The organism is Pseudomonas sp. MAFF 730105, assembly GCF_055380705.1.
The window spans coordinates 5,757,222-5,869,594 of record NZ_AP018438.1; the positions used below are offsets into that span (position 1 = coordinate 5,757,222).

A 112,373-nucleotide genomic window follows, 5' to 3' on the forward strand; every position below is an offset into this window, starting at 1 on the left:
GACTTCGCTGAGCTTGCGAGTGAGCAACTGATAGAAACAGAAGAACAGCGCCGAGCAGAATGGCAACAGCACGGCCGGTGTGAACAGGTCTCCGCCAGGATGGACGATGATCAGCACCCCGATGAAGCCGAAGATCACCGCCACCCATTGACCGCGCGTCACCCGCTCGCCCAGCAGCGGCACCGACAGCGCCGTGACCAGCACCGGGGCCAGGAAGTTGACCGCCGTCGCCTCGGCCAACGGGATGTACAGCAGCGACGTGGTGAAAAACAGGCTGGTGCCCAGCAGACACAACGCCCGCGCCAACTGCCACAACGGACGTTTCGTGCGCAGCACCCGCAACCCCGAGCGCGGCAGGAAGATGCCCGCCATCAGCAGGGTATGCACCACATAACGGGCCCACACCACCATGATGATCGGATAGAAACCCGAGAGGTACTTCGACAAGGCGTCATGGCTGGAAAACAGGAACGTCGCGAAGACAATCAGCAGGATGCCCTTTAAGGCCTGATTGACACCGGAAAGCGGGGTGCTGACGGTCATGGGGTGATCCTGGTTGGTAGGGCCAATATCTGCGAGTGTCAGCTGAACAGCTCCGACGCCTGGCTCGCTTGCGACAATTCCTCGGCAAACACCAGCAAGGTCGGGGCCAACTCATGCAACCGCACCCGCGTCATCCGCGCGCTGGGCCCGGCAACGCTGAGTACGCCGACGATCCGACTGTCCAGCGGATGCCGCACCACGGCGGCGATGGCCGAAGTGCCGACCGCCGAGCTCTCCTCGACACAGGCATACCCCTGCTCGCGGGCCGCACGCAGGTACTCGAGCAGTTCATGGGTGCTGTGGGGCGCGTTTGGCCCTACGTCGGCGGGCACCTGCGCAGCCTGGCGCTCGACCAGCGCCAGCGCCTCGGCATCGCTCATGCACGCCAGCCAGGCATGGCCCGACGCCGTGTAGAACAGCGGCGTCTCGCGCCCCATGTCCGGGTCGTAGCGCAAACCGGACCGCGCCCCCTGGGACTTGGCGATCCAGGTCTGGCGTTCCCCTTCGATGACCCCCAGGCGCACCAGCTCACCCGTTTCCCGGGCCAGACGGTCCAGCACCGGCTGCACGATGTCGGCACCACTGCGCGAGAGATAGCGAAACCCCAAGGCGATCAGCCGGGTTGACACGTGATAACGCAGGTTCTCGGGGTTCTGGCGCACGTAGCCCAGGCGCGTCAGTTCAGCGAGCAAGCGGTGAGTGGCGCTCTTGGGAATCTGCAGTTGTTCGGCCAGCCCTTGAAGTGGCCAGCCGCGAGGTTCGCTGGCGAGACTTTCCAGCACATCGAAAACCCGCTCAATTTGACTTCCAGCCATGGGACCCCGATGCAAGGTTATCGATTCCAGAATATTGAAAGTCTAATGCAGATTCTGGAACCAAGTACACATTCATCGGCTGATATTGTCTTTTGTGGGAGCGAGCCTGCTCGCGATGGCGATGGTACATTCAGGCTTGATGCAAGCTGATTGATCGCAATCGCGAGCAGGCTCGCTCCTACCGGGTGCTTATGTCAGAAAACTGCTAGTAAACTGGCGGCATTCCGAAGCAACGGCAACACTGTCCACACGGTCAATCAGAGGACTCTCACATGCTATGGAAAAAAGGTCGCCGCAGTGACAACGTGGTGGACGCCCGTGGCGATGGTGATGGCGGCGGTGGTGGGATGCGCTTTGGCGGGGGCAAGGGACTGAGCCTGACGGCCATTCTCCTGATCGTCGGCATCGGCTGGATCACCGGCCAGGATCCGATGCAGATCCTCGGGCAACTGGCCGGGCAGATGGATCAGTCCGCACCGACCTCCTCTCAAACTCGCCAGGCGCCACCGGCCAACGATGAACAGGCCGAGTTCGTGCGTTCGATCCTCGGTGATACCGAAGACACCTGGGGCCAGGTCTTCCAGCAGGCCGGACGCCAATATCAGCAACCCAAACTGGTGCTGTTCAGCGGTCGGGTCAACTCGGCGTGCGGCCTCGCCTCGTCGGCCACCGGGCCGTTCTATTGCCCGGCGGATCGGCAGGTCTACCTGGACATGAGTTTCTTCAAGGAGATGTCCCAACGCTTCTCCGCCGCCGGGGACTTCGCCCAGGCCTATGTCATCGCCCATGAAGTCGGCCACCATGTGCAGACGTTGCTCGGTGTGTCGGCGAAAATCCAGGAAGCTCGCCAACAAGGCCGGCAGATGGAAGGCGACGGCGGGCTGCTGGTGCGTCAGGAATTGCAGGCCGATTGCCTGGCCGGCGTCTGGGCCAACCATGCGCAGAAGCGCCTGAACTGGCTGGAGCCCGGAGACGTTGAGGAAGCTTTGAACGCCGCCAACGCCATCGGTGACGATCGCTTGCAGCAACAGGGCCAGGGGCGCGTGGTGCCGGACTCCTTTACCCATGGCACTTCGGCGCAACGGGTGCGCTGGTTCAAGGCCGGGTTTGCCCAGGGCCAGGTCAGCCAATGCGACACTTTTGCGGCGAAAAACCTGTAGATGAAATGGGCCGCCTCGATCGTACTGGTGCTGTGCAGCCTCTTCGCCCAGGCTGACGAACACACTGTGAACACGGTGGCGCAGGGACGATTGCAGCTCAAGGGCGGCAGCATGGTGGTCGCGGTGAGCCCGCCCCCGGCGTCTATCCAACGTGTGCTGATCATCCTCCATGGGCGGCTGCGCAATGCCGACACCTACCTGCACAGCGCCGAGAAAGCCGCCAGCCAGGCCGGACAAACGGCCACCACGTTGATCATCGCCCCGCAGTTTCTCAACGAACAGGACGTCGCCCGTCATCAACTCCCCACCGACCTGTTGCGCTGGCAAGGCAACGACTGGATGGCCGGTGGCGTATCCACAGGGCCTAGTCCGGTCAGTTCCTATCAGGTTCTCGACGACATCGTTGCGCGGGTCAGCGACCGACAGCAGTTTCCCGACGTGAAGGAAATCGTCATCGCCGGTCATTCCGGCGGCGCCCAGGTGGTTCAGCGCTATGCCCTGCTCGCCCATGGGCAGTACCGGATCGTCCCGCGCTTCGTCATCGCCAACCCGTCCTCCTATGCCTATTTCGATGCACAGCGGCCCATGGCTTTCGACCCTGCTGGTTGCCCCGCTTTCAATCGCTGGAAATACGGTCTGCTCAACCTTCCCGCCTATGCCGCCGGGCAAACAGCCACCCAACTGGAGGAGAACTACATCAAGCGCGACATCACCTACCTGCTCGGGCAACAGGACGTCGACCCGGAACACCCGGCGCTGGATAAAAGCTGTGAGGCGCAGACCCAGGGGCCGTATCGGTTGCTGCGCGGGCATTTCTTCTTCGACTACTTGACCCGACGTCACCCCGAGGGGCTGAACCAACGGCTGATCGAGGTGCCCGGCGTGGGGCATGACGGGACTGGGATGTTCAATTCGGCGGAGGGGCTGAAGGCCTTGTTTGGGCAGTGAAGGCCTCATCGCGAGCAGGCTCGCTCCCACAGGGGACGGTGTCGATTACATCATCAGCGTCCACAGAAGCCCCATTGTGGGAGCGAGCCTGCTCGCGATAGCGGTTGACCTGCCGACCTGCCTCTCAAACCGAAATCATCCGCCGCAACTCGCCACAATCCCGGGCATGCCAATCCGTCAACTCCGGCCATGGATTGTCCGGCAGGTTCACCAGCACGGTCCGCGTACCCGCCGCACGGCCGCAGTCCAGGTCGAAGCGGTAATCGCCGACCATGACCATGTCCGCTGGCGCCACGTTCCAGGCCTCGGCCAGTTTCAACAGGCCACCCGGGTGCGGCTTGGGCGGTGCTTCGTCACGCCCCAGCACGTCCTCCACGGCGAAACAATCGGCCAAGCCAATGGCCTCGAGTGTCACATGGGCCAGTTCCCTGGCGTTGCGGGTCAGGATTCCCAGGCGGTAGCCACGCCCGGCCAAGTCACGTACCAGCTCGACAGCGCCCGGCGCCGGCCTGGAGCCCAGCGCCAGGTCCCGCTCGTGCTCCAGCAGCCAGGCATGCTTGGCGGCGGCTTCATCCGCCGGCAAGGCCGCCAGATGGGTCAGGATGTCGTCTTCGGCCGGAATCGCCAGGGCCACGCGGATCGCCGCGAAATCATGCACGGCGACGGTCAGCGTGCCATCCATGTCGAAGACCCAGTGCCGTACATCCACCAGGCTCATGCCCAGTCCTTGCGATGCCGGATCAGGCCTTCCTGGGTCACCGAGGCCACCAGTTGCCCGGCGCGGTTGAACACGCTGCCACGGGAAAATCCGCGGGAATTGCCGGCCCAAGGGCTGTCCATGGCATAGAGCAACCAGTCGTCGGCACGCAGGTCTGCGTGGAACCACAAGGCGTGGTCGAGGCTGGCGACCTGCATGTCCTTCTGCCAGACCGACTTGCCATGGGGCAGCATCGACGTGGTCAGCAGACCGAAGTCCGATGCGTAGGCCAACAGGTATTTATGCAACGCCGGCGAATCCGCCAGGGCGCCATCGGCGCGGAACCACACGTATTTGATCGGATCGGCCGGCTGCGGGTTGTACGGGTCTTTTTCCGTGACCGGGCGCACCTCGATCGGCTTGGGGCACAACAGTTTTTCCCGCATGTGCTCGGGCAACAGGTGCGCCCGCTGCTGGGTCAGTTCCAGTTCGGAAGGCAGGTTTTCCGGCCCGACCACCTGGGGCATGCTGCTCTGGTGCTCGAAACCCTGCTCGTCGTACTGGAACGACGCACTGCAAGTGAAGATCGGATGGCCTTTCTGGATCGCCGTCACCCGACGGGTGCTGAAGCTGCCGCCGTCACGTACCCGGTCCACCTGGTAGACCACCGGCAACGCCGCGTCGCCCGGACGCAGGAAATAGCCGTGCATCGAATGCACATGGCGCGCCTCTTCCACCGTCTGGCTGGCCGCCGACAACGACTGGCCCAGCACTTGACCGCCGAACAATTGGCGGAACCCCAGGTCCTGGCTGCGGCCGCGAAACAGATTTTCTTCGATCGGTTCCAGGGTCAGCAGGTCGACCAGATCTTCCAACACGTGGCTCATTCAGACTTCCTCACACAGCACACCGCGCAGTCTGCGCCGCGACGGTGGATCAATTGTTGCCCATTCTGGCGGGCAGTGTAGACGTCCGTGTCGGTTAACCGTGCAGGGTCTGCAACCACTGCTCGCGGTTGATGCGATAGAGCACATGGTGACGCAATGGATGGCCGACCGCGAGTCTTGGATGTTCGAAATCGTCAACCGGGTCATGGTGCATGCCGATCGCCTGCATGACCTTTTGCGACGGCAGGTTATCGGTCGAGGTGAATGCCACCACTTCGTCCAGGCCCAGGCGGTCAAACCCACAGCGCAACGCCGTCCAGGCGGCTTCGCTGGCATAACCCAGGCCCCAATGCTCCCGGGCCAGGCGCCAGCCGATCTCGACTGCCGGCGTGAAGTGCGCGTCGAACCCCACCACGCCCAGTCCGGTAAAACCGATAAAGGCACCGGTGTCCTTGCGCTCCAGCGCCCACAAGCCAAAACCATGTTCGGCAAAATGCCCGCGCACGCGCCCGATCAGCGCGGCACTTTCAAGGCGGCTCAGGGGGGCCGGGAAATAACGCATCACCTGCGGATCGGCAGACATGGCCGCAAACGCCGGCAAATCTTCGTCGTGCCACTGCCGCATGAGCAGTCGCGCACTTTCCAGTTCCAGTATCGGCTCCATCTTTACTCCCCTTCCTTGCCCATTGGCCCGTAAGGTTAATTTGAGTACACGAATTAGCCACACAGGCCACTAGAGTCTACATCGCTGGTAGGATCGGTCATTCAATCACTGCTGAAAACACCATGCCGCTGCCGCTTATCTATCACGAAGACTACAGTCCCGAATTCCCGGCGGAACACCGCTTCCCCATGGACAAGTTCCGCCTGCTGCGCGACCACCTGGTGGACAGCGGGCTGACCCGTGACGCGGACCTGTTGCGCCCGTCGCTGTGCCCGTCCGAGATCCTCGCCCTGGCCCACGACCGCAGCTATATCGAACGCTACATGAGCGGCGAGTTGTCCCGCGAAGACCAACGGCGGCTCGGCCTGCCCTGGAGCGAAGCCCTGGCCCGGCGAACGGTACGGGCCGTGGGCGGTTCGCTGCTGGCGGCCGAGCAGGCCCTCGAACACGGGCTGGCCTGTCATCTGGCCGGAGGCACCCACCATGCCCACTACGACCACCCTGCCGGGTTCTGCATTTTCAACGACCTGGCGGTGATCAGCCGCTATTTCCTCGCCAGTGGCCGTGTTTCGCGGGTGCTGATTTTCGACTGCGACGTGCATCAGGGCGACGGTACCGCGCGAATACTCCATGACACCCCGGACGCGGTGACAGTTTCCTTGCACTGCGAAAAGAATTTTCCCGCCCGCAAGGCCCAGAGCGACTGGGACATTCCGCTGCCGATGGGCATGGAAGACTCGGCGTACCTGCAGGTGGTGGACGATGCCCTCAACTACCTGTTGCCGCTCTACCAGCCGGACCTGGTGCTGTACGACGCCGGTGTCGATGTCCACAAGGACGACGCCCTCGGTTACCTGAAGCTGACAGACGAGGGGCTCGCCGCCCGGGACGAGAGCGTCATGCGCCATTGCCTCGGGCGTGACATCCCGGTGGTCGGGGTGATCGGCGGCGGCTACAGCAAGGACCGCAGGGCCCTGGCCCGACGCCACGGGATCCTGCATCACAGCGCACAAAAGGTCTGGACGTCATCAGGGTGTCATTGAAACCTGGGTGCGTTACCCACAATGCCTGTGGAGCGGCCTGTGGATAACCTGAGCGAAACGGCCTACACGCTATACCGGGTATAGCTTGCAGAGGACTGGTTGTTTTTTGAGCACATTTCAGCAACACCCTCATCCCCTGTGGCAGCGAGCCTGCTCGCGATAGCGGTCCCCCCTCCAACATTGATGTCGCTGATCCACCGCAATCGCGAGCAGGCTCGCTCCCACAGGATTTTCGTGCTGATAGAATGCCGCGCTTATTCCCATCTCTGCAGTCCACACCATGACCCAAGCTTCCAAGCCCTCCACTCCCCACGTCGCCATCATCGGCGGCGGCCCTGCCGGCTTGATGGCGGCCGAGGTGTTGAGCCAGGCTGGCATTCAGGTCGACCTGTACGACGGCATGCCCTCGGTGGGCAGGAAGTTTCTGCTGGCCGGCGTCGGCGGTATGAATATCACCCACTCGGAAGCCTTCCCGGCATTTCTGTCCCGCTACGCCGAGAACGCCGCGAATATCGCCCCGCTGCTACGGGCCTTCGGGGCGGATGAGCTGTGCAGCTGGATCCACGGGCTGGGCATCGACACCTTTGTCGGCAGTTCCGGGCGGGTGTTCCCCACCGACATGAAAGCCGCCCCGCTGCTGCGTGCCTGGCTCAAGCGCCTGCGCGATGCTGGAGTGGCAATCCACACCCGCCATCGCTGGCTCGGCTGGAACCCCGACAATAGTTTGCGAATAGCCGGCCCGGAAGGTGAAAAGACGCTCCAGCCCGACGCCACGCTGCTGGCACTGGGCGGCGGCAGTTGGTCGCGCCTGGGCTCCGACGGCGCCTGGATGCTGGCATTGGAACAGCGCGGTGTCGCCCTTGCACCGTTGCAACCCAGCAACTGCGGCTTCGACGTGCAGGCCTGGAGCGATCTGATGGTCAGCAGGTTTGCTGGCGCCCCGCTGAAAAACATCGCCATTGGCCTGAACGACGACGTTCCCCGTCTCGGCGAATGTGTGATCACCGCCACCGGTATCGAAGGTAGCCTGATCTATGCCCTGTCGGCACCGATTCGCGAGGCCATCAATCGCCATGGCAGCGCGACGATCCATCTGGACCTGCTGCCGGGTCGGCCTGTGGATAAAGTTCTCCAGGCCTTGAGCAAGCCGCGCGGTTCACGCTCGATGGCCAAGCACCTGCACAGCCAGTTGGGGATCGATGGGGTCAAGGCGGCGTTGTTACGCGAACTCACACCGGCCGATGGCTTCGCCGACCCTGCGCGCCTGGCCCAGGCCATCAAGGCACTGCCCATCACCCTGGTGAAAACCCGTCCCCTGGACGAAGCCATCAGCAGCGCCGGTGGCGTGACATTCGAAGCCGTGAATGAAAGCCTGATGCTCAAGCGGATACCCGGCGTGTTCTGCGCAGGGGAAATGCTCGACTGGGAAGCACCGACCGGCGGTTATCTGCTGACGGCGTGCTTCGCCAGTGGGCGAGCGGCGGGGTTGGGGATGCTGGAGTTCTTAAGGCAGTGATCATTCCCACGCTCCGCGTGGGAATGATCAAGGCTTGCGTTTACGCGGCCCGGTATTGAACACCGGTACTTTGCGCACCGGCTTGACCGAAGGCTCCACCGGTGCCGAGTCCCCACTGTCCACCCACTTGCCCAGGTTGCGCTTGCCGCCACCGCTCGACGTCTTTGGCTTCTTCGGCTTTTTCGGTTTCTTGATCACCTGGCCACTGGCGTCGGTATCCGGCACCCGGTGCTCAGGCTCGAAATCCTGTTCCATCTGGCGAGTCAAGGTCTGGCGGGTCAACATCTCGATGGCTGACAGCAGGTTCACTTCATCGGCGCACACCAGGGAAATCGCTTGCCCCGTGGCGCCCGCCCGGCCAGTACGGCCGATGCGATGGATATAGTCTTCGGCGACGATCGGCAAATCGAAATTCACCACCAGCGGCAGGTCCTCGATATCCAGCCCACGGGCGGCGACGTCGGTAGCCACCAGAATCTGGACTTCACCGAGCTTGAAACGGTCCAGCGCACGCTGGCGGGTGGCCTGGGGTTTGTCGCCGTGGATGCCATCGGCGTTAACGCCCAGGCCCTGGAGTTTTTCCACCAGCGCATCGACGCCGTTGCGGGTCTTGGCGAACACCAGTACCTGCTTCCACTTGTTCTTGCGCATCAGGTGCACGAACAATTCCGGCTTGCGCTTCTTGTCCACCGTCACCACCCATTGCTTGACAGTGTTGGCGGCGACGTTGCGCGGGCTCACTTCGATGCTCAGGGGATCGTTGAGCATCTGCCCGGCCAGCAAACGGATGGCGTCGGAAAAGGTCGCCGAGAACAGCAGCGTCTGGCGTTTCTTCGGCAGCGCCTTGTAGATATTCGCCAGTTCCTCGGAGAAGCCCAGGTCCAGCATGCGGTCGGCTTCGTCCAGCACCAGGGTCTGCAACTGGTTGAACTTCAGCGCGTTCTGCCGGAACAGATCGAGCAAGCGCCCCGGCGTGGCGACCAGCAGGTCCACGCCCTTGCGCAGCTTCATCATCTGCGGGTTGATGCTGACGCCACCGTACACGGCGTAGGTGCTCAACGGCAGGTTCTGCGCGTACTGGCGCACGCTTTCATGGACCTGCTCGGCCAGTTCACGGGTCGGCACCAGGATCAGCGCCCGTACCGAGTTCGCGGCCACTTTCGGCCCTTCGGTGGTCAGCAACTGCAGCAGCGGCACCGCGAAACCGGCGGTCTTGCCGGTGCCGGTCTGGGCCGCGGCCATCAGGTCGCGACCGGCCAGCACCGCCGGCATGGCCTGGGCCTGCACCGGGGTCGGGGTCTGGTAGCCGAGCGTCTCGAGGGCGCGCAGCAAGGGTTCGATCAGGCCAAGGGTGGCGAAAGTCATGGAAGTACCGTAGGAAAAATCAGCGCAGGGTGTGCAATGCGCGGCAGTTTACCTTAATTCAGGATTCAACCGGCGCAGGCTTGGGCTTGCGCCACTGGGGCAGCCCGATCAACACCACGGCGCTGATGATCACCAGCATCGCCAGGGATTCTTCGACGCCGATGCTTTCGCCGGCAAACACGATCCCCAGCAGCACCGCCACCGCCGGATTGACGTAGGCATAACTGGTGGCCGCCGCTGGCCGTACATGCTTGAGCAGATACATGTAGGCGTTGAAGGCGATGATCGAACCGAAGAAGGTCAGGTAGGCCAGCGCGAACCAGCCTTCGAACGGTGGGATGCGCTCCAGGTGTTCGCCACTGGCGAAGCTGCCGATCAACAGCACCACGCCACCCACCAGCATTTCCACGGCGCTGGCCATCGCCCCCGCCGGCAACGGCAGATGCTTGCTCAACACCGACCCGAAGGCCCACGACGCCGCCGCGAACACCAGCAAGGTGGCTCCCAGCGGACTGGATTGCAGGTTGGAACCCAGGTTGAGCATCGCGATGCCGATCAGCCCCAGCACAATGCCCGCCCATTCCAGGCGCGTATTACGTGCGCCCCAGAAATACCCGCAAAGCAGGGTAAACAAAGGCACCGTCGCCACGGCCAACGCCGCCACCCCGGAGGCCACACCGGTATGCTCGGCGACGCTGACCGCGCCATTGCCGAAACTGAGCAGTAGCACGCCGATGATGGCCCCGGCCTTCCACTGCGCCCAGGTCGGCGCCGGCGCCCCGCGCCAACGCAGGAAGCCATACATGAGCGAGCCGGCCAGCACGAAGCGAATCCCGGCCAGCAACAGCGGCGGCCAATGCTCCACACCGATGCGAATCACCAGGTAAGTCGAACCCCAGATGATGTAGAGCGCGAAGAAGGCAGCGATCAGCGGCAGTGGAAAACGGCGTGGGCCAGGCATGGTCAGCTCGAAGTCAGGACAATGAGAGGCGTTATTCTAGAAAGGCGACGAGCGGAAAATAAGCTACAAAACCTGTTTATCCCACCCATACACTTTTCAAACCACGGAGATCAGCGCTATAAACCGTGCTTTCGAAAGTCACGTCACTTGGAAGCCAGACCGTGGATAAATACGACCGCATGCTGCTCAGCGCCCTGTTGGAAAATGGTCGTGCGTCCTACGCCGAACTGGCCCGCAAAGTGAACCTCTCGGCCCCGGCCGTGGCCGAGCGGGTCAGCAAGCTGGAGGCCAGCGGGATCATTACCGGCTACCAGGCCAAGGTCGACATGGCCAAGATTGGCCTGCCGGTACAGTGCGTGATCGAATTGCGGATGAACCAGCACGGCAACCAGAAGGTCTACGACGACTTGTGCAAGATTCCCCAATTGACCGAATGCCACCGGGTGACCGGCGACCCCTGCGTGATCATGCAAGCGGCGGTCGGCTCGATGCCGGAGCTGGAAGAGCTGATCAACCGGATCGCCAAATTCGGCTTCAGCAAGACCTCGATCGTGCTGTCCAGTGCCATTGAAAAGCGCGTGCCGTTGGGGCAGTTGGAAAGCAACGGCAAGTAAATCGCCCAACACCGATCAAACCCTGTGGGAGCAACTGTTTTATCTTTGCCGCCGCCATCGCGAGCGGGCTCGCTCCCACAGTTATTCGGGTTGATCCGATCCCCGCGCCCACCATCAATCCCCTGTGGGAGCGAGCCTGCTCGCGATAGCGCCAGGTCAGTCAATATCTGCAGTGGCTGACACACCGCCATCGCGAGCGGGCTCGCTCCCACATTTGGATGGCGGTGATCTCAGAACCCGCGATGACGCTTGAGATGCTCATTGATCTTCGCCGCCGGGACCTTCTGCAAGCTGCACAACAGATCGTGGGACAGCTCCCGCAGCCCATGCTTGTGTCGCAGTTCCGACGCCAGGTGCGCGGTGAGGTTGGCGGCCATTTCGGCGTCGGCCATGGCCCGGTGGGCCTGGCCGGTATGGGGCAGGCCGGCGAAGGCGTTGAGGGTGCCGAGCTTGTGGTTCGGCGCGGCGGGCATCAGGCGTCGGGCAAGCAGCAGCGAACAGGCAAAATTCTGCAAGCGGGTGCGCTTGATCCGCCCCAGTTCAAAGTCCCAGAACTTCTGGTCGAACGCGGCGTTATGTGCCAGCAACGGCGTGATGCCGACGAACTCGTTGACCTCGTTCATCACCCGCTCGGCCGACGGCGCGCTGCGCAGCATGGCATTGCTGATGCCGGTCAGTTGCTCGATGAACGCCGGCACCCGCACGCCAGCATTCATCAGGCTCTGGTAGCGGTCGACGATCCGGCCTTGCTCGAGTATCACCACGGCGATTTCCGTGGCTCGGCAACTGCTGCTCGGGGTGATTCCGGTGGTTTCAAAGTCGATGACTGCGATGCGTTCCAAACCTGTCTGAACTCCGTAACGATCAATTCTTGAGCAACAGCGCGCCTTCGATGGGCACATAGCGGCTGGCGGCGCGGATCAGCGAGTTGGCCGTCAGCCCCGGCACGCCGTACGCCACCGCCTGCACACCGTGCTTGCTGATGATGCGTTCGAGCAGCATGTCGAAGTCGCCGTCACCCGAGGCCAGCACTATCTCGTCGACATGGTCGGCGGCGTCCATGATGTCCAGCGTGATGCCCACGTCCCAATCGCCCTTGGCCGAGCCATCGCTGCGCTGGATATAGGGCTTGAGCTTCACGGTGAAACCCAGGTTGCGCAGGATCTGCTGGAATTGCTGCTGCTTGCTGTCACCGCGATCGATCGCATAGGCGTAGGCCTCGACGATCTGCCCTTGTTTGCTGACGTCGGCCCACAGGGCGGCGTAGTTGAAGTGACAACCATAGGCCTGGCGCACGGTGTAATAGAGGTTCTGAACATCGGCGAACACTGCGATTTTCTTCACCGCGGTTCCTCTTGAATGCACAAGCGCGCAGGCTCTGGGTCAGGCATTGGTGGCCGATATGGCCACCAGGCCCGAAAAGGCGCCCAGTATGCCAGCCCGAAGGAGGATTCCGCGAATAATCGGTCCGAGGCGCGTGGGCACCCCGGACGAATGGCAGGTCAGACGAAAGAATCGTCGTCGCCAAAGAATGAAGAGTCGTCGCTGTAGTCCGCGTCGCTGAAACCGCCCTGGTCGTTGCCGTAGCGATCGTTGTCAGCCATGCGCTGGTCGTCGCCCCAACCGTTGTCGCCGCTGTTACCCACGTCGTTGACCGGTTGGGCCGGCTCTTCCTTGATGATCTCGACGATCTCCTGGGGCTGCTGGCCGCTGTGGAACAGACTGCTGATACCTTGCGCCAGCATCACGCCACCGGCCACGCCGGCTGCGGTTTTCAGGGCGCCACCCAGAAAGCTGCTCGCCGCCGGGGCTTGTTGTTGCGGGGCACCATAGCCCGCTGGCGGCGCACCGAAGCCCTGCTGAGCCGGGGCATTGTTGAAGGATGGCCGCGCCGGCTCGCGCCAGCCGCCACCGCCGGTTGCCGGAGCGCTTGGAGCAGGGGCTGGTCGCGAATCACGACTGCTGCCCCCGAAAATACTCGAGAGGAAACCACCGCCCCCACTGGGTGCCGAAGGCTGGCTGCGGGCGTTCTGCAGGTCCGCCTGCAGTTGCTGGACTTGCTCGGTCAGTTGCCTGTTCTGCTCGTCGAGGCGCTTGATTGCCGCCTCTTGCACCAGAATCGCCTGGGCCATGAAATAGCCGGCCGAGGGCTGGCTGGCCAGATGCTCCTTGATCCGCGCCTCGGCCTGGGCATCGCGCGGGCCTGAATCCTTTTCGGCCTGTTGCAGCCGTGAAAACAGTCCATCGATCAGGGTTTGTTCTTCGCTGTTCATGGCGACCTCATCAGATTGCCGGGTAGAAAACCAAGCCGGTTCCGCAGAACCGGTGCCCACCAGTAATGGGGCTTGCCGCGAAGGATTCAATGGTCTTTACCTGATGTTTACGTTTGCTAGTGCGGGTGCCTGATCGGTTAAAGTGTCGGACCGCTTCTGGACCTGCGATCCCGACTCATGAATCCGTTTGACGTGCTGCGTGACTCTTTGTATTTCTTCAAGCGCCATCTGGGCCGGATCGCCCAGCTGTGCCTGCCACTGGTGATACTCGAGGCCGTGCTGCAACAAGCCGTCGACCGCGCCGTCGGCCCGGATGGCTTTCCCGGCTATAGCGTGATCGTCGGGCTGCTGGTGTATCCGGTGTACACCGCTGCGCTGATCCTGTTTCTCGACGCCCGTAGCCGAGGCGAATCGCCGCACATTCGCGACCTCCTCGCCGCGGCCCTCACCCTCTGGCCGCGCTTCGCGCTGCTGACCGCTCTCAACACGCTGCTGATCCTGCTGGGCATATCGTTGTACATCCTGCCGGGCCTGTGGCTGATGGTGACCCTGGCGTTCAGCGAATACCTGCTGGTGCTCCGAGGCCTGGCGCCGTTGGCGGCGATGAAGGAAAGCCTGCGCATGAGTCGCGGCCAGTTCTGGCGGATCCTGTTGTGCATCATGGGCGTGATGGGCCCGCTGTGGCTGCTCAAGGGCGCCAGCGTCTCGGTGTACCCACCGCCCCAGAACCCCTGGCTAGGCCTGTTGATCGACAGCGTTCACAGCTTCCTGCAACTGTTCACCAGCGTGGTGCTGTTCCGGATATTCATGCTGGTCGGGGAAAAACCCGAGCCATGACCCGCCTACTGCGCTACACCCTGCTGGGCCTGTTGTCGGTGCTTTGCCTGGCCGCCCTGTCGATCTATAGCCTGACCTGGCGCCCACATGCCCGGGAAGCACTGCCGGTCAGTTGTACCGCCAGCGCCGCACCGCTGATGCCCGGTCAGGCGGTCAAGGTGATGACCTGGAACGTCCAGTTCCTGGCTGGCAAGCGCTACGTGTTCTGGCACGACCTGGCCCAAGGCGACGATGAAAGCCCGACCCTGGAAGACATGGCCTTCAGCCTCGACGAAGTGGCACGGGTCATCCGTGACGAACAACCCGGCATCGTCCTGCTGCAGGAACTGGACAACGGCGCCAAGGCCAGCGACTACCAGGACCAGCTCAAGTTATTGCAGGAGCGGCTCGCCGACCTTTACCCCTGCAGCACCAGCGCCTTCGACTGGAAGGCCGATTTCATACCCAGCCCCCATATCTTCGGCAGCGTCGGTCGACAACTGGCAACGCTGAGCCGCTACCGCATCGATCATGCCGAACGGGTGCAACTGCCGGTGGCCGAGGCCAACTTCATCAGCCGCCAGTTCCAACCGAAGAATGCCCTGCTGGTGAGCTACATGCCGCTGAGCGATGGCAGCCAACTGGCCGTGCTCAACACGCATCTGGAGCGGGCCACGCAGCCGGACGAAACCCTGCCCAAGCAGGTCACTGCCGTGGCCCAGGCCCTGGACAAGTTCGAATCCCGAGGCATGCCCTGGCTGATCGGCGGCGACTTCAACCTGCTGCCCCTGGGGCAGTACCTGCGCCTGCCGCCCGAACAGCGCACCCCCTACTCCGCCGACAGCCCGCTGCACCTGCTGTGGGACAAGTACCCGATGATTCCCACCAACAACGAGGCCAGCGGCATCGACCGTGCGCACTGGCTGACCCACTACCCGAACGACCCCGGCCTCAACGGCCCGGACCGCACCGTCGACTACCTGTTCTACAGCCCGCGTATCAAACGGGTCGAGGCCCAGGTGCGGCAGGACGATACCTTGCGCATCTCTGATCATTTGCCGGTGATTGCGCGGTTCCTGCTGCCCGTTACGCCATAGCCGCAGACCTGTGGCAACGAGTCTGCTCGCGAATGCACTGTGTCAGCCAACTTCTATGCGACTGATAGGCCGCTATCGCGAGCAGGCTCGCTCCCACAGGAATCCTGCGGTGAATAACGATCGTGCGGCCAGCCCGGAGCCCATGTGGGAGCGAGCCTGCTCGCGATAGCGGGTGCTCAGCCAGTTTTGATGTGACTGACAGATAGCCATCGCGAGCGGGCTCCCACAGGGTTCGGGTCCACTCGGATTAACGTCTGTTCACTTACGCGGCTTGACCCGCGCCGTCGCCTCCGCCACCAGCGGATCATCCGGCCAGTAATGCTTGGGATAACGTCCCTTGAGGTCCTTCTTCACTTCGGCGTAGGTGCTGCGCCAGAAGTTCGCCAGGTCCTGGGTCACCTGCACCGGCCGGCGTGCCGGTGACAACAGGTGCAGCTTGACCACCTGGCGTCCGCCGGCGATGCGCGGAGTCTCGGCCAGGCCGAACAGTTCCTGCAAGCGCACCGCCAGGATCGGCGGGTATTCGCTGTAGTCCACGCGGATCGACGAACCCGAGGGCACGCTCAAGTGATGGGGTGCTTGCTCGTCCAACCGCTGCGGCAACGGCCAGGGCAGCAGGTTGTGAACGATGCTCGACAGGTCCAGGTTGGCAAAATGGCTGAGGCGCGAGACTCGGCCCAGATACGGCATCAGCCAATGTTCAAGACTGCCGAGCAACGCTTTGTCGCTGACGTCGGGCCATTCGCTTTCGCCCTTGGCGTCCAGGTCCAGTCGACGCAGCAGTGCCACCCGCGCCTGCCATTGCCGCAGTTCCGGCGTCCAGGGCAGTAATTCCAGACCCTTGCGCCGCACCAGGTTCACCAGGGCCTGGCTACGGGCGGACTCATCCAGGCCGGTCAGCGGTTCGCGGCTGAGCACCAGTTCGCCGACCTTGCGCTGGCGCTCGGCCCGCAGCACGCCTTCGCGCTCGTCCCAGTCCAGTTGATCCACCGTGTGCACCTGCTCGGCCAGTACGGAATCGAACAGCGCCGGGTCGAAATCCGTTGCCAGGTAGATCCGCTCTTCACGCTGGCCCTGGCGGCTGCCGAGATCGGCGATCACCAGCCACGGCTGCTTCATCAGGCTGTCGGCCTCGGCAAACAGCGCCGCACGGCCGTTGGCCAAGCGGTACTCCGCGCCGCCGGATCGTCGCTGCTGCGCGACCCGATCCGGGTAGGCCAACGCCAGCAGCGCCCCGAGCCAACGCGGATGATCGGGATCGGCCACCGCTTCTTCGGCCTTGCCCCGCAAATAGCCGCGATACTGCCGGGCCAGTTGCCGCGCCCGCGTCACGCCACCTTGCGCACCTCGCGCCGCCCGCTCTTCGCCGGACAGCAAGGCCAGACGACTGTGCAAATCCGCGCCGGCGCCCCTGAGAATGTCCCGTTCGCCCAACAACGCCGCGACGTTGCAGGCCATGTCCGCCAGCCCCAGCGCCTGCCCGCGCAACAATAAATGAGCGATACGCGGGTGGGCCGGCAGTTCGGCCATGGCCTGGCCGTGACGAGTCAGTTGCTCGCCGTCCAGCGCGCCCAGGCGCTGCAGCAGGTCCTGCGCCTGGGCGTAGGCGGCGCCGGGCGGCACGTCGAGCCAGACCAATTGCTGCGGCGTCACGCCCCAGCGCCCCAGTTGCAAGGCCAGCCCGGCCAGGTCCGCCGAAAGGATCTCCGCGCTGCCATAGGCGGCCAGTTGTTCGTGCTGGTCTTCGGACCACAACCGATAGCACACCCCCGGCTCCAATCGCCCGGCCCGACCGGCCCGCTGAGTAGCGCTGGCCCGGGAAATGCGCTGGGTGTCGAGACGTGTCATGCCGCTGCCCGGGTCGAAACGTGGAACCCGGGCCAGCCCGGCATCGACCACCACCCGGACGCCGTTGATGGTCAGGCTGGTTTCGGCGATGTTGGTTGCCAGCACCACTTTGCGCTGGCCAGGAGGCGCTGGGTCGATGGCGGCACGCTGGGCCGCGAGATCCAGTTCACCGTGCAGGGGACACAGCAACACGTTACCGCCCTCGCCCAGGGCCTCGACCAGTTGCTGGTGAACCCGACGGATCTCCGCCTGTCCGGGCAAGAACACCAGCACGCTGCCGGTTTCATCGTGCAACGCTTCGAGTATGGTCTGTACCAGCCGTGGCTCGATGAACTCGCCGGGCTGGAATGGCCGGCCCCAACGCACCGTCACTGGGAACATCCGCCCTTCACTGCGCAGGATCGGCGCGTCGTCCAGCAAGCCGGCCAGGCGCTCACCTTCCAGGGTCGCCGACATCAGCAGAATCTTCAGCGGCAGGTCTTCGCGAAACAGCTCCCGGCCGTTGAGGCTCAAGGCCAGGGCCAGGTCGGCGTCGAGGCTACGCTCGTGGAACTCATCGAAAATCAGCAGCCCCACACCTTCCAATGCCGGATCGTCCTGCAGGCGGCGGGTGAGAATCCCTTCGGTAACCACTTCAATGCGGGTGCCTGGGCCAACCTTGCTGTCCAGGCGAATCCGGTAGCCGACGGTTTCACCGACCTTTTCACCCAACTCACTGGCCAATCGCTCCGCCGCCGCCCGTGCCGCCAGGCGTCGGGGTTCGAGCATCAGGATGGTCTGTCCGGCCAGCCACGGCTCGTTCAACAAGGCCAGGGGAACGCGGGTGGTTTTACCGGCACCGGGCGGCGCTTCGAGCACAGCTTCGTGGCGCGATGCCAAGGCTTGACGCAGGGTTGGTAAAACTTCATCAATCGGCAAAGAAATCATGCTGGCTCCAAAACAGAGGGCCGAGTATAACGGCGAACTGTTTGGCGTGGTCTGGACTCAAACCCACAACGCCCTTACCTGCTCAGGAGATTGTTATGCGTATTCCCTTTCGCGTGATCGGTGGTGTCCTGGTCGCCACCCTGCTGACCCAGGTCAGCGCCTGCGGCTCGATCTTCTACCCTGACCGTCGCGGCCAGATCGACGGCAAGATCGACCCGGCCATTGCCGCGCTCGACGCCGTCGGCCTGCTGTTCTACATCATTCCCGGCCTGATCGCGTTCGCGGTGGACTTCGCCACCGGCGCCATTTACTTCGAGCCGGGCAAGACCGCCCAGATCGCGCCGGAAAAGCTCAAGCAGGCCGTCAACCCTGACGGCAGCGTCGACAACCATAAATTGCAGGCCATTCTGGAAAGCGAACTGGGCCGCAGCTTCCCCCTGGACGATCCACGGCTGATCCAGCACAAGGGCAGCGCGCAGCAACTGGCCGCCCTCGGACTCAAACCGGCCGCATGACGGGCGCCACTGAAGGAACGACCGCGCCATGACCACCACTCCCGAACACGCTCGCCTGCTACGCCTGGCCACCCGCGCCTCGGTGGCCGTGGCGTCGATCCTGATTATCGCCAAGGCACTGGCCTGGTGGCTGAGCGGTTCGGTGAGCATGCTCGCCGGCCTGACCGACTCGGCCTTGGACGGCGTCACCTCGCTGCTCAACCTGCTGGCGGTGCATTACGCCTTGCGTCCCGCCGACGCCGATCATCGCTACGGTCATGGCAAGGCCGAATCCTTGGCCGGCATGGCCCAGGCGCTGTTCATTGGCGGCAGCGCCGTGTTGATTGCCCTGCAGGCGTTCGAGCGCCTGAAAAACCCGGTCCCGGTGGAGGCGCCCTGGCTCAGTGTCGGCGTGATCGTGTTTTCCCTGGCCCTGACCCTGGCGCTGCTGGCGTTGCAACACCGGGTCATCCGCGCCACGGGCTCCAACGCCGTTCGCGCCGACTCGCTGCATTACCGTTCCGACCTGTTGTTCAACGGCAGCATCCTGGTGGCACTGCTGCTGGCCGGGTTCGGCTGGTATCAACTCGACGCCTGGTTCGGCCTGGGCATCGCCGTCTACATTCTCTGGAGCGCCATCCAGATCGCCCGGGAAAGTTTCGCCGTGCTGATGGACGAAGAACTGCCGCCCAACGTCAGCCAGCACATGCTGGAACTGGCCTGTGCCGTGCCCGGCGTGCTGGGTGCCCATGACTTGCGCACGCGGATTTCCGGCAACCACTGGTTCGTGCAACTGCATCTGGAACTGCCTGGAGAGCTGACCCTGTCAGTGGCCCACGGCCTCAGCGACCAGGCCGCCGATGCGATCCACCGCGCCTATCCGAAGGCCGAAGTGCTGGTGCACGCCGATCCGTCGGAAGTGGTGAAAACCGCCAGCGCCTGATGCGCTTCACCTCTGTGGGAGTAAAGCTTGCTCGCGATAGCGGCCGATCAGCCAACATTGTTGTCGACTGACTGACCCAATCGCGAGCAAGCTTTGCTCCCACAGGTTTGTGGCTTTCAGCACCCAGTCTTTTTTACTGAACAAACAAACCTCAGTAACTCACCTGATATCCACGACTGCTCAAGCAACTCCCCTGGGCCTGCCGGTAGGTCTGCACCACTTCCGGCGCGGGCGGATAGGTGTAGCTGCGCGGATCGAAGCCGCTCTGCTGCACCGCCCAGCGATAACACTCGTAGCCATCCTGGTTGACCTGCTCGGGAGACTGACCGTTGGCTGGATAGGCCACCACATCGAAACTGTTGCCCTGGGGTTGTGGCTGCGGATTGGCAACCGGCGCGTCGACCACGACGTAGTCCTGGGTGTTGGCTTCGTAGATGTAATAAGCACCGGCGGCGAGGAAGAACAGCGAGCTGCCGATCCAGACTTCCCGGGCATAGTCGGGCAGGTAACGGGTGCGGATGCCCCGAGGCGGCTGCACCACGACATAGCGTGGTCCTTGCGGGCGATACCAATAGCCACCCGAGAAGAAGTAGTCCTGGCCACGATAGGGCACACGGTAATTGCGATCCGGGAAGCGGTCGATGACATAACCGGGACGATATTGCGGCCCCGGCCCCCAACCATTGCCATGCCCGTCCGGGCGACCGGCCCAGTGCTGATCTGGACGATTGTCATGCTCGGGGCGTGGCCGATTGCTCGGATAACCGTCGCTGCGGCGCGGGATATCGCGGTAGTAACCCGGTTGCGGCTCCCGAGTCTGGGTCACGCTGTCGGGCCGGCCCTGGATCGGCAGGTTGTTGCCCGGCTGCTGCTGTTGCGGCGGACGACCATGACCGTTGGGATCCTGGGGTGATCGGTCATAGGATGGGCCACCCTGGCGCTGGGCGCCGGGTTCGAATTGGCGGCTGTTGTCGCCACGGATGATTTCGTTGCTCTGGGGCCGCGGCTGGCCAGAGTACCCCTGACCGTTGCCGCCGCGTCCGTCGTGTCCTCGATCACCGTCGGGGCCACCACGATTCTGCTGATCATCGGCCATCCCTTGCGCACTGACACTTGCCCACAACAAACCAACACCTGCCAGACGCCAGATGCGCGACTTCATGTTATTCCTCACAACGGTTCAGGGCCTGATGATAAGACTGGGAAAAGCCCAGGCCGGTTCTGCACCAGATTATCAGCAGCGCCACTTATTTCGCAGGCATTAAAAAAGGGAGACCCGTCGGCCTCCCCTTGAGAACTTCGTCCGTGCTCGACGCTTGTGGCGTCGGCTCACCTCACGCCGTCTTCTGGACAGTGTGCAGCTCGGGGGTCATGAGTGGCCTGTCTGGCTACCAGGCACCGGTGGGTGCCGCGACCGCAGCCGGCCTGCTTGGGCGGGCTGCATTGGACTGTTTGTCCGAGCAGTGATCTTGGTGATAAGAATAGGCCTGGGCCGGCGACAGATGATTGCGAAGATTGCTCAATTAAACATCGCTTGCGCAATTTTTACCCCCGGATAGATAATCCCACGCAATTATCAAGATAAAGGCCCGACCGATGAGCAAACTCGACCGTTACGACCTGAGCATTCTGGCGGAATTGCAGCGCGACGCGCGCATCTCCAATCAGGAACTGGCCGAGCGCATCGGCCTGTCACCCTCGCCCTGTTCGCGGCGGGTCAAACAGTTGGAAGACGACGGCTACATTACCCGCCAGGTCGCGTTGCTCGACCGCAAAATGCTCGGACTGAGCCTGACCGCCTACGTGCTGATAGGCATGGACCGTCACACCCCCGAACGCTTCGAAAACTTCGAAGCCGCGATTCGCAACCTGCCGCAAGTGCTCGAGTGCAGCCTGGTGACCGGCATGGACGCGGACTACCAGCTCAAGGTGGTGGTGCCGGACATGGACCATTACCAGAAACTGCTGCTGGGCCACCTGACCCGGATCGACGGCGTCACCAGCGTGCGCTCGAGTTTCGTGCTGAACCAGGTGCTCAGCAGTACCGAATTGCCGTTGACTCATCTGCGCAGTTGAAACCGCCTCAACCACTGTAGGAGCCGAGCTTGCTCGCGATGGCGGCATTACAGTCGACAATGACTTGGCTGATCCACCGCCATCGCGAGCAAGCTCGGCTCCCACAGGGTCCGGGGCAGTCACACCATCGAGAAGGCGATGAATAGCTGCGACACACCGCCGCAGGTCAATCCCTCGCCCGGCCCCCATGCCGTATACTCGCCCCGCCTTTCCAACCCCGCCCACGCCGGAGTGTTTCGATGGATCCTGCTGTTTTCGAAGAGTGGATGATGACCGGCCTGGTCAGCATTCTGATCATTTTCATGGGCTTCATCGTCTGGGATCTGGCGAAGAAGTCCAAGGCCGGGCGTTTCGGTTCGTTCATCCTGTTTTTCGTGCTGGGGCTCGGCGTGGCGGCGTTCGTCATCAAGAGCGTGGTGATCGGCCTGATCGAGTCCGGGGCGCTATAGGCGCGCCGGGACCTCTTTCCACTGGCCCTGATCAAGCCCTTCGATCGTCCAATCGCCAATCCTGACCCGCACCAGCCGCAACGTCGGCAACCCCACGGCAGCGGTCATCCGTCGTACCTGGCGGTTGCGCCCCTCGCGTATGACCAGTTCCAGCCAACTCGTAGGCACGCTTTTGCGAAAGCGCACCGGCGGGTTGCGCGGCCATAGCAGCGGTTCGTCCAGCAAGCGCGCCTCGGCGGGCAGCGTCATGCCGTCGTTCAACTCCACGCCATCACGCAGGCGTTGCACCTGTTCAGCGCTTGGCTCGCCTTCCACTTGCACCCAGTAAGTCTTGGCCAGTTTGTGCTTGGGGTCGGCGATACGTGCCTGCAATTGCCCGTCGTTGGTCAGCAACAACAGCCCCTCGCTGTCGCGATCCAGCCGCCCGGCCGGGTAGATGCCCGGGATGTCGATAAAATCCTTGAGTGTCGCTCGCCCCTCGCCATCGCTGAATTGGGTCAGCACATCGAAAGGCTTGTTGAACAGGATCAGCCTGGGCTCGGCCGGAGGCGCCTTCGCGACCCGGCGCGCGGCGGATGCAGGGGGTTTCACGCCAGGGCGGCGGGAAACGGGACGTGGAGGACGGGACATGGCGGCACTATCTAACTAACGGTCAGGGCCGACCATGCTAGTGGCCCGACCGTTAAATGACTACCGTCCGAACGGTATCAGCGGAACGGCGGCTCGTCGAAGCTGCGCAGTTTGCGCGAATGCAATGAATTGAGCTGGTTGCGCAACAGATCCAATGCCTCGATACCGATTTTCAAGTGTTGGTTGACCGCCCGCTCATAGAACGCGTTGGCCGAGCCCGGCAGCTTGATTTCGCTGTGCAGCGGTTTGTCCGAGACGCAAAGCAACGTGCCATAGGGCACCCGCAGGCGATAACCCTGGGCGGCGATGGTGCCACTCTCCATGTCCACCGCCACCGCGCGGGACAGGTTGATCAACGGACGCTCCTGGGCCCAGCGCAGCTCCCAGTTGCGGTCGTCGTAGGTCAGCACCGTACCGGTACGCAGGCGTTTCTTCAGCTCATCGCCTTTTTCGCCGGTGATATTCGCCGCAGCCTGCTGAAGCGCCAGTTGTACTTCCGCCAAGGCAGGAATCGGGATATTCGGTGGCACCACCCGGTCGAGGATGCCATCACGGCGCATGTAGGCGTGGGCCAGCACGTAGTCGCCGATGGTCTGGGACTGCCGCAGCCCGCCGCAGTGGCCGATCATCAGCCAGCAATGAGGTCTCAGCACGGCCAGGTGGTCGGTGATGTTCTTGGCATTGGAAGGGCCGACACCGATGTTCACCAGGGTCACGCCATGGCCGTCGTTGGCCTGCAGGTGATAGGCCGGCATCTGGTAACGGTGCCAGACCACGCCGGCGGCGATGGCCGACGCTTCGCTGTGGTCCATGTTCTTGTCGATGATCACATTGCCCGGCAGGACCATGCGTACGAAGCGCGGGTCGCTGCGCAATTGCTCCAGGCCATGGACGATGAACTGGTCGACATAACGGTGATAGTTGGTCAGCAGGATCCACGGCTGCACATGACGCCAATCGCTGCCGGTGTAGTGCACGAGACGACGCAGGGAGAAATCCACGCGGGCGGCGTCGAACAGTGACAGAGGCAGCGGGTCGGTGTTCTCCCAGTCATAGAGGCCGTCGGCGATGCCATCGGTGGCGGCCGACAGGTCGGTGCTGGGGAACACCCGCGCCAGCACCGCCGCCGTCACACCGGAACCGGCCAGTTCATCGCCCTGTTCCACCACATACGGGTAAGGAATGTTCTGCTCGCTGACGCCCACTTCCACGGTGACGGTAAAGTCATGCATCAGCGGGACGAGTTGTTCGAGCAGGTATTTACGGAACGCGGCAGGATGGGTGACGGTGACGCTGTAGGTGCCCGGCAACTGGACCTTGGCATAGGCGCGGGTGGTTTGCGGGACCTCGCCGTGGCAGTGGTAGGTCAGCCGCAACGCCGGATAGCGGAACAGCGCACGTTGCTCGGCATCCGGCTCGATACGGTCCTTGAGGTAGCGCATGAGCGCCTGGTTCAGCGCGGTGGTCGCACGCTCGTGCAGGGCCGCCAGGCGATCCACGGCTTGTTCGGCGGTTTGAACGACAATAAACGCTTCGGTCACGATCAGCTTCCTGTGTTCTGACTTGCAGACCTTCATCTTGCCTGCATCGCCGTCTTACGGGAACAGTGGCGTGCTGGACACCCTCGATCATCCACCGGAGCTCCACTGCGGGAGAGAGCCTACTCGCGACAGCGCCGGGTCAACTTGCATCGATGTTGGATGGGCCGACGCCTTCGCGAGCAGGCTCGCTCCCACCCTGATCTCGGGTGGACACGCCCTCCATGCTCACCGCCAATCCCCTGTGGGAGCGAGCCTGCTCGCGATGGCGGTGGGTCAGCTTGCATTGATGCCGGATGTACCGACGCCATCGCGAGCAGGCTCGCCCCCACATTGGGCTGGTGCCTGTCGCGAGCTTCTCAAAACCCTTGCGGGGTAGAACGCGTCACGATGGCCTCCACATTCAACCCTCGCGGCAAGGCGCCGTAGACCCGGCCAGTCGAACCCAGGCGGCTGGCGATGAAGGCGTCGCTGACGTCGCTGTTGCCCGCCTCCAGCAACAGCTTGGCTTGCAGGCCCACGGCGATGTCTTCGGTCAATTGCCGGGCGCGAAACTGGATATCGTCGGTGTCCTTGAACGCCGCCTGTAATTGGTGGATGTGGTTGGCCAGGCGCTTGTCGCCGTGGCCGTCGCCCAACTCATTGAACAATACCTCCAACACACCAGGTTCCTTGGACAGGGCCCGCAACACATCGAGACATTGCACGTTGCCGGAGCCTTCCCACGTTGAATTGACCGGCGCCTCCCGGTACAGGCGCGGCAGGATGCTGTCTTCGACATAACCGGCGCCCCCCATGCACTCGGCAGCTTCATTGATCATCGCGGGGGCGCGCTTGCAGATCCAGTACTTGCCCACTGCCGTCACCAGCCGGGCGAACTTGGCTTCGTGCTCGTCACTCAAGTGATCCAGCGCCCGCCCCATGCGCAAACTCAAGGCCAACGCGGACTCGCTTTCCAGCGCCAGGTCGGCCAGCACGTTCTGCATCAAGGGCTGCTCACTCAACAGCCTGCCGCCGACTGTCCGATGGGCACAGTGATGGCTGGCCTGGGTCAACGCCTGGCGCATCAGGGCGCTGGAGCCGACCATGCAATCGAAGCGGGTCATGGCGACCATCTCGATAATGGTCGGCACGCCGCGCCCCTCCTCACCAATCATCCAGGCCAGGGCACCGCGAAACTCGACTTCGCTGGAAGCATTGGAGCAGTTGCCCAGCTTGTTTTTCAGGCGCTGGATGTAGAGCTGGTTGCGGGTGTCGTCCGGACGATGGCGCGGCAACAGGAAACAGGTCAGGCCCTTGTCGGTCTGGGCCAGGGTCAGGAAGGCATCGCACATCGGCGCCGAACAGAACCACTTGTGACCCACCAGTTCATAGGCCTGGCCTGGTCCCCGGGCGCCCACCGGGAAAGCCTTGGTGGTGTTGGCCCGCACATCGGTGCCGCCCTGTTTTTCGGTCATCGCCATGCCAAGGGTAACGCCGGCCTTGTGGGCCATGCCGACATTGCGCGGGTCGTACTCGGTGGCGAGCACTTTCGGCATCCAGCGCTCAGCCAGGTCCGGCTGCAAGCGCAGCGCCGGGACACTGGCAAAGGTCATGGTCAACGGGCAGCCCGTGCCGGCTTCGGCCTGGCTGTGCAGATACGTCATCGACGCCCGGGCCACATGGGCGCCGGGTTGCGGATGAGACCAGGGCAGGCTGGGCAGGCCATGCTCGATGGCGGTACGCATCAGCTGGTGATAAGCGGGATGGAACTCCACCAGATCAACGCGGTGACCATAGCGGTCATGGCTGGAGAATACCGGTTTGTTCTGGTTGGCCAGGAACCCTGCCTCCATCAGCGGCCCGCCGGCCAACCCACCGTACTCATCGATCCGTGCCTGGGCCCAGCCGGCACCGAAACGCTGCGACCATTGCTGCAGCGGCAAGTCGATGCGATACAGGTTGGCGCCGTCCAGGGAGGGCGGCTGATTGGTGACGTCGTGGGTTTCGGCGAACTGGTGCAGGTTCATGACAGCGCTCCTCGGTCGGCCAGCAGGAACCAGTTAAGCACTGCCTCCAGGCCGAACAAAGTGTCATACCCGCCTAAATGTCGGCGCTTTCGCCCTGCCCCGGACACAGCACGCGACGTTGCAAAATCGCCTGCAGAACCTCGAACTTCACCGGTTTGCCCAGGTAATCGACCAAGGCGCCCGCCGGACAACCATTCGGGTCCAGGTTCGGGCCGACCACCAGCACCGGCAACTCCTCACAGCCGGCCAGGGTACGGATCTGGCAGCAGACCGACACACCGTCCAAAGGTGGCGACTGGCAATCGAGCACCACGGCATCGAAACTGCCGTCCCGCAACATTTCCAGCGCCCCACGGCCACTGTCGGCGGTGCGCACCCGGTAGCCCAGCTTGAGCAGCATGCCGCGCATGACCAGTTGATCGATGCTGTCGTCATCGGCCAGCAGCACCGTACAGTCCTGAGGCTGACGCATGCCGTGTCTTTTGCTGAACGGAAACGGCGTGGGGCTCGCCATCGGCAAAGCCATTTCAAATTCGATGTCCAGCTGGAAGCGGCTGCCGCGCCCAGGCTCGGACGTATGGGTCAAGCGGCCGCCCATCAACCCCACCAACTGCCGACAAATTGCCAGGCCCACGCCCAGGCCGCCGTACTCACGGGTCATGGAACCGTCGAGCTGGAAGAAACGCTGGTACAAGGTCGCCTCGCCCAGATCGGTGAAGCCGATCCCTGTGTCGATCACGGCGAAGGACAGCCCCCAGCGTTCATGCTCCATCGGTTTGCCGCTGACTCGCAGGGCCAGGCCGCCCACCCGGGTGAATTTGATGGCGTTGTCCAGCAGGCATTCCAGGCACTGGGTCAACTTGCAGCTGTCACCGAGCAACCGATCCGCCAGACCCGGCGCCACATCGACCTTGAAATCCAGGCCCTTGGCCTGCGCACTGGCCGCGAACTGCACCTGCAAGACATCGAGCATCCCGCGCAGGCTGAACGGCGCCGGATTGACCTTGAGCTTGCCGGCCTGCAATTCCGTGAGGGTCAGCATGCCGTTGACCATGCGCATCATGTCCCGCGCCGAGCCGGCGGCGGTCTGTTGGTATTGGGTCAGCTCCTCGTCCATCTCGACGGTTTCCATCAACTCCAGCGAGCCGATGACGCCATTCATGGGCGTACGCAGTTCATGGGTCAGGGTCGCGAGAAATTCGTCCTTGAGCTTGTTACCGTGGGCCAGTTGCTGGTTGAGCACTTCCAGCTTCTGCCCGGCATCCAGCAGGGTCTGGGCCTGTTGCTCACGCATGGCATTGATGCGGTCGGCCAGGGCCAGGGACAACAACGCCACTTCGATGGCCGAGCCGATCTGGCTGGCGTACATGGTCAGGAACACGTTCGGCAGATAACCGAGCACCATCAGGGTATTGACGATGCCTCCCAGCAAAAACGCCGACCAGGCAATGATGAAGTAACGCGCCACCCTCAGCCCACGCCACCAGGCGAACAGGCCGGCAGCAAAAATCACCACCGTGAACACCAGCGCCAGCGCCGTCGCCAGACGCAGGGCCAGGGCGTAACTGGCCATCAGCGACAGGCCCACCACCACCGCGCTGAAGACGATCAGCGCCAACAACAGGCGATCGAGCCAGCGACTGTGTTGGGCGGTTTGCAGGAAGCTGCGGGCAAACTGACTGCCGAACAGAGCCGCGCAGCCGATGAAGAATGGTGTCGCGGCATTGGTCCACCAAGGGTTGTCCGGCCAGAAATACTCGGCGGCGGCACCGTTGACCGACAACTGGTACAGGCCGAACGAGGCGATATAGACGATGTAATAGAGATAACTGGTGTCCCGCACACTCAGGTAGATGAACAAGTTGTACACCAGCATGCCCAGCAGCACGCCATAGATAATCCCCAGCACATACAAGCGCACCGGCTGCTGTTCGAGATAAGCAGTGCTGGACCACAGGGTCAGCGGCGCCTGGATCGACCCCTGGCTCTGCAGGCGCAGATAAACGGTCTGGCGCTGATCGGGGACAAAATCCAGGCTGAACAGGTAGCTGTTCTGACGAATTTCCCGGGCGTTGAATGGCAGCGCATCGCCGGTCTGGCGAACCAGACGGTAGACTCCGCTGGTATCAGGCAGATACAGATCGAGATGATCCAAGGGCGGATAGGCCAGCTCCAGTAACCAGGTGCGCTGGGCATTCACATTGTGGGGACGGTAATGGAGGTCGATTTTCAGCCAGAACGCCGACCGCGAGTAACCGGCATTCAGCGTTTCCTTGTCATGGGGCTTGAAGCGACCGGCAGCGGCTTCGGCCAGCACATCGTCGAGGGTGGCGGTGCCGTTTGCGTCTTCGAACACTTGCAGCGCTTGGCCCAGGGGCAGGCTTTGGGTGAACTCGTCGAATTCGAGGGCGCTTGCCAAAGGGGACAAGCACAGCAGCAACATCAGCAAATAGCGCATTTAAGCCCCAGCGTGGCCTGTCCGGTTGAGTCAGGAAGCCCCCCATTCCCTGAGTAGACGTAAAACCGGCATTACCTGTTATTAAGTTGGATCCATCCTTAGCATAGCCGTTGATGGCCAACTTGCACCATTGAAATCTCTCTTGCAGAAGGCTCTAGAACGGGCGTTTCAGAGCAAAGCATTGAGATAGAGCTGTTGCTTTGGTCAAGTTGCATGCTGCCGCGGCGCATCGCTAACCCAATGGCACGGGGAATTTATCGGTGGCGCCGACCACAGGGGTTTGGTGGTAAGCTCGCGCACCATGAATATCTACAGCTCTCGCCCCGTTGTCCTCTGTCTCTCCGGCCACGACCCCAGTGGTGGCGCCGGCTTGCAGGCAGATATCGAAGCCCTTCTCGCCCAGGGTTGCCATGCCGCCCCGGCCGTTACCGCGCTGACCGTGCAAGACACGGTGAACGTAAGCGACTTCCGCGTACTCGATCGCGAGTGGGTCCTGGCGCAAGCCAATGCCGTGCTCAACGATTCGTCGGTGGCGGCGGTCAAGCTGGGCATGCTTGGCTCCCTGGAGATGGTCGACACCGTGGTCGAACTGCTCCAGGCGCACCCGCACCTGCCCATGGTCTGCGACCCGGTGCTGCGCGCTGGCGGCGGCGGACGCCTGGGCAAGGATGAAGTCGGCTACGCCATGCGCGAACGCCTGCTGCCCCTGGCGATCATCGCCACCCCGAACCTGCCGGAAGCCCGCATCCTCGCCGAACTGCCCGAAGGCAGCGCCGATGAGTGCGCCGAAAAACTGCTGCCCTTCGTCAAGCACCTGTTGATCACCGGCGGGCATGGCGACGAACATGAAGTCCATAATCGTCTGTACAGCCGCGACGGACACCGCGAGACGTTTACCTGCCAGCGCTTGCCCGGCAGCTACCATGGTTCCGGTTGCACCCTGGCCAGCGCCCTGGCCGGTCGACTGGCCCAAGGCGAACAGCTCGCCAGTGCCGTGCGCACCGCCCTGGATTACACCTGGCGCACCCTGCGCGACGCCGAACAACTGGGCAAAGGCCAGTTCGTGCCACGTCGCCTGCCGTTGGATTTCTGCTCGTAACATTTTTGCCAGTCACATTTTTTGCCAGAAACAGAGGGCAGTGGAATGAAATTACGTGGCCTCTATGCCATCACTGATAGCCAGTTGCTGGCCGGTAGATTTCTCGCCTATGTAGAAGCGGCACTGGAAGGCGGCGTTACCCTGCTGCAATACCGCGATAAAAGCAGCGACGAGGCCCGGCGCCTGCGGGAAGCCGAAGCCCTGCGCGACCTGTGCGAGCGCTACAAGACCCAGTTGATCATCAACGACGACGCCGAACTGGCGGCGCGCCTGGGCGTTGGCGTGCACTTGGGACAGACCGATGGGCCGCTGGCGCCGGTACGGGCATTGCTCGGGCACAAGGCGATCATCGGGTCCACCTGCCACGCCAGCCTGGAGCTGGCCGCACAGGCCGCCGCTGAAGGCGCGAGCTACGTAGCCTTCGGCCGCTTCTTCAACTCCAACACCAAGCCCGGTGCGCCCAGCGCAAACCTTGAACTGCTCGAACAGGCTCGCCTCAAACTGCATGTACCGGTGTGCGCCATCGGCGGCATCACCCTGGACAATGCCGCCCCGCTGGTGGCCCACGGCGTCGACCTGCTGGCCGTGGTGCATGGCCTTTTCGGCGCCGACAACGCTCATGAAGTGACGCGCCGCGCCCGCGCATTCAACGATCTGTTGAAGATCAAATAATTTCCGTTTTCGAGAGACCGACCATGTCCCGTTCCGAAACCCTGTTTGCCAACGCCCAGAAACATATCCCCGGCGGCGTGAACTCCCCCGTCCGTGCGTTCAAGAGCGTCGGCGGCACCCCGTTGTTCTTCAAACACGCCGAAGGCGCCTATGTAACCGACGAAGACGACAAGCGCTACGTGGATTACGTGGGCTCGTGGGGTCCGATGATCCTGGGCCACAGTCATCCAGAGGTGCTGGACGCCGTGCGCAAGCAGCTGGAACACGGTCTGTCCTATGGCGCCCCGACCGCCATGGAAACCGAAATGGCCGACCTGGTCTGCGCCATCGTGCCCTCGATGGAGATGGTGCGCATGGTCAGCTCCGGCACCGAGGCGACCATGAGCGCGATCCGCCTGGCACGGGGCTACACCGGTCGCGACAGCATCATCAAGTTCGAAGGTTGCTACCACGGTCACTCCGACAGCCTGCTGGTCAAGGCCGGTTCCGGTGCGCTGACCCAGGGCGTGCCGAGTTCCGCCGGTGTACCGGCGGCGTTCGCCAAACACACCCTGACCCTGCCGTTCAACGACCTCGAAGAAGTCGAAAAGATGCTCGCAGAGGTTGGCCAGGAAGTGGCCTGCATCATCGTCGAGCCAGTGGCCGGCAACATGAACTGCGTACCGCCGGCGCCGGGCTTCCTCGAAGGCTTGCGTAACCTGTGCGACAAACACGGCGTGGTCTTGATCTTCGACGAAGTGATGACCGGTTTCCGTGTCGCCCTCGGCGGTGCCCAGGCCCATTACGGCGTGACGCCGGACCTGAGCACCTTCGGCAAGATCATCGGCGGCGGCATGCCGGTGGGCTGCTTCGGCGGCAAACGCGCCATCATGGAATGCATCGCGCCACTGGGCCCGGTCTACCAGGCCGGCACGCTGTCGGGCAACCCGCTGGCCATGGCCGCCGGCCTGACCACGCTGCGCCTGATCAGCCGACCGGGCTTCCACGCCGAGCTGACCGATTTCACCACCCGCCTGCTCGACGGCCTGCAGATGCGCGCCGACGCGGCCGGCATCCCGTTCGTGACCACCCAGGCCGGCGGCATGTTCGGCCTGTATTTCAGTGGCGCCGACGACATCGTGACGTTCGAAGACGTGATGGCCAGCGACGCGGATCGCTTCAAACGCTTCTTCCACCTGATGCTCGAGGGCGGCGTCTATCTGGCGCCGAGTGCGTTCGAAGCCGGCTTCACCTCCATCGCCCATGGCGAGGCCGAGTTGAAGATCACCCTCGACGCGGCCGAGCGGGCCTTCGCCGCCATGAAGTAAGCCTGTGGATAACTGACGCTGGCTGACACCGGCGTCAGCGATTACCGACACGTTTCGTCTCTTTTCCTACGTATTGATCTATAAAGCAGTCATCGACACGCTCTGGCAGCAGAAAAACGAGTAAAGACTTTGTAAGGATGGCCCTGCTTATTTCATAATGCGCGCTTATTGGATCCCCCGGAGGGTCCGCGCGCCCCTCAGAGGTAAGTCGATTCCCATGAACCGCACCGGCCGCACCCTTGCCCTGGGCTGCCTGTTGCTCCTTCAGCCGCTGCTCGCGAATGCACAAGCAGGCGGTAACTCGTTGTTGATCCCGGCGGTGGGCCGTTGCACGCTCAATACCCAGCCACAAGATCTCGCACCGGCACTCGACGCCTGTCAAAAAGCGGCGGACGCAGGCGATGCACAAGCGCAATACGAGTTGGGCGAGTTCTACTATGAAGGCAAAGGCGCGCCACGCGACCTCAAGCAAGCCCTCAACTATTTCGAAAAAGCCTCGCTGCAGGGCCATGCCCAGGCACAATTCAAGCTGGGCGGCATGTTCTTCCATGGCGAAGGCGTACCGGCCAATAACGTCCAGGCCTACATCGTATTGAAGATGGCGGCGGTCAACGGCGCCGAAGATGCGTTGGACACCGCCGACGAAGTCGCCGAGCAGATGCCCCGTGCCGAACTGGAAGTTGCGACCCAGGTGCTGGGGCAGATCTTCCGCAAATACCTGATGGAACTGCAGAACGCCGATGGGCGCACGCCCTTCTCGCCGTTACCCTGATTTTGCTGTGGCCTTGATGGCCTCATCGCGAGCAGGCTCGCTCCCACATTGGCACTCTGTGAGCACAAGATTTGTGAACACCTGTTATCCCGTGTGGGAGCGAGCCTGCTCGCGATTAGCAGCGACTCGGACTTGAACCTACTTCTCAGGCATCGGCATCGGAAACGGCATCACATTGCCGACCGTACCCCGGGCTTCGCTGATTTTCGGGGTGCCCAGGCGTTCGACTTCGTCGATGCGTACGATCGAATGCATCGGCACGAAACTGCGCACCACGCCTTCGAACTGCGCCTTGAGCTTTTCTTCGCTCGGGTCGACGACCACTTGCGTGCGCTCGCCAAAGACGAACTCTTCCACCTCCAGAAAGCCCCACAGATCACTTTGATAGATCTGCTTGGCGTACATTTCGAACACCTGGCCCTGGTTGAGGAAAATCACCTTGTAGATTGGAGCTTCACGTTTGGTCATGGCGGGCGAAACACATCGGCAGGTAAAAATGAGGGCGCGAACTATAGCATAGCCACTGCTCGCACAGCGGTAGGAACCGCGGGACTTGTTCCCTATAATGCGCGGTTCTTTGAATCACGTGATGACTCCCTCCATGGCCAAGAAGCTTTACATCGAAACCCACGGTTGCCAGATGAACGAGTACGACAGCTCGCGCATGGTCGATCTGCTGGGTGAGCACCAGGCCCTGGAGGTCACCGCACGCGCCGAAGACGCGGACGTGATCCTGCTCAACACCTGTTCGATCCGCGAACGTGCCCAGGACCGGGTCTATTCCCAGCTCGGCCGCTGGCGCGAATTGAAGCTGGCCAACCCGGAAATGGTCATCGCCGTGGGCGGTTGCGTGGCCAGCCAGGAAGGCGCTGCCATTCGTGACCGTGCCCCCTATGTAGACGTGGTCTTCGGCCCACAGACCCTGCACCGCCTGCCGGAGATGATCGACGCGGCCCGTGTCACCAGACTGCCGCAGGTGGACGTTTCGTTCCCGGAAATCGAGAAATTCGACCACCTGCCCGAGCCGCGTATCGACGGCCCGAGTGCCTACGTCTCGGTCATGGAAGGCTGCAGCAAGTACTGCACGTTCTGCGTAGTGCCCTATACCCGGGGCGAAGAAGTCAGCCGCCCCTTCGACGACGTGATCGCCGAGATCATTCACCTGGCGGAAAACGGCGTGCGGGAAGTGACGCTGCTGGGGCAGAACGTCAACGGCTATCGCGGCCAGACCCACGACGGACGGCTCGCGGACCTCGCCGAGCTGATCCGCGTGGTGGCGGCGGTGGACGGCATCGACCGCATTCGCTACACCACCTCCCATCCGCTGGAGTTCTCCGACAGCCTGATCCGTGCCCATGCCGAGGTCCCCGAGCTGGTCAAGCACCTGCACCTGCCGGTGCAGTCGGGCTCCGACCGGATCCTGGCGGCCATGAAGCGCAACCACACGGCACTGGAGTACAAGTCCAAGCTGCGCAAACTGCGAGCGGCGGTGCCGGGAATCTGCATCAGTTCGGACTTCATCGTGGGCTTTCCCGGTGAAACCGAGAAAGACTTCCAACAGACCATGAAGCTGATCGAAGAAGTGGGTTTCGACTTTTCCTACTCGTTCGTCTACAGCCAGCGCCCTGGCACCCCGGCGGCCGACTTGGCGGACGATACCCCCGAAGAACTGAAAAAAGAGCGGCTCAACGCCTTGCAACACCGTCTGAACCAGCAGGGTTTCGAGATCAGCCGACAAATGGTCGGCTCCACCCAACGGATTCTGGTCACCGATTATTCGAAAAAAGACCCGGGCGAACTGCAAGGCCGGACCGAAAACAATCGCATCGTCAATTTCCGCTGCGACACCCCGGCCCTGATCGGCCAGTTCGCCGACGTGCACATCGACTCCGCGCAACCGCATTCCCTGCGGGGCTCGTTGATCCAGTAACCTTTTCAAAACACTATTGCCTGTGCAAGCAAGACCTGTGGGAGCAAGGCTTGCCCGCGATCAAGGCAGCGCGATCTTCAGCAAGGTTGCGGTGCTTTCATCGCGGGCAAGCCTTGCTCCCACTATGGGTTGTGCCAACCCTGTGATCGGATTCGCCTGTTTAAGAGCTTTCGCACCCAGCCTACTGGCGTTATCCTTGATTTCATCTCAATTGCCCCTGGGCGGCTAAAAACGACCTTGAACGCACCCATCGAACCCCATCGTTTCATTCTCGAGCCCTTCGAGGCTCGCCGCTTCGCCAATCTGTGCGGGCAATTCGACGAGCATCTGCGCTTGATCGAACAGCGCCTGGCCATCGAGATCCGCAACCGCGGAAACCAGTTCGAGCTGATCGGCGAACCCAAGCACACCACCTCCGCGGAAAACCTGCTGCGCCGTCTCTACCGGGAAACCAAGGGGAGCGAGCTGTCGCCGGACACGGTCCACCTGTTCCTGCAGGAGTCGGCCGTCGAAGAGCTCGACAACCACACCCCCGCGGAACCTGCCGTGGCCCTGCGTACGAAGAAAGGCATGATTCGCCCTCGCGGCTTGAATCAGCAGCGCTACGTGAAGGAAATCCTGGGCAACGACATCAATTTCGGTATCGGCCCGGCCGGTACGGGCAAGACCTACCTGGCCGTGGCTTGCGCGGTCGATGCCCTGGAACGCGAACAGGTGCGGCGCATCCTGCTGGTGCGTCCGGCGGTCGAAGCCGGGGAAAAACTCGGCTTCCTGCCCGGCGACCTGAGCCAGAAAATCGACCCGTACCTGCGCCCTCTCTATGACGCGCTGTATGAAATGCTCGGCTTCGAATACGTCGCCAAGCTGATCGAGCGCCAGGTCATCGAAGTTGCGCCGCTGGCCTACATGCGTGGCCGGACCCTGAACAACAGTTTCATCATCCTCGACGAGAGCCAGAACACCACCGTCGAGCAAATGAAAATGTTCCTGACCCGGATCGGCTTTGGCTCCACCGCCGTCATCACCGGGGACATCACTCAGGTCGACCTGCCCCGGGGCACCAAGTCCGGGCTGAACCATGTGATCCAGGTGCTCAAGGACGTGCCAGGCATCAGCTTCACGCATTTCCTGCCCAAGGACGTCGTGCGCCATCCATTGGTGCAGCGCATCGTCGAGGCCTACGAGCGCTTCGAGCAGCGCGCCGAGGATATGCACGAAAGCAAAGGCAGCCGCCAAGATGCTTGAACTTGACCTGCAACTGGCCAGCGCCCACGCCGTCCCCAGCGAAATCCAGTTCCGCCAGTGGTGCGAGCTGGCCCTGCGTCAGCGCAGCGCCGACTCGGAACTGACGATCCGCCTGGTGGACGAACCCGAAGGCCGCGAGCTGAACCATACCTGGCGCCAGAAAGACTACGCGACCAACGTGCTGTCCTTTCCCGCCGACGTCCCCGACGAACTGCTCGACATCCCGCTGCTGGGGGACCTGGTAATCTGCGTCCCGGTGGTGGAGCGCGAAGCCACGGAACAAGGCAAACCTTCCGAAGCCCACTGGGCTCATCTGGTCATTCACGGCTGCTTGCATCTGCTTGGTTACGACCATATTGAAGATGACGAAGCCGAAGAAATGGAAGCACTGGAACGAACGTTGCTTGCAGAGCTGGGTCATTCCGACCCCTATGCCGGCGACGAACACTGATACATCAACCTGTAACAACAAAGGATTCAGAGTAATCGCTATGAGCGAAGATCGATCGAGCAACGGGCAGAAGTCATGGCTGGGCAAGCTCACCCAGGCTTTTGCCCATGAGCCGAAAAACCGCCAGGAGTTGCTGGAGCTGCTGCGCGATGCACACCAGAACAAACTGCTGGACAGCGAAGCGCTGGCCATCGTCGAAGGCGCCATTCAGGTCGCTGACCTGCAAGTACGGGACATCATGGTTCCGCGCTCGCAGATGGTCAGCATCAAGGCGACCCAGACACCCCGTGAATTCCTGCCGGCCGTGGTCGACTCCGCCCACTCGCGCTACCCGGTGATCGGCGAGAGCCATGACGACGTCATGGGCGTGCTGCTGGCCAAGGATCTGCTGCCACTGATCCTTCAGGAAAACGGCGACAGCTTCAATATCAAGGACTTGCTGCGCCCGGCCACCTTCGTGCCCGAGTCCAAGCGCCTGAACGTGCTGCTGCGTGAGTTTCGCGCCAACCACAACCACATGGCCATCGTCATCGACGAGTACGGCGGCGTGGCCGGGTTGGTCACCATCGAGGACGTGCTCGAGCAGATCGTCGGCGACATCGAGGACGAGCACGATGTCGAAGAAGACAGCTACATCAAGCCACTGCCCAGCGGCGACTTCCTGATCAAGGCCCTGACGCCGATCGAGAACTTCAACGAATTCTTTGACAGCCAATTCTCCGACGACGAATTCGACACCGTCGGCGGCCTGGTGATGAGCGCTTTCGGGCACCTGCCCAAGCGCAACGAAACCACGGAAATCGGTTCCTGGCGCTTCCGCATCCTGAACGCCGACAGCCGCCGGATCCACCTGCTGCGCCTGTCACCCATTGGCCGATAACCCCTGCGAGACCCGCTAAGGACACACATGCGCTGGATAACCCGCCCCGGCTGGCCCGGTAACCTGCTGGCCGTGGCGGCCGGTGCGATCACCACCCTGGCCCTGGCACCGTTCGACATCTGGCCGCTGGCATTGCTGGCGGTCGGACTTTTCTATGCCGGGCTGCGCGAACTTTCGCCACGCCAGGCCCTGGGCCGGGGCTGGTGCTTCGGTTTTGGCCTGTTTGGTGCGGGCACCAGCTGGATCTACGTCAGTATCCATAACTTCGGTGGCGCCTCGGTGTTGCTCGCCGGGCTGTTGATGCTGTTGTTCGTGGCCGCCATCGCCTGGTTCTTCGCCCTGCCCGCCTGGCTTTGGGCGCGCTGGCTGCGGCGCAATGAAGCCCCGCTGGCTGACGCCCTGGCATTCGCCGCGCTGTGGCTGGGCCAGGAAGCCTTTCGCGGCTGGTTCCTCACCGGCTTCCCATGGCTCTATTCCGGTTATAGCCAGCTCGACGGCCCCTTGGCCGGTCTCGCGCCGGTGGGTGGGATGTGGCTGATTTCCTTCACCCTGGCCCTGACCGCCGCCCTGCTGTACAACACTCCCCGCTTGATCCGCGCCGGACGCAAGGGCTTTATCGCAGCGGGCATGGTCCTGCTGATCGGCCCATGGGTGGCCGGCATGGCACTCAAGGGCCATGCCTGGACCAGCCCCTCGGGCGACCCGCTCAGCGTTGCCGCCATCCAGGGCAACATCGAACAGAGCATGAAGTGGGATCCGGAACAGCTCAACGCCCAACTGGCGCTGTACCGCGACATGAGCTTTACCTCCAAGCGCGTCGATCTGCTGATCTGGCCGGAAACCGCGGTCCCGGTGCTCAAGGAATCTGCCCAGGGCTACCTGGACATGATGGGCAGTTTCGCTGCCGAGCGGCATTCGGCGCTGATCACCGGCGTCCCGATTCGCCAGTTGGTACGTCATGAGAAACGCTACTTCAACGGCATCACCGTGACCGGCGAAGGTGACGGCACTTACCTGAAGCAGAAACTGGTGCCGTTCGGCGAGTATGTGCCCTTGCAGGACCTGCTGCGCGGCCTGATCGCCTTCTTCGACCTGCCCATGTCGGACTTCGCCCGGGGTCCGGCCGATCAGCCGTTGCTGCAAGCCAAGGGATACCAGATCGCACCGTTCATCTGTTATGAGGTGGTGTATCCGGAGTTCGCCGCCGGCCTCTCGGCCCGCAGCGACCTGCTGCTGACCATCAGTAACGACACCTGGTTCGGCACCTCGATCGGCCCACTGCAACACCTGCAAATGGCCCAGATGCGCGCCCTGGAAGCCGGTCGCTGGATGATTCGCGCCACCAACAACGGCGTGACCGGCCTGATCAACCCCTTCGGCCAGATCACCGCCCGGATCCCGCAATTCGAACGCGGCATCCTGTACGGCGAAGTGGTGCCGATGCATGAATTGACGCCGTACCTGCAATGGCGCTCGTGGCCGTTGATCATCCTGTGCGTGCTGCTGCTGGGTTGGGCGCTGGTGACCAGCCGGATCGCCAAGACCGTTTAAGGTTTTTTGATCGTTCCCACGCTCCGCGTGGGAATGCAGCCCGTGACGCTCCGCGTCACATTGGCGGCCGACGCCAGCCCGATTTGGAACGCAGAGCGTCCCTTGAGGCATTCCCACGCAGGAGCGTGGGAACGATCCGCTAACACCTCAGCGGTAAAACAACCAATACCCCACCAACCCCACCGCCTCATTCATCAACTGCCCCGACTGCCAGATCGACTTGAACTCCGGCATCCAGCCGCCCAGCGGCCGGGCATTGTCCTGCCCCAGGAAGCCCACCGGTGCAGCGACCACTTCGAACCCGGCTCGCTGGAAGCTCCAGACAGCTCGCGGCATATGCCACGCCTGGGTCACCACCACGACGCGACGAATCCCTTCCGGCTGGAGGATCCCGGCACTCATCTGCGCGTTTTCCCAGGTAGTGCGGCTGAGCCCCTCTTGCCAGCGCACGGTGACGCCAAAATCATCCAACATCGAATCGGCCATCAGCTTTGCCTCGCTGGGCGGCGTGCCATAATGCAAGCCGCCGGACGTCAGCACGGGCAATCCAGACGCCTTGGCCAGTCGCGCGGCGTAACGCTGGCGCTCCAACCCGACACCGGTGGGCTGGTCGGCGCCCCAGGCCAGGTCGCCGCGCTCGCGGCCCGAGCCCAATACCACGATGGCATCGGCACGCTGGGCCAGGGTCGCCCATTCACTCAGCGACAACGGCGGCTCACGCTCCAGCGCCTCTGCACTCCATTGCACCGCCACGGGCAGGCTCATCAGCCAGAAACCGCCGAACCCAGCGATAAAACATACGCGGGCCAGGCGCGGCCGAGAGTTGCGCCACCACCAGGCAAGCGCCAGCAGCAGCAAAAGAATGCCGGGCGGCAGCAACAATTGTTTGATGAAATAGCGAAATGGCATCGGGCATCTCCAAAGATGCCCGAAGCCTAGGTGGATTGACGCAAAGCGACAACTGATTCGAAAGAAGCCTGAATCAAGCCTGGACCAAAAAAAGCGAAACGCGTGTATCCGGCTTTACTTGAACTGCAGCGACCGGACTTTTACAGCATCTTTGTCGGGCGTCCGATCCTTGAGCCAGACAACCTTGGCCGAATGGGGCGCATCAAGACGCTGGAGTACCTGGCCCCCGCTTGTGCGGGCCTGATGTCCGACCTGTTCGAGGTAAGCCTTGACCAGTTCGAACTCTGCGGGGCTCAAGCCACGCAGTTCCAGCTCTACCGGACGTTCATTACGCAAGCGCCCGGCGGTTCTTGCAGCGTCCAGGGCCACCCCGAGACGATCGATCAGCTTTTCATACAACTCCGGTGTAGCGACTTCTCGTTGTGATTCAACCATCCCTCACCTCATTGAAGATAAGACTCACTCCCCATTGAGAAGCTTAGCTTCGCTGGGCAAACCGGCAGGACGCCGCGACCAACGGCCCTGAACGCCCGGCGGCACCGGCTGTCGACACTGCCCGACACGCAATCAGGGTTTCCCTCCGCAGAGTGCGGTCATGTATGCTACGGCGCTTCCTGTAACTCCACTTCCAGCTCCGCTGGGCATCGAAAGCGCCGCATTCGGCGTCGTCCGCGTCCAGCATGGCAACGAAGAGGATTGGGCCACCCCATTCAGTACAAAAGTAGCCATGCACGAACACTATCAGCCCCGTGAAATCGAAGCCGCCGCCCAGTCGTTCTGGGACGAGCAAAAGTCCTTTGAAGTCAGTGAACAGCCAGGCAAGGAAACCTACTATTGCCTGTCGATGTTCCCTTACCCCAGCGGCAAGCTGCACATGGGGCACGTGCGCAACTACACCATCGGCGACGTGATTTCCCGCTACCAGCGCATGCAGGGCAAGAACGTCCTGCAACCCATGGGTTGGGACGCCTTCGGCATGCCGGCGGAAAACGCCGCGATGAAGAACAATGTCGCGCCCGCCAAATGGACCTATGAAAACATCGCCTACATGAAGTCCCAGCTGCGCAGCCTGGGCCTGGCGGTGGACTGGTCCCGGGAAGTCACCACCTGCAAGCCCGACTATTACCGCTGGGAACAATGGCTGTTCACCCGCCTGTTCGAAAAAGGCGTGATCTACCGCAAGAACGGCACCGTGAACTGGGACCCGGTGGACCAGACCGTACTGGCCAACGAGCAAGTGATCGACGGTCGCGGCTGGCGTTCCGGCGCGCTGATCGAAAAGCGCGAAATCCCGATGTACTACTTCAAGATCACCGCCTACGCGGATGAACTGCTGGAGAGCCTCGACGAACTGACCGGCTGGCCCGAGCAGGTCAAGACCATGCAGCGCAACTGGATCGGCAAGTCCCGGGGCATGGAAGTGCAATTCCCGTACGACGTCGCCTCCATTGGCGAAGCCGGCACCCTGAAGGTCTTCACCACCCGTCCGGACACCCTGATGGGCGCCACCTATGTGGCCGTGGCCGCCGAGCATCCGCTGGCGACCCTGGCGGCACAGAACGACCCCGCGCTGCAGGCGTTCATTGCCGAATGCAAGGGCGGCAGCGTCGCCGAAGCCGACGTCGCCACCCAGGAAAAGAAAGGCGTGCCGACCTCGCTTTTCGTCGAGCACCCCCTGACCGGTGAAAAACTCCCGGTGTGGGTCGCCAACTATGTGCTGATGCACTACGGCGACGGCGCCGTCATGGCGGTACCGGCCCACGACGAGCGCGATTTCGAGTTCGCCCACAAATACAACCTGCCGGTCAAGACCGTGGTCCGCACCAGCGCCGGCGACCAGACCCCAGCCCCTTGGCAGGACGCCTACGGTGAACACGGCGAGCTGATCAACTCCGGTGAATTCGACGGCCTGGATTTCGCCGGCGCGTTCGACGCCATCGAAGTGGCCCTGATCAAGAAGAACCTGGGCGCCTCCCGCACCCAGTTCCGCCTGCGCGACTGGGGCATCAGCCGCCAGCGTTACTGGGGCTGTCCGATCCCGATCGTGCATTGCGGTACCTGCGGTGACGTACCGGTACCGGAAGATCAACTGCCCGTGGTCCTGCCGGAAGACGTCGTACCCGACGGCGCCGGCTCGCCCCTGGCACGCATGCCCGAGTTCTACGAGTGCAACTGCCCGAAATGCGGCGCGCCGGCCAAGCGTGAAACCGACACCATGGACACCTTCGTCGAGTCCTCGTGGTACTACGCCCGCTACGCCTCGCCGCACTACACAGGCGGCCTGGTGGAAAAATCCGCCGCCGACCACTGGTTGCCGGTGGATCAGTACATCGGCGGCATCGAACACGCCATTCTCCACCTGCTCTACGCGCGCTTCTTCCACAAGCTGATGCGTGACGAAGGCCTGGTGAGCTCCAACGAGCCGTTCAAGAACCTGCTGACCCAGGGCATGGTGGTCGCCGAGACTTACTATCGCCGCGAAGCCAACGGTGCCTATACCTGGTTCAACCCGGCCGACGTCGAACTCGAACGCGACAGCAAAGCCAAGGTCATCAGCGCCAAACTGATCGCAGACGGCCTGCCGGTGGAAATCGGCGGCACCGAGAAAATGGCCAAGTCGAAGAACAACGGCGTCGACCCACAGTCGATGATCGACCAGTTCGGCGCAGACACCTGCCGCCTGTTCATGATGTTCGCCTCGCCACCCGACATGAGCGCGGAGTGGTCTGACTCCGGCGTCGAAGGTTCGCACCGCTTCCTCAAGCGCGTCTGGCGCCTGGCCCAGGCTCACGTCGTCCAGGGCCTGCCAGGAAAACTGGATGTGGCAAGCCTGAACGACGAACAGAAAGCCATTCGCCGATCGATCCACCTGGCCATCAAGCAGGCCAGCCATGACGTCGGCCAGAACCACAAGTTCAACACCGCCATCGCCCAGGTGATGACCCTGATGAATGTGCTGGAAAAGGCCGCGCAGGCGACCGAACAGGATCGCGCGCTGCTTCACGAAGGCCTCGAAGCCGTGACGCTGTTGCTGGCGCCTATCACGCCGCATATCAGCCACGAGCTGTGGAACCAACTGGGCCACGCGGCCCCGGTGATCGACGCTGGCTGGCCGGTGGTGGACGAAAGCGCGCTGGTGCAGGACAGCCTGACCCTGGTCATCCAGGTCAACGGCAAGCTGCGCGGCCAGATCGAAATGCCGGCCACCGCAACGCGCGAAGAAGTCGAAGCGGCCGCACGGGTCAATGAAAACGTGTTGCGCTTCGTCGATGGCCTGACAATCCGCAAGGTGATCGTCGTGCCCGGCAAACTGGTCAACATCGTCGCAAGCTAATTGGATCGGGCGCCGGGTCAGGGACCCGGCGCCGAATATGACCTGCCGGGGCCGCATTGCCGGCCCATAGGTTTCAAGGGGAGCAACAAGATGATGAAACGTAATCTGCTGGTCATGTGCCTGACGGTTCTGCTGAGCGCCTGCGGCTTCCAGCTGCGCGGCACCGGCACCACCGAGCTGGCCATCACTGAACTGGACCTCAGTGCACGCGATGCCTACGGGGCCACGGTGAAGATGCTGCGTTCGACGCTGGAAAACAGCGGGGTGAAAGTCTATAGCGGTGCGCCCTACAAGCTGGTGTTGACCCGTGAACAACAAACCCAGCGCAGCCTGAGCTACGCCGGTGCCGGTCGTTCCGCCGAGTATGAACTGAACAGCGTGCTGAACTATGAGATCCGCGGCCAGAACAACCTGTTGCTGCTGGAAGACAAGCTCCAGGTGCAGAAGGTCTACCTGCATGACGGCAACAACATCACCGGTTCCGACCAGGAGTCGACCGAGGTACGCGAAGAAATGCGCCGCGACCTCGTCCAGCGCATGATGCTGCGCCTGCAACAGCTGAGCCTGCCCCAGCTGGAACAGTTGCAACAGACCGCCGACGCCAAGGCCAAGGCTGAGGCCGAGGCACTGGAAGCGGCACGCAAGGCTGAAGCGGAAACTCCGCAGCAGTCGCCTATGCAAATCCCGGCTGAATAAGCTTCGTGGGGCGCTCCGGCGCCCCGCATGCCTTCTCTTATGAAACTCGCCCCCGCACAACTCGGCAAACACCTGCAAGGCGCCCTCGCGCCGGTCTATGTCATCAGCGGCGATGATCCGCTGTTGTGCCAGGAAGCCGCCGACGCCATTCGCTCTGCCGCCCGCCAGCAAGGCTTTGACGAACGCCAGGTGTTCGCCGCCGACGCCAATTTCGATTGGGGCACGTTGCTGCAGGCCGGGGCGAGCATGTCGCTGTTTGCCGAAAAGCGCCTGCTGGAACTGCGCTTGCCTTCTGGCAAACCCGGTGACAAGGGCGCTGCCGCGCTGATCGAGTACTGCTCGAGGCCGGCCGAGGACACGGTGTTGCTCATCAGCCTGCCGAAACTCGACGGCAGCGCGCAAAAGACCAAATGGGGCAAAGCCCTGGTCGAAGGCCCGCAAACCCAGTTCGTGCAGATCTGGCCGGTGGACGTCAGCCAACTGCCAAGCTGGATCCGCCAGCGCCTGTCCCAGGCCGGCCTGTCGGCCAGTCAGGATGCAGTGGAGCTGATCGCCGCCCGGGTCGAAGGCAACCTGCTGGCTGCCGCCCAGGAAATCGAAAAGCTCAAGCTGATGGCCGAGGGCGGCCAGATCACCGTGGAAACGGTGCAGGCCGCCGTGGCCGACAGCGCGCGTTTCGACGTCTTCGGGTTGACCGATGCGATCCTCAACGGCGAAGCCGCCCATGCCCTGCGCATGCTTGAGGGCCTGCGTGGCGAAGGCGTCGAGCCGCCGGTGATCCTCTGGGCCCTGGCCCGGGAGCTGCGCCTGCTGGCGAACCTGTCATTGCAATACAGCCAGGGCGTACCGCTGGACAAAGCCTTCAGCCAGGCCCGTCCGCCAGTGTGGGACAAACGCAAGCCGCTGATGAGCAAGGCCCTGCAACGTTACTCGGCGCCGCGCTGGGCGCAATTGCTGCTGGAGGCCCAGCGCATCGACGCACAGATCAAGGGCCAGGCTGCCGGATCGCCATGGATGAGCCTCAGTCGCCTGTCCCTGCTGATGGCCGGCCAGCGACTGGCGTTGCCCGCCGAATAATCTATCGCTCTGCCAGATGCCTTTGTGGCGAGGGAGCTGCTGTGGGAGCACAGCTTGCTCGCGACACAGGCGCCTCGGTTCAAGGACAAACCGCGTCAGCTTTGTCGCGGGCAAGCCTTGCTCCCACAGCTCCCTCGCCACAAAGCTCGCTGGCCGCAACTTCCGCACACATTTCCTCCAGCCGGCAAGGACTGGACAGCCCCCCAACGCTGCCCCATGATTATCCCCGCAAAACCCACCCACGAGAGATCCAAGCATGAGCAAAAAGCCATCCAAGCATGGCCCCAACAAGGCCAAGTCCATCATCGCCCAGCCCCTGTTCCGCAGCCGCCAGGAACGGCCCGCCAAGGGCAAAGGCAGCTACCGCCGCGAAGCCTTCCAGTCTGACAACTGGGAGGCTTCTTGCTTTATGGCGGCCTGAAACATCCGGACAAGCCCTTTGCACCCTGCCCATGATAAGGTCAGCACCTGATTTGCATTTCTGGACCCCTGCATGCCCTTTTGCCTTACCCGCCGCTGGCCACTGCGCCAATTGATTGCCGCCACAAGCTTCGCACTGCTTGTCGCCTGCGCAGAAAAACCCACCGCCGCCGATGCCCAACCGCTCCAGACCGTTCCTGCCGTGACCGCCCCGGCCATGGTCCCGCCGGTGGTGCCGACCGGTGAAAACCTGGACCTCGTCCCGACCCAGACCTTCGCCGAATGGCAGGCCGGCTTCCGCAAGGAAGCACTGGCCGCCGGGATCCGCGCCGACCTGTTCGATCGCGCCTTTATCGGCGTGAGCCCCGACATGAGCGTGATCAAGGCCGATCGCAGCCAGCCGGAATTCACCCGCCCCGTGTGGGAATACCTCGATGGCGCGCTATCGCCGCTTCGGGTCAACAAAGGCAAGACGCTGATTCAACAGAACGCCCAGATCCTGCAAAGCATCGAGCAGCGCTACGGTGTTGATCGCGAGGCGCTGGTGGCCGTGTGGGGCATGGAGAGCAACTTCGGCCAATTCCAGGGCACCAAGTCCGTCATCAACTCCCTGGCGACCCTGGCCTATGAAGGCCGACGCCCAGGCTTCGCCCAGGCACAGCTGATCGCCGCGCTGCAAATCCTGCAACAGGGTGATATCGCCCCGGAAAAAATGCTCGGTTCCTGGGCTGGCGCCATGGGCCAGACCCAGTTCATCCCCACCACGTACAACACCCATGCGGTGGACTTCGACGGCGATGGCCGCCGCGACATCTGGGGCAGCTCCACCGACGCCCTGGCCTCGACCGCGCATTACCTGCAAAGCTCAGGCTGGCAACGCGGTCAGCCGTGGGGGTTCGAGGTAGAACTCAAAGAAGGGTTCGACTACTCCCTGGCCGACGGCACGACTCGTAAGCCGTTCTCCGAATGGATGCGGTTGGGCGTATCCACCTACGACGGCATGCCGATTCCTCCGGGTGATCGGCAACTGCCGGCAGCGCTGCTGCTACCGGCTGGCTACCGAGGCCCGGCGTTCCTGGTATTCGACAACTTCCGCGCCATCCTCAAGTACAACAACTCGTCATCCTACGCATTGGCGGTTGGGCTGTTGTCGGAGCGCTTCGCGGGTGGCGGGCTGGTCTATGGCCAGTGGCCCAAGGACGACCTGCCGCTGAGCCGCACCGAGCGCATCGAACTGCAGACATTGCTGGCTCAGCATCAATACGATGCTGGCAACCCCGACGGCATCATCGGTGCCAACACCCGCAAAGCGATTCGCAGCGCCCAGCAGGCGCTCGGTTGGCCGGCGGATGGGTATCCGACGCACCAGTTGCTGGAGAACCTGCGCAAGCGTTGAGTCGCCGTATGGCGGCTGGCGCTTCGCGAGCAGGCTCGCTCCCACAGGGAATTGCATTTCAATGTGGGAACGAGCCTGCTCGCGAAGACTGACCTCCAATCAACGCCGAACTACCGCCCCACCACCACATCCTGCTCCAACACCAACCTCTTCTCCCCCGCATCCAGCCTCACCAACGCCCCCAGGGGCAAGGTCAGGTTCGGATCGCAATGGCCACTGCGCCAGCCGGACAGCACCGGTATCCGCAACGGCCCGAAGGTCTGCTTGAGCAACCGGTTCAACGCCTCGCCATCCACCCCGGCCACGTCGCCCACCAGCACCCCTCGCAACTTCTGCAGCGTGCCGGCCAACCGTAGCTGCGTCAGCAATCGGTCGATCCGATACAGCGGCTCGTTGACGTCCTCGATGAACAGGATCACGCCTTCGGCGTCGATCTGATAAGGCGTGCCAATGGTCGCCGCAATGATCGACAGATTGCCCCCCAACAGGCGCCCCTGGGCGACGCCAGGCTCAACCGCGGTCAGTGGATAAGCCTCGGGATGGCTCAGTACACTGCCCGCCTTCAATTGCCCACGCAGCAGACTGAAAAACGAGGTAACCGTAGGCGGTTCCTTGTCCCCCAGGAGATCGGCATTGAGCAGCGGCCCATGGAAGGTGACGAACCCCGCGTAACGGCTAATAGCCAGGTGCAGCGCGGTGATATCGCTGTAGCCGACGAAAGGCTTGGCGTTGCGCCGCAAGAGTTCGAAGTCGACGCGATCCAGCAGACGTGGCGTGCCATAGCCGCCGCGCAAGCAAATGATGGCGTTGACCTCCGGGTCGGCGAAGGCCCCGTGCAGGTCGTTGAGTCGCGTATCGTCACTGCCGGCCAGGTAACCGTCCTTCTCATAGACACCTGGGAATATCCGCAGATCATGACCACGGGCGCGCATCCATTGCACCGCCTTATCCGTGTCCAGCGGGGCGGGACCGGCGGGTGCGATCACACCGATCAGCCCTTCGGATGGCAACGCTGGGACAGGTTGGTGGGGACACAGGGTTTGGGTGGGGGGAAGGGGCATTCGTGGGGTTCTCTGTGGGGTCAGATTGGTTTGCAGATCCATTGCTTCATGCAAACTGAGCCACCGCTATCGCGAGCAGGCTCGCTCCCACAGGGGGAGCATGTACGCTTCAAAGACAGATCAGCTGAACCGCTTTGCTTTTGCTTTGCTTTGCTTTGCTTTGCTTTGCTTTGCTTTGCTTTGCTTTGCTTTGCTTTGCTTTGCTTTGCTTTGCTTTGCTTTGCTTTGCTTTTGATCTTAGGGCCCCGTTAACCACGACGGCCGAACGCAGGTATTGCGTAGTGGGCAACCCGGCATGGATGCCGGGTTAGCCGCGCTGGGCCATGGATGGCCCTTCGCGGCGGGCCCACGGAGCAATGCCGGAGTGAGGGCATGCCGAGCCTAGGCGAGGCACCGAGTGGAGGGGCCAAGACCTTTTGGTTACTTTTGGGGCGTTTGCCAAAAGTAACCCGCCGTAAGGGCGGAACCGCCAGCCGCCATCACCGCAGCAACGGATATCCCCCCTACGATCAGCCCCCCAACAACTCCGCCTTGACCAACTTAGCCTGCTCATCAGCATGATACGAAGACCGCACCAACGGCCCCGAAGCCACGTTCTTGAAGCCCATCTTGTACCCTTCCTCGGCAAACCAGGCAAAGGTATCCGGATGCACAAACCGCTGCACCGGCAAGTGACTACGCGAAGGTTGCAGATACTGACCCAGGGTCAGCATATCGATGTCATGTTCACGCATGCGCTTCATGACCTCGATAACTTCCTCGTCGGTCTCGCCCAGGCCCAGCATCAAGCCAGACTTGGTCGGAATGTGCGGCATCATCTGCTTGAAGCGCTGCAGCAAGGTCAACGACCACTGGTAGTCCGAACCCGGACGCGCAGCCTTGTACAGGCGCGGCACGGTTTCCAGGTTGTGGTTGAACACATCCGGCGGCTCGGCGGCGGTGATTTCCAGGGCGATGTCCATGCGGCCGCGATAGTCCGGCACCAGCGTCTCGAGCTGCACGTTCGGCGACAGCTTGCGGATTTCACGGATGCAATCGGCAAAGTGCTGGGCACCGCCGTCACGCAGGTCGTCGCGGTCCACCGAGGTGATGACCACATACTTGAGCTTAAGATCGGCAATGGCGATGGCCAGGCTCTCCGGCTCATTGACGTCCAGTGGTTTCGGACGGCCGTGGCCGACGTCGCAGAACGGGCAGCGACGGGTGCAGATGTCACCCATGATCATGAAGGTCGCGGTGCCGCCGGAGAAGCACTCGCCCAGGTTCGGGCAGGAAGCTTCCTCGCAGACGCTGTGCAGCTTGTGCTTGCGCAGCAGGGCCTTGATACGGTCGACTTCCGGGGACACCGGAATGCGCACGCGGATCCAGTCCGGCTTCTTCGGCAATTCGGTGGTCGGGATGATCTTGACCGGGATGCGCGCAACCTTCTCGGCGCCGCGCAGCTTGACGCCGGCCTCAACCTTGGCACGTGGGGCCGGACGCTCGGTAACATCCTGCGTCGGGATCATGGTTTGCACTGCATCAGTAGTCATATCAGTCGATTCCGCCCGTGAGGGTCGTCTGCTCAGCATAGTCGAGGTGTTTGACGAGCTGCGCGCGCAGCCGGGCACTTACCTCGGCAAATTCAATCGATCCTGTGTGATCGCGCAGCTGGGTCATCGCCAGCCCCGCGTAACCACAGGGATTAATCCGTCGAAACGGCGAAAGGTCCATGTCCACGTTCAACGCCAGGCCGTGAAACGAACAACCGTGGCGGATCCGCAGGCCCAGGGAGGCGATTTTCGCCCCGTCGACGTAGACCCCCGGCGCATCCGGCTTGGCCTGCGCCGTGACACCATAGCTGGCCAGCAGCTCGATCAGGCAGGTTTCCATGCGCGTCACCAGCTCACGCACACCGAACCCCAGCTTGCGCACATCCAGCAGCAGGTAGGCAACCAGCTGGCCGGGGCCATGGTAAGTCACCTGCCCGCCCCGGTCGACCTTCACCACCGGAATATCCCCCGGCAGCAGCAGGTGCTCGGCCTTGCCGGCCTGGCCCTGGGTGAACACCGGCGGGTGCTCCACCAGCCAGACTTCGTCTTCGGCGGTGTTGCCTCGTTCGATGGTGAAGCGCTGCATGGCATGCCAGACCGGCTCGTAAGCCATCTGACCCAGCTCGCGAAAGCCCAGCGTGCCCGGCATCACAACACCATGTGCACGACGCCGGTCGCCCGCAGCTCGCTATTGATGTCGTACAGCTGCTCCTGGCCGGTAGCAACGATGTGCAACTGGATCGTCGTGTACTTGCCATTGCTGCTCTGGCGCTCGGCCAGGGTCAGGAGATCGACGGTGGCGTGTTTCTCCAGAATGGCAACGACCTTGTCCTTGAAGCCCACTCCGGTGTCGCCAATCACTTTGATCGGATAGTCCTTGCAGGGAAATTCGATCTTTGGCGCCTTTACTTCTGAGTCTGTCATGGCGTAACGGCCTCGTAGACGTGAAAACGAACAAGGCCCCGCACCGGACAGGAACGGGGCCGTGCAGTCAACCTTCGATTCAGTTGAACAAGCCGTAGAAGAATAGCCGGATGCTATCCCACATGCGGCGGAAGATACCACCTTCCTCGACCGCGTCCAGCGCGATCAAGTCGGCGCTGTGCACCACTTTGTCTTCCAGTTTGACTTCAACCTTACCGATCACGTCGCCTTTGGCGATGGGGGCGGTCAGTTGCGGGTTCAGGGTCATGCTGGCAGCGAGCTTCTTGAGCTGGCCTTTTGGCAGGGTCATGGTCAGGTCTTCGGCCAGGCCGGCTTTGACCTGGCTGCTGGTGCCCTTCCAGACTTGGGCCTGGGCCAGTTCGGTGCCCTTCTGGTAGAACGTCTGGGTTTCGAAGAAGCGGAAACCGTAGGTCAGCAGTTTCTGGGTTTCAGCGGCACGGGCCACTTCGCTGCTGGTGCCGAACACCACGGCGATCAGGCGCATGCCGTCACGCACCGCCGAGGACACCATGCAGTAGCCGGCCTCGTCGGTGTGGCCGGTCTTCAGGCCGTCGACGGTCTTGTCGCGCCACAGCAACAGGTTACGGTTAGGCTGCTTGATGCCGTTCCAGAAGAATTCCTTCTGGGAATAGATGGCGTAGTGCGCCGGGTCTTCGTGGATGATCGCCCGGGCCAGGAGCGCCATGTCGTGCGCCGACGAGTAGTGCTCAGGGTTCGGCAGGCCAGTGGGGTTCATGAAGTGGCTGTTGGTCATGCCCAGGTCGGCGACCGTCTTGTTCATCATGTCGGCAAACGCGTCTTCGCTGCCCGCAATGTGCTCGGCCAGGGCGACGCTGGCGTCGTTGCCAGACTGGATGATGATGCCATGCAGCAGATCGCTGACGGTCACCTGCGAGCCGACCTTGATGAACATCCGCGAACCGCCGGTGCGCCAGGCGTTTTCGCTGACGGTCACCGGATCGTTCTCGCCGATCTGGCCGCGACGGATTTCCAGGGTCGCGATGTAGGCGGTCATCAGCTTGGTCAGGCTGGCTGGTGGCAGGCGCTGGTCACCGTTGTTCTCTACCAGCACCTCGCCGCTGCTGGCATCCATGAGCACAAAGGATTTGGCGGCCAATTGAGGGGGAGCCGGCATCATCTCGGCCGCGAACGCGGCAGGTGAAAGAAGCAGCGGGACTAGCAGGCAAAGGCGTTTGGCAAAGGTGGTGATATTCATCCGTCTCTCGAAATCGCTAATGGAAACTGCCCAAGGGCAATACTTAACAGGCAGCCTTCTTGACGGGCTGCCGCGTTTGCAAGTTGCTCACTCACACCCTTGCCGGGCTTTTGTTATTCATGGAGCCAACAACCGGACCCGCTCGAACCGCAAGCGGGCCTTCAATCAATCATTCGGCGGTGACCAGGCTCGGCGAACCGAGATTGGCCAGGCGCACGCTGTTCTGCACCTGCTGGACTTCACCCGGAGAACCGATCGGCCCCAGGCGCACCCGATGCAGTGTCTGCTGGTTGCGCACGATCGAGCTGATGAACACCGGAGCGCTCACCATCGAGCTCAGCTTCGAGCGGAGCAGTTCGGCAGCGTCCGGGTTGGCGAACGCGCCCACTTGCAGATACTGGCCAGACGCTGTTGCAGAAGCGTTTTTTTTTGCATCCAGCTGCACAGGCACTACGGCCGCGGCGTGTTGCTGCGGCGGTGGTGTCCATTGTTCGACCGTGCCGGTGGACGCCGTTACGGTCGGCGCGGCATTTTGCGCCACTTTTGGCTCGTTGAGCATCAAAGGCGCCGGACGGCCACGCTGGGCCCACCACTCCTGCGGGTCGATGCCCTCGACCTTGACCCGCGCGGTGCCGATTTCAGCGTAACCGAGTTTTTTCGCCGCCGCATACGACAGGTCGATGATACGGTCGGAATAGAACGGCCCACGGTCGTTGACTCGCAGGATCACGCTCTTGTTGTTGTCCAGGTTGGTCACCCGCACGTAACTGGGCAACGGCAGCGTCTTGTGGGCCGCGCTCATGCCGTACAGGTCATACACCTCGCCGTTGGCGGTGTTCTGGCCATGGAACTTGGTGCCATACCAGGACGCCGTGCCCGACGCGACGTAGGTCTTGGAGTCGGCCATCGGGAAATAGGTCTTGCCCAGCACCGTGTACGGGTTGGCCTTGTAGGGGCCGGTGTGCAGGGTTGGGGTGGCGTCGGGAATGCGCGAGACATCCACGTCCCACCACGGCGCGCCGTCCTTGTGGGCACGGTTGATGTCCAGGCCCGGCATGGCGCGCACGGCGGTGGAGCTCTTCTGGGTCGGTGCGCGACTGGTCGAACAACTGACGACCAACAGCGACAGCGCAGCCAGTGCCACGAACTTCAGGGGCCTGGCTTTCAGGGGTTGATAGGTAGGCAATGCCTGCATTATTTGACGCCCCGTGCTTTGACCAGCTCTTCAGACAGTTGATGCACAGCCATGGCGTACATCACACTGCGGTTATAACGCGTAATTGCGTAGAAATTCTTCAGGCCCATCCAGTATTCAGGACCCTGTTCACCTTCCAGGCGGATGGCGGTGACGGGCATGTCGTCACGCAGCGCATCATGACTCGACCAGCCCAGCGCCCGCAACTCCCCGACGGTTTTCGTCGGCTCGATGCCCTCGCTCAGGCCCTCGTCCACCTGGTCGCCACGCACGTCGGCACGGCTGACCACCGGTTGTCCGGCTTCCCAGCCGTGGCGCTTGAAATAGCTGGCAACGCTGCCGATGGCATCGGTGGGGTTGGTCCAGATATTGATGTGGCCATCGCCATCGAAATCCACCGCATAGGCGCGGAAACTGCTGGGCATGAACTGCGGCAGGCCCATGGCCCCGGCATAGGAGCCCTTGAGGGTCAGCGGATCGACCTGCTCCTCGCGGGCCAGCAACAGGAATTCACGCAGTTCCTTGCGGAAGAATTCGGCCCGCGGCGGATAATCGAAGCCCAGAGTCGACAGGGCGTCGATCACCCGGAAATTCCCGGTATTGCGGCCAAAGAAGGTCTCGACACCGATGATGGACACGATGACCTGGGCCGGCACACCGTATTCCTGCTCGGCGCGGGTCAAGGCGGCCTCGTGCTGGCGCCAGAAGTCCACACCCCGGGCGATGCGCGCCTCGGTGATGAACATCGGCCGGTATTCGCTCCACTGCTTGACCCGCTCGGCGGGCCGGGAGATCGCATCGAGGATCGACTGCTTGCGTTCGGCCTCGCGGAACACCCCCATCAGTTGCTCACCGGCAAAGCCGTAGTCGCGGGTCATTTCACCGACGAACTCGGCCACCTGCGGCGAGCCTTCGTAATCACCGGCCAAGGCGTGCGACGCACCGCCCAGGAGGCTGATCAGGCCGACCCACGCATGTCGCGTCGACCAGCCACGCATTGCTTGCATTGAACTCTTCACCTTATTCAAACCTGCGCGATCCACTTGCGGTGGGTATGGATCGACATCAAGACCCCAAACGCTGACAGTAGCGTCACCAGCGAAGTTCCTCCGTAGCTAATGAAGGGCAACGGCACTCCTACGACCGGCAACAAGCCACTGACCATACCGATGTTGACGAAAACGTAAACAAAAAACGTCATGGTCAGGCTGCCCGCCAGCAACTTGCCGAACAGGGTCTGGGCCTGGGCGGTGATGACCAGCCCCCGGCCGATCAGCAACAGATAGATCAGCAGCAGCAGACAGATCCCCACCAGGCCGAACTCCTCGCCCATCACGGCGATGATGAAGTCGGTGTGGCTTTCCGGCAGGAAGTCCAGGTGCGACTGGGTGCCCATCAGCCAGCCCTTGCCGAATACCCCACCGGAGCCGATGGCGGCCTTGGACTGGATGATGTTCCAGCCGGTGCCCAGCGGGTCGCTTTCCGGGTCGAGGAAGGTCAGGATGCGTTGCTTCTGGTAGTCATGCATCACGAAGTACCACATGGCCACCGACACCGGTATCGCGATGGCAACCACGCTCAGGATCCAGCGCCAGCGCAACCCACCCATGAACAGCACGAAGGCGCCACCGGCCAGGATCAGCAGTGAAGTACCGAGGTCCGGCTGGCGCACGATCAGGATGAACGGGATGCCGATCAGCAGCAGACTGATGCATACGTGCTTGAGCTGCGGCGGCAAGGTACGCTTGGACAAGTACCAGGCGATGGTCGCCGGCATGATGATCTTCAGGAACTCCGAAGGCTGGAAGCGGATCACCCCGGGGATGTTGATCCAGCGCGTGGCCCCCATGGCGTTATGGCCCATCACGTCCACCACCACCAGCAGGCTCACGCCCACCACATAGGCCAGCGGCACCCAGCGCGCCATGAAACGTGGTTCGAGCTGGGCAATGACGATCATCGACACCAGCCCGATGCCGAACGAGGTGGCCTGCTTGGCCAGCAGATCCCAGCTCTTGCCGCTGGCCGAATACAACACGAACAGGCTGCCCGCGGCCAGGATCAGCAGCAGGACCAGCAGCGGGCCATCGATGTGCATGCGCTGCAACAGCGTGGCGCGACGGCGCATCACGTCTTCGCTGGAGAGGATCCGGTCGAAATTATTCTTCACGGGCCGTAGCCTCCGCGGTGGTGGGGCTTGCGTACTCAGGCTTGAGCTGGCCGTGTTCATCCAGCAACCAGGCATCCATGACCTGGCGCACCACTGGCGCGGCGACACCAGAGCCCGACTCACCGTTCTCGACCATCACCGCCACAACGATCTTCGGGTTGTCGGCCGGGGCGAAACCGACGAACAGGGCGTGGTCGCGGTGGCGCTCCTGGACCTTGGAGCGGTCGTACTTCTCGCCCTGCTTGATCGCGACCACCTGGGCTGTACCGCTCTTGCCGGCGATGCGATAAGGCGAGCCGATTGCCGCCTTGCGCGCCGTACCCCGGGCACCGTGCATCACTTGCTGCATGCCGTTGTTGACCTTCTGCCAGTCCGACGGATTGTGCAGGACGATGTCTGGCATCGGGTCCGGGTCCACGGGCGGCTGGCCTTCGATGGTCTTGGCCAGGTGCGGGCGATGCCACTTGCCCTTGCTCGCCACCAGGGCCGTGGCCTGGGCCAGTTGCAAAGGCGTTGCCTGCATGTAGCCCTGGCCGATCCCCAGGATCAGGGTTTCACCCGGGAACCATGCCTGGCGCCGGGTCACCCGCTTCCATTCCCGGGAAGGCATCAGGCCGGGCGACTCCTCGAACATATCCAGGGAGACTTTCTGGCCGATGCCGAACTTACCCAGGTAAGACGACAACCGATCGATCCCCAGCTTGTGGGCCAGGTCATAGAAGTAGGTGTCGTTGGAACGCATGATCGCCGTTTCCAGGTCCACATAGCCGTCGCCGGTACGGTTCCAGTTGCGGTACTTGTGGTCGTAGTTGGGCAGCATGTAATAGCCGGGGTCGAAGACCCGGCTCGAGGCGGTCACCACGCCGGCGTCCAGCCCGGCAATCGCCACGGCCGGTTTGATGGTCGAGCCCGGCGGGTAGAGGCCGCGCAATACACGGTTGAACAGCGGCCGGTCGATGGAATCGCGCAACTCGGCATAGGCCTTGAAGCTGATGCCGGTGACGAACAGGTTCGGGTCGAAACTCGGCTGGCTGACCATCGCCAGGACCTCGCCGGTGGCCGGGTCCAGCGCCACCACGGCGCCCCGTCGTCCGCCCAGGGCCGCTTCGGCGGCTTCCTGCAACTTGATGTCCAGACTCAGGACAATGTCCTTGCCGGGAATCGGGTCGGTGCGCTTGAGAACCCGCAACACGCGACCACGGGCGTTGGTCTCGACTTCTTCGTAACCCACCTGGCCGTGCAGCTCGGGCTCGTAGAAGCGCTCGATGCCGGTCTTGCCGATGTGGTGGGTACCGCTGTAGTTGACCGGATCGAGGCTCTTGAGCTCTTTCTCGTTGATCCGCCCCATGTAGCCGACCGAGTGGGCAAAATGCGCCCCCTGGGGATAATGACGCACCAACTGCGCTACCACCTCGACGCCCGGCAGGCGGAACTGGTTCACCGCGATCAGGGCAATCTGCTCTTCGGTCAACTCGAACAGGATCGGCACCGGCTCGAACGGCCGACGTCCCTGGCGCATGCGCTTCTCGAAGATGGCCCGATCCTCGGGCGTCAGTTGCAGCACTTCGACGATGACATCCAGCACCTGTTGCCAATCGCCGGACCGCTCGCGGGTCATGCTCAGGCTGAAACTGGGCCGGTTGTCGGCCACCACCACGCCATTGCGGTCGAAAATCAACCCGCGGGTCGGCGGGATCGGCTGCACATGCACACGGTTGTTTTCCGACAGGGTCGAGTGGTACTCGTACTGGATCACCTGGAGGAAATAGAGCCGCGCGATCAGCACGCCGATCAGCGTCACCACGGTAATGGCGCCGAACACGACGCGACTGCGCACCAGGCGGGCGTCTTTTTCGTGGTCCTTGATGCGGATCGGCTGAGGCATGAGGGCAGGATTACTTGTGGTAAGGGTGCCCGGACAGGACTGTCCAGGCACGATACAACTGTTCACCGATCAGGATCCGCACCAACGGGTGCGGCAACGTCAGGGGCGACAACGACCAGCGCTGATCGGCCCGCGCACAGACTTCCGGCGCCAGCCCCTCCGGGCCACCGACCATGAAATTCACCGTGCGCGAGTCCAGCCGCCAGCGATCGAGCTCGACCGCCAGTTGCTCGGTGCTCCAGGGCTTGCCGTGGACCTCGAGGGTGACGATGCGCTCGTTCGGCCCGACCTTGGCCAGCATGGCTTCGCCTTCCTGGCGGATGAAGCGCGCCACGTCGGCGTTCTTCCCACGGGTGTTGAGCGGAATTTCCACCAGTTCCAGGGCCAGCTCGGAAGGAAGACGCTTGGCATATTCATGCCAGCCTTCTTCCACCCACTTGGGCATGCGGGAACCGACGGCGATCAGGCGCAGTCGCACAGCGATCCCTTACTGCTGGTCTTTGTTGAGCTTGGTGAAGTGCTCATGGGTGTTTTCAGGGCTGTGGTGACGGGCATCCGCCGCACGGCTCTGTTCGGCACCGGCCCACAGGCGCTCCAGGTCATAGAACTGGCGTGCCGAGGCGGTCATCATGTGCACGATGACATCGTCCATATCCAGCAGGACCCAGTCGCTGTCGCCCTTGCCTTCTTCGCCCAGCGGCTTGATACCCTGGGCCTTGACCGCTTCGCGGACCTTGTCCAGCATCGCGCCGATCTGGCGGTTGGAGGTACCGGTGGCGATGATCATGAAGTCAGTGATGCTCTGCTTTTCACGAACGTCGATCACCTGGATGTCCTGGGCCTTGACGTCTTCCAGGGCCGCAACGGCCACCTTGACCAGCTCTTCGCCGGCCAGCACGGCGCCAGTGTGCGCCTCCACGGGCAGCGGGGCGCTCTTGAAGGTGCCCTTGCGCTTTACTTTGTTTACGTCTTTCTCAGTCATATAAAACTCGTTTTGCTCGTATATTCGGGCGCTTCGCTACACGTACCACGTGCCTTGAAGCAGCCTCGTTCAGTTCGACGCACGGTACAGCCCGTGCGCATCGATGTAGGCCAGGACCGCGTCGGGCACCAGGAAACGTACCGACTTACCGCTGGCCAGCAGTTGACGGATCTGGGTGGCGGATACCGCGAGCGGTGTCTGCCAGACGAATGCAATCTGTCCGCTCGGCCCCTTGAGGGCCAGCGGGTCGCTCACCGAGCGTGCCGCCAGCAGGTTGCGCAAGGCATCCGGCGGCTCGCTGTCGGCATCCGGGCGTTGCAGCACCAGGATGTGGCAATGCTGGAGCAACTCTTCCCAGCGGTGCCAAGTGGGCAGGCCGCAAAATGCGTCCCAGCCCAGAAGCAGGAAAACCTGGGCGTCGGCGGCCATTTCGGCCCGCATCAGCTCCAGGGTGTCAATGGAGTAGGACGGTTTGTCCCGCTGCAATTCGCGGGCGTCCACCACCAGCGGCGACACGCCGGCCACCGCGCACTCGACCATCGCCAGACGGTCCTGCGCCGACACCTGCGGTGTATCCCGGTGAGGCGGCCTGGCGTTGGGCGTCAGGCGCAGCTCATCGAGGCCCAGGGCATCGGCGACTTCCAGCGCACCGCGCAAATGGCCGATGTGCACCGGGTCGAACGTGCCGCCCAGGATGCCGATGCGCCTGGGCACAGCTGTCGTCGTCACAGCGGCTGACGGGTCGAGGTCGCCCAAGTCAGACCGGCTCCTGTCCGCGCAACTGGCCATCACCGACCACGATGTACTTCTCGCAGGTCAGGCCTTCGAGGCCGACCGGGCCGCGGGCGTGCAGCTTATCAGTAGAAATGCCGATCTCGGCGCCCAATCCGTATTCAAAGCCATCGGCGAAGCAGGTCGGGGTGTTGATCATCACCGACGCCGAATCCACTTCAGCCAGGAAGCGCCGGGTTTCGCCCTGGTGTTCGCTGACGACGGCGTCGGTGTGGTGGGAGCCGTGACGATTGATGTGCTCGATGGCCTGGTCCAGACCGTCGACCACCCGGATCGACAGGATCGGCGCCAGATATTCGGTGTTCCAGTCCTCTTCGGTGGCTTGCGCCGCCTCGATGATCGCCCGGGTGCGCTCGCAACCCCGCAGTTCGACGCCTTTTTCGCGGAACTGAGCAGCCATCGCCGGCAGGAAGTCCTGGGCAACGGCCTGGTCCACCAGCAGGGTTTCCATCGCGCCGCAGATGCCGTAACGATAGGTCTTGGCGTTGAAGGCGATGCGCTGGGCCTTTGGCAGCTCGGCGTGAGCACTGACGTAGACGTGGCAGATACCGTCCAGGTGCTTGATCACCGGTACACGGGCATCGCGGCTGACCCGTTCGATCAGGCCCTTGCCGCCGCGCGGCACGATGACATCGACGAATTCGGGCATGGTGATCAGCGCGCCGACAGCGGCACGGTCGGTGGTTTCCACCACTTGCACCACGGCGGCCGGCAGACCGGCCTCGGCCAGGCCGCGCTGGATGCAGGCGGCAATGGCACGGTTGGAATGAATCGCCTCGGAACCGCCGCGCAGGATGGTCGCGTTACCGGACTTCAGGCACAGGCTCGCGGCGTCGATGGTCACGTTCGGCCGCGACTCGTAGATGATCCCGACCACGCCCAGGGGCACGCGCATCTTGCCGACCTGAATACCCGATGGCCGGTAGCTCATGTCGCGGATCGCCCCGACCGGGTCCGGCAGTGCCGCCACCTGGCGCAGACCGACGATCATGCCGTCGATGCGCGCCGGGGTCAGCGCCAGGCGCTCGAGCATGGCCGGCTCGAGGCCATTGGCCCGGCCGGCGGCCAGGTCGAGCTCATTGGCGGCGGACAACTCGGCGCGAGCGGCGTCCAGCGCATTGGCGGCGGCTTGCAGGGCGCGGTTTTTCTGCGCGGTGCTGGCACGGCCGATGATGCGCGACGCTTCGCGAGCGGCGCGACCCAGGCGGGTCATGTAGTCAAGAACGGACTCAGTCATGGTCTGTGTGGTCTTGGCGAAGAGGAAAGCGGCAGATTATAGCTGTCGTAACCCTCGACTAACAGCATGGACTCACAGTGGTGACCGGCGGAGGCGCAAAACTGTCAGGAATTTCACCTGTTCAGCGGCGATTAAGATTTCCATTGCTATCATCGCCCTTCCTTTGGCCTCAATTCGTCTACTGCCATGACCGATTCGCCACCTACGCCAAACGCCTTGCCCCATGCCTTTTTTGACCGCGACGCCCAGGTGCTCGCCAGGGACCTGCTGGGCAAAGTCATTCGCCACAGGGTCGGCGAGCTGTGGCTCAGCGCCCGAATCATCGAGACCGAAGCGTACTATTTCGCCGAAAAGGGCAGCCACGCCTCCCTGGGCTATACGGAAAAACGCAAGGCACTGTTTCTGGACGGCGGCCACATCTATATGTACTACGCCCGGGGCGGCGACTCGCTGAACTTCAGCGCCCAGGGACCGGGTAACGCGGTGCTGATCAAATCGGCGTACCCATGGGTCGATGGCATCTCCGGCCCGGACAGCCTGGCGCAGATGCTGCTGAACAATCCCGACGCCCAAGGCCGCCCACGTACGCCGCAGAAGCTCTGCGCCGGCCAGACCCTGCTGTGCAAGGCCTTGGGGCTGAAGGTGCCGGAATGGGACGCCAAACGCTTCGACCCTGAACGGTTGCTGGTGGAAGACGTGGCGGTGCCGACGGTCAATGTGATCCAGACCACCCGCCTGGGCATCCCACTGGGACGCGACGAGCATCTGCCCTACCGTTTCGTCGACGCCGCCTACGCACCGTGGTGCACCCGCAACCCGTTGCGGCGCGGACAGGTCGAGGGGCGCGATTATTTTTTGCTGCCATGAGCGATGCAACACAATTTCCTGTGGGAGCCAGGTTTTTTTGCTTCACAACAGATCCCCTGTGGGAGCGAGCCTGCTCGCGATGGCGTCCGTACATCCAATATTGATGTTGACTGACACACCGCTATCGCGAGCAGGCTCGCTCCCACAGTAAAACAATGCACATTCAATGGAGTTGTATTTATGGGCCCATGGCTCGATAGCATCACTGGCTGGCTAGCTGCCAACCCGCAATGGCTGGCGGTGGCGGTGTTCATCGTGGCGTGCGTGGAGTGCCTGGCGATTGCCGGGTTGATCGTACCGGGCACCGTGCTGCTGTTTGCCGTGGCGGTGCTGGCCGGCAGTGGCGCCTTGTCCCTGGGCGAGACACTGTTGCTGGGCTTGCTGGGAGGCTTGCTCGGGGACTTGGCCTCATATTTCCTCGGCCGGCACTTCCACCAGAACATCCGACGCCTGCCGGGACTGCGGCACCACCCGGAATGGATGAACGCGGCGGAAAGCTATTTCCAGCGCTACGGCATCGCCAGCCTGCTGGTGGGACGCTTTATCGGCCCGCTGCGACCGATGCTGCCGATGGTCGCCGGGATGTGCGACATGCCCTTCCCCCGCTTTGCCGCCGTCAGCCTGCTGGCCGCGTCGGGCTGGAGCGTGGCGTATCTTTTGCCGGGCTGGGCCACCGGGGCGGCGATTCGCCTGCCGTTGCCCGAAGGCTTCTGGCTACAGGCCGGCATCGTCATCGGCAGCGTCGCGGTGATGATCGGGTTGAGTGTCAACAGCAGCCTGCGGCGTCACCGACACGCCACGGCGCTGATTGCCGGCCTGGGCCTGGTGATCCTGCTTGGCCTGTTCATCGGCTTCCGCTACCTGACCGCCTTCGACCAAGGGTTGATGACCCTGGTCCAGGAACATCGCAGCCCGATGCTGGACGAGATCGCCGTGACCTTCACGCTGATCGGCGAATTCCGCTTCATGCTGATCTTCAGCGCCCTGCTGACCGGATTGCTGTTGCTGGCCCGCCAATGGCGACAGGCGATCTTCGCCGGCGCCACCATGCTGCTCACCGCCCTGGCCAATACCGGCAGCAAGCATTTCTTCGCCCGCGTGCGCCCGGAAATCCTGACCGATCCGCTGACCAGCTACAGCATGCCCAGTGGCCATGCCTCCGGTTCGTTCGCGCTGTTCCTGGCGCTCGCGGTCCTGGCCGGTCGCGGACAACCGCCACGCCTGCGCCTGACCTGGCTGCTCCTGGGCTGTCTGCCGGCGCTGGCGATTGCCTTGTCCCGGGTGTACCTGGGCGCCCATTGGCCCAGCGACATCCTGGCTGGCGCCATGCTCGCCGCCTGCGTCTGCGCCGCCGTCCTGTGGCTGAGCCAGCGCCAGACCCCGTTGCCCGCCATGCCGCCGAAGATCTGGTGGCTGATCCTGCCGGCGCTGGTGGCCGCATTCAGCTTCTTTGCCCTGCGGCACCTGCCCCATGGGATGCTGCGGTATGCCTATTGATGCAGACTGATTTCATCGGCACAGAGGAATCCCTGTGGGAGCGAGCCTGCTCGCGATGGCGGCGCCTCAGCCAACACCTGCTTCGCTGACACGCCGCCATCGCGAGCAGGCTCGCTCCCACAATGATTTGCGGTGAACAGCCTCAGGCGAAGAGCTCGCCCTGCAACTCATCGAGCAGCGCCTGAATCGCATCCAGGCGCTGTTGCGGATCATCCAGTTGCAGCAAGTCGATCTTGTCCAGCTCATTGAACGGCAGCAGGTAAGCCAGTTGATTGGCCAATGACTGTTGGCCGGTCGCCTCGGTGCCCATGTTCAGGGCCTCGACCATCGGGTGCTCGGCCAGGGCCTGGAGCAGCGCCACCAGGTCGGCGTCTTCGTCCTGCAGCGGTTGCTCCGGTTCATCCTCCAGCCATTCGACATCGGCCACGGTGAGCTGGTCGGCCTGGACACTGCTGCCATGCACGATAAAGCGGCGTCCGCCCTGCACGCGAATTCCCAGCAGGCCATTGTCCTGCTGGGAAAAGTCGGTGATCAGCGCCTCACAGCCGACCCGTGCATAACCTTGCGGCGCGATGCCGACTTCCTGCCCGTCCAGGATGCACACCACCCCGAACCCTTCGCCCTTCTTCATGCAGCGCCCGATCATGTCGAGGTAACGTGCCTCGAATATCTGCAAATCGAGAATGCAGCCGGGGAAAAGCACGGTGTTCAACGGAAAAAGCGGCAAATTCATAACTGTTTCCTAGACCGTCATCGACACTACCAGCGGCAGCAGCACCGCCGTGGCCACGCCCATCAGACTCATCGCCAGCGCCGCAAAGGCGCCGGACTCTTCGCTTTCCTGCAACGCCACTGAAGTCCCTACCGCATGAGCTGTCAGGCCCAGGGCCATGCCCCGGGCTTCAGGGCTGTGGACACCCAGCCTGGTCAGGATGCTCGGGCCCAGGATCGCCCCGAGCACACCGGTGATCAAGACGAACACCGCCGCCATGGCCGCCACGCCGCCGATCTGCTCGGCCACCAGCATCGCAATCGGAGAGGTCACCGATTTGGGCGCCATGGTCATCAGAATCATGTGCTCGGCGCCAAACGCCCAGCCCAGCAACACCGCGGAGCCGGTGGCGAACACCCCGCCTATCACCAGCGTAGTAAAGATCGGCCAGAACAATTGCCGGATCCGTCGCAGGTTCAGGTACAGCGGCACCGCCAGCGCGACCGTGGCCGGCCCCAGCAGGATGCTGAGGATTTCGGTGCTCTTGCGGTATTCGGCGTAGCTGATGCCGCAACTGACCAGCACACCGATCAGCAGCACCATCGACATCAGCACCGGTTGCAGGAATACCCAGCGGGTCTTTTCGAATGCCGCCAATACCAGTTGATAGGCCCCCAGGGTAATGCCGATGCCGAACAGCGGATGATGGATCACCGACGCCCAGGCGCCCTGCCAGTCGAGGATCATGGCTGGTCCTCTTCCACGGCCGCGACGTGATGCCGGCCCAGGCGCTGCATCAACACCCCGGTGAACGCCATGGACAGGACCAGCGACAACACCAGCGCGCCGACGATGGCCCAGAAATCGGCGGCGATGGCCCGGGCGTAGACCATCACCCCCACCGCCGGCGGCACCAGCAGCAACGGCAAGTAACGCAGCAAGCTGCTGGCGGCCAGGCTCAATGGCTCGGCGACTTCGCCACGGACGATCAAATAGCCCAGCAACAGCAGCAGGCCGATGATCGGCCCCGGCAGCACCGGCAAGAACAAATGATTGATGGCGGTGCCCAGCAATTGGAACAGCACCAGCCAGGTCAGGCCCCGTAGCAACATCCGTCCTCTCCCCTGCAACCTCTACCCAATGAAAGCGCCCGCATTATAAGCACGCCCAGGCTATGGACCGGCATTCGTAAAAAGCATGGTCAGTGACCTGCCCTGTGCGTCATGTTGATCTACAGTGGTTCCCGGGGGCGCTAGTGGCCTGTACGGCTAATTTGAGCACACGAATTGACCACGCAGGCCACCTACCCCCGTACCAAAGATAGAACCGATGAACCAAGGAGAGTCTCAATGCCCTATGTTCCCGTTGCAGCGCTCAAAGATTATGTCGGCAAGGAACTCGGACGTTCCGACTGGCTGACCATCGACCAGGACCGCATCAACCTGTTCGCCGAAGCCACAGGCGACTTTCAGTTCATCCACGTCGATCCGGTCAAGGCCGCACAGACGCCATTCGGCAGCACCATTGCCCACGGCTTCCTGTCGCTTTCGCTGATGCCCAAGCTGATGGAAGACATTCTGATCCTGCCTGAAGGCGTGAAAATGGTCGTCAACTACGGACTGGACAGCGTGCGCTTCATCCAGCCGGTAAAGGTCGATTCCAAGGTGCGGCTCAAAGTCGACCTGGTGGATGCCACCGAGAAAAAACCCGGCCAATGGCTGCTCAAAGCCAACGCCACGCTGGAAATCGAAGGCTCGGACAAACCGGCCTACATCGCCGAACCCCTGTCGCTCTGCTTCGTGTAACCCTTTGCGCATGCGAAACCGCCCAGGCAGTTTCGCACCGCTTCTCTAGTTCTATCGCGCATAGCTGCGGCATACTCGTCGCCTGATTACCTGGATCCCGTTATGCGCTTACTTTTCCCCCTGGCTTTGACCCTCCTGCTGGCCGCCTGCGGCGATGGCGAATCCCTGTTGCCGCCTGACGCACGCCTGCCCGATGGCGGACGCTATCGCGGCGATCTGGTGAACGGGCTGCTGCAGGGCCAGGGACGCATCGACTATCCCAACGGCAGTTGGTATGCCGGACAGTTCGACAAAGGCCAATGGCATGGCACCGGGGAATGGCACGGCAGCAATGGCGAAGTCTATCGCGGCCAGTTCCAGCAAGGCCTGTTCCACGGCCAGGGCAGCCTCGACACGCCCACCAGCAGCTACACCGGTGGCTTCAAGCTGGGGCGACGGGACGGCGAAGGCACGCTCAAGGAAAACGGCGTCACCTACCGCGGCGAATTCAAGGCCGACCGGTATTCGGGCCTCGGCCGCCTGGAGCTCGCCGACGGCAGCCAGTACCAGGGCCCGTTCGCCAACGGCAAGCCCAACGGCGATGGTCAGCGCTTCGATGCCGCCGGCAACCAGTTCACCGGGCATTTCGTCGATGGCCAGCTCCAGGGCAAAGGCACGTTCAACAGCGCCGAAGGCGATGTCTATGTCGGCAGCTTCAAGAACAACCAGCTCAACGGCCGCGGCCGCTACGAAAATGCCGACGGCGACGTCTGGATCGGCCAGTTCAAGGACGGCGCGCTCACCGGCAAGGGCGAGCTGATCGGCGCCGATGGCAGCCATTACCTCGGCCGCTTCAATGAATGGCGCTTTACCGGCCAGGGCCGCCTGAACCTGCCCGATGGCAGTTTTTACATCGGTGCGTTCGAAAACGACAGTTACCACGGGCGCGGCACCCTGGTGTTGACCGACGGCACGGTACAAAGCGGCACCTGGGCCAACGGCCAGCGGGTGCGCGATGCGGATGGCAAGCTGCTGCCGGACGTACTCGAACTCGGCCTGCTGTCACAGGGCCGCCTGCTGGACGACGCCCTGGCCCAGATCCCCGCTTCGACACCAGCAGTGGAGCTGTACAGCCTGACCCTGGGCGGAGACGGCAAGCAAAGCGTGTTCCTGCGCGAATCCGACTATGTTGCCAACATGCTCGCCAGCCGTTTCGGCGCGTTCGGCCAGATCCGCCTGGTCAATCATCGCGATCACCTGGGCGACCGCCCCATGGCGACCCGCGAAAGCCTGCGCCGCGCCGCCAGCACCCTGGCCGAACGCAGCGGCCCGGAAGACCTGATTTTCATCTACCTGACCAGCCATGGCACCAGCGAACATGAACTGGTACTCGACCAGCCACGCATGGAACTGGCCGACCTGCCCGCCGACGAACTGGCCGTGGTGCTGGCACCGCTGAAGAACCGCGACAAGATCGTGGTGATCTCGGCCTGCTACTCCGGCGGTTTCATCCCGGCGCTCAAGGACGAACGCACCCTGGTCATGACCGCTTCACGGGCCGACCGGGTGTCCTTCGGTTGCTCCGAGGAAGCCAACTTCACCTATTTCGGCGATGCGTTGTTCGCCCAGGCGCTGAACCAGACCGACGACCTGGAACAAGCCTTCAAGCTGGCCAAGGCCACTGTGGCCGAACGGGAGCAGGCGGATAATTTCGAGGCGTCCGAGCCGCAGATCTGGGCCCCCAGGACCGTCCTCTCCCACTGGCAACTGCTGCGCAAATTGCAGGCACGAAAAGCATTGCAAAGTGCTGCACTGAACGACGAGGCCAAAAAGAGCAACTAAGCTGAACCGTATCAAGGGGGAAACACTATGTACTTGACGCCTCAGCATGTTTTGCTCGCCGGCGCTACCGGATTGACCGGGGAACACCTGCTGGATCGGCTGCTCAACGAGCCGACCATCAGCCGCGTCCTGGCGCCCTCCCGCCGGCCGTTGGCCGAGCATCCACGCCTGGAAAACCCGGTTGGGGAACCGGCCGACGTATTGCCTCGCCTCAGCGGCCAGGTCGACATCGCCTTCTGCTGCCTCGGCACCACCATCAAGAAGGCCGGCTCGGAACAAGCCTTTCGCGCGGTGGACCTGGACCTGGTCGTGGCCTTCGCCAAACGTGCCCGGGCGCTGGGCGCACGGCATCTGGTGGTGATCAGCGCCCTGGGGGCTGATGCGAAGTCATCCGTCTTCTACAACCGGGTCAAAGGCGAAATGGAAGCCGCGCTCAAGGCCCAGGACTGGCCGCAGCTGACCATCTGCCGTCCTTCCCTGCTATTGGGTGAGCGCGTCGAACCCCGCCTGGCCGAGCAATTGGCCGGGCCCTTGTCGAAACTGATTCCCGGCAAGTACCACGGCATCGAAGCCTGCCAACTGGCCCGCGCCATGTGGCGCCTGGCGCTGGAAGAACAGGATGGGGTGCGGGTGGTGGAGTCGGATGAGTTGCGTAAGCTGGGCAAGTGACTCTTAAGGCTGCTGAAACAGGATTTTCAGCAGCAAACTGTGGGAGCAAGGCTTGCCCGCGATGAAGTTGACGCGTTTCTTGCCTTGGAACCGAGGCGGCCGCATCGCGAGCAAGCTTTGCTCCCACAGAAAGTGACCTCGCCATAAGGCCAGGATTCGGTGATTACAACCCACCCGTCGCCTGGAACCCCACCCCATCGCCGTAAACAACGACAACGGCAATAACAAGGTGTCGAGCAACGCACTGCCCGGCAGATCGACGCCAGGATAGCTCGGGGCTTCGGCGCCAAAGCGATCCTTGGCGCAGCAGCTACCGTTGAGGGCGTAAAGATCCAGGCGAGTACCCGCATACACCACCGGTGCGCCAGGCTTGGCGGCGTCGAGGGTGCGGGCGGTGGCGCAGCCGGTCAGTTGCAGCGCCAGCAGAACGATCAACAGCTTATTCATCACTGCTCAAATGGTGCTCGCCCCAGCGCGGCAACATGTCCTGGGGGATATTCATCAGGTTGAGAATCCGCGCGACCACGAAATCGATCAGATCGTCGATGGTCTGCGGCTGGTGATAGAAGCCCGGCGAGGCCGGCAGGATGGTCACGCCCATGTTCGACAACTTGAGCATGTGCTCCAGGTGAATGCTCGAATACGGCGCCTCCCGCGGCACGAGGATCAACTGGCGGCGCTCCTTGAGCGTCACGTCCGCGGCCCGTTCGATCAGGTTGTTGCAGGCCCCGGTGGCAATCGCCGACAGCGTGCCGGTGGAACACGGCACCACCACCATGGCCGCCGGCGAGCCGGAGCCCGACGCCACCGGCGACATCCAGTCTTCCTTGCCGTACACCCGGATCTGCCCCGCCGCCGCCCCGGTGTATTCGGTGAGGAAGGCCTGCATCATCTGGGTCTTGGCCGGCAGGGTCACGTCGGTTTCCGTAGCCATCACCAACTGCGCGGCCTTGGAAATGAGAAAGTGCACCTCACGGTCTTCCCGCACCAGGCAATCGAGCAGGCGCAAGCCGTACTGGGCGCCGGACGCACCGGTCATCGCCAGCGTGATGCGCTCCGGACCATTGCTCTCGAAGCGAGTGTTCATTGCAGCGCCTCAGCCAGTTTGCCGTGCAGGCCACCGAAGCCGCCGTTGCTCATGATCACCACGTGGGTGCCGGGCTGGGCCTGGCTCTTCACGCGCTCGATGATGCCTTCCAGGGAATCGCTGACAATCGACGGCACCGTGCACAGTGCGGCCGTGGCCCCCAGGTCCCAACCGAGGTTGGCCGGCGCATACCAGATCACCTGATCGGCATCGACCACGCTTTCCGGCAGGCCATCGCGGTGGGCGCCAAGTTTCATCGAGTTGGAGCGCGGCTCGATGATCGCGATCAGCGGCGCATCGCCAATACGTTTGCGCAAACCGTCGAGGGTGGTGGCAATGGCGGTCGGATGGTGGGCGAAATCATCATAGATGGTGATGCCGTGCACTTCGGCGACCTTTTCCATGCGACGCTTGACGCTCTTGAACGCACTCAATGCGGCAATGCCCATCGACGGCACCACACCCACATGACGCGCGGCCGCCAAGGTAGCCAGGGCGTTGGCGACGTTGTGCTGGCCGGTCAATTCCCACTCCACGACGCCTTGGGACTGGCCTTCGAACATCACCTCGAACTGCGAACCATCTTCCTTCAGCAACTTGACTTGCCACTGTCCGCCCGCGCCGGTGGTCTGCACCGGGGTCCAGCAGCCCATTTCGATGACCCGCTGCAAGGCCGGCTCGGTGGTCGGGTGAATCACCAGGCCTTCGCTTGGAATGGTGCGCACCAGATGGTGGAATTGCCGCTCGATGGCCGCCAGATCAGGGAAGATGTCCGCGTGATCGAATTCCAGGTTATTCAGGATCGCCGTGCGCGGGCGGTAGTGGACGAATTTCGAACGCTTGTCGAAAAACGCACTGTCGTATTCATCGGCTTCGATCACGAAGAACGGCGTACCGCCCAGGCGCGCCGACACCGAGAAATTCTGCGGCACACCGCCGATCAGGAAGCCCGGACTCATGCCCGCGTGTTCCAACACCCAGGCGAGCATGCTGCTGGTGGTGGTCTTGCCGTGGGTACCCGCCACAGCCAGGACCCAACGGCCCTGCAACACGTGGTCGGCCAGCCACTGCGGCCCGGACACATACGGCAGGCCTTTGTTGAGCACGTACTCCACCGCCGGGTTGCCACGGGACATGGCGTTGCCTATGACCACCAGGTCCGGTGCCGGGTCCAGTTGCGCCGGGTCATAACCCTGGGTCAGCTCGATGCCCTGAGCTTCCAGTTGAGTGCTCATCGGCGGGTAGACGTTGGCGTCGGAACCGGTCACATGATGGCCCAGCTCCTTGGCCAAGACCGCCATCGAACCCATGAAAGTGCCGCAAATACCGAGAATATGGATGTGCATAGTCGACCTCGTAAAACATGGCCGCAGGTTAGCGTAGGGAGGGGGAAATCGCACCTTGTCTTTAAGGCACACCCAAATCCCTGTGGGAGCGAGCCTGCTCGCGATGACGTCGGCACATGCAACATGGCCGCAAGCTGATCCACCGCTATCGCGAGCAGGCTCGCTCCCACAGGGGGGGCTTCGGTGCCTGGAGGAGCGGTGATCAGCGAGCGATCGCGTGTTTGCGCAGTTTCCGGTAGAGGGTATTGCGGCTGATGCCCAGTTGCTCGGCCGTGTTGGTCATGTGCCAGCGGGTCTGTTCCAGCGCATTGAGCAACGCCAGACGTTCCGCATCCTCCAGCGGATGTTCGGACGCGGGTGTTTCCTCCAATGCCGGGCGTGCCTGGCGAATCATCGCCGGCAGGTCGTCCAGCCCGACCCTGCCACCGTCGCACAACGCGGCGAGGGTGCGCAGGACGTTACGCATCTGCCGCACGTTGCCCGGCCAGTCGAACGCCAGGAGCGCCCGGCGCGCCGGTTCGTCGATGAACACTGTCTCGGTGCCACTTTCTTCGGCCAGCAGAAAATCCAGCAACTGCGACTTGTCGCTGCGCTCGCGCAATGCCGGCAAAGGAATTTCCAGGCCGTTGAGCCGGTAGTACAAGTCCTCGCGGAAGCTGCCGTCCTGCACCCGCTCAAGCAATTGCCGGTGGGTGGCGCTGATGATGCGCACGTTCACCATCTCGGGTTCGCCGCCAATAGGCACCACTTGGCGATCCTCCAACACCCGCAGCAAACGGGTCTGCAAAGTCAAGGGCATATCGCCGATTTCATCCAGGAACAAGGTGCCGCCGTCGGCCTGTTGCAGCTTGCCGCGCATGCCCTCCTTGCGGGCACCGGTAAAGCTGCCACCGCGATAGCCGAACAGCTCGCTCTCGATCAGGCTTTCGGGGATGGCTGCACAATTGAGGGCAACGAAGTTTTTCCCGGCGCGCTGGCTGGCGTGATGCACGGCCTTGGCGAAGGCTTCCTTGCCACAACCGGTTTCACCGTTGATCAGCAGCGGTACATCACGCTCGAACACCCGCAACGCCTTGCGGAAATGCTCCTGCAGTTGCGCATCCCCCAGGCAGATGCCCGTCAGTCGCGCAGGCTCCATGGCTTTGGGCGCCGGGACAAGCGGAACCGGGATGCTACGAGGCTGACCACGCAGCACCGCGAACAAATGCCGACCATCACGGGTGCGCAGCGGCCAACTGGCGCTGGCCTGGGCGCTGGCCCGGCCCAGCAACTCGTCCAGTGAACAATCGAAAAACGCCTCTACCGGCTGGCCCAGCAAGCCACCACGAATGTGCCCCAGCAGGTTGAGTGCACTCTGGTTGACGGCGCTGATCCGCCCTTCTCCATCGAACGCCAGCAGCCCTTCGCTGAACAACCCCACGGACTCGGCCTGCAGATGAAAGCGCAGCAACCATTGATTGTCGAAGCAGCGCAGGAAATAGCAGCTCTCGATCATCTTCGCCGAGAGATTGACCAACGCCATGGTGTGGAACTGGCTCTGGCGCGACACGTCCGGCCGGGCCGAGGACACGTCGAGCACCGCCAGCAGTTCGCCATGTGGGTCGAACACCGGGCTGGCCGAGCAGGTCAGGCCGGTGTGGCGACCACGAAAATGTTCTTCCTGATGGATGGTCAGCGCCTGGCGCTCCACCAGGCAGGTGCCGATGCCATTGGTGCCTTCGCAGGCTTCGCTCCAATCGGCACCGAGCCAGAGGCCGGCCCGTTCGAAAATCTTGCGCTCGCTGGGAGCGGTGACGCAGTTGAGGATCACGCCCCGGGCGTCGGTGAGCAGCACCGCGTGGCCGGCGCCGGACAATTGCTGGTGCAGGCTGGTCATTTCGGAACCGGCAATGTGCAGCACTTGCTGCAGACGCTCGCGGCTTTCCAGCACCCGGCCATGCTCAAGCACCGTCGGCGCCAGGTTCTGGGCTGGGTCCAGGTGATAGTCCTCGAGGCAGCGCAGCCAGGAACGGGCAATCGACGGATCGCTGCCGGGTCCTTGCAGATGGGCCTTGCCCTGGGTAACTGTCAGGACCTGCTGGGCATGGCGACTCAAATGGTTGCTGTGCATTTCTTATTATTCTCCCCGAAGGTTGCGGCCTTGCTGGAGTCACTGCTGAACACCTAGCCCCAGGTAAAGGGTTGTTTCTGTGGGAGCAAGGCTTGCCCGCGATTGCCTTGGCGCGGATCACAGGTAGACCGCGTCATCGTTCATCGCGGGCAAGCCTTGCTCCCACCGAATGCCCGCGTCTCCATCGATACTTGGGCAACTCACAGATTGCCCCAGCATCCTCCAGGCACAAGCGCTTTGCAATGCTGGCGTGACCCGTCGGTCAACGGCTGTCTCACAATTGGCACAAAGTGTCACACCCTCTGTATCGCAATCGTCACGCGGGGCCTCCATTGGTCCGAAGAAATCCCCTCAACGTCTTGATTTCCGGGCTCTGCACGGCAATGGCCCGACCTTTGCTCTAGGCTTAAATACCAGCGCTCAATTTGCGCGGCCTCCCGTATAAGCACAAAAGCCAAGGAGAACTCACCATGCGTTACGCTCACCCCGGTACTGAAGGCGCTATCGTCTCGTTCAAGAGCAAATACGGTAACTACATCGGCGGCGAGTTCGTCGCGCCTGTCAAAGGTCAGTACTTCACCAATACTTCCCCGGTCAATGGCCAGCCCATTGCCGAATTCCCGCGTTCCACGGCCGAAGACATCGAAAAAGCCCTGGACGCCGCCCACGCCGCTGCCGATGCCTGGGGCGCCACCTCGGTCCAGGCCCGTTCGCTGATCCTGCTGAAAATCGCCGACCGCATCGAACAGAACCTCGAAACCCTGGCGATCACCGAATCCTGGGACAACGGCAAGGCCGTGCGCGAAACCCTCAACGCCGACATCCCCCTGGCCGCCGACCACTTCCGCTACTTCGCCGGTTGCCTGCGGGCCCAGGAAGGCAGCGCCGCCGAGATCGACGGCAACACCGTGGCCTATCACATCCACGAGCCGCTGGGCGTGGTCGGGCAGATCATCCCGTGGAACTTCCCGCTGCTGATGGCCGCCTGGAAACTCGCCCCGGCCCTGGCCGCCGGCAACTGCGTGGTGCTCAAGCCCGCCGAGCAAACCCCACTGGGCATCTGCGTGCTCATGGAACTGATCGGTGACCTGCTGCCGCCCGGCGTGCTGAACGTAGTGCAAGGTTTCGGCAAGGAAGCTGGCGAAGCCCTGGCGACCAGCAAGCGCATCGCCAAGATTGCCTTCACCGGTTCGACCCCGGTCGGCTCGCACATCATGAAATGCGCCGCCGAAAACATCATCCCGTCCACCGTGGAACTGGGCGGCAAGTCGCCAAACATCTTCTTTGAAGACATCATGCAGGCCGAGCCGAGCTTCATCGAGAAGGCCGCCGAAGGTCTGGTGCTGGCGTTCTTCAACCAGGGTGAAGTCTGCACCTGCCCGTCCCGCGCCCTGGTGCAGGAATCGATCTACGACGAATTCATGCAAGTGGTGATGAAGAAGATCGAGCAGATCAAACGCGGCGACCCGCTGGACACCGACACCATGGTCGGCGCCCAGGCGTCCGAGCAGCAGTTCGACAAGATCCTCTCGTACCTGGAAATCGCCAAGGGCGAAGGCGCCCAGTTGCTGACCGGCGGCCAGGTGGAAAAACTCGAAGGCAACCTCGCCAGCGGGTATTACATCCAGCCGACCCTGCTCAAGGGCACCAACAAGATGCGCGTGTTCCAGGAAGAAATCTTCGGCCCGGTAGTGAGCATCACCACCTTCAAGGATGAAGCCGAAGCCCTGGCCATCGCCAACGACACCGAGTTCGGCCTCGGCGCCGGCCTGTGGACCCGCGACATCAACCGCGCCTACCGCATGGGCCGGGCGATCAAGGCCGGTCGCGTCTGGACCAACTGCTACCACCTCTACCCGGCCCATGCGGCGTTCGGTGGCTACAAGAAATCCGGCGTAGGGCGTGAAACCCACAAGATGATGCTCGATCACTACCAGCAGACCAAGAACCTGCTGGTGAGCTACGACATCAATCCGCTGGGCTTTTTCTAAGCCTGGAGCTGATCGTTCCCACGCTCTGCGTGGGAACGCCTCAACGGATGCTCTGCGTTCGGCTTGAAGGAGCGCGGAGCGCCCCAGGCTGCATTCCCACGCGGAGCGTGGGAACGATCGACAAGAAGTCCTCCATCCACACCATAGAATCAATGCCCTGTCGCTGGCATGAGCTTTGCGTATCCGCTGCACACCCCTACTGAAAGTCCAACAGATCAAAAAGAACAGCGAGGACTTATGACAACTAATACCCAACTCAAACCCACACTCGGCACCCTCCATTTATGGGGCATCGCCGTCGGCCTGGTGATCTCGGGCGAATACTTCGGCTGGAGTTACGGCTGGGGCACCGCGGGGACCCTCGGGTTTCTGATCACTGCGCTGATGGTGGCGCTGATGTACACCTGTTTCATCTTCAGTTTTACCGAACTGACCACCGCGATCCCCCACGCGGGCGGGCCGTTCGCCTACAGCCGGCGGGCCTTTGGCGAGAAAGGCGGCCTGATTGCCGGGATCGCCACGCTGATCGAATTCGTCTTTGCGCCACCGGCCATCGCCATGGCCATCGGTGCTTACCTCAACGTGCAGTTTCCGGATCTGGACCCCAAGATCGCAGCGGTCGGCGCCTACATCGTGTTCATGACTCTCAACATCCTCGGCGTCAGCATCGCCGCGGCGTTCGAGCTGGTGGTCACTGTGCTGGCGGTGGCCGAACTGCTGGTGTTCATGGGCGTGGTCGCACCGGGTTTCAGCTTCAGTAACTTCGTGCTCAACGGCTGGTCTGGTGCAAACGAGTTCAGCCTCGCTTCAATTCCGGGCATTTTTGCGGCGATCCCCTTCGCGATCTGGTTCTTCCTCGCCATCGAAGGCGCGGCCATGGCCGCCGAAGAAGCCAAGGACCCGAAACGCACGATTCCCCGTGCCTACGTCAGCGGCATCCTGACCCTGGTGTTCCTGGCCATCGGCGTAATGATCATGGCCGGTGGCGTGGGCGACTGGCGCCAGCTGTCGAACATCAACGACCCGCTGCCCCAGGCCATGAAAGCCGTGGTCGGCAATAACTCCACCTGGATGCACATGCTGGTGTGGATCGGCCTGTTCGGCCTCGTGGCAAGCTTCCACGGGATCATCCTCGGCTACTCGCGGCAGTTCTTCGCCCTGGCCCGGGCCGGCTACCTGCCACGGAGCCTGGCGAAACTGTCGCGCTTCCAGACCCCGCACCGGGCGATCCTGGCCGGCGGCGTCATCGGCATCGCGGCGATCTACAGCGATGGCCTGGTGAACCTGCAGGGCATGAGCCTGACGGCGGCGATGATCACCATGTCGGTGTTCGGCGCCATCGTGATGTACATCATCAGCATGCTCAGCCTGTTCCGGTTGCGTAAGGTCGAACCGAACCTGGAACGCACCTTCCGCGCCCCGGGCTACCCCATCGTGCCGGGCATCGCGCTGTTCCTGGCCGTGGTGTGCCTGGTAGCAATGGCCTGGTTCAATACCCTGATCGGGCTGGTCTTCCTCGCCTTCATGTTCGTTGGCTATCTGTACTTCCAACTGACCGCCAAACAACGCTCCGATGCCCCGGCGGACGCTATGCTCACAGGTATCTGACAGTGCACCGGCGCCGGGCCAAACGGCCGGCGCCAGCCTTATGGAAGTGCACGCAGAGCCTGCTGGGGGGACTGTGTTCCTTGCCTGAACACAGATCCCCTTGTGGGAGCGAGCCTGCTCGCGATAGCGGTGTATCAGTCGACAAATGTTTTACTGACCCTCCGCTATCGCGAGCAGGCTCGCTCCCACACGGGTTTCTGCGGTGTACTTGAGTTATCAAGAGAACCAGGAGGACACCGCCCATGGCCGCATTCGCCCATTCCGTCGGCGCCCAGACCTATCGTTTCGACAGCCTCAAAGAGCTGATGGCCAAAGCCAGCCCGGCGCGTTCCGGGGATTTCCTTGCCGGTGTCGCGGCGCTCAACGACGGCGAGCGCGTGGCCGCGCAAATGGCCCTGGCTGACCTGCCCCTCAGCCATTTTCTGCAAGAAATGCTGATTCCCTACGAAGCCGACGAAGTCACCCGGCTGATCGTCGACACCCACGACAAACACGCCTTCGCCGTGGTCAGCCACCTCACGGTCGGCGGCCTTCGCGACTGGTTGCTCAGTGACGCCGCCGACGAACACAGCCTGCGGGCACTGGCCCCCGGCCTGACCCCGGAAATGGTCGCCGCCGTGTCCAAGATCATGCGGGTTCAGGACCTGGTGCTGGTGGCGCAGAAAATCCGCGTGGTGACGAAATTCCGCGGCACCCTCGGCCTGCGCGGACGCTTGTCCACGCGCCTGCAACCGAACCACCCCACCGACGAACCGGCCGGGATCGCCGCGAGCATCCTCGACGGCCTGCTCTACGGCAACGGCGACGCCATGATCGGCATCAACCCGGCCACCGACAGCACGGCCTCGATCTGCGCCATGCTGGAAATGCTCGACGCCATCATCCAACGCTACGACATCCCGACCCAGGGCTGCGTGCTGACTCACGTCACCACCTCCATCGAAGCGGCCAACCGTGGCGTGCCCCTGGACCTGGTGTTCCAGTCCATCGCCGGCACCGAAGCGGCCAATGCCAGTTTCGGCATCAACCTCAACGTGTTGAAAGAGGGCTACGACGCCGGGCTCAGCCTCAATCGCGGCACCCTGGGCAACAACCTGATGTATTTCGAAACCGGCCAGGGCAGCGCCCTGTCGGCCAACGCCCACCACGGAGTGGATCAACAGACCTGTGAAACCCGGGCCTACGCCGTGGCACGACATTTCAACCCGTTCCTGGTCAACACCGTTGTAGGCTTCATCGGCCCGGAATACCTGTACAACGGCAAACAAATCATCCGTGCCGGCCTCGAAGACCACTTCTGCGGCAAGCTGCTGGGCGTGCCGATGGGTTGCGACATCTGCTACACCAACCACGCCGAAGCCGACCAGGACGACATGGACACCCTGCTGACCTTGCTCGGCGTGGCCGGGATCAACTTCATCATGGGCATCCCCGGCTCCGACGACATCATGCTCAACTACCAGACCACCTCGTTCCACGACGCCCTCTACGCCCGCCAGACCCTGGGCCTGAAGCCGGCGCCGGAGTTCGAGCAATGGCTGGCAAACATGGGCATCTTCACCCAGGCCGACGGCCGGGTGCGGTTCGGCGACAACCTGCCTCCGGCGTTTCGTCACGCCCTGGCGCACTTGGGATGAGTGACCTGCCGATGGACAAAAAACCTGTCGATTCGCAAAACCCCTGGCTGGAACTGCGCCGCCTGACCCCGGCGCGCATCGCCCTGGGCCGCACCGGCACCAGCCTGCCCACACAGGCGCAACTGGACTTCCAATACGCCCACGCCCAGGCGCGGGATGCGGTGCACCTGGCGTTCGACCACCAGAGCATTCGTGCCCAGTTGGCCGAGCGCGGCCGCGAGAGCCTGTTGCTCCACAGCGCCGCCAGCGACCGCAACAGCTATCTGCAGCGCCCGGACCTGGGCCGACGCCTGGATGAAGCTTCGGCGCAGGCGCTGGACGATTACGCGGCGGCCCATCCTGGCGGCGTCGACCTTGCCATCGTGGTGGCCGACGGCCTGTCGGCGCTGGCGGTGCATCGCCATACCTTGCCATTCCTGGCGCGCCTGGAAGAACAGATCGCCGCCGACGGCTGGTCGGTTTCACCGGTCATCCTGGTGGAACAGGGCCGGGTCGCGGTGGCCGATGAAGTGGCTGAACGCCTTGGGGCAAAAATGTCAGTGATCCTGATTGGCGAACGCCCCGGCCTCAGCTCGCCCGACAGCCTGGGCCTGTATTTCACCTACAACCCCAAGGTCGGCCTGACCGACGCCTATCGCAACTGCATCTCCAATGTCCGGCTCGAAGGCCTGAGCTACGGCATGGCGGCCCATCGCCTGGTCTACCTGATGCGCGAGGCCTGTCGCCGACAGCTTTCCGGGGTCAATCTGAAGGACGAAGCCCAGGTGCACACTCTAGAGTCGGAAAACGGTGCCGATATGAAAGGTAATTTCCTACTGATGCCGCCCCAAAGCTGATCCGTAGATCCATTGCGTTTTTGATCCGCTTTCAGGCAGCATCAAAAGCACGGCAGCGCGCCGTTGTTGTCAGACTCTGTGTCGACCTTTGTAAACGAGACTTGCCATGCGGATTATTCAAGCGACCCTGGAACACCTGGACCTGCTGACCCCATTGTTCGTCAAATACCGGGAATTCTATGGCTCGCTGCCATACCCGGACTCGTCCCGGGCCTTTCTCGAAAAGCGCCTGCGCCGCAAGGAATCGGTGATCTACCTGGCCCTGCCCGATGACGACGACAGCAAGCTGCTGGGCTTCTGCCAGCTCTACCCAAGCTTCTCGTCGCTGTCCCTCAAGCGCGTGTGGATCCTCAACGACATCTACGTCGCCGAAGACGCCCGCCGCCAACTGGTGGCCGACCACCTGATCCGCACCGCGAAAAAAATGGCCAAGGAAACCAACGCCGTCCGCATGCGCGTCTCCACCAGCAGCAACAATGAAGTGGCGCAGAAGACCTACGAGTCCATCGGTTTCAAGGAAGACACCGAGTTCAAGAACTACGTGTTGCCAATCAGCGAAGATCTCACCTGAATGCCACTGATCGTTCCCACGCTCAGCGTTCCGCTTCAGCAAAGGTGACGCAGAGCGTCACAGGATGCATTCCCACGCGGAGCGTGGGAACGATCAATCGATATTGCAAAAACCGAAATCCCCCGCAACAAACTCAACACGCCCATCACATTCCAGCCCGTATAATCCCGATCTTCCCGGCTTGTAAGGAAAAGCTACAAACCCAGTAGTCTTACTCAAAGCCAGACCCACAAGCCCGCCCAACCCGGCCGTCATCACAGGTGTATTGCATGGATTTCAATCCCCTCGACCTCATTCTGCATCTCGATGTGTACCTCGACATGCTGGTGACCAACTACGGCACGTGGGTTTACGCCATCCTGTTCCTGGTGATCTTCTGTGAAACCGGCCTGGTGGTAACGCCATTCCTGCCCGGTGACTCGCTGCTGTTCATCGCCGGCGCCGTAGCCGCAGGCGGCAGCATGGACCCGGTGCTGCTGGGCGGCCTGCTGATGCTGGCGGCGATCCTCGGCGACAGCACCAACTACCTCATCGGCCGCACGGCGGGCGAGAAGTTGTTCAGCAACCCCAACTCGAAAATCTTCCGCCGCGACTACCTGCAGCAAACCCACGACTTCTACGACAAGCACGGTGGCAAAACCGTGACCCTGGCGCGCTTCCTGCCGATCATCCGCACCTTCGCGCCCTTCGTCGCCGGCGTGGGGAAAATGCCCTATGCGCGCTTCTTCGGCTTCAGCGTGCTCGGCACCGTCCTGTGGGTCGGTGGCCTGGTCACCCTCGGCTACTTCTTCGGCAACGTACCCTTCATCAAGCAGAACCTGTCGCTGCTGGTGGTGGGCATCATTCTGGTATCGCTGTTGCCAATGATCATCAGCCTGGTCCGCAGTAAACTGGGCCAGCGTGCTTCGAAAGCCTGATCGCCCATGTGGTCCCTGAGCAACTGGCGCCGCCAACGCACCCTCGCCAAGCATCCCGTGGCCGAGGACACCTGGCAGCGCGTGCGTCATCACCTGAGCTTCCTCGACGGCATCAGCGCCGCCGAGGACCAGTGGCTGCGTGAAGCCTGCGTGCTGTTCCTGCGGGACAAACACCTGACCGCCCTGCCCGGCGTCGAATTGCATCAGGAACAACGCCTGCTGCTCGCCGCCCAGGCCCAATTGCCGCTGATGCACCTGGGCGAGCTGAACTGGTACCAGGGCTTCCACGAAATCGTCCTCTACCCTGACGACTTCCTCAGCCCCCAGCGCCATCGCGACGCCAGCGGCATCGAACACGAATGGGACGGCGAACACAGCGGCGAAGCCTGGCCCCAAGGCCCGATCATCCTGGCCTGGGACGGCGTGCTCGCCAGCGGGGGCTGGGACGGCTACAACCTGGTGATCCACGAACTGGCGCACAAACTCGACATGCTCAACGGCGACGCCAACGGCCTGCCACCGCTGCACGCCGACATGCGGGTCAGCGACTGGGCCGAAGCCATGCAACAGGCCTTCGACGACCTCAACCGCCAACTGGACCATAACCCGGACGCCGAAACCCTCATCGACCCCTACGCCGCAGAAAACCCGGAGGAGTTCTTCGCCGTCACCAGCGAATACTTCTTCAGCGCCCCGGACCTGCTGCACCAGGCGTACCCGAAGGTCTATGCCCAACTCAAGGCGTTCTACCGCCAGGATCCTTTGGCCCGGCTGCGGCAACTTCAGGCCGAAGATCCGGTCTATCAGGCGTCATACTAAGGTCTCTAAGACCCTGGTAACGTGGCATCGATGGCTGAATATGCCTATAATCGCCGCCACTTTTGGTCAATCCGACCAGCCTTTTGGTCAACTAACGGGGACACCGCCCAATGAGTTACAGCAAGATTCCGGCTGGCAAAGACCTGCCGAACGACATCTACGTTGCGATCGAAATTCCGGCCAACCACGCCCCGATCAAATACGAAATCGACAAGGACAGCGATTGCCTGTTCGTTGACCGCTTCATGGCCACCCCAATGTTCTACCCGGCCAACTACGGTTACATCCCCAACACCCTGGCCGACGACGGTGACCCCCTCGACGTGCTGGTCGTGACCCCTTACCCAGTGGCCCCTGGCTCGGTCATCCGCGCCCGTCCGGTCGGCATCCTGAACATGACCGACGACGGCGGCGGCGATGCCAAAGTCATCGCAGTGCCACACGACAAACTGTCGCAACTGTACGTCAACGTGAAGGAATACACCGACCTGCCAGCGCTGCTGATCCAGCAGATCGAACACTTCTTCGAGAACTACAAAGACCTCGAAAAAGGCAAGTGGGTCAAGATCGAAGGCTGGGCCGGTGCTGACGCCGCTCGCGAAGCGATCACCAAGTCGGTTGCCGCCTACAAAGGCTGAAACTGATTTAAAGAAGAACCCCGGTTTGCACCGGGGTTTTTTTATGCCTTAATAGCGCTTAATACGAAAATGTATTAACAGTGTTTAATTGCGTTTATCCCACCGCTTTCAAATCCTGCAAACGGAAAGATCGTCTTATAAATTTGAACGACTTGTTTATTGCTCAAAACACAGTCGCTCCTAAACTTTCCGTTTATGAAAAAGACCTCCAGTGGCGACCGCTTCAGAGCCCTTCTCAAAGAAGCACAAATCCGATCCGCCGACTTCGCGAAGTTATACGGCGTTAAATCGCAGCACGTGAACAACTGGTTCAACCGCGGCATCCCGCCGGGTCGTATCCACAGTATCGCCGGCCTGCTGACCGTCAGCCCGCAGTGGCTCGCCCACGGCGAAGGCCCACAGACCCCGTTGGGCCTCGGCCCCGGCACCACCTATGAAGCCGCCGAGGTCCAGGGCGTCTACAGCGTGGCGGAATCCCAGGACGTCGAACTGCCCTTCTACACAGAAGCCCCTATCGCGACGGGCAGCAACAAAACCCACATCACCGAAATCCCCGACCAATCCATACGCCTGCCCCGCAGCCACCTCGAATCCCTGGAAATAAACCCCAACGACGCCATCTGCACCACCATGGTCGGCGACAGCATGGCCGAACGCATCGAAGACGGCTCGATCCTCGCCATCGACCGCGGACTCACCCAAGTCATCGACGGCCAGATCTACGCCCTCGAACACGACGGCATGCTACGCATCAAATACCTCCACCGAATCCCCGGCAACCGCCTGCGCCTACGCAGCCACAACAGCACCGCCTACCCGGACGAAGTCTTCAGCGCCGAACAGATCGAAGCGCAAAACATCAGGGTACTGGGCTGGGTATTCTGGTGGTCCACCCTCAACAAGCAACGCCCGCAGGTATTCGATTGAGCCTCTGGACTAAAGGACAGTAGCCAGCGCTCCCTGCCTCAAGGAGATTGCTTGTACCAAGGAGATCCTCTGTGGCGAGGGGATTCATCCCCGCTGGGCTGCAAAGCAGCCCCCACTTTGTCCTTTGAATCACCGGTAACCCAATGATTCCACACCACTTACCCCTGGGCTTCCGAAGAAAACCCGCGTATCCTGCGCCCCACATTTGCGAGCCCATGCCTCGCACCGACAAGGCAGATCACTTTCTGACCAAGTCCCACAGCCGGCCGCAAGAGCCGGATGTACGTTTTGAAGGCTGGTGAGGTTTGTCAAAAACAAACTGAGTCAGTCAACGAGAAGCCGGCCATAAGCCGGCTTTTTAACGCCTGAAAACCAGCAGACAAACACACGCAAGGATGCGTGAAGTCACCGTAACAGTCGTACGAAAGCACGCTACTCAGCCGGCTATGTGCAATGCCTGGACGCTCCCAGTGATAACCTGCGCGCTCTTTTACGAATGACATTGGATAAGTAATGAATAGCTGTCTAAGGACGCTAGGAACCAGCCTCGCTAACAGTATGGTGATCCCCGCCGCCTGGTTATCCGGCCTTACCACGACAGCACTCGTGTGGGGCGTGATTGCGTATTGGCCCGATAAGCTTACCGCCGAAGCACGCCAGCTCTTCCTGGCTTCTGTTTCTATTTTTTGCCTTTCCGTATGGCATTTGATCCGGCGCAAGAGAAGAGCAAAAGCACTTGTAGCGTCCATAAACCTAAAAGAAGGTTTGAGCCTGGACGATACTCAACTGCTCGGCTTTCCAAGCCCCCTATTTTTTGTCTTTGACCTTTCCAACCAGAAACTCGCTCAATGCCAAAGCGCTACCGGCGATTATCAAATTCGAGATTTCACGTGGATAACAGGCTGGCACCTCGAGTGGCGACGGATTGACCGCAGGGTATCGGGCGGGGTTCTTCGAATAGTCGATGAGGTAGGCATGAGCGTTCCAGCCGAGGAGATTCGGCGTGAATTCACAGGGTTCTCACTGGTTTTGACGGTTGCCAACTCAGGTCATCCCCCCTTCCGTTTTCCAATGAACCGGAGCGCAGCTGAAGGGTGGTGTTCCCGGTGCAATGTGTTTTTCAACGGCTAGACACAAAGCCACAACGGCCCCTCCTACTCCAGTCCCTCAAAGCCCAGCTCAGACACAAATGCGCCCGGTATCATTTAGGGATTCTCGGATACGAAAAAGGTCTTGCTCAGCAAGACCTTTTTTACGCCAGGAGGCAGCGAACGCCCTGCCCTACCTCACCTCAACAATATCCAAAGCCCGATTCGCCAGCAGCTCACTCAACTCAATCACCTGCAAAATTCCCAACGCCACATGTCGTCTTGACCCATCCAGATCAAACGCCAGATCACTGATCATGGCATTCGCCGAAGCCAGGTTTTCACTGAGATTGGCAAGCAGACATTCCGAATCAACATCAGGTGCGATACGGAAGATGGTGTTGGTTTTGTCGGACGGCTCCTTCTTCAGCGCAGGCTTCAGATAAAAATCCAAAGCCCGATTGGCAGCGTCATCAAGCTTCTTGTTACGAGCAGACTGAACGCGAGACTCATGTTCGTCCGTGGGTGGAGGGTTCGGTGTAATTTTGACCATGGCAAAGCTCCTAGAGTCTGTTGGAGCTACCACCATCCGCTGCGAAACGAAGTTAGGGTGGCAGCTGTACGCGGGTTCGCAGACCGGGACTCTAGGGACCGGCAGACCAAAGGTCTCCCACGCACAGCCACCTCTGACGAAATCACAGACATAGGCTATCTGCTTTCGAAGGTGACGTTGTGCGCCTATAGAGTCCGGGCTGCGAAACCCGATCACTGATGAGCAGTGACAGGCTTCAAACTACCGACGCGGCCCAAGGCACACAAGTCGGCGGATTCTGGCGTAGTTGTAGGCAATGGCGCAAGGCGATGTCGGTCGTGGCTAGTCTCGTGGAGTCACGATAAACAGCGGGCCGGAAGGTGGCTGATACACAGTTATCGCGAGCAGGCTCGCTCCCACAGGGGATTGGGGGTGGGCCAGGTGATCATGTTGCAGCGACGTAGCGTGTCATCCATCGTCAGGTGCTGTCTTTGTTGGGCCGCTGCTTATAAACGCCGAGCCATCAGGCATTGTTCTTTCCCCCAGGCCTCGAAGCGCTCCAACACTTCCCAGCCCAGCTTGGCGTAGTAATGACTCTGGCTGTGGGTGTGCAGGTACAAGGTGGAAAATCCAGCCTCTCTCGCATAAGTACAAATGCCTTCGATCAACTGCGCGGCGAGCCCTCTGCGTCGGGCTTCTGGTGCGATGTAGACGCATGCCAACCATGGCCCCAGTTCTGGCCGGTCGGGCAGGTCGTTGTCGGCCAGTGAGACGCCGCCCAGCAGTTGGCCTTGCTCCGTGGCGATCAGGCATTTCCAGCGACCATCGTGTTGCCCGGCCGAGAATTCGTGCTGCCAACTGGCGAGGGATTGTTGTGCGAATTCGTAGCTGAACTCCTGATAAAGCCATTCGGCCATCAGGTCGCATTTGTCCATGTTGTGACTGAGCCAATCCATTTGCAGCATGTTGGGCGTTCCTTGGGTGTTTTCTGGTGTCACTGGTGGGCAGTGGCAGGCCTCAAACTACCGACCCAACCCAAGGCGCACAAGCCCGGCGGATTCTGGCGCAGTTGCAGACAACGCTGCGAGAGTGTCGATTGAGGGGGTTGTCAGGGACATCAACGCGGCATGACCGTTGTTGGCCCCGATCCACGGCGAGTAGACTGCCTCACGGTATGCAGAACGCCACTCCACGGCGGCGTCGAACGACGGCCAACATGTCGCTGCCGGTGTACTGAAGGAGAAGAAGCATGAACCTACCGCCCGACGGGCTTCCCATCTACAGGGTGCTGACAGGCCCCGACGATGCTGCATTTTGTCATCGCGTCAGCGATGCCCTGAAAATGGGTTATGCGCTACACGGCAGTCCGGCCGTCACTTTCAATGGCGAGCGAACCATTGTCGCTCAAGCGATTATCTGGCCTTTGGGTTCAAGCACGACGGTGCCTTCTGACGAGACCAGATAGCACTAAAAAGCCATGATTCCATCCGGCAAATGGATTGGATCCAGGACTTGTCTCAAAGGGCGTAATGGGGCTATTTTGTGTTCGCATAAGAATATAGCCATTCGAAATTATGGCTTCAGCCCGGGTGCAAGCCACGCGATTCGTATCGAACAGGAAATTCGAACGCGACGCGCCACACCCTTGGACGGGCTCGTGATTTGAACAACTGGGGCAGCGTTCCCCATGACAGTCTTCCTTATTCAAACGATCCGATTTTTCGGATTGCTGCCAATGAAAATGTATGTGGGGTGGCCATTGAGCCACGAGCACACGGATGTTCATAACCTTGCGTTATCAGCCTGATAACGCAGTGGCTTACAGGGAGGTTGACATGCTGGATCGCCAACAGTTGGAAGCATTTGCCTGTGTCATTGAGCATAAGAGTTTTGAACGCGCAGCCTCGGCGCTCAACATCACCAGCGGTGCCATTTCGCAACGAATAAAGTCGCTGGAAAACTCGCTTTCAACCATCCTGGTCATTCGCGAAAGACCGATCCATCCCACCTCAGCCGGCCAGGCCCTACTACAACATGTCTCGGCATTGCGTTCGCTGGAACATGATGTCCTGAGGCTGCTTTCGCGCAAGGGCAATACAAATTCAAAGATTGCCATTGGTGTACATCCCGACTCGCTCAACACCTGGTTCGCCCCGCTACTGATCGAGTTGATGCGGGCCGAACAGGTCTGTGTGGAAATCATTTCCGATGATCGTTGCTCCAGTCTGAACATTCTCAAACGCGGGGATGTCCAGGGTTGCGTTTCGGTGGTTGCCGAGCCCCTCGATGGGTTTGAAGTCCATCCGCTGGGGGTCATGGAATACAAATGCGTCAGTACACCTGACTATATGCACCGCTATCTGGCCCGGGGCCTGGGCACACATTCGCTGCTCGATGCGCCGGCGATCACCCGCGGGCGTAATGACACGCGCCATGCAGCCTTCCTCCGCGAACTGCTGGGTGTTTCGATCGAGCGCTTCCCCTGTCATTACTTGCCTTCATTGCCGATGGTCCAGGATGCGGTCCTGGCGGGGCTTGGTTACACGCTGATGCCTGCGGATGTCGCCGCGCCGCTGCTCGAAGAGGGGCAGTTGGTCGATCTGATGCCGCAAAACTGCTACAGGGAACCCCTGTATTGGCATGGCTGGATGAACCATTCAGTGGTCAAGGATCTGGTGGGAAGACGCATCATCGATACCGCCAGCAAGTCCCTTCAACCCACGCCCTGTTGAGCGATCCGCAACGCCGTCAAGGCTCGTTAAGCGTTACTGCCGTCGCTTTAAAAAATCTAACGTGCCGTTTGCCCGGCATGCTTGGGCGTAGACTCAAGTGACATCAAGACAGGGTGAGCGAGAGGGTTCGTCATCGTGAAAAGTACTGTATCGGATGCTTACCACGCACACCCCATGGCCCCCGATGCCACATTGAGATGTTTGACCGACGCCATGGGGAGCGATACCTGGAAACGGGTCCTCGCCCAACGTTTTTCCAGCCCGGATGATTGTGTCGCAGAGATATTCAATTCCCGTCGGCCGGGTGGCGCCTATCGCTGTACGCGCTGGGACGGAGTGCCGTCCGGCTGGGCCGTGTACTTTCGGTTTCACGAACGCGCCGGTTACGACGGCAGCATGAAGCTGGTCCTGCACAGTGAAGACGAAGACGCCAGTTCCACTGTGTTCGATGTGCTTTCCACGGCATGCGCTTCAAAGGGAATAGAGCAAGGCGTTCACACGCTGATCAGCGTGGTGGATAGCCATATGCAACACCATGCTTCATGGTTTTCCGACAGCCCCTTCCTGTTGGGCGGCGCAGTGGGCGCACGCGGAAATTCGATGCTGAACGTGTTTTACAGGAAGTTACTAGATGATTCGGCCGGCCACTCCCGATGATTTGCCCTCCATGGTGGAAACCTACAATCAGGCCATTGCCGACAAGGTATTCGCCAACTGCGATGTCCCCCACGACTCGATTGAAAAGTTCAGGCTGACCTATTTTGGAAAAGATCGGCGCTTTGCCGTGCTTGTCTATCTATCGAGTGATGGCGATACGGTCGCGTGGGGTGCCCTGAAGCCATTTTCCGCCCGGCCCGACGACGAAACCATGGCGGAAGTCGCCGTGTATGTGCGGCGAGACATGCGCGCACGCGGGGTCGGTATTCGATTGTTGCAGGCCCTGGAGGTCTCGGCCCGGGAGGCAGGTTTCGAATCGTTGGTCGCCATTATCCTGGGGCCGAATCACGCCAGTGCCCGCGGGTGCAAGTCTCAGGGCTTTGCCGAATGTGTACGGATTCCTCGAATCGCAAGGCTGGAAAACAATCTGGTCGACATAGTCTGGCTACAGAAAAAAATGGAAGGGAATGCTCATGGTTTTGATCGTTGACGAGTCGTATCAGCTGGGAACCTTTCGTGACAACGAAGACTCCCTGCGCCGCCTGAAATCCCAGGCAGGTATTGCGCTGGACCTGGAGTTCGATCACTTGAGGCAAGCCGGCCTGACCCAGGGACAACGGGTTCTGGATGTCGGCTGCGGTCCCGGCATCATCACCACCCAGATCGCGCTTCGTGCCCAGCCAAGCCGCCTGACGGCACTGGATTGCAACGAAACCAGTATCAGCGAAACGCGCAAGCAATTGTCCAGCGCCGGGATTGACGAAGCGCAGGTACGCCAATGCAACCTTTATGACGACAGCCTGACCGACCCCGGGCAGTTCGATTTCAGCTATGCGCGGATGGTTTTCCAGCACTTGTCGGACCCGTTGAGCGCCTTGCGCAATATCCACCGCAGCCTGGCCATCGGCGGGCGACTGTGTATCTGCGACATTGACGACCGGTGGTTCGGCGCGTCACCCCAGCCGCCCGAGCTGCAGTCCTTCCTCGCTCGCGTGGCCAGGGCTCAAGCCGCTCGCGGAGGCGATCGTCACGTCGGCAGCAAGCTGGCGAGTTACCTCGAAGAAACCGGCTACGGCGACATCCGCTGCAGTATGTTGCTGGTGTCTACCTCGCTGATCGGCGCGAGCGCCTTCTGCGACCTGGTCTTTGGCTACAAGATGGAAGTGATTCCAGAAGACGAACTCGAACTGGCCCGACGCGAGATGGCCGTGATCACGCAAAGCATCGAGAGCCCGGGCGGCTGGGCGGGGATCGGCGTATTCTTCGTCTCTGGAGAAAAACAATAACTGAAAGGAATCGTGCACATGCCTGACAAAACCGAACCCAAACAGAAAATTGCTCCCACCGCGCGGATTGCATCGAGTGCGGTCCTGGAAGGCAATGTGTCCATCGGTGCCGGAACGGTCATTGGGCACGGCGCGGTCCTTGTCGCAGAAGGCGGCGCGCTGATGATCGGGGAGAACTGCATCGTCATGGAAAATGCAGTGATCCGCAGCACCGCCCATGACGACTGCCATATCGGCAATCACGTGATGGTGGGACCGCACTGCCATCTGACCGGTTGCCGCATCGAGGACGAGGTGTTTGTCGCAACCGGTGCGTCCGTTTTCAACGGCGCCCGCCTCGGCAAAGGCTCGGAGGTCCGCATCAATGGGGTGGTCCATATCAAGACCGTGCTGGAGGCAGGCACGACGGTGCCGATCGGCTGGATCGCCGTGGGTGATCCGGCGCAGCTCTTTTCCCCGGACCAGCATGATCAGATCTGGGACGTACAGAAGGACCTGGATTTCCCCCGCTACGTTTTCGGCGTTGACCGCGAAAGCGAAGGCGTCGTCAGGCAGATGATGGAGCGTTACGCACGCTTCCTGCGCAAGCAGCAGGTGGGCGATGAGTGATGTGCCCGGGGATATCGACGAACCGACACTCATCGACGGCCATAGCCACGTCGCCTCCACACGTTTCACCCCGCTGAGTTTCCTGGAGGGGGTGGCCGATAACATCGAAGTGAAACTGCGGGCCAGCGGATTCCCGGTTTCCCGATCGAGAATCATCGATCAGTTCCAGCGCGAATTGAGCGATCACCAGGGGGACGCCCAGATTGCCGCGATGGACAGGGCGGGCATCAGCCGCTCCGTCCTGCTGCTTCCGGACTTCTCCTTCGCGTTGCCGGACGTCGAACTGAGTATCGACGAGATGTTCCAGGAACACCGAGCCATTCTCCAGCGCCATGCCGGACGTTTCGACGTCTTTGCCGGCGTGGATCCACGCTGGGGACAGGATGGGCTCGACTTGTTCATCCGAGGCATCGAGGAGTACGGCTTCAGCGGCCTGAAGCTTTATCCACCTTGTGGATACCAGGCCGATGACCCGGCGCTGACGCCCTTCTACGAATACTGTGACGCTTATCGCCTGCCGGTATTGCTGCACATCGGGCCGACCTCCCCGGCGCTCTCCTTCGCTCCCGCCCAAGCGATGTGGGTGGACGAACCGGCGCGTCGCTACCGGAATATCCCCTTCATCCTCGCCCACGGGGCGGTCAATGATCAGGCCCAATGTATCCAGCTCTGCAAGTACCGTCCCAACGTCTACCTGGACCTGAGTGGCGCCCAGCACGCAATAGATGCCCGCGGCAACGCCCCCGTGCTGACCACGCTGTTCCAGAGCGAGATCAATCACAAGATCATCTTTGGCACGGACTGGCCCATCAATAATCATGAGGCGATCAACAAACGACTGCGCGCGTTCATCGTCGACCCGGATCAGGGTATCGGCGCTGCCGATGTTCGCCTGCTGCTCTCGGGAAACATGCAACGTCTGCTCGACGGAATCACCCCGCGCGGCCGGTGAGGACAGTGCATTGCGCTCTTGAGCGCAACGCACGGACCTGTCCGGTCAAGCTCGCAGGTGGATCGGTTCCTCATCCTGTAAACGGTCGACAAAGAACGTACGAAAGGGTGAAGGGTGACGCAGGCTGCGTCCCTGTTGAATGAGCTGTCTTGCACGATCGAATTGCCGGGCCCGTATGGCCGCCTCGATCGTGGTCAGTTCCAGCAGATCACGTTGCGCATTGCTGCCGCCAATGGCCCGCACCGCCGGCAATATCTTGCTCAACAATTCCAGGGCACTGTCGTAGTCCTCTTGCTGGAAGGCAATCAGCCCCCGGCAAACAGTGCGAGTCACGTTGGCAATCATCGGGACCTTGGCATACGTGGCGTCGATACGTCGCAAGATGCGCTGCACCAGCACTTGGTGATTGGAGCTGGCCATCGCCATGATCGAATGCACATCGTTGAACCAGTACTGTGATTGATCGATGGACGGCATCCAGTATTGCGCCACTTCCTGCCACAGTTCGGAGACATCCACCCCCGTCAGCGACAAGCGCCACAACAGACTGACTGCGTCCAGATCCTCATATCCGTCTGGGTCGTTCTTGATCCTGATTTTCTGATGAAAAGTCTGCAGGACCGCATCCGGGCGTTGCATGTAGAGGTTGAACAGCGCGTGATGCCACCACAAATGAATGCGCATGCAGAGGTTGTCAGCCCAATTACGCTCGGTGTCGTCCAGCCACTTCAGCGTTTGGGCGTACTGCCCACGCTCGTAGCCGACGTGACAGGCGGCATGGATCGCATAGATGTCCCGAGGGTTGATCGCCAGCGCGCACTCGGCCGCGATACTCGCGGCGTCATAGTCGCCGTTTTCCACCAGGGCAAAGGCTTCGATGCCCCGCACGTACCCATACAGCGGATGCGCGGGTCCCCAGAAGGGCCTTATCGCGACCACAGTTTCGCGCATCCGCTCGGTCCACCCCATGTTGAACTCCAGCATATGCACGCTGAACAAGGCCACGATGTCGCGCGGATGCTGGACCAGCAGTTCGCGCCAGCAGGCGTGGGCCAGATCATAGTCCTGGTTGACCCAGTGATTGCAGGCCGCCAGATGCCCTCGCTCACGGGGGTTCAACTGTTCAGGGTCGAGACTGCCCAGCAGCAGCGTGGCCTGCTGGATCTGCCGGTCTTCCATGCTCGACAACCTGACAACACTTTCGATCAACCGAGAAATCGGGCAACGCACTTCGCGCCGCTGCAGGAGTGGGAGTGGATCGAACTCCATTCCAAGAATGCCCGTCAGGGCAGTCTCCAATTCGTCTGCTTCGGCGGCGTCCTGCACTCGCACAGGCACACCGCGAGAATCAATGAACTCGATCATAAAAAATCCTTCCCTGTGGGTCTCTGCGTCGGCCTGGGCATGCTCAGGCGGCCAGTTCAGCGAGCCTGGCCGGGGTGATACCGTCGACCAGCGCGGCCGGGTTGATCTCGCGGTCGAGCCGCTCATGGACCAGGTTCAGTATCGCGATCAACAGCATCGAGTTGCCTCCGGCGTCGAAGAAGTCCGCCTGGTCGGTTTGCGCCGGATGCTTGAGCACTTCGGCCCAAATGGCGTGGACCGTCGACAACGTATGGGTGTCGGTCGGAGTGTGCAGTTCCTGGGTTGGCATGTTCATGGGCATTCCTCCAGAGAGCGATATTGGATGAGTCACGGTTGATGTTTGTATTGAGCAAGCAGGTTGGCGCGCAGGTTGGGGGCATCGATCGAGAACAGGAATTTCTGGTCCTCGGCCGGCGTGTTCTGTCGGGCATAGTCGACATAGTTGAGTAACGTATCTGCCGAGAAGCAATGCCCGCAGCGCGCCACGTTATCCAGGTACAGCTGCCGACGCGAAAACCCGAGACGGGTTTCCTTGAGCTGCGTCACGGGGCGGAAGATGTTGTTGCAAAACACTTTGCTGATATCGGCCAGGGTTACCGCGCTAGCCTCCAGTACGTCAGTCAGGATGCGCCCGTAAAGCTCAGGCTCGTCTTTCCCGTGATTGGAGGTGATCGGATCCTGGCTGACACCGAAACGCGCGGACACTATTTCCAGGCCCGGCCCATCGCAACGGGTCACCAGGCAACTGGCCGCCGAATCGCTGAGCAAGGCAAAGTTGTTGAAGCGTATGGACTCGTCGTAGACCTTGTCGGCGGTGATGATCAGGATGTTGTTGTAGATCCCGCTGCGCACCATGCTTTCAGCCATTACGATCGCACTCATGAAACTGATGCAGTTGTTCAGCGTGATGCCGATGGGAAACGCTTTCTTCAGTTCCAGACGTTCATACAGTCGAACGTTGTAATTGATGTACTCGATCTCGTTTCCGGGAAAACAGGTCGAGCAGAACATGACGAAATCGACATCGTCCGAAGATACGCGGCTCTGGGCCAGGGTCTGGCGAGCGGACCTGATGCCCAGGTCGAATATATCGCCGTCGGTCTTGAAGTAACTTCCCCAGCCAAATACCGAGGGTTCATCCGGATAACCAAAGCGATCAAGCATATTCTTGAAGTCAGGCACATCGTGATAAGGACGTTCGACTTCACCCAAGGCGTAGGAACAAGCGTCAATCATTATGCGCATGCGCATTCGTCCTTATACAGAACAGGGCCGGAGACAATCCGGCCCGAGAGTGATCAGGCAGGGATGAACGGCTCGCCCAGCATGTTCTTTTCGCGAATGCGGTTATGGGTATAGCGGTTCTCGCCCGACACCACGACAGCGCCATAGTTTTCGAGGCTGACCTCTCCACCGAACTCGTGGAGCATGTCGGTATCGGGGTGGATGAGCACCTCTGGTGGTACGTAGCGAGCGGAATAGCCCAGGCGCATCTTGTCGGTCAGGCCCAGGTGCGGAAGCGAGGAATGCAGCACCGTCGACCAGAAAATCACGCATTCGCCGGCTTTCATCTCGAAGTAGACCGCTTTCGACTCGTCAGGCTTCCAATCCGGATCGACTTGCAGATCGCGGTAGTCGTAACCCCACAACCCACGACGAACACCGTCCTTGACGAGGTCGTTGTTTTTTTCCGGATTGAAGATCAGGCGCTTATCTTCGTCGTAATGCATCATGTTGTGGGTGCCGGGGACGATCGCCATACAGGCCGTGTCTTTCATCGTGTCGGTGAAAGCGGTCCAGGCGGTCAGCGTCCCGCGACGCCCCGAGTCATCAGGCCAGATGATATGAGGGCGCCCCGCCACCCCAGCGAAGGTGTTTGCCTGGTGCCAGTCGGTCCCGGCATCTCCCGGATACTTCGAGAAGAACTCGGTGCGCCAGCACAGCAAGTCTTTGCCCATGAGACTACGCACTTTATGTACGATCTTGGGGTTACAAACATGTTGACCGAGAAAAGGAATATCCAGATGCCGGTCATAGTTGGCGAGGTTATTACTGCCTGAGTTGGAGATTGTATTGTCGGAATAAACCGCATTGCTGCGATCCAGTGTCTGCAGGCGCACCGTTCGCCATTGCCGTTCCATCTCTTCAGGCTCATAGACCTTGAACGGCTTTACGTATCCATTCTTGAAGAAAAAAGCAATTTCCTCATCGCTAAGTCCGAAGTCTTCTTTTAACGCGTCCAAGGTAAATCTCCTTGCCTTCTCAGTGTGGAAGATCAATGTTTGCGTGACGACTCAGTTGAATACGCAAGTCTCGTATCGGGACGATATGTTCTTGCGCTGCAGCTTCAGGTTCCGGGTCAGCAAACCGTTCTCGGCGGTGAACGGCTCGGTGGACAGGAAATAGTTGCGTATCGGTACGCTGGCACCGACGTTGTAATCGCTGATGGTTTTTTCAATCAGTTGCCGGGCGCTCGAATCGATCTGTTCGACCACCAGCAACATCCCCAGGTGAGGCCGACGGGCACCCAGCGCGACGGCATACTGCACACAAGGCAGGCTGTTGAATGATTGTTCGACGGCAGTGGGATGAACTTTCTGGCCACCCGAGGTGATGATCGTGTCGTTCTTGCGACCCTCGATGAAAATAAAACCCTCATCGTCGATGCGACCGACGTCGCCCGTGGCGATCGCGACTTCATCCCGATACACCGCTTGCTCGACATCAACAGGCTGGTCCACATAACCGCAGGTCAACCGTTGACTCGACCTGAGTAGAATTTCCCCGTCACTTTCCAGCGTCACGCTGCCTGGAACCAGCGCCCGTCCCACCGAACCGGGCCGGTTATGCTGGAGGGTGTTGACGGCGATAGGGCCGTACTCCGTCATGCCATAGGCTTCGAGCAGCGGCAGCCCGCCAGCGCGATACCCCTCCAGGATGGCCGAGGGCAGTGCAGCCATGCCACTCCACATCTGCCGCATGCCCGTACCGAACAGCTCACGCAGTTTCTCGCCGCGTCCATCCGCCAGGCGCCACATCGAGTCATAAAAAAGCGGAGGGGCCAGAAACAGGCTGGGGGACGTTTGCTTCAGGGCCTGCATGACGTTCTGCATGTCACTGAGAACAATATCGATGCCGGTATCGATGCAGCCGTAGATCAACAACTTCTGCTGATAATTGGAGAGGGGCAGGAAGATCAGGAAACTGTCGTCTTGCCGGGCATCGATGGCTGAAAAAAACTGCCGGGCATTCAGCAGGACGGTCGCGTTATTGACGCGAATTTTCTTCTCTTTGCCGCTCGTCCCGGACGAAAAGATAATGGGTCCCGCGACCGGAGCGAATGCATTCGAACAGGCCGGGTTACGGAACAGGCTCATCCCCTGCAGTGTTCCAATGGGTTCCCACGAACCGGTGTCCACCCCATCACTGTGCAAGATGCTGACCAGTAGAAAGGCTATGTTCTGCTGGCCGATGTCGGCCAGGGCGCTCCCCGCGGTTTTCTCGGGAACCTGCAGCGTGATACAGCCGATATTCAACAAGGCGAGATCCAGCAAAAAAGCCGCCTTGCCGTTTTCGGCGACCATTGCGACCTGCATGCCCGCCTCCAGGCCGAACTCGCCGAGCTGCTGCGAGACAAGCGAAACAGCCTGGTGCAAGTCAGAAAACCGGACACGTTCCATTTCAGTACGTCCATGAAACACAACCGTGTTGCGCGGGTTCTCTTTCAACTTTGAAATCAGTGTTTGCAGTCCTTCACTTCTCACGCTGCTCGCTCCTGCGTCCGATGTCATCGGTGGTCAGAGCCTACTACCGGCAACCGCGCTCGTGGCGTTGCGTTAGGTTTTTGCAATGGCCTTTAGTTTTGCTAACGCAAGTTGCGGAGCGTGTCGGGGCCTGGGTATTTTCAGGCGTCCTCGTAGCGCCTTTCAGCCGATCATGAAGGCGATGGCCTGCGGTTTTTCTCGAGGAAATCGTTCGACGGTCCCTGCTTTCGTCACTCACCGGTCACGCGATTGGCCCCACCGGAGTTCCATTCATGTCGTCGCGAAACTTGCTGTTCTACGGTGTCGTAGCGCTGTCCACGGCTTGTGACCAGGCTGTACTGACCGGCGTGATCTGGATGTCGCTCAAACTGTCCGGTTCGAGCGTCCCCCTGGGTGTCGTCCTGTGTCTCTCGGTGGCTGTACCGTTCGCGCTGGACCTGGTGAGCCGCGGGCGAGCGGCCAACATCGGCGCCGCCTGGCTGGTCGCGTTGCGTGTCGCCGCCTTTGTCATTGCGGCACTCTTTGCCTGGTTTGGACTGGCTGCGGCTCTCGGTGTATTTCTGCTGATCGCATTGATGGTGGGTACGGTCGACTTCCTCACAGCCAGCTCCCTGGAAATCGAGAATACCCGCCGGGTCGTCGCCGGCTGGCTACCGGCGGACGATGCCGCGCGCTATATGCAAACCGCCATCCAGGTCGGTGGCTTCACGGGCTCGTTGGCCGGAGGAGCACTGTTGGGCCTGCTCGATGATTCGGTCTTTCTGATCGCCGTGGCACTGACGGGCGCGGCCCTCAGCCCGGTCTTGCTCGCTGGCAGGATGAAACGCAGCGCAGCGATCCAGACTCCAGGCCCTGCACCCACGCAGGCCAGGACAACCTCTGACGATACCTTCGAAATGCCTTACGGCTGGATGGCCTGCCTTGGGCTGATTGCCCTGCATATCGGCGCATTCAACAGCATGATGCCCGTCGTCTATCAGCAAGTTAACCATTGGAGCCCCACCAGTTTCGGCATCGCTTCCGGCGTCGCGGGTATCGGGGCCTTCCTGGCCGCGCTGATGCCGCTGGGCAAACACCGCCTGGTGATGTTCGCGACCTGTCTGATCGTGGTCGACGCGCTGATGGTCCTGGCGCCCCAAGTGCTGCTTTCGCTGGTCGGGGCATTTCTGGTCGGATTCGTCACCAACCACCTGCGAATCGCCGTTCGCAGCCAATTGATGCGCTGCGCGAACAACGATGCCCAGGCGGCATTGGTGGGCAGTCGCAGCACGTTCTGTGCGTACTCGATGCAGGCCACTGGCCCCTTGTTATTGACCTTTGCAACCTCGGCATCGGTCTTCGGTCCGGCATCCGGCCCAGGGCTGATGATCGGCACCGGCCTGGTCACCGCCATTGGGCTGCTGGGGCTGGCTCAGTTGCGTCGAGCCTCGCAGCCCGTTCCGCTGGCGCGTTCATGATTGATTGACGGAGGCACCCGATGAGTTCCACAGACCTTGAAACCGATCGAAACACCGTACTCGCACAGATCTACCAATTGATGAAGGAAGTGGCGCCCCAGAGCGTCCAGGTCAACCCTGAGTTGTCTTTTCTCGAAGCAGGTGTTGACTCGATGAAGCTGATGCTCCTGGTGACGCGCCTGGAAGACGCCTTTCAAATCGAGTTCGAAACCGACCATCTGGCCCCCAGTTCCTGGGCAGCCCGGCGTCCGTCGCCGGGCTTCTCCTGAACCACTACCTGACTGCCTAGGCCAAGGATTGCCCGTCATGGAAGAACAACAGTTCCCCTACGATGTACATCTGTACGACCGGCGTTTCCTCAACTGCTTCCAGCGTCATGCCGTTGTGTTCATGAAGCGCCTGGGCATTGAAGTGGACTGGCTTTTTTATAACGCGCTGCCTGCGGTGGACGACATCTTCCAGCAAATGGTGGTGGAGAACAAAGCCAAGTACGCGCTGCAAAGTCCCTATTTCGCCGCCGACGACCTGGCACTGCTGGGCATACGTTTTCATGAGCGCAAGGCCGAATGCCTGGATGACCTGCTGCCCGTCATCCACCAGCAGATCCAGGCTTATGGCTGCGCCTTCCTGTCGGGGGATGTGTATTACTTTGCCCACTGCCCCGAATACCGCAGCTCACATGCGCAGCACGTTGTCGTGCTGCGCCAGGCCAATGCCGATGGCAGCTGGGACATCGTCGATGATAACCCCGCCAGCGTGCTGTGCGAGTACCGATACCCCCAGGAGGTGCTTGATCAGTTCTTCCAGAATGAGGGCAGTCGGCGAATGTTTTGCCTGGAATGGACGCCGACTCAACAACACGATGTCGACGCGGCATTCCGACAGCGGCATCAGGCATTCCTGGATAACTTCCAGGCGCAACCCTGGTTCTACGCCCACCTGGAACAGCTGCTCGACAATCCCCTGGCCTGCAACACGACCAAGTTTCGCGCGCTGCATGATGTGTTCACGCTCCTGGCCGGCTCCCGCCATTGCTTTGCCCGGTACCTGTCGATGACGGGTGTACCCGAGGCGACCATAGAGCGGGTCGAGCGGTTTGCCAAAGAAGCCGGTGTGCTCAAAGGCTTGATGGTCATGGCGCAAATTACCGGCAAGGTTCGTCGCCGCGACCTGATCGACCGTTGCGCCGCCCTGGAAGGACTGGAGGCCGAATACCTCGGCGATCTCCGTTCGCAGCATCAACTAAGGATGGCCCGGGCCTGACAGGCCCGCCCGCGCCGGGGGGCGCCGTCAATGCGGCCTGTCATCCGGGGCGGAATGCCAGGCGGACAGCGCTCCCCGCTTCCTGTTTCCCGGATCGTTCAACCCAACGTATTCAGGCACACCACCTTCGGTTGGGTCATTTCCTCGTAGGCAAACCGCACCCCTTCCCGCCCCAGGCTGCCGTATTTGGAGCCACCGAACGGCATCGCATCAAAACGAAAATCGGAGGAGTCGTTGATCATCACGCCTCCGGCTTCGATTCGGCGTGCGGCGCTCATGGCGGTGGCGAGGTCGTTGGTGAAGATGCCGGCGTGGAGGCTGTAGTCGGGCTCGTTAGCCAGGGCGATGGCTTCGTCGAAGGTGTCGAAGGGCTGCAACACCACCACCGGGGCGAAGACTTCGTTGCGCCAGAGGCGGCTGGCGTGGTCGACGTTTTCCAGGACGGTGGCGGCGTAGCAGGCGCCTTGGCGGCGGTGGCCGCAGAGTAAGGTGGCGCCTTCTTGCAGGGCCTCGTTCACCACATGCTCGGCATTTTGTGCGGCTTGCGGGGTGATCATCGGGCCGATGTCGGTGTCGGCCAGCAAGGGATTGCCCACCACCAGCGCTTGGGCCTGGCTGACGAAACGTTCGCGGAAGGCTGCGTAGATCGGCGCCTGGATCAGCAGGCGTTGGGTGCCGATGCAGTTCTGGCCGGCAGCCCAGAAGGCGCCGGACAGGCAACTTTCAACGGCCGCGTCGAGGTCGCAATCGCCCATGACGATGACCGGTGCGTTGCCGCCCAGGTCCATGGCGAGTTTCTTCAGGCCGGCGGTGCGGGCGATTTGTTCGCCGGTGACGAAGCCGCCGGTGAAGGAGATCATGCGCACCTCGCGGGCGGCGACCAGGGCTTTGCCGAGTTCGGCGCGGCCGGTGGCGACGGTGACCACGGACTCAGGCAAACCCGCCGAAACCAGATACGAGACCAATTTGAGGGCCGACAACGGCGTCAGCTCGGACGGTTTGAGAATCACTGCGTTGCCGCCGGCAATGGCCGGGCCGAGCTTGTGGGCCACCAGGTTCAGCGGGTCGTTGTAGGGGGTGATGGCAACGATCAGGCCCAGAGGCTCGCGGGAGAACCAGCCCTGGCGCGACTCGGCGCCGTCATAGGCATCGAACGGCACCACTTCTCCGGCGTTGCGCCGGGCTTCTTCGGCGGACAACTTGAGGGTGTTGATACAGCGTTTGACCTCCTTTTCCGCCTGTTTGAGGGTCTTGCCGGCCTCGTCGACAATCAGCCGGGCAAACGCCTGGGCGTCGCGCTGGATGTTCGATGCCGCCTGTTCGAGGATGCTGGCGCGGCGATGACGGGGAAGCGCGGCGCAGGTGCGCGCGCCGCTGCGGCCGGTCGCCAGCAACTGCGGGACCTGGGAGGCGCAGACGTCCGCGACGGTGCCGACGACGCTGCCGTCAAAGGGGTTGAGGACGTCGATTTGCGCTTGCGTCACGGCCAGGGCCAGTCGAGATACGTTCATGGATTACTCCTGGTTGCGCACGGCAGACTGGTGGATGGCGATGATGTCCGAGAGCAGCGCAAACGCCGTTTCCGTGCGCCCGGCTCCAGGGCCGGACACCGTCACGGCGCCGAGCAGTTCGGAGCTGAACGACACGGCGTTGATGGCGCCGCTCACGCCGGCGAGCGGATGATCGTTGCTCAACAGGCGCGGTTCGACGCTGGCGCTGATCGAGCCGTTGGCGTGTCGGCTGGCGGCGCCGATGAGTTTCCAGCGGGCGCCGTCCTGGCGGGCTTTTTCGATGTCGTCGAGGTCAAGGGAGGAGATCCCTTTGCAGCTGACATCGCTGACCTTCAGCTTGGCGTCGAGCAGTTCGTTCGCCAGGATCAACACTTTGAGGCGCACGTCGTGCCCTTCGACATCCGCGGTCGGATCGGCTTCGGCATAGCCCAGCGCTTGTGCCTTGCTGACCGCTTCGGCAAACCCCAGTCCGTTTTCCATGCAGGTGAGGACGAAATTGGAGGTGCCGTTGAGGATGCCCTCGAAACCCGTCATCGCACTGCCGGCCAGCAACTGCTTGGCGACGCGAATGACCGGCGTGCCGCTCATCACCGAGCCTTCGTATTCAAAGGCGACGTTGTTGCGGCGGGCCAGTGCTTTCAGCTCGGCGCCATGCAGGGCAATCGGTCCCTTGTTGGTGGTGACGACGTGCTTGCCGCCTTCCAGTGCCCAGCGGCAGAACGAAGTAGCGGGCTCGCCATCCACCGGGTTGGTGAAGGTGGCTTCGGCGATGATGTCCGCGCCGCTCTCCTTGATCACCGCTTCGTTGAGCGCTTCGACGTTGCCTCCTGGCCATTGCGCAAAGGCGCCCTTGGTGGCGGGCAGTTTGGCCAGCAGCGCAGCGTCCAGGCCTTCACGGCCCATGACCGAGCCAAGAAACAGGTCGGTCACGCCGACGATCTTCAGGGTGAAACCCAGTTCGGTTTTCCAGCGGTCGTTACGCTCGGCGATCAATTGCGCCAATGCCCGGTTCACACCGCCGAAGCCGACCAGCGCCAGTTTGTATTCAGTCATTTTTGTTGTGTCCCTTGATCCGGGTGATGAGGTTGTTGGATCTAGGTTAGGGGGTGGGCCGGGCAGTGAAATATGCCAATTTGCTCTATTTCATGGGCGTTTTGACCAGGGGTTGTCTGGGTCGATCAGGCGCGGAACGCGGAGCGTCCCTGGCGGCATTCCCACGCGGGAGCGTGGGAACGATCAACAGACACATAACCCTGGGAGAGCGAGCCTGCTCGCGATAGCGTCAGGTCAGTCAACATCGAAGTCGGCTGGTCTACCGCTATCGCGAGCAGGCTCGCTCCCACAGGGGTTGTGTGTCGAGCTTCAGATCACTGACGACAGCACGAATGAGGTGACGGTGTTCTCCCCCCCGGTAACGCCGAGATGTTCTTCCAGCCCCTGTGCACCCGCTCCGGGCTCGCCGCGGCGCCGTATAACCCAGGATCGCCCCGTCGCGTTCGAGGCGTTCGATGCGCTGGCGCACGGCATTGCGCGACAGCGAGCGTGGGAACGATCAACAGACACATAACCCTGTGGGAGCGAGCCTGCTCGCGATAGCGTCAGGTCAGTCAACATCGAAGTCGGCTGGTCTACCGCTATCGCGAGCAGGCTCGCTCCCACAGGGGTTGTGTGTCGGGCTTCAGATCACTGACGACAGCACGAATGAGGTGACGGTGTTCTCCACCCCCGGCAACGCCGAGATGTTCTTCCAGACCCTGTGCACCCGCTCCGGGCTCGCCGCGCCGACCCGCAGCATCAGATCGAATTCGCCACTCATCACATCGCACTGAAGCACTTCTGGCATGGCTTGCAGCGCCTGCAACACTTCCGCGCCGCGCATGCGGTCGTAGCGGTAGACGAAAATCACCGCATTGATGTTCGACGCAGCCGAAAGCCCCTCCCCCGTCCGCACCGTATAACCCTGGATCGCCCCGTCGCGTTCGAGGCGTTCGATGCGCTGGCGCACAGCGTTGCGCGACAGGTTGACCTTCGCCGCCAGCTCGGCATGGGCGGCCCGGGCATTGAGGCGCAGTTCGGCGATGATGCGTTCGTCGAGCGGGTCGAGAATTCGCTTCACGGGGCCTCCTTACAGCGTGCCGAGCAGTTGATGGAGGGTGTCGAGGTCGTCCGGCTGGATCCGATGGATCTGCACCGGGCCGTGTTCCGCGAGCGGGTGATGCAGTGGCGAAACGCTGATCCCCAGCTCGCCAAGCAACGCCGCCGATTTGGCCGGTGAGATTTCCCCCAGGGTCACCATCGGCGCCACCAGGCTTCGCCGGTATAACCTGGCCGCAAGCACGCCGGTGGCGGTGTGGGGGTCGATGACGTAGCCGGTGTCGCGGTACAGCGAGGTGATTTCTTCCAGGGTCTGTTCATCACTGACGGCGTAGGAATCGATGATCATCCGCGCCTGCAGCCAGAACTCATTGGCGATGGTCATCTCGCCGCTGCTTTCGAAGTGTTCCATCAGCGCACTCACAGCCTGGTCGTCATGCCCGTAGAGCTCCCAGAGAAAGCGCTCCAGGTTGGAAAAGATCGACAGGTCCATGGCCGGCGACAAGGTCTTGTTGGCGCGCAACCGGGAGTAGTGGTTCTTCAAGAATAATTGGTGCAGCGCATCGTTCTGGTTGGTCGCCACGATCATCTGGGTGATCGGCAAGCCCATCTTCTGCGCAATGTAACCGGCATAGACCTCGGCAAAACTCGCCGCCGGCACACTGAAACCGATGGGCCGCTGGCCGCCGCCCAGTTGCAGTACGGCGTGGAAATAGAACACCAACTGCGCCAGCACCCCCACCCAGTTGCTGGAGTTGAAACTGATCGCTTCGTGCCCGGTGCACGGCCACTGCCGGAACAGCCGGCTGACCAGGGTCTGGCACTCGTCGAAGCTGCCATTGACGGCGAACTGGTGGACCCGGGGATGCGCCACCGCCTGGAGGTGCCGGAGTTGGTCCTGGGGTACGCCCGCTTCCGGGTAGACCACGACCACCACGGTTTCCTCGCAGTGCTTGAAAGCTTCGATGGCCGCCAGCCCGGTATCGCCATTGGTGGCGCCGATCACCACGGCGCGGCGATCGCATTTGCGCAGGAAATATTGCACCAGCCGAGCCTGGAGTTGGGCGGCAAAATCCTTCGAGGAGCGGGTCGGGCCATGGAACAGTTCCAGGACCCATTCGTTGCGATCCACCTGATGCAGAGGCGCCAGGGAGCGATGGCTGAATTGGCTGCCAGCCTCCTTGAGCATGCGCTTGAGGTCTGCCTCGGGAATCGTCTCGCCCACGAACGGGCTCATCACTCGATAAGCCAGCTCGTCATAGGACAAGGTCGACCAGTTGGCAATCTCCTGGGGTTCGAACAGCGGCAACTCCAGCGGCACGAACAGCCCGCCGTCCGGGGCCACGCCCGATAACACGACCTTTTCGAAATCGACCTGCACGACCGAGTTTCGGGTACTTACATAGCGCATGGTTGGCTCCGGCCATTCATTTGAAACGATGTGCCTGCTCGACCAGCCAGGTGGCGAACATGACGGCGTCGGGGTGCTGTTCGGTCCCGGAACCGCGTACCAGGTAGAACGACTCGCTGGCTTCGATGCGCTGGGTGAAGGGTTCGACCAGGCGTCCCTCCTCAAGCAGGTCAGCGACCATCGACGACCGGGCCAGGGCGATCCCCTGCCCCAGTTCGGCCATGCGCAAGGTGCAGACCAGCGTGTCGAACTGCATGCCCGTCGACGAATCGACGTGGTCGGCACCGACCATGTTCAGCCAGTACCCCCAGCCTTCTTCATACCCCAACACATGCAACAGCGGATGCTTCGCCACGTCCGCCGGTTCCTGCAGCGGCGAGCGTGCCATCAGCGCTGGCGAGCAGACGGGGAACAAGGTGTCCCAGGTCAGCCGCTGCGACACCAGGCCGGACCACTGACCATGGCCCCAGCGAATTTCCAGGTCGTCCTCGCCATCCAGTTCCTTGACCCAGATGTTGCTGATGTAGCGGATGTCGACCTGGGGATGGGCCTGGCGGAAGTCCACCAGTTTCGGCGCCAGCCAATGCACGAAGAACGCCAGGCTGCCGCGGACCTTGATCGGCCGGCGCTTGTGCTGGCCGAAAATCTCGTTGGTCCCCACCGCCAGGCGCGTAATCGCATCCTGTACCACCGGCAGGTAGGACTGGCCCTCCTCGGTCAGACCCAAGCCACGGGGCAGGCGTTTGAACAGTGCCACCCCCAAGTGGCTTTCCAGCTGACGGATCTGCTGGCTCACCGCGCCTTGGGTCAAGCACAACTCCTCGGCGGCGTGGGTGAAGTTCAGGCAGCGGGCCGACACTTCGAATGCCCGCAGCCAGTTCAACGGGGGTAACGGTTTCTGCTTCATGATCCTGCCTCATTGACGCCCTCCCCCCGGCACCGCCTAAATTGCATCGGACGGCTGCGCCAACGGGTTCACCAGCAAGCGTTGCTCGCGGCTTTTGCGGGTAATGAAGTACACGAAATAGCACCAGACGATGAATGGCAAGCCGAAGTACAACGCCACCCGCTGTTCCGGATCGAAAGCAATCCCGACACACGCCAACCCGCAGGAGGCCAGTGCCCCCAGCGGCACCCACGGATAGCCGCGGACGCGGAACTTGAGGTGGCGCACATCACCGCCATTGGCAACGTAGTGACGACGGAAAGCGATCTGGCTGGCGGCGATGCTCATCCACACCACCACCACGGCCAACCCGGAGATCGACACCAGCGCCAGGTAGATGGTGTCGGCGGCAAAGACACTGCTGAGCAACGAGGCGGCGCCGCCGGCCATGCTGACGATGATCGCGTTGAGAGGCGTGCCCATGCGGGTCAGTGCCGAGAACTGCTTGGGCAGGTGCCCTTGGTCGCTCAGGGTCCAGAGCATCCGTGAGGCGGCGTACAAGCCGGAGTTGGCGGCCGACAGCAAGGCGCTGATGATCACGAAGTTCATGATGTCGGCGGAGTACGGAATGCCGATGTAGGTGAACACGGTGACGAAGGGGCTCTCGACGATGCCGGCCTGTTCGCGAGGCAACAAGGTCGACAGGACGAAGATGGTCCCGACGAAGAAGATCGCCAGGCGCAGCACGGTGGTGCGGATGGCGCGGGGCACATTGCGCTGGGGATCCTTGGTTTCACCGGCGGCGATACCGATCAACTCCGTGCCGGAGAAGGCAAACGAAACCGCCAGCAGCGTCATGGCAATCGGCATGAAACCGGTGGGGAAAAGCCCTTCGCGGGTGAAGTTGCTCAAGCCGATGCTGTGGGCCTGATCGATGTGCAGCAGGCCGAGAATCGCGCCGCCGCCGATCAGCAGGAACGCCACCACGGTCGCGACCTTGACCAGGGACAACCAGAACTCGGTTTCGGCGAACAAGCGCACCGAGACCACGTTGCTCAGGAACACCACGCAGGCGAACAGCGCGCTCCAGATCCACACCGGTGTGTCTGGAAACCAGCGCGCCATCAGGATACCGGCGGCGGTGAATTCAGAACCGATGGCCACGGTCCAGGTCAGCCAGTACAACCAGGCTACGGTATAACCGGTGCCCGGGCCGAGAAAGCGCGTGGCGTAGGTGCTGAATGAACCGGTTTCCGGCATCTGCACCGCCAGTTCACCGAGACACATCATCACCATGTACACCATCAAGGCGCCGATGATGTAAGCGATTACCGCACCCAACGGGCCGGCTTGATTCACGGTGTAGCCGGACGTGAGGAAAAGCCCGGTGCCAATCACGCCACCCAATGCCAGCATGACGATATGGCGTGTTTGCATTTCCTGCTTGAAGCCGACCTGCGTACTGAGTTGTTCTTGTTTTATGGACATGGTTGTTCTCATGAAAGTCGTGAGGACACGCTCCGACCTCTGCGCGAAGTGACAGCACAGAGACAACACGGGTCGTCATCCGGTTTTATTATTTTCCTATTCATGAACACCCCCGTGACCGCCTTGTCGCGAGGGTCTGACGCTGACAGTTCAACGGCTGGTTTCGGTGCACACTTCCAGGGTTGAAGCGTGCGAATTCGTTTGCGTCCGCTGTTCCCGCGCAGCCCGGACAAAGGCGAATGCCTGCTTCAAGTCGTCGAGCAGATCGTCGGTGTCCTCGATGCCCACCGAGACCCGCACCAACCCCTCGGAGATGCCCAGGGCCAGCCGTTCCTCCAGGGTGTTTTCGACATGGCTGGTGGTGCGCGCCGGGCCATAGATGGTTTCCACCGCACCCAGGTTGCCCGCGCAGTGGGCGAAGCGCAGACGAGGCAGGAGCGCGGTGACGGTGTCCATGCCTCCGACCAGGACGAAACTGACGATGGCGCCAAAGCCGGCCATTTGCGCACACGCCACGGCGTGGTTCGGATGGCTGGGCAAGCCGGGATAGTTGACTGATTCCACCAGCGGCTCGGTGCACAGGAACTCCGCCAGGGCACGCGCGCTGGCTTGCTGCTGACGCATGCGCAGCACCAGGGTTTTCATGCCACGAATGATCATGAAGGCTGAGAACGGGTCCAGTGCCGCACCGTTGATTTCCCGGTAATGCCGTACCTTGGCCATCAGGGATTCGCTGCCACAGACCAGGCCGCCGAGCACATCGCCATGGCCACTGAGGAACTTGGTCGCGCTGTGGATCACCACGTCCACGCCCAATGCCAGGGGATTCTGATTGAGCGGCGTGGCGAAGGTGTTATCCGCCACCACCACGGCGCCGACCCGCTTGGCCGCCGCCACCAGACGCTGGATATCGAGGATTTTCAGGGTCGGGTTGGTCGGGGTTTCCAGGTACACCACCTGGCAGCCCTTGGCGATTTCCCGTTCGATCTCATCGTGATCGAAAGTCTCGCACAAGGTCGCCTTCACCCCCATGCGCGGCAGGAATTCTTCGAAAATCTTGTTGGTGCCGCCGTAGCTGTCCTTGGTGGACACCACCCGATCGCCCTGGGCCAGAAAGGTGTAGAGCACACTGCTGATCGCCGCCATGCCGGTGCTGAACGCCACGGCGGACTCGGCCATTTCCAGTTCACGGATCTTGGCTTCGAGGGTCTCGACGGTGGGGTTGCTCATGCGGCTGTAGATAAAGCCCGGGGCCTTGCCCAAGGCGACGTCGTACCAGACGTCGATATCGTCGTAGCCGTACGCGGCGCTGACCACGATGGGGGTTTGCGTGGCGTTGTAGGGATGCCTGACTTGCTCGCCACCCCAGACCGCCCGGGTTCCCGCTCCTGCGTTATCAAGCCCTGCGCTGTCAGGTTTGTTATTCATTGAGGCTACTCGCACTTAGGGGGTGAACGCTGAGTCATTCACCGGATCTGGCAGCCAATATAGGGAAAAGCAAAGCACCCGAGAAACGATGTTATCGGTGCCAAAGGTCTGCTTTTTTTAATGGCTGGGTGCGAAGTTATTGGCTGCAACGCGCCTTCTTCGTTCACGCGCTCCAGTGTCCTGCGGAGCCTGAGGAAAAAGGCACAACCAATACAGAAAGCGCCTACAGCCCCAGCCTGAGCCCTTGGGTTAGCGTCTCTCCCGCATCGACTGGACGAGACCTGCCCCTCCGTGACACGCCAAAAAGACATCCCCCAAGTCAAGAACCCACCCGGCGGCGACGGGCATTACGTCACCTATCGGGACATGACACCCAGCGAGCTGGCCGAGCGTGAAGCCGGGCAACTGAAGTATGAAGCCATGCTTGCCCGGCAGGCCGCCTACGAAAAGGAACGCTGGGCCACGGTCGATAGAACGCCACTGCCCGTCACCGGCAGTGTGTTCGCCAAGAGCTGCAAGTTACCCGACGGCGTCATTGATTACCGCAACCCCAACGGTTATGTGCCGGCTGACTTGGTCAAGCAGTACGGAGATCTGGTTTGGCTCGGCGGCAGGCATACCGATGGATCGGGGACTGTGCCCCTCAAGCAGATGGGCGCCGGCGCGGTAACCGCGTCATTGGGCAGGCTTGCTCTCGGCGGCACCGCACTTGAAGCAACCGCGGCAACGGTGGGCGGCACCGTCGTCACGGGGCTGTTGACCGGCATGGTTGCCTTGCTCTGGCCTTCCAGCCTGGGTGATAGCGCCCTTTACTCCGAAGAACAGCTACACAACTTGAAGCAGGCCCGCAGCCGAATGCGCCTGCAAATAGAGCAACAGGCCGATGGCAGCCTCAAGGGCTATGGCTTCTATACCGGCCAGAACCGCGATTGGGAAATGGTCGACGTCGTCCACCTGGTCCCTCGCGCCGACCACTACATCGCCGACTTGGGTGACGGCATCGAGCTGATCTGGACGCCAGCCGTCGATCCGTCCGACACCCTGGGTATCCCCGCCCTGGAAGCGGCACCGCAGGCCCCTCCCATCTGGATCTACCCGCCCACGCCGATGGCCGACAGCATCATCGTCGATCCGATTTATCCGCCGGAGTATCGGGATTTCATTCTGGTGTTTCCGGTGGGGACGGGGGTTCGGCCGGTTTATGTGGTCTTGAGCACCGCACATCATGACTACCATCAAAAACCGGGCTCCCTACCTGCTTTTCCGGATGCAAAATGGGCGCAGCCCAAAACGCGTATGAAAGGCGGAGGGTTGCGCCCTCGCTGGAAAGACCCTGACAGAACAATATATGAATGGGACTTTCAACATGGCGCGTTAGAAAAATATAACAAGCGAGGCAAGCACCTGGGTGAATTTGATCACGTTACTGGACTTCAGACCAAACCAGCTAACCCAACTAGGACGGTAGAACCATGAAACATACAATAATGGGTGTAGTTGACGGAGAGGACTTTGCGTCATACGAAATCGAACTTCCTCTCGAAACCAAGGGCCTAGCTAAAATAATGAATTGGGCAAAAGAGGAAGAATATTTGTATGACTATCAATTAGATAAACTTCAAATTGAAGCTTTAGAAGAGGCATGCTCAATCGAGCTGCCTCGAAACTTGGTGCTTTTTTTGACCAGCAGCGGCAACTAATCGACGGTTAGAAGTTGGGTGTTGGATTAACGATCAGCCCCCAGGGCGAATAACCACCTTCCCTCGAGCATGCCCAGTGGCGACCTTTTCCAACGCCGTCCGGATTTCCGCCAGCGTAAAGGTTGAATCGATGATGATCTGCAATTGCCCCTCGCTGAACTGTCGGATCGCCTCGGGAAGGAAAGGCACGGCGCTGGCGAAGAAGACGAACTCACCCGTGTGACTGTCCCGGCCTTCGATATTGAATTCCACCAGGGTAGATATGCGTCCGCCCGGACGCAGCACCTGCCAGGATTCCTCCAGCGTTTCGCCGCCCAGGGTGTCGAGCACCAGGTCGATTTCGCGCACGCTGTCCAGGGTCTGGGTTCGGTAGTCGATGACTTCATCGGCGCCCAAGCTTTTCAGCAGTTCGAGGTTCTTCGCCGAGGCCGTTGCGATCACATGGCAGCCGGCGAGATGGGCCAGCTGGACTGCCATGCTGCCGACGCCGCCGGCACCGGCGTGGATCAGCACACGTTGGCCGCGCTGCAACTTGCCAATATCAAAAAGCGCCTGCCTGGCCGTGCCATACGCGGTCGGCAATGCCGCGGCCTGTTCGAAACTCATCGGCGCGGGAATGACACACAGTTCGGAGGCGGCGATGACCAGATGGGTGGCGAACGCACCGCCATGCTCGGGGGAGGTTCGTCCGACCACTCGATCCCCGGTCTTGAGGACGCTCACCTGCTCGCCGACGGACTCAATCACACCGCTGAAATCGGTCCCTGGAGCATAGGGGAATGCCACCGGGAAGATCGGCTGCATGTAACCGGCGAGTATCTTGACGTCCAGCGGATTGACGCTGGCGGCCTCAATGCGCACGACCACTTCGTTGGGTTGTGGGTTTCGCAACCTCGCTTCGCCCTCGACGATCACATCCGGGCTGCCGAACTCATTAATCAAAGCGCTCTTCATGGGAAAACTCCTTTCAGGCCTGGGCAGGGAACTGGCCGAGTTGAAGGAACAGGGCAAACCAGTCTTCCATGTGCCATGTCGTGGTCAGCTTCGCGTCACGGAACGTGTGGAATTCATGAATGCGGAAACTGACCTGCTTGCCGGTGGCGGCGATGCCGAAGAGTTCGCCTGCATGGGTGCCGGTGATTTCGGCGCGCACGCCCATTTTTCCGGGCTCCTGGACCATGTCGTGGACGACGATCCGCACATCCGGAAACGCCTGGACGAAGCTGCGAATGATGGCCTTGATGCCTTCCGGGCCAGGTACCTGGCCGGGTGCCAACGGGATGTCGTCCCAGTCACGGGTGAGTACTTCATCGACGAGATCTGGCTGTTGGTCACTGAATGCACGGTAGAAGGTTTCGACGGCCCGGCGCTCGGCGCGCAGCTGTTCAGCAAGGTGGGTGGTTGATAGGGTCATTGGGGGTCTCACCATTGAAGTGGGGTGGTAGCGAGAGTTTGGGATTGAAGGCTATGATCCGTCTAACAAATAGCTGATATGAATGATTATTTGATTTATGGATTTTCATGGGATTGATCTGAACCTGCTGGTGGCCTTCGACGCGCTGATGACGGAGCGCAATGTCACCCGCGCGGCGGCTCGGGTGGGTGTCAGTCAGCCGGCGATGAGTGCCGCGTTATCGCGGCTGCGAACGCTGCTTGGTGATGGGTTGTTTGCCCGCAGTGCCGAGGGGCTTTTGCCGACGCCTCGAGCTCGGGACCTGGCGGTGCCGATTGCCCAGGCGCTGCACCAGCTTCAAGTTGCATTGGTCGAGCGGCCCGAGTTCGAGCCTGGCAAGGCTTCGCTGGTGTTCAAACTCGGCCTCTCCGATTACCCGGCCTATGTGCTCTTGCCCGCGCTGTTGCAGGCACTCGCGGAGCAGGCGCCGGGGGTTTCGATGAACGTGTACGCGTTCAACGACCGAGATCACGCGGTCGACATGCTGGACAGCGGCTTGATCGACGCAGCAGTGGGCGTGCCGCCGACCCAGGCGGCGGCGCGGATATTGAACCGGACCGTGCTCACCGACGAATTCGTCACCATCGTCGCCCATGACCACCCGGTGGCCCGTCGCGCCATGACCCTGAAGACCTATCTGCAACTTCGCCATGTGCTGGTTTCGCCGGAGGGAGACTTGCACGGTTTGGTGGATCACGCCCTTGCCCAACAGGGCAAGCAGCGCGAACTGGCCCTGACGTTGCCACAGATGTTCGCCGTGCCCTCGCTGATCGCCCGCACCCGGTTGACCGCTACGGTGATGAAACGGGTGGCGATGGGCGCGGCGGGCAGCAACAAGCTGGTGATGTTCCCACCACCGGTCACGTTGCCTCGGATGGCGTTCGACCTGATCTGGCACCGGCGCAGCGAGTCTCATCCGGCGCAGCAGTGGTTCAGGGGGTGGTTGAGGAAGTGGCTGGGCGGGTTTGATTTTGCATTCAATGTTGCGGGTGTCTGATAGGCCGCTATCGCGAGCAAGCTTTGCTCCCACAGGGGATCAGTGCTGGAGTTTGGGATTCGAGAGATCCGCAAGTCCATGTGGAAGCGAGCCTGCTCGCGATAGCGTCGGCACAGCCAGCATCACCGTCGACTGACACACCATCGCGAGCAGGCTCGCTCCCACATTTGAATGGTGTTTCCATCCCAGGAGGATTCAGCGCGAGATGTAGACCGAAGCTCATTCCCAACAAATAACCACCAGCAAACCCTCAACCTATCGTAATCTCGCTGCTGAATCCTTTATGCCCGCAACCGGCCCGAGATCTCGCCCCGATGCCCTCCATCTACCAACTCAAGCCCGCCTTCCAGAACCTGCTGCGTCCCGCCGTCCAACGGCTCTACGACAAGGGTGTCACCGCCAACCAGGTCACCCTGCTCGCAGGCATCATTTCCGTGCTGGTGGGTGTGGTGATCGCCTGGTTCGCCAGTCATCCGTGGGTGTTTGTACTGGTGCCGGTCTGGATGTTCCTGCGCATGGCCTTGAATGCCGTGGACGGCATGCTGGCGCGGGAGTTCGGGCAGCAATCGCATCTGGGTGCCTACCTGAATGAGCTATGCGATATCATCGCCGACGCGGCCCTGATCCTCCCCTTTGCCCTGATTCCCGATGCCAGTCTGTTGCTCGTGTTGTTGGTCACGCTGTTGGCGTTGTTCAGCGAATACGCGGGTGTGCTGGGGGCGATGGTCGGGGCTTCGCGGCGCTATGACGGCCCCATGGGCAAGAGTGACCGGGCCTTTGTATGCGGCGTGTTGGCGACCGGTATTGCCTTGGGTTGGCTCGGGGCGCTGTGGGTCGATGGTGTGATGGCGGTGGTTGCCGCCCTGCTGGTTTATACCTTGGTCAACCGGGTCCGTCATGGCCTGGACCAAGTGAAGGAAAACGCTCCCTCAGCATAAAGGAACTTGCAATGCGCGAAGCTCAAGACCGGACATTCACCACCCATGATGGCGTGGAGTTGTTCTACCGGCACTGGCCGGCCGTGGCCGTGGACCCGGGCGAACCCCGCAAGGCCGTGTTGTTGTTTCACCGAGGTCATGAGCACTCCGGGCGCATCGCGCATCTGGTGGATGAGCTGGACCTGCCCGGTTTCGAGTTCTTTGCCTGGGACGCCCGCGGCCACGGCCAGTCCCCCGGTGAACGCGGTGACAGCCCGAGTTTCGCCACCAGCGCGCGGGACGTGCAGACCTTCTGCGACCACATCGGCGCGATACATCAGATCGACGAGCAGAACATCGCCGTGGTGGCGCAAAGCGTCGGCGCGGTGATCGCGTCTACCTGGGTTCACGATTACGCGCCGCGCATTCGCTCCCTGGTGCTGGCGTCGCCGGCGTTCAAGGTCAAGCTGTACGTGCCGTTCGCCCGCCCGGGCCTGGCGCTGATGCGCAAGTTTCGCGGCAACTTCTTCGTCAACAGCTACGTCAAGGCCAAGTTCCTCAGCCATGACCCGGAACGGGTGGCGTCCTATGACAGCGACCCGCTGATCACCAAGGCGATTTCGGTGAACGTGCTGCTGGGCCTGTACGAAGCCGCCGACCGCGTGGTCGCCGATGCCCAGGCGATCCAGGTGCCGACGCAGCTGTTGATCTCCGGTTCCGACTTTGTGGTGCATCGCAAACCCCAGGAACAATTCTTCGAGCGGCTGGGCAGCCTGCACAAGGAAAAACACATCCTGCCGGGATTCTTCCACGACACCCTGGGCGAGAAGAACCGCGCGCCGGCCGTCGCCAGTGCACGCCGTTTCATCCTGCAGAATTTCGCCCGCCCGCTGGACCGCCCTTCCTTGCTGGATGCGGACCGCATCGGTGCGACCTGCGCCGAGTCCGAAGCCCTGGCAACACCCCTGCCCCACAATTCGTTGCGCGACCTGTACTGGCGCATGACCCGCGCCAGCATGCGCTTCGGCAGCAAGCTGTCGGCCGGGGTGAAGTTGGGTTTCGACACCGGTTTCGATTCCGGCAGCACCCTGGACTATGTCTACCGCAACCGCCCCACCGGCACCTCGCCGATTGGCAAGATGATCGACCAGAACTACCTGAACTCCATCGGCTGGCGCGGCATTCGCCAGCGCAAGCTGAACGTCGAGGAGTTGCTGCGCCTGGCGATGGGCAGGTTGCGCGAAGAGAATCGCGAGGTGCGCATCGTCGACATCGCCGCCGGTCATGGCCGTTACATTCTCGAGGCGCTGCAAGGCGTCAGCCCGTTGCCTGAGTCGATCCTGCTGCGCGACTACAGCGATATCAACGTGCGCGACGGCAGCGCGCTGATCGTCGAAAAA

At 61.8% G+C, this 112,373-nt stretch carries 108 protein-coding genes and 3 pseudogenes (2 of these 111 cut by a window edge); 55 read left to right on the forward strand and 56 right to left on the reverse strand.

All coding sequences use genetic code 11. The annotated features are described in order from the left end of the window. Together PCOSP_RS25230 and PCOSP_RS25235 are read right to left on the reverse strand one after the other, a co-directional pair. Positions 1-543, reverse strand: a pseudogene (locus PCOSP_RS25230) (DMT family transporter) (it extends 335 nt beyond the left edge of the window). A 38-nt stretch (positions 544-581) separates the two neighbouring features. Next, a complete protein-coding gene (locus PCOSP_RS25235) occupies positions 582-1,358 on the reverse strand; it encodes an IclR family transcriptional regulator (protein WP_175363873.1) in 777 nt (258 codons plus the stop codon). Between the two features lie 272 nt (positions 1,359-1,630). Here PCOSP_RS25235 and ypfJ point away from each other — a divergent pair, with 272 nt between their 5' ends. Next, positions 1,631-2,518 (forward strand): KPN_02809 family neutral zinc metallopeptidase, encoded by an 888-nt coding sequence (gene ypfJ, locus PCOSP_RS25240; RefSeq protein ID WP_139649276.1) that lies wholly within the window; start codon positions 1,631-1,633, stop codon positions 2,516-2,518. Then, positions 2,519-3,466 (forward strand): alpha/beta hydrolase, encoded by a 948-nt coding sequence (locus PCOSP_RS25245; protein WP_464709746.1) that lies wholly within the window; start codon positions 2,519-2,521, stop codon positions 3,464-3,466. It begins immediately after the preceding gene. A 124-nt stretch (positions 3,467-3,590) separates the two neighbouring features. Here PCOSP_RS25245 and PCOSP_RS25250 read toward each other — a convergent pair whose 3' ends face one another. The 3 genes from PCOSP_RS25250 to PCOSP_RS25260 form a co-directional block, all read right to left on the reverse strand. Then, entirely contained in the window at positions 3,591-4,184 is a 594-nt protein-coding gene (locus PCOSP_RS25250) for an HAD family hydrolase (protein ID WP_139649272.1), read from the reverse strand. Next, positions 4,181-5,050: an acyl-CoA thioesterase II gene (gene tesB, locus PCOSP_RS25255; protein WP_175363875.1), complete on the reverse strand. Its 870-nt coding sequence runs from the start codon at positions 5,048-5,050 to the stop codon at positions 4,181-4,183. Before tesB ends, PCOSP_RS25250 begins: the two co-directional genes overlap by 4 nt. A gap of 94 nt (positions 5,051-5,144) precedes the next feature. Next, positions 5,145-5,714, reverse strand: a complete 570-nt coding sequence (locus tag PCOSP_RS25260) for a GNAT family N-acetyltransferase (protein ID WP_139649268.1) — start codon at positions 5,712-5,714, stop codon at positions 5,145-5,147. Between the two features lie 122 nt (positions 5,715-5,836). Here PCOSP_RS25260 and PCOSP_RS25265 point away from each other — a divergent pair, with 122 nt between their 5' ends. Next, a complete protein-coding gene (locus PCOSP_RS25265) occupies positions 5,837-6,757 on the forward strand; it encodes a histone deacetylase family protein (protein ID WP_139649266.1) in 921 nt (306 codons plus the stop codon). Between the two features lie 280 nt (positions 6,758-7,037). Next, positions 7,038-8,273 (forward strand): TIGR03862 family flavoprotein, encoded by a 1,236-nt coding sequence (locus PCOSP_RS25270; RefSeq protein WP_139649264.1) that lies wholly within the window; start codon positions 7,038-7,040, stop codon positions 8,271-8,273. A 27-nt stretch (positions 8,274-8,300) separates the two neighbouring features. Here the strand turns inward: PCOSP_RS25270 and PCOSP_RS25275 are convergent, their stop codons facing one another. Beyond that, on the reverse strand, positions 8,301-9,638 hold the full coding sequence (locus PCOSP_RS25275) for a DEAD/DEAH box helicase (protein WP_139649263.1): 1,338 nt from the start codon (positions 9,636-9,638) through the stop codon (positions 8,301-8,303). A gap of 58 nt (positions 9,639-9,696) precedes the next feature. Next, entirely contained in the window at positions 9,697-10,599 is a 903-nt protein-coding gene (yedA, locus tag PCOSP_RS25280) for a drug/metabolite exporter YedA (protein ID WP_041023058.1), read from the reverse strand. A 161-nt stretch (positions 10,600-10,760) separates the two neighbouring features. On the opposite strand from yedA, the gene PCOSP_RS25285 reads away from it, so the two are divergent. Further along, positions 10,761-11,213 carry an Lrp/AsnC family transcriptional regulator gene (locus PCOSP_RS25285; RefSeq protein WP_139649261.1) on the forward strand — a complete coding sequence of 151 codons (453 nt, stop codon included), beginning with the start codon at positions 10,761-10,763 and terminating at the stop codon, positions 11,211-11,213. Positions 11,214-11,443: 230 nt separating this feature from the next. Here PCOSP_RS25285 and PCOSP_RS25290 read toward each other — a convergent pair whose 3' ends face one another. The 3 genes from PCOSP_RS25290 to PCOSP_RS25300 form a co-directional block, all read right to left on the reverse strand. Continuing rightward, entirely contained in the window at positions 11,444-12,055 is a 612-nt protein-coding gene (locus PCOSP_RS25290) for a 3'-5' exonuclease (protein WP_024780299.1), read from the reverse strand. A gap of 22 nt (positions 12,056-12,077) precedes the next feature. Next, the gene (locus tag PCOSP_RS25295) at positions 12,078-12,557 is read right to left on the reverse strand and encodes a LabA-like NYN domain-containing protein (protein WP_139649259.1); all 480 of its coding nucleotides are present in this window, start codon (positions 12,555-12,557) and stop codon (positions 12,078-12,080) included. A 158-nt stretch (positions 12,558-12,715) separates the two neighbouring features. Then, on the reverse strand, positions 12,716-13,486 hold the full coding sequence (locus tag PCOSP_RS25300) for a DUF2076 domain-containing protein (protein ID WP_139649257.1): 771 nt from the start codon (positions 13,484-13,486) through the stop codon (positions 12,716-12,718). 177 nt (positions 13,487-13,663) lie between these two features. Between PCOSP_RS25300 and PCOSP_RS25305 the strand changes: the two genes are divergently transcribed. After that, positions 13,664-14,323, forward strand: coding sequence for a hypothetical protein (locus tag PCOSP_RS25305; protein WP_139649255.1), 660 nt, complete (start codon positions 13,664-13,666; stop codon positions 14,321-14,323). Beyond that, on the forward strand, positions 14,320-15,399 hold the full coding sequence (locus PCOSP_RS25310) for an endonuclease/exonuclease/phosphatase family protein (protein ID WP_464709748.1): 1,080 nt from the start codon (positions 14,320-14,322) through the stop codon (positions 15,397-15,399). The genes PCOSP_RS25305 and PCOSP_RS25310 overlap by 4 nt, the downstream gene beginning before the upstream one ends. Before the next feature lie 258 nt (positions 15,400-15,657). On the opposite strand, the gene hrpB is transcribed toward PCOSP_RS25310, so the two are convergent. Beyond that, positions 15,658-18,174 carry an ATP-dependent helicase HrpB gene (gene hrpB / locus PCOSP_RS25315; protein WP_464709749.1) on the reverse strand — a complete coding sequence of 839 codons (2,517 nt, stop codon included), beginning with the start codon at positions 18,172-18,174 and terminating at the stop codon, positions 15,658-15,660. A gap of 95 nt (positions 18,175-18,269) precedes the next feature. Between hrpB and PCOSP_RS25320 the strand changes: the two genes are divergently transcribed. After that, complete coding sequence (locus PCOSP_RS25320) at positions 18,270-18,689, forward strand: hypothetical protein (RefSeq protein ID WP_024780293.1); 420 nt, start codon at positions 18,270-18,272, stop codon at positions 18,687-18,689. Positions 18,690-18,717: 28 nt separating this feature from the next. After that, entirely contained in the window at positions 18,718-19,611 is an 894-nt protein-coding gene (locus PCOSP_RS25325) for a cation diffusion facilitator family transporter (RefSeq protein ID WP_464709750.1), read from the forward strand. A 151-nt stretch (positions 19,612-19,762) separates the two neighbouring features. Here the strand turns inward: PCOSP_RS25325 and PCOSP_RS25330 are convergent, their stop codons facing one another. Continuing rightward, positions 19,763-20,773: a DUF6515 family protein gene (locus PCOSP_RS25330; protein ID WP_139649248.1), complete on the reverse strand. Its 1,011-nt coding sequence runs from the start codon at positions 20,771-20,773 to the stop codon at positions 19,763-19,765. A 434-nt stretch (positions 20,774-21,207) separates the two neighbouring features. Here PCOSP_RS25330 and PCOSP_RS25335 point away from each other — a divergent pair, with 434 nt between their 5' ends. Together PCOSP_RS25335 and PCOSP_RS25340 are read left to right on the forward strand one after the other, a co-directional pair. After that, a complete protein-coding gene (locus PCOSP_RS25335) occupies positions 21,208-21,687 on the forward strand; it encodes an Lrp/AsnC family transcriptional regulator (protein WP_024780290.1) in 480 nt (159 codons plus the stop codon). Between the two features lie 239 nt (positions 21,688-21,926). Further along, the gene (locus PCOSP_RS25340; RefSeq protein WP_003185724.1) at positions 21,927-22,136 is read left to right on the forward strand and encodes a DUF2788 domain-containing protein; all 210 of its coding nucleotides are present in this window, start codon (positions 21,927-21,929) and stop codon (positions 22,134-22,136) included. Here PCOSP_RS25340 and PCOSP_RS25345 read toward each other — a convergent pair. From PCOSP_RS25345 to PCOSP_RS25360, 4 genes are all read right to left on the reverse strand, one after another. Continuing rightward, the gene (locus PCOSP_RS25345; protein WP_139649247.1) at positions 22,131-22,766 is read right to left on the reverse strand and encodes a pseudouridine synthase; all 636 of its coding nucleotides are present in this window, start codon (positions 22,764-22,766) and stop codon (positions 22,131-22,133) included. The genes PCOSP_RS25340 and PCOSP_RS25345 overlap by 6 nt on opposite strands. Before the next feature lie 77 nt (positions 22,767-22,843). Then, complete coding sequence (amn, locus tag PCOSP_RS25350) at positions 22,844-24,343, reverse strand: AMP nucleosidase (RefSeq protein WP_175363881.1); 1,500 nt, start codon at positions 24,341-24,343, stop codon at positions 22,844-22,846. 320 nt (positions 24,344-24,663) lie between these two features. Next, positions 24,664-26,313 carry an acyl-CoA dehydrogenase family protein gene (locus PCOSP_RS25355; RefSeq protein ID WP_464709751.1) on the reverse strand — a complete coding sequence of 550 codons (1,650 nt, stop codon included), beginning with the start codon at positions 26,311-26,313 and terminating at the stop codon, positions 24,664-24,666. A 73-nt stretch (positions 26,314-26,386) separates the two neighbouring features. Further along, positions 26,387-28,771 (reverse strand): 7TM diverse intracellular signaling domain-containing protein, encoded by a 2,385-nt coding sequence (locus tag PCOSP_RS25360; protein ID WP_464709752.1) that lies wholly within the window; start codon positions 28,769-28,771, stop codon positions 26,387-26,389. A 301-nt stretch (positions 28,772-29,072) separates the two neighbouring features. Here PCOSP_RS25360 and PCOSP_RS25365 point away from each other — a divergent pair, with 301 nt between their 5' ends. The 4 genes from PCOSP_RS25365 (at position 29,073) to PCOSP_RS25380 (ending at position 32,621) form a co-directional block, all read left to right on the forward strand. Continuing rightward, complete coding sequence (locus tag PCOSP_RS25365; RefSeq protein WP_139649240.1) at positions 29,073-29,870, forward strand: hydroxymethylpyrimidine/phosphomethylpyrimidine kinase; 798 nt, start codon at positions 29,073-29,075, stop codon at positions 29,868-29,870. Positions 29,871-29,915: 45 nt separating this feature from the next. After that, positions 29,916-30,542, forward strand: coding sequence for a thiamine phosphate synthase (gene thiE, locus PCOSP_RS25370; RefSeq protein ID WP_464709753.1), 627 nt, complete (start codon positions 29,916-29,918; stop codon positions 30,540-30,542). 23 nt (positions 30,543-30,565) lie between these two features. After that, entirely contained in the window at positions 30,566-31,849 is a 1,284-nt protein-coding gene (gene hemL / locus PCOSP_RS25375; RefSeq protein WP_139649236.1) for a glutamate-1-semialdehyde 2,1-aminomutase, read from the forward strand. 217 nt (positions 31,850-32,066) lie between these two features. Continuing rightward, complete coding sequence (locus PCOSP_RS25380) at positions 32,067-32,621, forward strand: tetratricopeptide repeat protein (protein WP_139649234.1); 555 nt, start codon at positions 32,067-32,069, stop codon at positions 32,619-32,621. Positions 32,622-32,759: 138 nt separating this feature from the next. On the opposite strand, the gene PCOSP_RS25385 is transcribed toward PCOSP_RS25380, so the two are convergent. After that, positions 32,760-33,089, reverse strand: a complete 330-nt coding sequence (locus PCOSP_RS25385) for a DUF1820 family protein (protein WP_024780849.1) — start codon at positions 33,087-33,089, stop codon at positions 32,760-32,762. 133 nt (positions 33,090-33,222) lie between these two features. Between PCOSP_RS25385 and miaB the strand changes: the two genes are divergently transcribed. The 5 genes from miaB (at position 33,223) to lnt (ending at position 38,678) form a co-directional block, all read left to right on the forward strand. Beyond that, entirely contained in the window at positions 33,223-34,551 is a 1,329-nt protein-coding gene (miaB, locus tag PCOSP_RS25390; RefSeq protein WP_176563037.1) for a tRNA (N6-isopentenyl adenosine(37)-C2)-methylthiotransferase MiaB, read from the forward strand. Positions 34,552-34,788: 237 nt separating this feature from the next. Beyond that, positions 34,789-35,796 (forward strand): PhoH family protein, encoded by a 1,008-nt coding sequence (locus PCOSP_RS25395; RefSeq protein WP_139649230.1) that lies wholly within the window; start codon positions 34,789-34,791, stop codon positions 35,794-35,796. Continuing rightward, positions 35,789-36,247 carry an rRNA maturation RNase YbeY gene (gene ybeY / locus PCOSP_RS25400; protein WP_139649228.1) on the forward strand — a complete coding sequence of 153 codons (459 nt, stop codon included), beginning with the start codon at positions 35,789-35,791 and terminating at the stop codon, positions 36,245-36,247. The genes PCOSP_RS25395 and ybeY overlap by 8 nt, the downstream gene beginning before the upstream one ends. A gap of 40 nt (positions 36,248-36,287) precedes the next feature. Beyond that, positions 36,288-37,127, forward strand: a complete 840-nt coding sequence (locus tag PCOSP_RS25405) for an HlyC/CorC family transporter (protein WP_024780845.1) — start codon at positions 36,288-36,290, stop codon at positions 37,125-37,127. Positions 37,128-37,154: 27 nt separating this feature from the next. After that, positions 37,155-38,678, forward strand: coding sequence for an apolipoprotein N-acyltransferase (gene lnt / locus PCOSP_RS25410; protein WP_464709755.1), 1,524 nt, complete (start codon positions 37,155-37,157; stop codon positions 38,676-38,678). A 147-nt stretch (positions 38,679-38,825) separates the two neighbouring features. Here lnt and PCOSP_RS25415 read toward each other — a convergent pair whose 3' ends face one another. After that, positions 38,826-39,587, reverse strand: coding sequence for a YdcF family protein (locus tag PCOSP_RS25415; protein ID WP_139649224.1), 762 nt, complete (start codon positions 39,585-39,587; stop codon positions 38,826-38,828). 114 nt (positions 39,588-39,701) lie between these two features. Further along, complete coding sequence (locus PCOSP_RS25420; protein ID WP_175363889.1) at positions 39,702-40,022, reverse strand: hypothetical protein; 321 nt, start codon at positions 40,020-40,022, stop codon at positions 39,702-39,704. Between the two features lie 292 nt (positions 40,023-40,314). Here PCOSP_RS25420 and leuS point away from each other — a divergent pair, with 292 nt between their 5' ends. The 5 genes from leuS to PCOSP_RS25445 all read left to right on the forward strand — a co-directional run bounded on the left by leuS (position 40,315) and on the right by PCOSP_RS25445 (position 46,510). Then, positions 40,315-42,921 (forward strand): leucine--tRNA ligase, encoded by a 2,607-nt coding sequence (gene leuS, locus PCOSP_RS25425; RefSeq protein WP_464709756.1) that lies wholly within the window; start codon positions 40,315-40,317, stop codon positions 42,919-42,921. A 90-nt stretch (positions 42,922-43,011) separates the two neighbouring features. Next, a complete protein-coding gene (locus PCOSP_RS25430) occupies positions 43,012-43,617 on the forward strand; it encodes an LPS-assembly lipoprotein LptE (protein ID WP_139649218.1) in 606 nt (201 codons plus the stop codon). 39 nt (positions 43,618-43,656) lie between these two features. Beyond that, the gene (gene holA, locus PCOSP_RS25435; protein WP_139649325.1) at positions 43,657-44,694 is read left to right on the forward strand and encodes a DNA polymerase III subunit delta; all 1,038 of its coding nucleotides are present in this window, start codon (positions 43,657-43,659) and stop codon (positions 44,692-44,694) included. A gap of 256 nt (positions 44,695-44,950) precedes the next feature. Then, positions 44,951-45,115: an alternative ribosome rescue factor ArfA gene (gene arfA, locus PCOSP_RS25440; RefSeq protein ID WP_041022108.1), complete on the forward strand. Its 165-nt coding sequence runs from the start codon at positions 44,951-44,953 to the stop codon at positions 45,113-45,115. Positions 45,116-45,187: 72 nt separating this feature from the next. After that, entirely contained in the window at positions 45,188-46,510 is a 1,323-nt protein-coding gene (locus PCOSP_RS25445; protein ID WP_139649216.1) for a lytic murein transglycosylase, read from the forward strand. 110 nt (positions 46,511-46,620) lie between these two features. Here the strand turns inward: PCOSP_RS25445 and PCOSP_RS25450 are convergent, their stop codons facing one another. The 13 genes from PCOSP_RS25450 to PCOSP_RS25510 form a co-directional block, all read right to left on the reverse strand. Then, positions 46,621-47,571 (reverse strand): S66 peptidase family protein, encoded by a 951-nt coding sequence (locus tag PCOSP_RS25450; protein ID WP_464709758.1) that lies wholly within the window; start codon positions 47,569-47,571, stop codon positions 46,621-46,623. Between the two features lie 509 nt (positions 47,572-48,080). Further along, entirely contained in the window at positions 48,081-49,103 is a 1,023-nt protein-coding gene (gene lipA / locus PCOSP_RS25455; RefSeq protein WP_030140371.1) for a lipoyl synthase, read from the reverse strand. Between the two features lies 1 nt (position 49,104). Next, complete coding sequence (gene lipB, locus PCOSP_RS25460; RefSeq protein WP_464709760.1) at positions 49,105-49,752, reverse strand: lipoyl(octanoyl) transferase LipB; 648 nt, start codon at positions 49,750-49,752, stop codon at positions 49,105-49,107. Continuing rightward, positions 49,752-50,027 carry a DUF493 domain-containing protein gene (locus PCOSP_RS25465; RefSeq protein ID WP_041024391.1) on the reverse strand — a complete coding sequence of 92 codons (276 nt, stop codon included), beginning with the start codon at positions 50,025-50,027 and terminating at the stop codon, positions 49,752-49,754. The genes lipB and PCOSP_RS25465 overlap by 1 nt, the downstream gene beginning before the upstream one ends. Positions 50,028-50,106: 79 nt before the next feature. Beyond that, positions 50,107-51,264, reverse strand: coding sequence for a D-alanyl-D-alanine carboxypeptidase family protein (locus tag PCOSP_RS25470; protein ID WP_139649212.1), 1,158 nt, complete (start codon positions 51,262-51,264; stop codon positions 50,107-50,109). Positions 51,265-51,433: 169 nt separating this feature from the next. Further along, positions 51,434-52,459, reverse strand: a complete 1,026-nt coding sequence (locus PCOSP_RS25475) for a septal ring lytic transglycosylase RlpA family protein (RefSeq protein WP_041024393.1) — start codon at positions 52,457-52,459, stop codon at positions 51,434-51,436. Next, entirely contained in the window at positions 52,459-53,466 is a 1,008-nt protein-coding gene (gene mltB / locus PCOSP_RS25480) for a lytic murein transglycosylase B (RefSeq protein ID WP_139649210.1), read from the reverse strand. The genes PCOSP_RS25475 and mltB overlap by 1 nt, the downstream gene beginning before the upstream one ends. A 17-nt stretch (positions 53,467-53,483) precedes the next feature. Further along, positions 53,484-54,587, reverse strand: a complete 1,104-nt coding sequence (gene rodA / locus PCOSP_RS25485; RefSeq protein WP_175364255.1) for a rod shape-determining protein RodA — start codon at positions 54,585-54,587, stop codon at positions 53,484-53,486. A gap of 31 nt (positions 54,588-54,618) precedes the next feature. Further along, the gene (mrdA, locus tag PCOSP_RS25490) at positions 54,619-56,514 is read right to left on the reverse strand and encodes a penicillin-binding protein 2 (RefSeq protein ID WP_139649206.1); all 1,896 of its coding nucleotides are present in this window, start codon (positions 56,512-56,514) and stop codon (positions 54,619-54,621) included. Between the two features lie 10 nt (positions 56,515-56,524). Continuing rightward, positions 56,525-56,992: a 23S rRNA (pseudouridine(1915)-N(3))-methyltransferase RlmH gene (gene rlmH / locus PCOSP_RS25495; protein ID WP_003185785.1), complete on the reverse strand. Its 468-nt coding sequence runs from the start codon at positions 56,990-56,992 to the stop codon at positions 56,525-56,527. A 9-nt stretch (positions 56,993-57,001) separates the two neighbouring features. After that, entirely contained in the window at positions 57,002-57,496 is a 495-nt protein-coding gene (gene rsfS, locus PCOSP_RS25500; RefSeq protein WP_464709761.1) for a ribosome silencing factor, read from the reverse strand. A 69-nt stretch (positions 57,497-57,565) separates the two neighbouring features. Then, positions 57,566-58,210 (reverse strand): nicotinate-nucleotide adenylyltransferase, encoded by a 645-nt coding sequence (gene nadD / locus PCOSP_RS25505; RefSeq protein WP_175364256.1) that lies wholly within the window; start codon positions 58,208-58,210, stop codon positions 57,566-57,568. A 43-nt stretch (positions 58,211-58,253) separates the two neighbouring features. Then, positions 58,254-59,525, reverse strand: a complete 1,272-nt coding sequence (locus tag PCOSP_RS25510) for a glutamate-5-semialdehyde dehydrogenase (protein ID WP_464709762.1) — start codon at positions 59,523-59,525, stop codon at positions 58,254-58,256. Positions 59,526-59,711: 186 nt separating this feature from the next. Between PCOSP_RS25510 and PCOSP_RS25515 the strand changes: the two genes are divergently transcribed. Beyond that, complete coding sequence (locus PCOSP_RS25515) at positions 59,712-60,392, forward strand: DNA-3-methyladenine glycosylase (protein ID WP_139649200.1); 681 nt, start codon at positions 59,712-59,714, stop codon at positions 60,390-60,392. 180 nt (positions 60,393-60,572) lie between these two features. Next, positions 60,573-61,889, forward strand: coding sequence for a bifunctional DedA family/phosphatase PAP2 family protein (locus tag PCOSP_RS25520; protein WP_464709763.1), 1,317 nt, complete (start codon positions 60,573-60,575; stop codon positions 61,887-61,889). A 142-nt stretch (positions 61,890-62,031) separates the two neighbouring features. On the opposite strand, the gene PCOSP_RS25525 is transcribed toward PCOSP_RS25520, so the two are convergent. Genes PCOSP_RS25525 through PCOSP_RS25535 form a run of 3 tightly spaced genes read right to left on the reverse strand, consistent with a single transcriptional unit; the run spans position 62,032 to position 63,713 of the window. Continuing rightward, on the reverse strand, positions 62,032-62,622 hold the full coding sequence (locus PCOSP_RS25525; protein ID WP_139649196.1) for an LON peptidase substrate-binding domain-containing protein: 591 nt from the start codon (positions 62,620-62,622) through the stop codon (positions 62,032-62,034). A gap of 9 nt (positions 62,623-62,631) precedes the next feature. Further along, positions 62,632-63,348 (reverse strand): LrgB family protein, encoded by a 717-nt coding sequence (locus tag PCOSP_RS25530; protein WP_139649194.1) that lies wholly within the window; start codon positions 63,346-63,348, stop codon positions 62,632-62,634. Then, positions 63,345-63,713, reverse strand: a complete 369-nt coding sequence (locus PCOSP_RS25535) for a CidA/LrgA family protein (RefSeq protein WP_139649192.1) — start codon at positions 63,711-63,713, stop codon at positions 63,345-63,347. The genes PCOSP_RS25530 and PCOSP_RS25535 overlap by 4 nt, the downstream gene beginning before the upstream one ends. 237 nt (positions 63,714-63,950) lie before the next feature. Here PCOSP_RS25535 and PCOSP_RS25540 point away from each other — a divergent pair, with 237 nt between their 5' ends. From PCOSP_RS25540 to PCOSP_RS25550, 3 genes are all read left to right on the forward strand, one after another. Further along, a complete protein-coding gene (locus PCOSP_RS25540; RefSeq protein ID WP_139649190.1) occupies positions 63,951-64,406 on the forward strand; it encodes a MaoC family dehydratase in 456 nt (151 codons plus the stop codon). A gap of 102 nt (positions 64,407-64,508) precedes the next feature. Then, entirely contained in the window at positions 64,509-66,227 is a 1,719-nt protein-coding gene (locus PCOSP_RS25545; protein WP_175363183.1) for a C13 family peptidase, read from the forward strand. 27 nt (positions 66,228-66,254) lie between these two features. Then, positions 66,255-66,896: an oxidoreductase gene (locus tag PCOSP_RS25550; RefSeq protein ID WP_175386585.1), complete on the forward strand. Its 642-nt coding sequence runs from the start codon at positions 66,255-66,257 to the stop codon at positions 66,894-66,896. A gap of 163 nt (positions 66,897-67,059) precedes the next feature. Here PCOSP_RS25550 and PCOSP_RS25555 read toward each other — a convergent pair. The 4 genes and pseudogenes from PCOSP_RS25555 to PCOSP_RS25570 form a co-directional block, all read right to left on the reverse strand. After that, a pseudogene (locus PCOSP_RS25555) lies at positions 67,060-67,343 on the reverse strand (YceK/YidQ family lipoprotein). Continuing rightward, positions 67,336-67,983 (reverse strand): flavin prenyltransferase UbiX, encoded by a 648-nt coding sequence (gene ubiX / locus PCOSP_RS25560; RefSeq protein ID WP_175363185.1) that lies wholly within the window; start codon positions 67,981-67,983, stop codon positions 67,336-67,338. The pseudogene PCOSP_RS25555 and the gene ubiX overlap by 8 nt, the downstream one beginning before the upstream one ends. Then, entirely contained in the window at positions 67,980-69,329 is a 1,350-nt protein-coding gene (gene mpl / locus PCOSP_RS25565) for a UDP-N-acetylmuramate:L-alanyl-gamma-D-glutamyl-meso-diaminopimelate ligase (RefSeq protein WP_175386583.1), read from the reverse strand. The genes ubiX and mpl overlap by 4 nt, the downstream gene beginning before the upstream one ends. Positions 69,330-69,531: 202 nt before the next feature. Then, a complete protein-coding gene (locus PCOSP_RS25570; RefSeq protein WP_464709765.1) occupies positions 69,532-71,439 on the reverse strand; it encodes a sigma-54-dependent Fis family transcriptional regulator in 1,908 nt (635 codons plus the stop codon). Between the two features lie 470 nt (positions 71,440-71,909). On the opposite strand from PCOSP_RS25570, the gene exaC reads away from it, so the two are divergent. The 10 genes from exaC (at position 71,910) to PCOSP_RS25620 (ending at position 82,514) form a co-directional block, all read left to right on the forward strand. After that, entirely contained in the window at positions 71,910-73,430 is a 1,521-nt protein-coding gene (gene exaC, locus PCOSP_RS25575) for an acetaldehyde dehydrogenase ExaC (RefSeq protein WP_053191367.1), read from the forward strand. Positions 73,431-73,667: 237 nt separating this feature from the next. Further along, positions 73,668-75,038 carry an ethanolamine permease gene (gene eat, locus PCOSP_RS25580; RefSeq protein ID WP_139649177.1) on the forward strand — a complete coding sequence of 457 codons (1,371 nt, stop codon included), beginning with the start codon at positions 73,668-73,670 and terminating at the stop codon, positions 75,036-75,038. A gap of 242 nt (positions 75,039-75,280) precedes the next feature. Then, positions 75,281-76,675 (forward strand): ethanolamine ammonia-lyase subunit EutB, encoded by a 1,395-nt coding sequence (locus PCOSP_RS25585; RefSeq protein ID WP_464709767.1) that lies wholly within the window; start codon positions 75,281-75,283, stop codon positions 76,673-76,675. Positions 76,676-76,686: 11 nt separating this feature from the next. After that, entirely contained in the window at positions 76,687-77,511 is an 825-nt protein-coding gene (eutC, locus tag PCOSP_RS25590) for an ethanolamine ammonia-lyase subunit EutC (RefSeq protein ID WP_464712000.1), read from the forward strand. Between the two features lie 106 nt (positions 77,512-77,617). Next, positions 77,618-78,082 (forward strand): GNAT family N-acetyltransferase, encoded by a 465-nt coding sequence (locus tag PCOSP_RS25595; RefSeq protein WP_024780096.1) that lies wholly within the window; start codon positions 77,618-77,620, stop codon positions 78,080-78,082. Positions 78,083-78,351: 269 nt separating this feature from the next. Next, on the forward strand, positions 78,352-78,999 hold the full coding sequence (locus PCOSP_RS25600; protein ID WP_139649173.1) for a DedA family protein: 648 nt from the start codon (positions 78,352-78,354) through the stop codon (positions 78,997-78,999). Between the two features lie 6 nt (positions 79,000-79,005). Next, the gene (locus PCOSP_RS25605) at positions 79,006-79,818 is read left to right on the forward strand and encodes a M90 family metallopeptidase (protein ID WP_464709769.1); all 813 of its coding nucleotides are present in this window, start codon (positions 79,006-79,008) and stop codon (positions 79,816-79,818) included. A gap of 110 nt (positions 79,819-79,928) precedes the next feature. Further along, the gene (gene ppa, locus PCOSP_RS25610) at positions 79,929-80,456 is read left to right on the forward strand and encodes an inorganic diphosphatase (RefSeq protein ID WP_139649169.1); all 528 of its coding nucleotides are present in this window, start codon (positions 79,929-79,931) and stop codon (positions 80,454-80,456) included. 195 nt (positions 80,457-80,651) lie between these two features. Then, positions 80,652-81,383: a LexA family transcriptional regulator gene (locus PCOSP_RS25615; protein ID WP_139649167.1), complete on the forward strand. Its 732-nt coding sequence runs from the start codon at positions 80,652-80,654 to the stop codon at positions 81,381-81,383. Between the two features lie 558 nt (positions 81,384-81,941). After that, positions 81,942-82,514, forward strand: coding sequence for a hypothetical protein (locus tag PCOSP_RS25620; protein WP_464709770.1), 573 nt, complete (start codon positions 81,942-81,944; stop codon positions 82,512-82,514). Positions 82,515-82,664: 150 nt separating this feature from the next. Here the strand turns inward: PCOSP_RS25620 and PCOSP_RS25625 are convergent, their stop codons facing one another. After that, positions 82,665-83,024 carry a DUF6124 family protein gene (locus PCOSP_RS25625; RefSeq protein WP_464709771.1) on the reverse strand — a complete coding sequence of 120 codons (360 nt, stop codon included), beginning with the start codon at positions 83,022-83,024 and terminating at the stop codon, positions 82,665-82,667. 485 nt (positions 83,025-83,509) lie between these two features. After that, the gene (locus PCOSP_RS25630) at positions 83,510-83,968 is read right to left on the reverse strand and encodes a GNAT family N-acetyltransferase (RefSeq protein WP_464709772.1); all 459 of its coding nucleotides are present in this window, start codon (positions 83,966-83,968) and stop codon (positions 83,510-83,512) included. Positions 83,969-84,252: 284 nt separating this feature from the next. On the opposite strand from PCOSP_RS25630, the gene PCOSP_RS25635 reads away from it, so the two are divergent. From PCOSP_RS25635 to PCOSP_RS25665, 7 genes are all read left to right on the forward strand, one after another. After that, complete coding sequence (locus PCOSP_RS25635) at positions 84,253-84,468, forward strand: DUF1737 domain-containing protein (protein ID WP_464709773.1); 216 nt, start codon at positions 84,253-84,255, stop codon at positions 84,466-84,468. Positions 84,469-84,838: 370 nt separating this feature from the next. Continuing rightward, a complete protein-coding gene (gene argP, locus PCOSP_RS25640; RefSeq protein WP_041022317.1) occupies positions 84,839-85,735 on the forward strand; it encodes an HTH-type transcriptional regulator ArgP in 897 nt (298 codons plus the stop codon). Between the two features lie 174 nt (positions 85,736-85,909). Next, on the forward strand, positions 85,910-86,392 hold the full coding sequence (locus PCOSP_RS25645) for a hypothetical protein (RefSeq protein ID WP_464709774.1): 483 nt from the start codon (positions 85,910-85,912) through the stop codon (positions 86,390-86,392). Then, on the forward strand, positions 86,367-86,882 hold the full coding sequence (locus PCOSP_RS25650; protein WP_024780084.1) for a GNAT family N-acetyltransferase: 516 nt from the start codon (positions 86,367-86,369) through the stop codon (positions 86,880-86,882). The genes PCOSP_RS25645 and PCOSP_RS25650 overlap by 26 nt, the downstream gene beginning before the upstream one ends. Continuing rightward, entirely contained in the window at positions 86,866-87,678 is an 813-nt protein-coding gene (locus PCOSP_RS25655) for a class I SAM-dependent methyltransferase (protein ID WP_464709775.1), read from the forward strand. Before PCOSP_RS25650 ends, PCOSP_RS25655 begins: the two co-directional genes overlap by 17 nt. 18 nt (positions 87,679-87,696) lie before the next feature. Further along, complete coding sequence (locus tag PCOSP_RS25660) at positions 87,697-88,287, forward strand: gamma carbonic anhydrase family protein (protein WP_139649155.1); 591 nt, start codon at positions 87,697-87,699, stop codon at positions 88,285-88,287. Beyond that, entirely contained in the window at positions 88,280-89,239 is a 960-nt protein-coding gene (locus tag PCOSP_RS25665; RefSeq protein ID WP_052435114.1) for an amidohydrolase family protein, read from the forward strand. The genes PCOSP_RS25660 and PCOSP_RS25665 overlap by 8 nt, the downstream gene beginning before the upstream one ends. A gap of 45 nt (positions 89,240-89,284) precedes the next feature. Here PCOSP_RS25665 and PCOSP_RS25670 read toward each other — a convergent pair whose 3' ends face one another. The 5 genes from PCOSP_RS25670 to PCOSP_RS25690 are packed head-to-tail and all read right to left on the reverse strand — an operon-like array spanning position 89,285 to position 94,395. Continuing rightward, complete coding sequence (locus PCOSP_RS25670) at positions 89,285-90,604, reverse strand: tetratricopeptide repeat protein (protein WP_139649154.1); 1,320 nt, start codon at positions 90,602-90,604, stop codon at positions 89,285-89,287. Between the two features lie 43 nt (positions 90,605-90,647). Further along, on the reverse strand, positions 90,648-90,899 hold the full coding sequence (locus PCOSP_RS25675) for an acyl carrier protein (RefSeq protein WP_041022321.1): 252 nt from the start codon (positions 90,897-90,899) through the stop codon (positions 90,648-90,650). A 32-nt stretch (positions 90,900-90,931) separates the two neighbouring features. Next, complete coding sequence (locus tag PCOSP_RS25680) at positions 90,932-91,849, reverse strand: hypothetical protein (protein ID WP_175386566.1); 918 nt, start codon at positions 91,847-91,849, stop codon at positions 90,932-90,934. A gap of 53 nt (positions 91,850-91,902) precedes the next feature. Further along, a complete protein-coding gene (locus PCOSP_RS25685; RefSeq protein WP_041022323.1) occupies positions 91,903-92,847 on the reverse strand; it encodes a chlorinating enzyme in 945 nt (314 codons plus the stop codon). Positions 92,848-92,898: 51 nt separating this feature from the next. After that, the gene (locus PCOSP_RS25690; protein WP_464709777.1) at positions 92,899-94,395 is read right to left on the reverse strand and encodes an AMP-binding protein; all 1,497 of its coding nucleotides are present in this window, start codon (positions 94,393-94,395) and stop codon (positions 92,899-92,901) included. Between the two features lie 245 nt (positions 94,396-94,640). Between PCOSP_RS25690 and PCOSP_RS25695 the strand changes: the two genes are divergently transcribed. From PCOSP_RS25695 to PCOSP_RS25705, 3 genes are read left to right on the forward strand one after another with little or no spacing between them, the layout of a single operon-like run. Next, on the forward strand, positions 94,641-95,825 hold the full coding sequence (locus tag PCOSP_RS25695) for a hypothetical protein (protein WP_139649148.1): 1,185 nt from the start codon (positions 94,641-94,643) through the stop codon (positions 95,823-95,825). A 20-nt stretch (positions 95,826-95,845) separates the two neighbouring features. Then, a complete protein-coding gene (locus PCOSP_RS25700; protein ID WP_464709778.1) occupies positions 95,846-96,094 on the forward strand; it encodes an acyl carrier protein in 249 nt (82 codons plus the stop codon). Positions 96,095-96,131: 37 nt separating this feature from the next. Then, a complete protein-coding gene (locus PCOSP_RS25705) occupies positions 96,132-97,088 on the forward strand; it encodes a hypothetical protein (RefSeq protein ID WP_175363196.1) in 957 nt (318 codons plus the stop codon). Between the two features lie 98 nt (positions 97,089-97,186). Here the strand turns inward: PCOSP_RS25705 and PCOSP_RS25710 are convergent, their stop codons facing one another. From PCOSP_RS25710 to PCOSP_RS25745, 8 genes and pseudogenes are all read right to left on the reverse strand, one after another. After that, positions 97,187-98,599: an aldehyde dehydrogenase family protein gene (locus PCOSP_RS25710; protein ID WP_464709780.1), complete on the reverse strand. Its 1,413-nt coding sequence runs from the start codon at positions 98,597-98,599 to the stop codon at positions 97,187-97,189. A gap of 3 nt (positions 98,600-98,602) precedes the next feature. Next, positions 98,603-99,652 carry a homoserine dehydrogenase gene (locus tag PCOSP_RS25715; RefSeq protein WP_464709781.1) on the reverse strand — a complete coding sequence of 350 codons (1,050 nt, stop codon included), beginning with the start codon at positions 99,650-99,652 and terminating at the stop codon, positions 98,603-98,605. Between the two features lie 309 nt (positions 99,653-99,961). After that, a pseudogene (locus tag PCOSP_RS25720) lies at positions 99,962-100,139 on the reverse strand (Lrp/AsnC family transcriptional regulator); the annotation flags it as partial. A 138-nt stretch (positions 100,140-100,277) separates the two neighbouring features. Then, positions 100,278-100,715 (reverse strand): Lrp/AsnC family transcriptional regulator, encoded by a 438-nt coding sequence (locus tag PCOSP_RS25725; protein ID WP_024780781.1) that lies wholly within the window; start codon positions 100,713-100,715, stop codon positions 100,278-100,280. A 9-nt stretch (positions 100,716-100,724) separates the two neighbouring features. Further along, the gene (gene thrC / locus PCOSP_RS25730; protein WP_464709782.1) at positions 100,725-102,104 is read right to left on the reverse strand and encodes a threonine synthase; all 1,380 of its coding nucleotides are present in this window, start codon (positions 102,102-102,104) and stop codon (positions 100,725-100,727) included. A 16-nt stretch (positions 102,105-102,120) separates the two neighbouring features. Further along, positions 102,121-103,011 carry a LysR substrate-binding domain-containing protein gene (locus tag PCOSP_RS25735; RefSeq protein ID WP_024780783.1) on the reverse strand — a complete coding sequence of 297 codons (891 nt, stop codon included), beginning with the start codon at positions 103,009-103,011 and terminating at the stop codon, positions 102,121-102,123. Positions 103,012-103,047: 36 nt separating this feature from the next. After that, entirely contained in the window at positions 103,048-104,478 is a 1,431-nt protein-coding gene (locus PCOSP_RS25740) for an amino acid permease (RefSeq protein WP_055135471.1), read from the reverse strand. Between the two features lie 150 nt (positions 104,479-104,628). Continuing rightward, a complete protein-coding gene (locus PCOSP_RS25745; protein WP_464709783.1) occupies positions 104,629-105,906 on the reverse strand; it encodes a cystathionine gamma-synthase family protein in 1,278 nt (425 codons plus the stop codon). Between the two features lie 291 nt (positions 105,907-106,197). Between PCOSP_RS25745 and PCOSP_RS25750 the strand changes: the two genes are divergently transcribed. Beyond that, on the forward strand, positions 106,198-107,382 hold the full coding sequence (locus tag PCOSP_RS25750; RefSeq protein WP_464709784.1) for a colicin E3/pyocin S6 family cytotoxin: 1,185 nt from the start codon (positions 106,198-106,200) through the stop codon (positions 107,380-107,382). Beyond that, positions 107,379-107,606: a DUF7683 domain-containing protein gene (locus tag PCOSP_RS25755; protein WP_464709785.1), complete on the forward strand. Its 228-nt coding sequence runs from the start codon at positions 107,379-107,381 to the stop codon at positions 107,604-107,606. The genes PCOSP_RS25750 and PCOSP_RS25755 overlap by 4 nt, the downstream gene beginning before the upstream one ends. A gap of 33 nt (positions 107,607-107,639) precedes the next feature. Here PCOSP_RS25755 and PCOSP_RS25760 read toward each other — a convergent pair whose 3' ends face one another. Next, positions 107,640-108,560: an NADP-dependent oxidoreductase gene (locus tag PCOSP_RS25760; RefSeq protein WP_464709787.1), complete on the reverse strand. Its 921-nt coding sequence runs from the start codon at positions 108,558-108,560 to the stop codon at positions 107,640-107,642. A 13-nt stretch (positions 108,561-108,573) separates the two neighbouring features. Then, entirely contained in the window at positions 108,574-109,020 is a 447-nt protein-coding gene (locus tag PCOSP_RS25765; protein ID WP_139649129.1) for an ester cyclase, read from the reverse strand. Positions 109,021-109,117: 97 nt separating this feature from the next. On the opposite strand from PCOSP_RS25765, the gene PCOSP_RS25770 reads away from it, so the two are divergent. From PCOSP_RS25770 to PCOSP_RS25780, 3 genes are all read left to right on the forward strand, one after another. Continuing rightward, positions 109,118-110,056 (forward strand): LysR family transcriptional regulator, encoded by a 939-nt coding sequence (locus PCOSP_RS25770; protein WP_464709790.1) that lies wholly within the window; start codon positions 109,118-109,120, stop codon positions 110,054-110,056. Positions 110,057-110,370: 314 nt separating this feature from the next. After that, positions 110,371-110,994, forward strand: a complete 624-nt coding sequence (locus tag PCOSP_RS25775) for a CDP-alcohol phosphatidyltransferase family protein (protein ID WP_175363206.1) — start codon at positions 110,371-110,373, stop codon at positions 110,992-110,994. 11 nt (positions 110,995-111,005) lie between these two features. Further along, positions 111,006-112,373, forward strand: the 5' portion of a protein-coding gene (locus PCOSP_RS25780) for a bifunctional alpha/beta hydrolase/class I SAM-dependent methyltransferase (protein WP_464709791.1). Its footprint extends 390 nt past the window's final position; only the first 1,368 of its 1,758 coding nucleotides appear in the window; the start codon lies at positions 111,006-111,008; the stop codon falls past the right edge of the window.

What these genes read in the sequence shown, in the direction of transcription:
- PCOSP_RS25235 (WP_175363873.1), bottom strand. Translation starts at nt 1,358, where the DNA reads ATGGCTGGAAGTCAAATTGAGCGGGTTTTCGATGTGCTGGAAAGTCTC.
- ypfJ (WP_139649276.1), top strand. Translation starts at nt 1,631, where the DNA reads ATGCTATGGAAAAAAGGTCGCCGCAGTGACAACGTGGTGGACGCCCGT.
- PCOSP_RS25245 (WP_464709746.1), top strand. Translation starts at nt 2,519, where the DNA reads ATGAAATGGGCCGCCTCGATCGTACTGGTGCTGTGCAGCCTCTTCGCC.
- PCOSP_RS25250 (WP_139649272.1), bottom strand. Translation starts at nt 4,184, where the DNA reads ATGAGCCTGGTGGATGTACGGCACTGGGTCTTCGACATGGATGGCACG.
- tesB (WP_175363875.1), bottom strand. Translation starts at nt 5,050, where the DNA reads ATGAGCCACGTGTTGGAAGATCTGGTCGACCTGCTGACCCTGGAACCG.
- PCOSP_RS25260 (WP_139649268.1), bottom strand. Translation starts at nt 5,714, where the DNA reads ATGGAGCCGATACTGGAACTGGAAAGTGCGCGACTGCTCATGCGGCAG.
- PCOSP_RS25265 (WP_139649266.1), top strand. Translation starts at nt 5,837, where the DNA reads ATGCCGCTGCCGCTTATCTATCACGAAGACTACAGTCCCGAATTCCCG.
- PCOSP_RS25270 (WP_139649264.1), top strand. Translation starts at nt 7,038, where the DNA reads ATGACCCAAGCTTCCAAGCCCTCCACTCCCCACGTCGCCATCATCGGC.
- PCOSP_RS25275 (WP_139649263.1), bottom strand. Translation starts at nt 9,638, where the DNA reads ATGACTTTCGCCACCCTTGGCCTGATCGAACCCTTGCTGCGCGCCCTC.
- yedA (WP_041023058.1), bottom strand. Translation starts at nt 10,599, where the DNA reads ATGCCTGGCCCACGCCGTTTTCCACTGCCGCTGATCGCTGCCTTCTTC.
- PCOSP_RS25300 (WP_139649257.1), bottom strand. Translation starts at nt 13,486, where the DNA reads ATGAACAGCGAAGAACAAACCCTGATCGATGGACTGTTTTCACGGCTG.
- PCOSP_RS25305 (WP_139649255.1), top strand. Translation starts at nt 13,664, where the DNA reads ATGAATCCGTTTGACGTGCTGCGTGACTCTTTGTATTTCTTCAAGCGC.
- PCOSP_RS25310 (WP_464709748.1), top strand. Translation starts at nt 14,320, where the DNA reads ATGACCCGCCTACTGCGCTACACCCTGCTGGGCCTGTTGTCGGTGCTT.
- hrpB (WP_464709749.1), bottom strand. Translation starts at nt 18,174, where the DNA reads ATGATTTCTTTGCCGATTGATGAAGTTTTACCAACCCTGCGTCAAGCC.
- PCOSP_RS25320 (WP_024780293.1), top strand. Translation starts at nt 18,270, where the DNA reads ATGCGTATTCCCTTTCGCGTGATCGGTGGTGTCCTGGTCGCCACCCTG.
- PCOSP_RS25325 (WP_464709750.1), top strand. Translation starts at nt 18,718, where the DNA reads ATGACCACCACTCCCGAACACGCTCGCCTGCTACGCCTGGCCACCCGC.
- PCOSP_RS25330 (WP_139649248.1), bottom strand. Translation starts at nt 20,773, where the DNA reads ATGAAGTCGCGCATCTGGCGTCTGGCAGGTGTTGGTTTGTTGTGGGCA.
- PCOSP_RS25335 (WP_024780290.1), top strand. Translation starts at nt 21,208, where the DNA reads ATGAGCAAACTCGACCGTTACGACCTGAGCATTCTGGCGGAATTGCAG.
- PCOSP_RS25340 (WP_003185724.1), top strand. Translation starts at nt 21,927, where the DNA reads ATGGATCCTGCTGTTTTCGAAGAGTGGATGATGACCGGCCTGGTCAGC.
- PCOSP_RS25345 (WP_139649247.1), bottom strand. Translation starts at nt 22,766, where the DNA reads ATGTCCCGTCCTCCACGTCCCGTTTCCCGCCGCCCTGGCGTGAAACCC.
- amn (WP_175363881.1), bottom strand. Translation starts at nt 24,343, where the DNA reads ATGAAGGTCTGCAAGTCAGAACACAGGAAGCTGATCGTGACCGAAGCG.
- PCOSP_RS25355 (WP_464709751.1), bottom strand. Translation starts at nt 26,313, where the DNA reads ATGAACCTGCACCAGTTCGCCGAAACCCACGACGTCACCAATCAGCCG.
- PCOSP_RS25360 (WP_464709752.1), bottom strand. Translation starts at nt 28,771, where the DNA reads ATGCGCTATTTGCTGATGTTGCTGCTGTGCTTGTCCCCTTTGGCAAGC.
- PCOSP_RS25365 (WP_139649240.1), top strand. Translation starts at nt 29,073, where the DNA reads ATGAATATCTACAGCTCTCGCCCCGTTGTCCTCTGTCTCTCCGGCCAC.
- thiE (WP_464709753.1), top strand. Translation starts at nt 29,916, where the DNA reads ATGAAATTACGTGGCCTCTATGCCATCACTGATAGCCAGTTGCTGGCC.
- hemL (WP_139649236.1), top strand. Translation starts at nt 30,566, where the DNA reads ATGTCCCGTTCCGAAACCCTGTTTGCCAACGCCCAGAAACATATCCCC.
- PCOSP_RS25380 (WP_139649234.1), top strand. Translation starts at nt 32,067, where the DNA reads ATGAACCGCACCGGCCGCACCCTTGCCCTGGGCTGCCTGTTGCTCCTT.
- PCOSP_RS25385 (WP_024780849.1), bottom strand. Translation starts at nt 33,089, where the DNA reads ATGACCAAACGTGAAGCTCCAATCTACAAGGTGATTTTCCTCAACCAG.
- miaB (WP_176563037.1), top strand. Translation starts at nt 33,223, where the DNA reads ATGGCCAAGAAGCTTTACATCGAAACCCACGGTTGCCAGATGAACGAG.
- ybeY (WP_139649228.1), top strand. Translation starts at nt 35,789, where the DNA reads ATGCTTGAACTTGACCTGCAACTGGCCAGCGCCCACGCCGTCCCCAGC.
- PCOSP_RS25405 (WP_024780845.1), top strand. Translation starts at nt 36,288, where the DNA reads ATGAGCGAAGATCGATCGAGCAACGGGCAGAAGTCATGGCTGGGCAAG.
- lnt (WP_464709755.1), top strand. Translation starts at nt 37,155, where the DNA reads ATGCGCTGGATAACCCGCCCCGGCTGGCCCGGTAACCTGCTGGCCGTG.
- PCOSP_RS25415 (WP_139649224.1), bottom strand. Translation starts at nt 39,587, where the DNA reads ATGCCATTTCGCTATTTCATCAAACAATTGTTGCTGCCGCCCGGCATT.
- PCOSP_RS25420 (WP_175363889.1), bottom strand. Translation starts at nt 40,022, where the DNA reads ATGGTTGAATCACAACGAGAAGTCGCTACACCGGAGTTGTATGAAAAG.
- leuS (WP_464709756.1), top strand. Translation starts at nt 40,315, where the DNA reads ATGCACGAACACTATCAGCCCCGTGAAATCGAAGCCGCCGCCCAGTCG.
- PCOSP_RS25430 (WP_139649218.1), top strand. Translation starts at nt 43,012, where the DNA reads ATGATGAAACGTAATCTGCTGGTCATGTGCCTGACGGTTCTGCTGAGC.
- holA (WP_139649325.1), top strand. Translation starts at nt 43,657, where the DNA reads ATGAAACTCGCCCCCGCACAACTCGGCAAACACCTGCAAGGCGCCCTC.
- arfA (WP_041022108.1), top strand. Translation starts at nt 44,951, where the DNA reads ATGAGCAAAAAGCCATCCAAGCATGGCCCCAACAAGGCCAAGTCCATC.
- PCOSP_RS25445 (WP_139649216.1), top strand. Translation starts at nt 45,188, where the DNA reads ATGCCCTTTTGCCTTACCCGCCGCTGGCCACTGCGCCAATTGATTGCC.
- PCOSP_RS25450 (WP_464709758.1), bottom strand. Translation starts at nt 47,571, where the DNA reads ATGCCCCTTCCCCCCACCCAAACCCTGTGTCCCCACCAACCTGTCCCA.
- lipA (WP_030140371.1), bottom strand. Translation starts at nt 49,103, where the DNA reads ATGACTACTGATGCAGTGCAAACCATGATCCCGACGCAGGATGTTACC.
- lipB (WP_464709760.1), bottom strand. Translation starts at nt 49,752, where the DNA reads ATGCCGGGCACGCTGGGCTTTCGCGAGCTGGGTCAGATGGCTTACGAG.
- PCOSP_RS25465 (WP_041024391.1), bottom strand. Translation starts at nt 50,027, where the DNA reads ATGACAGACTCAGAAGTAAAGGCGCCAAAGATCGAATTTCCCTGCAAG.
- PCOSP_RS25470 (WP_139649212.1), bottom strand. Translation starts at nt 51,264, where the DNA reads ATGAATATCACCACCTTTGCCAAACGCCTTTGCCTGCTAGTCCCGCTG.
- PCOSP_RS25475 (WP_041024393.1), bottom strand. Translation starts at nt 52,459, where the DNA reads ATGCAGGCATTGCCTACCTATCAACCCCTGAAAGCCAGGCCCCTGAAG.
- mltB (WP_139649210.1), bottom strand. Translation starts at nt 53,466, where the DNA reads ATGCAAGCAATGCGTGGCTGGTCGACGCGACATGCGTGGGTCGGCCTG.
- rodA (WP_175364255.1), bottom strand. Translation starts at nt 54,587, where the DNA reads ATGCGCCGTCGCGCCACGCTGTTGCAGCGCATGCACATCGATGGCCCG.
- mrdA (WP_139649206.1), bottom strand. Translation starts at nt 56,514, where the DNA reads ATGCCTCAGCCGATCCGCATCAAGGACCACGAAAAAGACGCCCGCCTG.
- rsfS (WP_464709761.1), bottom strand. Translation starts at nt 57,496, where the DNA reads ATGACTGAGAAAGACGTAAACAAAGTAAAGCGCAAGGGCACCTTCAAG.
- PCOSP_RS25510 (WP_464709762.1), bottom strand. Translation starts at nt 59,525, where the DNA reads ATGACTGAGTCCGTTCTTGACTACATGACCCGCCTGGGTCGCGCCGCT.
- PCOSP_RS25515 (WP_139649200.1), top strand. Translation starts at nt 59,712, where the DNA reads ATGACCGATTCGCCACCTACGCCAAACGCCTTGCCCCATGCCTTTTTT.
- PCOSP_RS25520 (WP_464709763.1), top strand. Translation starts at nt 60,573, where the DNA reads ATGGGCCCATGGCTCGATAGCATCACTGGCTGGCTAGCTGCCAACCCG.
- PCOSP_RS25525 (WP_139649196.1), bottom strand. Translation starts at nt 62,622, where the DNA reads ATGAATTTGCCGCTTTTTCCGTTGAACACCGTGCTTTTCCCCGGCTGC.
- PCOSP_RS25530 (WP_139649194.1), bottom strand. Translation starts at nt 63,348, where the DNA reads ATGATCCTCGACTGGCAGGGCGCCTGGGCGTCGGTGATCCATCATCCG.
- PCOSP_RS25535 (WP_139649192.1), bottom strand. Translation starts at nt 63,713, where the DNA reads ATGTTGCTACGGGGCCTGACCTGGCTGGTGCTGTTCCAATTGCTGGGC.
- PCOSP_RS25540 (WP_139649190.1), top strand. Translation starts at nt 63,951, where the DNA reads ATGCCCTATGTTCCCGTTGCAGCGCTCAAAGATTATGTCGGCAAGGAA.
- PCOSP_RS25545 (WP_175363183.1), top strand. Translation starts at nt 64,509, where the DNA reads ATGCGCTTACTTTTCCCCCTGGCTTTGACCCTCCTGCTGGCCGCCTGC.
- PCOSP_RS25550 (WP_175386585.1), top strand. Translation starts at nt 66,255, where the DNA reads ATGTACTTGACGCCTCAGCATGTTTTGCTCGCCGGCGCTACCGGATTG.
- ubiX (WP_175363185.1), bottom strand. Translation starts at nt 67,983, where the DNA reads ATGAACACTCGCTTCGAGAGCAATGGTCCGGAGCGCATCACGCTGGCG.
- mpl (WP_175386583.1), bottom strand. Translation starts at nt 69,329, where the DNA reads ATGCACATCCATATTCTCGGTATTTGCGGCACTTTCATGGGTTCGATG.
- PCOSP_RS25570 (WP_464709765.1), bottom strand. Translation starts at nt 71,439, where the DNA reads ATGCACAGCAACCATTTGAGTCGCCATGCCCAGCAGGTCCTGACAGTT.
- exaC (WP_053191367.1), top strand. Translation starts at nt 71,910, where the DNA reads ATGCGTTACGCTCACCCCGGTACTGAAGGCGCTATCGTCTCGTTCAAG.
- eat (WP_139649177.1), top strand. Translation starts at nt 73,668, where the DNA reads ATGACAACTAATACCCAACTCAAACCCACACTCGGCACCCTCCATTTA.
- PCOSP_RS25585 (WP_464709767.1), top strand. Translation starts at nt 75,281, where the DNA reads ATGGCCGCATTCGCCCATTCCGTCGGCGCCCAGACCTATCGTTTCGAC.
- eutC (WP_464712000.1), top strand. Translation starts at nt 76,687, where the DNA reads ATGGACAAAAAACCTGTCGATTCGCAAAACCCCTGGCTGGAACTGCGC.
- PCOSP_RS25595 (WP_024780096.1), top strand. Translation starts at nt 77,618, where the DNA reads ATGCGGATTATTCAAGCGACCCTGGAACACCTGGACCTGCTGACCCCA.
- PCOSP_RS25600 (WP_139649173.1), top strand. Translation starts at nt 78,352, where the DNA reads ATGGATTTCAATCCCCTCGACCTCATTCTGCATCTCGATGTGTACCTC.
- PCOSP_RS25605 (WP_464709769.1), top strand. Translation starts at nt 79,006, where the DNA reads ATGTGGTCCCTGAGCAACTGGCGCCGCCAACGCACCCTCGCCAAGCAT.
- ppa (WP_139649169.1), top strand. Translation starts at nt 79,929, where the DNA reads ATGAGTTACAGCAAGATTCCGGCTGGCAAAGACCTGCCGAACGACATC.
- PCOSP_RS25615 (WP_139649167.1), top strand. Translation starts at nt 80,652, where the DNA reads ATGAAAAAGACCTCCAGTGGCGACCGCTTCAGAGCCCTTCTCAAAGAA.
- PCOSP_RS25620 (WP_464709770.1), top strand. Translation starts at nt 81,942, where the DNA reads ATGGTGATCCCCGCCGCCTGGTTATCCGGCCTTACCACGACAGCACTC.
- PCOSP_RS25625 (WP_464709771.1), bottom strand. Translation starts at nt 83,024, where the DNA reads ATGGTCAAAATTACACCGAACCCTCCACCCACGGACGAACATGAGTCT.
- PCOSP_RS25630 (WP_464709772.1), bottom strand. Translation starts at nt 83,968, where the DNA reads ATGCTGCAAATGGATTGGCTCAGTCACAACATGGACAAATGCGACCTG.
- PCOSP_RS25635 (WP_464709773.1), top strand. Translation starts at nt 84,253, where the DNA reads ATGAACCTACCGCCCGACGGGCTTCCCATCTACAGGGTGCTGACAGGC.
- argP (WP_041022317.1), top strand. Translation starts at nt 84,839, where the DNA reads ATGCTGGATCGCCAACAGTTGGAAGCATTTGCCTGTGTCATTGAGCAT.
- PCOSP_RS25645 (WP_464709774.1), top strand. Translation starts at nt 85,910, where the DNA reads ATGGCCCCCGATGCCACATTGAGATGTTTGACCGACGCCATGGGGAGC.
- PCOSP_RS25650 (WP_024780084.1), top strand. Translation starts at nt 86,367, where the DNA reads ATGATTCGGCCGGCCACTCCCGATGATTTGCCCTCCATGGTGGAAACC.
- PCOSP_RS25655 (WP_464709775.1), top strand. Translation starts at nt 86,866, where the DNA reads ATGGTTTTGATCGTTGACGAGTCGTATCAGCTGGGAACCTTTCGTGAC.
- PCOSP_RS25660 (WP_139649155.1), top strand. Translation starts at nt 87,697, where the DNA reads ATGCCTGACAAAACCGAACCCAAACAGAAAATTGCTCCCACCGCGCGG.
- PCOSP_RS25665 (WP_052435114.1), top strand. Translation starts at nt 88,280, where the DNA reads ATGAGTGATGTGCCCGGGGATATCGACGAACCGACACTCATCGACGGC.
- PCOSP_RS25670 (WP_139649154.1), bottom strand. Translation starts at nt 90,604, where the DNA reads ATGATCGAGTTCATTGATTCTCGCGGTGTGCCTGTGCGAGTGCAGGAC.
- PCOSP_RS25675 (WP_041022321.1), bottom strand. Translation starts at nt 90,899, where the DNA reads ATGAACATGCCAACCCAGGAACTGCACACTCCGACCGACACCCATACG.
- PCOSP_RS25680 (WP_175386566.1), bottom strand. Translation starts at nt 91,849, where the DNA reads ATGCGCATAATGATTGACGCTTGTTCCTACGCCTTGGGTGAAGTCGAA.
- PCOSP_RS25690 (WP_464709777.1), bottom strand. Translation starts at nt 94,395, where the DNA reads ATGACATCGGACGCAGGAGCGAGCAGCGTGAGAAGTGAAGGACTGCAA.
- PCOSP_RS25695 (WP_139649148.1), top strand. Translation starts at nt 94,641, where the DNA reads ATGTCGTCGCGAAACTTGCTGTTCTACGGTGTCGTAGCGCTGTCCACG.
- PCOSP_RS25700 (WP_464709778.1), top strand. Translation starts at nt 95,846, where the DNA reads ATGAGTTCCACAGACCTTGAAACCGATCGAAACACCGTACTCGCACAG.
- PCOSP_RS25705 (WP_175363196.1), top strand. Translation starts at nt 96,132, where the DNA reads ATGGAAGAACAACAGTTCCCCTACGATGTACATCTGTACGACCGGCGT.
- PCOSP_RS25710 (WP_464709780.1), bottom strand. Translation starts at nt 98,599, where the DNA reads ATGAACGTATCTCGACTGGCCCTGGCCGTGACGCAAGCGCAAATCGAC.
- PCOSP_RS25715 (WP_464709781.1), bottom strand. Translation starts at nt 99,652, where the DNA reads ATGACTGAATACAAACTGGCGCTGGTCGGCTTCGGCGGTGTGAACCGG.
- thrC (WP_464709782.1), bottom strand. Translation starts at nt 102,104, where the DNA reads ATGCGCTATGTAAGTACCCGAAACTCGGTCGTGCAGGTCGATTTCGAA.
- PCOSP_RS25735 (WP_024780783.1), bottom strand. Translation starts at nt 103,011, where the DNA reads ATGAAGCAGAAACCGTTACCCCCGTTGAACTGGCTGCGGGCATTCGAA.
- PCOSP_RS25740 (WP_055135471.1), bottom strand. Translation starts at nt 104,478, where the DNA reads ATGTCCATAAAACAAGAACAACTCAGTACGCAGGTCGGCTTCAAGCAG.
- PCOSP_RS25745 (WP_464709783.1), bottom strand. Translation starts at nt 105,906, where the DNA reads ATGAATAACAAACCTGACAGCGCAGGGCTTGATAACGCAGGAGCGGGA.
- PCOSP_RS25755 (WP_464709785.1), top strand. Translation starts at nt 107,379, where the DNA reads ATGAAACATACAATAATGGGTGTAGTTGACGGAGAGGACTTTGCGTCA.
- PCOSP_RS25760 (WP_464709787.1), bottom strand. Translation starts at nt 108,560, where the DNA reads ATGAAGAGCGCTTTGATTAATGAGTTCGGCAGCCCGGATGTGATCGTC.
- PCOSP_RS25765 (WP_139649129.1), bottom strand. Translation starts at nt 109,020, where the DNA reads ATGACCCTATCAACCACCCACCTTGCTGAACAGCTGCGCGCCGAGCGC.
- PCOSP_RS25770 (WP_464709790.1), top strand. Translation starts at nt 109,118, where the DNA reads ATGGATTTTCATGGGATTGATCTGAACCTGCTGGTGGCCTTCGACGCG.
- PCOSP_RS25775 (WP_175363206.1), top strand. Translation starts at nt 110,371, where the DNA reads ATGCCCTCCATCTACCAACTCAAGCCCGCCTTCCAGAACCTGCTGCGT.